This is a genomic window from Pelomonas aquatica (assembly GCF_026712205.1).
Taxonomy (GTDB): Bacteria; Pseudomonadota; Gammaproteobacteria; order Burkholderiales; family Burkholderiaceae_C; genus Pelomonas; species Pelomonas aquatica.
In genome coordinates, this window is the sequence record NZ_JAPPUW010000009.1 from 112,148 (window position 1) to 220,026 (window position 107,879).

The window sequence follows — 107,879 nt, forward strand, 5'->3', positions numbered from 1 at the left end:
TCCAGGGCGGCCAGTCGGTCGAGGTCTTCGAGAAGCTGCTGCGCCAGGTGATGGCCGAGCCGGCGACCGCCTGAGCCTGCGACAATCGCCGCATCCCCAGAAGCCCGCCGCCGGCGGGCTTCGCCTTTCTCTGGAGCTCCGTTTCCCGTGTTCAAGAACCTGATCGCCTACCGCATCGGCGAAGGCTGGGCCACCGATGCCCAGCAACTCGCCGAGCAGCTCGCCAAGGAACCCTTCCTGCCCTGCGCGCCCACACAGCCGCTGGCCGTGGGCTGGGCCCCGCCGCGCGGCATCGAGCATGCGCCCCTCGTCGAGGTCGTCGACGGCCACTGGCTCGTCAAGCTCAAGCGCGAAGTGCGCCTGCTGCCTTCCTCCGTCGTGCAGGAGCGCGTGGACGAGCTGGCCGAGCACATCGAGGAAACCACCGGCCGCAAGCCCGGCAAGAAGGCCAAGAAGGACTTGAAGGAGCAGGCCCAGCACGAGCTGCTGCCGCGCGCCTTCACCAAGACCTCGGCCACCCAGGTCTGGATCGCGCCGCAGCAGCGCCTGCTGTTCGTCGATGCCGGCTCCAGCAGCCGCGCGGACGAGGTCATCACGCTGCTGATCCAGGCCAGCCCGGGCCTGAGCCTGCAGCTGGTGCAGACCGCCGAGAGCCCCGCCGCCGTGATGGCCGCCTGGCTGATGGACGGCGTGACGCCCGAAGGCTTCCAGATCGAGCGCGAATGCGAGCTCAAGGGCAGCGACGAGCAGAAGCCCGTCGTGCGCTATGCCCGCCACGCGTTGGACATCGACGAGGTGCGCGCCCACCTGACCAGCGGCAAGATGCCCACGCGCCTGGCGCTGAGCTGGAAGGAGCGCGTCGCCTTCACGCTGACCGAGGGCTTCGCGATCAAGAAGATCAGCTTCCTGGACCTGGCCTTCGAGGGCAGGCCCGAAACAAGCGGCGACGAGGCCTTCGACGCCGACCTGGCCCTGGCCACGGGCGAGCTGGGCGGCCTGATCCCGGCGCTGATCGAGGGCCTGGGCGGCGAGCACGACTTCGCCGCGGGCGCCGCGGTGCCGGCAGCCGCGGTGCTGCCGCCGGCCGAAGCCCTGGCCGCGGACGCGCCGCCCTGGTGATCAGAAACCCAGCTTGAGCGTCACGCGCAGCGTGCGCGGCTCGGCCGGGTGGACATGCCGGTCCGCGACCGGCGCCGCCTCGCCGGGCAGTTGCGACGCGTAGAAATACTCGATGTCGTTGACCTTGCGGTCGAACAGGTTGAAGACATCCAGCGTCAGCTCGCCGCGCGCCCGGAGCTTGCGGGCGACGCGCAGATTGGTCGTCAGCGAAGGCCGGGAGCGCACGCGGTTGTCCTCGACCAGCGCGCCGGTGCCGAGGTAGCGCCATTGCAGGCTGGCCGACCAGGGGCCGAGCTCGCGCAGGGTCACGGCGATGGAGCCGACCCGGTCGACCGCGTTGGGGATGCGGTCGCCAGCCGCATCGAAGTCCGCGAAGCGGGCATGCGTCCACGCAAGGTCGGCATCGACCAGCAGCCAGCGCATGGGCACGTAGCGGTTGTTCCACTCGATGCCGCGGCGCGTGCTGGGGCGGTTGGGTTCGGTGGCGCCGCTGTCGCCGGAGTAGACGAGCTCGGAGTCGAAGTCCAGCTTCCACAGCGCCAGCGAGCTCTGCAGGCCCGGCACCCACTCGGTCCGCGCGCCCAGCTCCATGCCGCGCGCGGCCACCAGGCCGGGCACCTTGTCCACGGCCGCGCCGGTCCTGGGGTCGACGGTGGCGGTGGTGCCGCGCGCGTCGTTGCTGTGGAAGCCGCGCCCCGCGTTGAAGAAGAATTCGGTCCTGGCCCAGGGGCCGGCGATCAGCGAGAACTTCGGCGAGAACAGATGAGCCGAGGCGCGGCCGGAGTTGGCCGCGTTGCTCAGGCTGTCGACCTTGAAGCGGGCCTGGTCGGCACGCAGGCCGGCGACGCCGCGCAGCCAGGGCGTCAGCTCCACCGCGGTCTGGCCATACAGGCCGGCGAGCGTCTCGCCCACCTCGTCGTCGCGCGTCGTGCCGGTGATGCGGCGCTGCACGCTGTCAAACAGGCCGACGCGGATGCGGTCGTGGCGCAGCTGCAGCCCGACCTCGGTCCGGGCTTGCAGCGCGCCCAGGCCGTGATCGAAGCCGTGCGACAGGCTGGCGCCGTAGATGCTGCGGCGGTCCTGCTGCGAGAACTGGTCGCCCGCCGCCGGCCGCTCCATCGCATAGCTGAAGTTGGAGAACAGCTGCAGCCGGTAGCCGATGGCATAGGCCGCGACCTGCGTCGCCTGGCCGTCGGCCGCCCGATGCCATTCGCCAGACAGGCTGGTGCGGCGCGTCTGGCCGCCATCGCTCGGGTCCACCGCGTCGAAGCGGCCAAAGGGTCGGCCGTCGAGCAGGCCGGCATCGATGAGGCGTTCGGGGATCTGGTCCGTCGAATTCCACCTCGCGTCATAGCCCATCAGGCTGGCGCTCCAGCCCTCGGTGCGGTTGCCGCCCGACAGCGTCAGCACGCCATTGCTCTTGCGCAGCCGCTCCGGCTGCTTCCACGGCCCGTCGTTGCGCTGCAGCTCGACGGCGCCGAGCAGGTTCAGGCCGCCGCCCAGCGCCGTGGAGCCGGCGCCGACGAAGCGCTGGAACCCGCGCCGGCCCAGCGTCAGCGCGGCGAAGCCCTCGTCCAGCGTCTGCCGGTAGGCGATGTCGGCCGAGCCGGCGGCCGCGAAGTCGCCGTTCCTCGCGAAGTAAGGGCCCTTGCGGTACTCGATGCGGTCGACCAGTTCGGGGATCAGGAAGTTCAGGTCGGAATAGCCCTGGCCGTGGCCGTGGGTGGGCATGTTGACCGGCAGGCCGTTGACGGTGGTCGCGAAGTCGGTGCCATGGTCGAGGTTGAAGCCGCGCAGGAAATACTGGTTGGCCTTGCCGTCGCCCGAGTGCTGGGTGACGATGACGCCGGGCACGAACTCCAGCACCTCGCCCGGCCGCAGCGCGGGGCGGCTTTTCAGCAGCTCGGCGCGTATCGCCCCCTGCGAGGCGGCATCGGTGCTGCCGACGGCGTTGTCGTAGTGGCGGCCGCTGACCTCCACGCGCTCCAGCGCCGCGACCACCGCGTCGCCCTCGGCATGGCCATGGGCGCTGGCCACGGCGAACAGGCAGGCGGCGGCCAGCAGCTTGCGGTTGAACGAGGCGGGGTCTCGCGGGCGCCGGCGCAGCGGCGAACGGGCTTCGGGCATGGCAGTTCTCGGTGATCGCGCCGGCGGGCAGGCGCAGGCACCGCCTGTCATCGGGACGGGCGGAAGTCGAAGGGGCGGACGGCGGGGGCGCGTTTCAGCCGCGTGGCGGCGTCAGCGGCGGTGCGATGGCGCGATCGCGCCAGTCGATGGCGACCATGGCGGGGCGTTCGCCGACCTGGCGGGCCAGCGGTGCGACACCGCTCGGCAGCCAGGCCAGGAAGGCCGTCGCATCGCCCTGCGCAGAGTCGTCGGCCGGATCGCCGACGTCGACCACATCGTGCGTGTCAGCCATATGCTCGTGAAAGATGCCGCCGTGGGCGTGCATGCCGGCAGCCGGCCCTTTGCTGACCACCCAGCCGAGGCGGGGGCCCTGCAGCCGGGGATCCTGGGCCGCGTGCAGGCGGTCCAGCGCGGCGCGCAGCGGCTGGGTGAGGCTGGCGAGCACCGAGCCCTGCGGCGCCGCGCCGGTGTGCAGATGGCGATGCCCTTGAACCCCGGCCACCCACTGCACCACGCTCTGCAGCGGCAGCACGACGAGCAGCAGCACGAGGATGGCGGCGCGCGTTCGATGCAGCAGCGATGACAGGATGAGCGGCACGGGCTTGACGCGAAGAATGCTGGGCAGCCGACGAGATCGGCCAGGATGCATCGTCGTCCGCAGGCATTGCCCGCGTGTGACATGGCTTGCCGGTTCTACGCAGGCTCTGCGCGACTGGACGCATCGCGACGCCCCAGCCCCGGCGCCGTCACCAGTTCGTGAAGGGCCTCACGGCGAGATTGGCGTTGACGTAGCGCGCATCGCCGGTGACCTCCGCGCCCAGCCAGGCCGGCCTTGCGAAGGCCTGGCCTTCGGACTGCAGCTCGATCTCGGCGACGACGAGGCCGGCGTTGGCGTCCAGGAACTCGTCGACCTCCCAGGTCATGCCTTCATGCGGGCACAGGTGGCGGATCTTCTCGACGACGGGGCCGTCGCACATCGTCAGCAATTGCTCGACATCGGCGACCGGGATGCGGTATTCGAACTCGGCCCGCGTCGCGCCGGTCGTCGCGCCCTTGATGGTCAGGAAGGCCTGCTCGCCGGCCATGCGCACGCGTACCGTGCGCGCCGGGTCGCGGCTCAGATAGCCCTGGCTGAAGCGGGTCTGCGCGCTGGCCTGCCGGCGCCAGCCGTCGCCGCGGACGAGGAATTTGCGTTCGATCTCGATGCCCATGATGCGGCCATTGTCGACTCACTGCCCCCGCATCACTTGAAGAACAACAGCCGGCTGACCAGCGTGTGGTTGGCCTCGGACGCCATCAGCCCGACCAGCACCAGCAGCGCCAGCGGCGGCAGCAGGATGGCGCAGATCAGCGCGAGCCGCTCCCAGGCCATGTGCATGAAGACGGCCACGATGAGGCCGGCTTTGAGCAGCATCAGGATGACGATCAGGCTCCAGCGCAGCAGACCCTGGACGTGGAAGTAGTCGACCAGATAGGACAGCGTGCTGAGCACGAAGAGCAGCAGCCAGACCTTCAGGTACAGGCCGACCGGGTGTTGCTGGGGCGTTCCGGGAGCGTTCATGCTGCACCTCACCAGAGGTAGAAGACCGCGAAGATGAAGACCCAGACCAGGTCGACGAAGTGCCAGTAGAGACCGGCGATCTCGACGATCTGGTAGTTGCTGCGCTTCTCGTAGAAGCCGCGCAGCAGCCGTGTCGCGACGACGCTGAGATAGATGACGCCGGCCGACACGTGCAGGCCATGGAAGCCGGTGATCATGAAGAAGCTTGAGCCGAACTGGGCCGCACCCATGGGGTTGCCCCAGGGCCGCACGCCTTCGTCGACGATCAGCTTGGTCCACTCGAAGGCCTGCATGGACACGAACATCACGCCGAACGCGGCGGTCGCGAACATCAGGGCCGCCGCCTTCCTGCGGTTGCGCTGGTAGGCGAAGTTCACGGCCATGGCCATCGTGCCGCTGCTGCTGATCAGCACGAAGGTCATGATGGCGATCAGCAGCAGCGGCAGCTCGGCGCCGCCGATGCGCAGCGAGAAGACCTCGCTCGGGTTGGGCCACGGCACGGTGGTCGACGCACGCACCGTCATGTAGCCGGTCAGGAAGCTGCCGAAGATGAAGGTGTCGCTGAGCAGGAAGATCCACATCATCACCTTGCCCCAGGCGACGTGGAAGGCCTGGCGGTCGGAAGACCAGTCGGCAACCAGGCCGCGCAGGCCGGGGAGCGGGGCCTGCGAGGGGGCGGCGGAGGGGATGGCGCTCATGGCGTTGGGTCCTCGTCAACGGGTGCCGCAGATCCGGGCGGCCACCTCCGGATCGATGGTGCTGAAGGCGACGAACAGCGCAATCCAGACCAGCAGCAGGAAATGCCAGTAGCGTGCGCACAGCGCAATGCGCCAGGCGGCGCGATCGGGCGCGCGCTGCACCCAGGCCCAGGCCAGCAGCCCGCCGGCCACATGCAGCCCATGCAGGGCCGTCAGCACGTAGAAGAAGCTGCCCGCCGGGTTGCCCGTAAACGACACCCTGGCGCCGAGCAGGGCCTGCCAGGCCCAGGCCTGGCAGGCCATGAAGAGCAGGGCGCAAGCACCGCCGGCCAGCAGCGGCGCCTGCGCCGCCCCGCCGCGCCGCGCGCGCCATGCAGCAAGCTGCAGCAGCACGCTGCCCGCCAGCAGCCAGGCGGTGCTCAGCCAGAGCTGCCAGGGCAGGCCGATGGCGACCGCATCGCTGGCGCTCAGCCGCATCACATAGGCCGCGCCGAACAGCGAGAACAGCGTCGTCGCGACGCCGATGAAGACCCACAGCCCGACGCTTGGCGCAGCGCCCGGCCGCAAGGGCCAGGCCAACGGCGAGTTCAGTACGCCGGCGGTCATGCGGGCGCCCCCTTCGACACGGTGGCGCCTTGGCCCTCATGCGACTCGGGCTCCAATCCCCCGGCCGCCAGCGGCGCGGTCTGAGGAATGAAGTCCTCGGCCGCACCGGGCACGCTGTAGGCATAGGCCCAGCGATGCACCGCCGGCAGCTGCGCCCCCCAGTTGCCATGCGCCGGCGGCGTCTGCGGCGTGAACCATTCCAGCGACGCGGCGCACCACGGGTTTGGGTCGGCCCGGCGGCCGCGGAAGGTGCTCCACACAAGGTTGAAGACGAACACCAGCTGCGCGGCACCGACGACCAGCGCGACGACGGTGATGAAGGCGTTCAGCTGATGGGCCGACGGCGGGATGAACTGGTAGCCGTCGAAGTTGTAATAGCGCCGCGGCATGCCGAGCACGCCGAGATAGTGCATCGGGAAATAGATCAGGTAGGTGCCGATGAAGGTGGTCCAGAAGTGCAGGTGGCCGAGCCGGTCGTCCAGCATGCGGCCGCTGATCTTGGGGAACCAGTGGTAGATGGCGCCGAAAACCACCAGCAGCGGCGCCACGCCCATGACCATGTGGAAGTGGGCCACGACGAAATAGGTGCCCGACAGCGGGATGTCGACGCTGACGTTGCCGAGGAAGAGGCCGGTCAGCCCGCCGGACAGGAAGGTCAGCATGAAGGCCAGCGTGAACAGCATGGGCACCGACAGGTGTATGTCGCCGCGCCACAGCGTCAGCACCCAGTTGTAGACCTTGATCGCGGTGGGCACCGCGATGATCAGCGTGCTGGTCGCGAAGAAGAAGCCGAACCACGGGTTCATGCCGCTGACGAACATGTGGTGGGCCCAGACGACGAAGCTCAAGGCGCCGATGACGACGATGGCCCAGACCATCATGCGGTAGCCGAAGATGGCCTTGCGCGCATGCACGCTGATGAGGTCCGACACGATGCCGAAGGCCGGCAGCGCGACGATGTAGACCTCGGGGTGGCCGAAGAACCAGAACAGGTGCTGGAACAGCAGCGGGCTGCCGCCCTTGTAGCCGGTGAGCTGCCCCATGGATACCAGGGCCGGCATGAAGAAGCTGGTGCCCAAAGTCTTGTCCAGCAGCATCATGACGCCGCTGACGAACAGCGCCGGGAAGGCCAGCAGCGCCAACACCGTGGCCGTGAAGATGCCCCACACCGACAGCGGCATGCGCAGCAGCGTCATGCCCTCGCAGCGTGCCTGCAGCACGGTGGTGACGTAGTTGAGGCCGCCCATCGTCGTCGCGACGATGAAGATCAGCAGCGACACGAGCATCAGGATGATGCCCCAGTCGTGCCCCGGCGTGCCGGGCAGGATGGACTGCGGCGGGTAGAGCGTCCAGCCCGCGCCGGTGGGACCGCCGGGCGCGAAGAAGCTCGCCATCAGCACGACGACCGACAGCAGATAGACCCAGAAGCTCAGCATGTTCATGTAGGGGAACACCATGTCCCGCGCGCCGACCATCAGCGGGATCAGGTAGTTGCCGAAGCCGCCGAGGAAGAGTGCCGTCAGCAGGTAGATCACCATGATCATCCCGTGCATCGTGACGAACTGGTAGTAGCGCTCCGGCGTGATGAAGGCGAAGTGGCCGGGGAAGCCGATCTGCAGCCGCATCAGGTTGGACAGCATCACGCCGACCAGCCCCACGACGATGGCCGTGCTCGCGTACTGGACCGCGATGACCTTGTGGTCCTGGCTCCAGACGTATTTGGTGATGAACGACGTCGGCTCGTGCAGGGCGTCGTCGTGGTCGTCGGCAGCTGGGTGGGCCATGGATTTCCTCGGTCAATGGGTCGCCTGGATGTAGGCCACCAGCGCGTCGAGCTCGTCATCCTTGACGTCGAGCCTGGGCATCAGCGGCTGGAAGCCCTTGACCGTCCTCGACTGCGGATCGCGGATCTTCTGCCTCAGCGCCGCCGCGTCCATCAGCGCCGTCGAGCCGTCCATGAAGGTCTCGGTCTTGCCGAACAGCCCCTTCCAGGTCGGGCCGACGATGGTGCTGCCGTCGACCGAGTGGCAGCCGACGCAGCCCTTGCTCTGCGCCAGCGCCTTGCCGCGGGCCGCCAGGTCGCCCGCGACGACATTGGCCGGCGCAGCCGGCGCCAGCGTCGCGGCGAAGGTCGGCTGCGCACTCAGCCAGGCCTCGAAGGCCGCCTCGTCCTCGACCACCACGGTGCCGCGCATGTTCGGGTGGCCGATGCCGCAGAGCTGGGCGCACATCGCCTCGAAGCGCCCGGCGACCGTCGGCGTGAACCAGAAACTGCTGACCTGGCCGGGCACGATGTTCATGCGCGCGCGCATCGGCGGCACGAAGAAGTCGTGCAGCACATCGTGCGAGCGCGCCAGCACCTTGACCGGCCGGTTCAGCGGCAGATGGACCTCGTTGCCGGTGATGATGATGTTGGCGCGCGCCGCCGCGTCATCGGGATCGAGCCCGAGCGGGTTGGCGCCGTTGACGAAGCGGGCATCGCTGGCGCCGAGCTTCCCGGCGGCGCCGATGAAGCGGTAGCGCCACTGCCATTGCTGGCCGACCACCTCGAGCACCAGCGCGCCGGGCGGCGGATCCACATAGCTCGCGTAGACCTTCAATCCCGGCGCCAGCAGCGCGGCGATGCCGAGCGACGTGACGGCTATCAGCCAGCGCTCGAGGCGCCTGTTCTCGGGCTGGTAGGCGGCGCGCCGGCCGGCGCGATGGCGAAAGCGCAGCAGGCAGTAGACGACGAACAGGTTGATGACGACGAAGAAGATGCCGGTGATGACGAGGGTGATCGTCAGCGTGTCGTCCATCTGCTTCCAGTTCGACGCCAGCGCCGTGGTCCACCACGGGCTGAGGAAGTGGAACAACAGCGAGCCGAAGACGATGGCGAGCAGGGTGATGACCATCCACATGGGCGGCTGCTCCTCGTGATGGGCGGGTCGGTCCGGGCGGCAGGCGCTCTAGGTCGCCGCCGCCGCGCGGTTCAGCTTGCGGTAGACCAGCGCGGCGCTGACACCGAACGCGAGCTGCCCGAGGAAGGTGGCCTCGCCGCGCAGTTCCTCGAACCATGGGAACAGCGATGCCAGCACGTAGAAGTTGACGAAGTAGACGACGACGCCGAACACGTAGCCGACGACCTGCGTCATTGCGAGACTGGCCTCCCAGCGCATCGCGGCGATCGCGAGGCCGATGACGAGGCCCGAAAGGACGCCCAGCGTGTAGTGGATCAGCAGTGCCGTGGCGACGACGCCGACGTCGAACGCCGATGACTGCAGCACCTGCTGGCCCAGCACCAGCGCCGCGACCTTGTGCGATGTGGCCCACGGGTTGCCGTCACCGAAGGTCAGCGGCCAGCACAGGTCGAGCACCATCAGCACGGCACCGGCGGCGAGGCCGGCCACGGCAGCGGCCGACCCGTCGAACGCACGCCACGCCCAGCGGCGGGATTGCAATTGAAGCTCCATGACTGCCTCCTTCTTCTTGGACGCCCGGCCTTTGCGGGACGGCGGGGATGCCCCGTTTCTCACCTTCAAGGCGGGCCGCGGGACGCGAGACCTGCCGCACGCTTTCGCGCCCCGCCACGTTTCAAGCTCCCGCGGGGGAATGAGATGCCGGTCCACACGGGCTCTGCGCCACCGGGAACATCTGGCGATTGCCGCACCTCGGCCGCATGCACATCGGTCACGTCACGCGCCGGGATGGGCGTCTGCCCGAGCACGGCCAGCGCGAGCGGCAAAGCCTTGCCGGCGTTGCGCGTACTTTCGACGTTTGGCAACAGCCCATGAACGCGAGGCTCCACCGCAACCTCCTGTGACTCACGTACGTGAGACTGGGTCGTGTTGCCGGGTTTTATACACCTCCCCCGAGGGGGTCGCAACGGTGCTGCCGCGGGATCCACAGGAAGCGGGGGGCCGCGAGCGGTCGCCCCAATGCCGCCATGAACGGCAGCCGCAAAGCATGGGCCGGGTTCTCGCGTCGGGGCCGCCAACCATGCGTCGGCAAGCCCTGGCACGCTGCAGCCTCTGCTGTGGGCCTTCAGCCCGCGAGGCCCGTTTTCCGGCGGCTCCAGGCGTCTGATTCAGCAGGAATTTGCGTTGGCAGGCCCGTGATTCGCGGCCTTCGCCGCGGCCTCGCGCAGCTTGTCCTTCCTGCTCTTGCGCGTCGTGCTCTTGATGCCGCCCGTGGCCTGGGCCTCGGTCGCCACCGCGCGGGGCTCGAAGCCGTCCAGGCGCTCGCGCGGCACGCGCTGGCCCTGGCGCTTCTCGATCAGCCGGAAATGGCTCTCGGCGTTCTCGGCGCTGTCCGCGCAGATGAAGCTGACGGCCGTGCCGTTGGCGCCCGCGCGGCCGGTGCGGCCGATGCGGTGGGTGTAGTCGGCCGCGGAGCGGGGCAGCTCGTAGTTGACGACGGCGTCCAGCGCGTCGACGTGCAGGCCGCGCGCGGCCACGTCGGTGGCCACCAGCACCTCGACCGTGCCCGCCTTCAGCGCCGCCAGCACGTCGCGGCGCGCGCCCTGACTCAGCTCGCCGTGCAGCAGGCCGGCCTTGAAGCCGTGGGCGAAGAGCTTGTCCGACACCAGCTCGGCCGTGTAGCGGCTGGCCACGAAGACCAGGGTGCGCCCCCAGCCCTCGCTCTTCAGCAACTGCCGCAACGCCGGCAGGCGCTGGCCACGGTCGAGCTGGATGGCGCGCTGCGCGATCTGCGGCGGCGCCTCCTCGATGCGGATGCGCACCGGCTCGCGCAGCAGCTGCGCGGCCAGCGCCTCCACGGCCGGCGGGCAGGTGGCCGAGAACAGCAGGGTCTGGCGGCGGGCGGGCAGCTGGCCGAGCAGGCGCTGCAGCTCGTCGGCGAAGCCGGCGGCCAGCAGGCGGTCGGCCTCGTCCAGCACCAGGGTCTCGACGCCGGCCAGCGTCAGGCCGTTGTGATCCAGCAGGTCCAGCAGCCGGCCCGGCGTGGCCACCATCACGTCGCAGCCGCCGCGCAGCGCCATCAGCTGCGGGTTGATGGACACGCCGCCGAAGGCCAGCGCGACCCTCGGCCGGTGCATCAGCAGGGCCGCCAGTTCGCGCAGCAGCTCGGCCGTCTGCGCGGCCAGCTCGCGCGTCGGCGCCAGCACCAGTGCCCGCGGCCCGGGCCGCGGCAGCGACGCGACCAGGCGCTGCAGCAGCGGCAGCGCGAAGGCCGCGGTCTTGCCCGAGCCCGTCTGGGCCAGGGCCAGCAGGTCGTGGCCGGCCAGGGCCGGCGGCAGCGCGGCCGACTGCACGGCGGTGGGCGCGTGATAGCCCTGTTCGCGCACGGCGCGCAGCAGGGCGGGCGCGAGGCCCAGGGATGCGAAGGACATGCGCCGATTGTCGGGGCGTCAGAACAAGGCCTGCTGGTCGCCCGCGAGCTGGCCGGCGGCACGCGCCTCGATCAGCAGCATGCGCCGCTTGGTCTCGATGCCGCCGGGCGCCGAGAAGCCCGTGGGCTCGCCGCCCGCGCCCATCACGCGGTGGCAGGGCACGATGGGCGGAAACGGGTTCTCGCCCTCGGCCCGGCCCACGGCGCGCGCGGCGCCGGGCTGGCCCAGGGCCGCGGCGATCTCGCCATAGGTGCGGGTCTGGCCGGGCGGGATCGCACGCGTCAGCGCATGCACCTGGCGGCGGAACTCCGGGATGCCGCGCTCGTCGAGGACGACGCCGCTCAGGTCGTGCGCCTCGCCGGCCAGCAGCGCGCGTATGCCCTCCACGACGCGGGCGATGTCCGGCGGCAGCTCGGCCACCGGCCAGGCCGTCGGGTGGCGGCGCCGCAGCCGTGCCGGCGTCGCCTCGGGCAGCACCGAGGCGACGATGCCCTGCCCGCTCCAGACCACGCCGCAGCGGCCCAGCGCCGTGTCGAAGCCATGGCTCCACAATGGCTCGTCGGGCGGCAGCACGGGGCCGATGTCGGGGTCGTCGACGAAGTCCTTGGGTTGACGCGCCACCATGCCGGGCCTACTTCAGATAGGTGCGCAGCACGGCAACGACTTCTTCGATCTCTTCATGCCGCTGCTCGGTCGTGAGGTTCTCGGCCGCCACATGTTCGCGCAGATGGCCTTCCAGCACCTCGGCCATCAGGCCCGCCACGGCGCCGCGGATGGCGGCGATCTGCTGCAGCACCTTGCCACAGTCCAGATCCTGGCCGGCCTCGATCAGCCGCTCCAACGCATCGGCCTGGCCCTTGATGCGACGCACCCGGGCCAGCAGGCTCTTCTGGCCATGGACGGTATGGGTCATGTTTCAGCCTTGGTCATGGTACTGGGGTAGAGTACCTGAAAACCTACCCTCGGGCGCCATGCAATGACCGATTTCGCAGCACTTCTTCAGCAAGGCAATGCCTGGCTCTTCGTCCCCAGCGCCATCCTGCTGGGCGCGCTGCACGGCCTGGAGCCGGGGCATTCCAAGACGATGATGGCCGCTTTCATCATCGCCATCCGCGGCACGCTGACCCAGGCGGTGCTGCTGGGCCTGTCGGCCACGCTGTCGCACACGGCGGTGGTCTGGCTGGTGGCGCTGGCCGGGCTCTACTTCGGGCGCAACTGGAACGTCGAGGCCAGCGAGCCCTATTTCCAGCTTGCGTCCGGCCTGCTGATCATCGGCGTGGCGGCCTGGATGCTGTGGCGGACCTGGCACGACCAGCAGAGCCACGATCACGACCACGCGCATGACGGCCCGCAGCGCGTGGACACCGGGCATGGCGTCGTCGCGCTGGAGATCTTCGAGACCGGCGTGCCGCCGCGCTTCCGGCTGCGCACCGAGAAAGGCCATGCCTGGGCGGCCGGCGACGTCGAGGTCACGACCACGCGGCCCGACGGCACCACGCAGGCTTTCCGCTTCGCGGCCCGGGAGGGCTTCCTGGAGTCGGTCGACGAGATTCCCGAGCCGCATGAATTCGAGCTGCGGCTGAGCCTGGGCCATGCAGGCCACAGCCACGACTACGACCTGAGCTTCAGCGAGCACGACCACGGCCACACCCATGACGGCCTGGAGGTCGGCGACCTCGAATACCAGGACGCCCACGAACGCGCCCATGCCAACGACATCAAGCGCCGCTTCGCCAACCGCCAGGTGACGACGGGCCAGATCATCGTCTTCGGCCTGACCGGCGGCCTGATCCCCTGCCCGGCCTCGATCACGGTGCTGCTGCTGTGCCTGCAGCTCAAGCAGTTCACGCTGGGCGCGGCCCTGGTGCTGTGCTTCAGCATCGGCCTGGCCGCGACCATGGTCGCGTCGGGCGCGATGGCGGCGCTCAGCGTCAAGCATGTGTCCAGGCGCTGGAGCGGCTTCGGCGAGTTCGCGCGCAAGGCGCCCTATTTCTCGGGCGCCCTCATCGTGCTCGTCGGCCTCTACGTCGGCTGGCAGGGCCTGCGCGGGCTGGCTTGAGCCGCGTCGTGCAGGGCCGGCGCGTCCGAATGGCCGGCATCCGGCGCCCAGGCGGATCAGGGGCTCATTCCACGCGAGCGCCACGCAGCCGTAACGCATTGCCGATGACGCTGATCGACGACAGCGCCATCGCCGCCGCCGCCACCACGGGCGACAGCAGCACGCCGAAGAAGGGATAGAGCAGTCCGGCCGCCAGCGGCACGCCGGCGACGTTGTAGGCAAAGCTGAGGAAGAGGTTCTGGCGGATGTTGCGCATCGTCGCGCGCGACAGCGTGCGCGCCCGCACGATGCCCAGCAGATCGCCCTTGAGCAGCGTGATGCCGGCGCTCTCCATCGCCACATCGGTGCCGGTGCCCATCGCGATGCCGACATGGGCCTGGGCCAGGGCCGGCGCATCGTTGACGCCGTCGCCGGCCATCGCCACGACGCGGCCTTCGGCTTGCAGCCGCTTCACGACGGCCGCCTTGTCTTCGGGGAAGACCTCCGCCACGACGTCGGCAATGCCCAGTTCGCGCCCCACGGCCTCGGCCGTGGTCCGGCCGTCTCCGGTCAGCATCACGACGCGCACGCCTGCCGCCCGCAGGGCCTGCAGGGCGTGTGGCGTCGTCGGCTTGACGGGGTCGGCGATGGCCACGAAGCCGGCCAGGCGCCCGCCGACGCCGACGAAGATGACCGTGGCCGCCCTGGCCCGCTGCTGCTCCGCGGGCAGCGCAAGGCTGGCGGTCTCTATGCCCTGCTCGGCCAGGAACCTGGCGCTGCCCGACACGACGGCCTGGCCGTCGACCACGCCGACGACACCCTTGCCGAGCGGCGAATCGAAGTCCGCCACCGGCGACAGCGGCAACCCGCGGTCCTGGGCGTCCGCCACGATGGCCATGGCCAGCGGGTGCTCGCTGGCGCGCTCGACGCTGGCCAGCTTCTGCAGCACCTGCCCGGCCGCGAAGCCGCCGGCCGGCTCCACATGGACCACCTTGGGCCGCCCCTCGGTCAGCGTGCCGGTCTTGTCGACCACCAGCGTGTCGACCTTCTCCATCTTCTCCAGCGCCTCGGCATCGCGGATCAACACGCCATGCTGGGCCCCCTTGCCGACGCCGACCATGATGGACATCGGCGTCGCCAGGCCCAGCGCGCAGGGGCAGGCAATGATCAGCACGGACACCGCTGCGACCAGCGCATAGCTGAAGGCCGGCGACGGCCCCCAGGCCAGCCAGGCGGCGAAGCTCAGCACCGCGACGAGGATGACCGCGGGCACGAACCAGCCGGCCACCTGGTCGGCCATGCGCTGGATGGGCGCGCGGCTGCGCTGCGCGGCGGCCACCATGTGGACGATCTGCGCGAGCAGGGTATCCGCGCCGACCTTCTCGGCCCGCATCACGAAGCCCCCGGTCTGGTTCAGCGTGCCGGCCGTGACGCTGGAACCCAAGGCCTTGGCGACGGGCATGGGCTCGCCCGTCACCATCGACTCGTCGACATTGCCCCGGCCCTCGGTGAGTTCGCCATCGACCGGCACCTTCTCGCCGGGGCGCACGCGCAACAGGTCGCCGACCTGGATGGCCTCCACCGGCAGGATCTCGTCCCTGCCATCGGGCCTCAGCCTCACGGCCGTCTTGGGCGCCAGCCCGAGCAGGGCCTTGATGGCGCCCGAGGTCTTCTCCCGCGCCCGCAGTTCGAGCACCTGACCCAGCAGCACCAATACCGTGATGACGGCCGCGGCCTCGAAATACACCGCCACCGCCCCTCCCTGCCCTCGCAACGCGACCGGGAACAGGCCAGGCGCCAGCGTCGCAACGATGCTGTACAGCCAGGCCGCGCCCGTGCCCAGCGCGATGAGGCTGAACATATTGAGGCTGCGGTTGCGCACCGACGCCGCCGCACGCGTGAAGAAAGGCCAGCCGGCCCAGAGCACGACGGGTGTGCCCAGCAGCAACTGCACCCAGTTCGAGGCCTGCGGGGCGAGGAGATGGTGGAGGTCGAAGGCATGGCCGCCCATTTCGAGCCCGAACACCGGCGCAGTCAGCACCAAGCCCACCCGGAACCTGCGCGTCATGTCGCGCAGTTCGGGGCTCTCGCCCGTCTCGGCGGTCGCCAGCAGCGGCTCCAGCGCCATGCCGCAGATGGGGCAGTTGCCCGGCCCCATCTGCCGCACCTGCGGGTGCATCGGGCAGGTGTATTCAACCTGGCCCTGGCCCGGCGCGTGTGCGGCATGCAGTGCATGGGCGGCGTGGGCAGCGTGGGCGTGGGCATGACCCGCCATGACGCTGCCGTCCGGCATCGGATGGCTGCCCGCCGGCATGTGGCCGGAGGCCGTGTGGTGTTCGTGGCCGGGCATCCTGCTCTCCTGTTCTTGTTTTCAGTCTGGCCCTTGCCCTCGTTGGAAGGTCAAGCCCGGGCAGGCCATGCCCGGCCGGGCAAGGACATCGTCAGCGGCCACCGACCGCGCCTGCGCCGGACAGGCGGGGGATGAAGCGCGGGGTCAACGCCGCATAGTCGCGCCAGGCCTGGCCGAAGTCCTTCTCGGACTCGCCCTCCTCGGCGATGGCCAGCCTGACATACATCGCCACCAGCACCGGGAACATGGCCAGCGTCAGCAGCGTCGGCCACTGCAGCAGGAAGCCGAACATGATGGCGACAAAGCCGATGTATTGCGGATGCCGCACATGCCTGTAGGGGCCGGCCGTGGCCAGGCCGTGGCGGCGCTGCGCGTGATACAGCACATGCCAGGCCCGCGACAGCAGCGTGAAGCCGCCGAAGATGAACACGAGGCTCAGCATGTGGAGCAGGCCGAAATGCGGGTTGCCGTGCCGCCCCGTCATCAGCCACCACAGGTGGCCGGCCTCATGCCCGTACAGGTTCACGCCCGGAAAGCGCGAACCCAGCCAGCCCGACAGCAGGTAGATGGTCAGCGGGAAGCCGTACATCTCCGCGAACAGCGCCACGATGAACGCGCTGTAGGCGCCGAAACTGCGCCAGTCACGCAGCCTGGCCGGCTTGAAGAAGCTGTAGGCAAAGCCGATGAAGATGATGGCGTTGAGTGCCGCCAGCCCCCAGAGGCCGTAATCATTGCCGGCGCTGTTCATCGTCGTCGCTCCCGTGACCGTGGCGGCCATGGCCGTGATGCATGAACAGATGCATCAGCGGGCAGGCGAACAGCAGCAGATAGGGCAGCACCCCGAAGACATGGGCCGTGTGCTCGGTCAGCAGATAGAAGCCCATGACCGCCAACGCCACCAGCAGGGCGAGCCCGGCGGGCGAGCGCCAGAACGACGGCATGTCCCGATGGTCGTTATCCATGGCTCACCCCATGCGGCTATCTGCTGGCGGGCGACGCCGCGGGCATCGCGGGCATGACCCCGCCCATCATCGTCTTGGCGTCCTTGCCGTGCATCTGCTCATGCATGCCGCCCGGCTTGTGCGCCTCGTCGTGCATCTTGCGCATGTCGGCGCTCATGCCCATGCCGGCGGACGCGGCGGAAGCGGGTGCGGCCACCTGGGCCTTGGGCCTGGCCGCAACCTTCTTCGCCACGGCGGCAGGCGCCGAAGCGCCGGCCGGGTGATGGGCCGCGTGATCCGCGTCCGGCACTGCCTGCTGGGCCAGGGCGGCACCGGACAGCGAAGCCACGACGAGGCAAGAGGGAATGAAACGCATGGTCAACTCCTTTGATGAAAGCATCGCGCTTGGCCGGGCCGGACGGTTTGACGCACATCAACGCAAGATCACCCGGCCGCCACGTCTCAGCGGCAGCAACCGCAGCAGGACTTCGCGGCCCGGGCGCCGGCGGGCGCAGCGGCGGCGGCAGGCACCGGCGTGTAGCCCGCCTCCCTGATGGCCTCGGCCAGTTCCTGCGCGCTGGCACTGCCGGCCTCCACCTGCACGCGGTGCGTGCCGAGGTCGATCTGCACCTCGGCATCCCCGTCCACGGCCTTCAGCGCCTGGGTGATGGCGCCGACGCAGTGGCCGCAGCTCATGTCTCTGACTTCGAAGTCAATCATGCTGTCCTCCTGGGGACGGGTTGTCGATGGCATGAATTTCCAGCCTCCCACTGTTGGAATGTCAACAGCGCCGGCACATGGGTCCTTCAGCCATGTCCGATAAATCCGTCAATATGTTGACCTTGCCATCGTTGGAAGCCTGATGATGCGCGCATGCAAACCGTGAGCACCGCCGCAATCCCCGACCCGCAAGGCTTCAGGCTCCGTGTGACCGGCATGAGCTGCGCGTCGTGCGTGCTGCGGGTCGAGAAGACGCTGAAGGCGGTCCCCGGCGTGCGGGCCGCCAGCGTCAACCTTGCCACCGAGGAAGCCTCGGTCGACGCCGACGGCTCGGTCAGCACGGTCACGCTGGCCGCCGCCGTGCGCAAGGCGGGCTATGAGGTCGCGACGGCCGAGACGGTGCTGCTGGTGGGTGGCATGAGCTGCGCGTCCTGCGCGGGCCGCGTGGAGAAGGCCCTGCTCAAAGTGCCCGGCGTCACCGGCGCCTCGGTCAACCTGGCCACCGAGAGGGCGACCATCCACGCGCTGTCGACGGTGCCCGTCGCCGCGCTCAAGGCGGCCATCGTCAAGGCGGGCTACACGGCCAGCGAGCCGGCGGATGCGCAACCCCAGGCCGCTCCGCACCTGCCCGACTGGTGGCCCGTCGCGGTCGGCGGCGCGCTGACGCTGCCGCTGCTGGGGCCGATGCTGCTGCAGCTCTTCGACATCCATTGGATGCTCGGCGGCTGGGTGCAGCTCGCGCTCGCGACGCCGGTGCAGTTCTGGCTGGGCTGGCGCTTCTACCGCGCCGGCTGGAAGGCGCTGCTGGCCAGGACGGGCAATATGGACCTGCTGGTGGCCCTGGGCACCTCGGCGGCCTATGGGCTGTCGGTCTATCTGCTGGCCGAGGGCGTGCCGCATCTCTATTTCGAGGCCTCGGCGGCCGTCATCAGCCTGGTGCTGCTGGGCAAATGGCTGGAGCAGCGCGCCAAGCACCAGACCACCGACGCCATCCGCGCGCTGAACGCGCTGCGGCCAACCACGGCCCGCGTGCGCCGCGACGGCGTGGAGGCCGACATCCCCGTGGAGCAGGTGCAGGTCGGCGACCTCGTCGTCGTCCGCGCCGGCGACCGCGTGGCCGTGGACGGCGCCATCGTCGAGGGCCGCAGCCATGTCGACGAATCCCTGATCACCGGCGAGAGCCTGCCGGTGGCCAAGTCCGTCGGCGACAAGGTGACCGGCGGCGCGATCAATGCCGAAGGCGTGCTGGCCGTGCGCACGACCGCCATCGGCGCCGAGACGACGCTGGCCCGCATCATCCGCATGGTCGAGTCCGCCCAGGCCGCCAAGGCGCCCATCCAGCGCGTCGTCGACCGCGTCAGCGCCGTCTTCGTGCCCTTCGTGCTGGGCGTCGCGCTGCTGACCTTCCTGGCCTGGCTGGCGTTGGCCGGCAACTGGCAGACGGCCCTCATCAACGCGGTGGCGGTGCTCGTCATCGCCTGCCCCTGCGCGCTGGGCCTGGCCACGCCGACGGCCATCATGGCCGGCACCGGCGTGGCGGCCCGCCACGGCATCCTCATCAAGGACGCGCAGGCGCTGGAGCTCGCCCATGCCGTGACCGTCGTCGCCTTCGACAAGACCGGCACGCTGACCGTCGGCAAGCCGTCGCTCGCGGCGGTGCTGCCGGTCGGCGCGGCCAGTGCGACGGACATGCTGGCCCTGGCCGCGGCGCTGCAGCAGTCCAGCAGCCATCCGCTCGCCGTCGCCGTCATGGACAAGGCCCGCGAGGACGGCCTGCAGGTGCCGCAGGCCGGGCAGGTCGCTGCCCTGCCCGGCCGCGGCGTGGAGGGCATCGTCGGCGGCGAGAAGCTGGCACTGGGCAGCTCGCGGCTGCTGAAGGAACTGGGGCTGGACCCGGGCGCCGCGCAGCAGGCCGCCCGGCAGCTCGAAGGCGAAGGCCGCACGGTGTCGTGGCTGATGGCCGCCGACGGCGACGCACGCCGCGTGCTGGGCCTGCTGGCCTTTGGCGACACGCTCAAGCCCGGCGCCCGCGCGGGCGTGGCGCGGCTGCGCGAGCTCGGCATCAAGACCGTCATGCTGACCGGCGACAACCGCGGCGCGGCCCAGGCCATCGCGGCCCAGCTCGGCATCGACGAAGTGCAGGCCGAGGTGCTGCCCGGCGACAAGGCCGCCGCCGTGCAGCGGCTGCGCGACGCGGGCGAGGTCGTGGCCTTCGTCGGCGACGGCCTGAACGACGGCCCGGCGCTGGCGGCGGCCTCGGTGTCGTATGCGATGGCCGGCGGCGCCGACGTCGCGACCGAGACCGCCGGCATCACGCTGATGCGCGGCGACCCACGCCTGGTGGCGGACTCGCTGGAGGTCTCGCGCCGCACCTATTCCAAGATCAAGCAGGGCCTGTTCTGGGCCTTCGGCTACAACGTGCTGGGCATCCCGCTGGCCGCGCTGGGCCTGCTGAACCCGGTCATCGCCGGCGCGGCGATGGCCTTCAGCAGCGTCAGCGTCGTCGCCAACGCGCTGACGCTGCGGCGCTGGCAGGCGGCGTCCGACACGCCCGCGCAGCCAGGCACGACGACGGGAGCGCAGGCATGAACATCGGCGAAGCCGCCAAGGCCGCGGGCGTGTCGGCCAAGATGATCCGGCACTACGAGAGCGTGGGCCTCTTCCCCGAGGCCGCGCGCACCGCGTCGGGCTACCGGCAGTACAGCGACAAGGAAGTGGGCACGCTGCGCTTCATCCGCCAGTCCCGCGACCTGGGCTTCTCCATCGAGCAGATCCGCGAGCTGCTGGGCCTGTGGCAGAACCGCCGGCGCCCCAGCCGGCAGGTGCGCGCGCTGGCCCAGGCCCACATCCTGGAGCTGGACGAGAAGCTGAAGGAACTGCAGGCGATGAAGGCCACGCTCGAACATCTCGTGCAGTGCTGCCACGGCGACGACCGCCCCGACTGCCCCATCATCGACACGCTGGCCAGGGAGGCGCCAGCCCTGCCCCAGGCCGCGCACGGCAGGACGGCGGGGCTGCGTCCAGGGCGGACCAAGCTCAACCCTTGACGAGCTGGAAGCGCAGCGTCAGCGGCACCGCGCCCTTGTTCGTCCACATCCAGCAATAGTCCTGCTTGCGGGCCGCCGTCAGCCGGCCCTCGCCCCTGGCGACCTGGGCCTTGCGGGCCGGGAAGCGGACCTCCTTGCCCTCGTGGAAATGGATGTTGAAGTCCAGCGGGCCGCCCGCCTCGAACGACCAGCCCACGCTGTCGCCCTCGGGCAGCTTCTCGCAGACCTCGACGAACTTGCCGGGCGGCACGGGCAGCTCGCGGCCGAAGCGGCCGGCGGCGTCCCACTGGACCGGAACCATCTCCGCAGCGCTGAGCTGCGCGAGCACGAGCAGCGCGGCGGCTGCGAGGGCTGGGCTTGTCTTCATGCGGCCAATATAGGCCGCGGGCAGCGGCGCCGGCACGCGGCAGACACCGCTTGACCTTGCCACGGCCGCAAGGTTTAGGATGCGCCGCCTGACCCGAGTGCGCCCGCGTGGCGCCCACCCGTGAAGACCGTCCGAATCTGCTTGCTGCTGCTGCTGGTCCTGCTGCTGCCCTTCCGGGGCGCGGTGGCGGCGGCCATGCTGTGTCCGGTCGAGGGGCAGGCCCATCACGACGTGGGCATGCAGGCAGCGCACGCCCATGCCGGCGCCGACCACCACGACGACCACGGCCACGGCGCGCCGGACAAGTGCAATATGTGCTCCGCGTTCTGCGCCCTGACCCCCCTGGCCGGCGCCGCACCCAAGCTGCCCGAACCGGCCGCCCTGCCGGCCGTCAAGTTCCCGGAGTTCCCGGCGCCCGCACCGAGCTTCCTGTCGGACGGCCAGGAACGCCCGCCCCGAACCCTCTGACGCAGCCGGGCCTCCGCCGGAGGCCCATGCAGGCTCGCGCGCGCCAGGGCGGCGCGAAGGCCTTGCGGCCCCGGCGCTGCCGGGCCGATGACCCGGATGGTCCCAACGATGAACCCACCATTTCCCAGGCTTGCCCCGCTGGCGGCCCTGCTGCTGGCCGGCTGCGCGGCCTTCACCCCCGACGGCGGCGCGGGCCGCGTCTCCGAACTGACGCAGCAGCGTATCGGCCAGTCCGTCAGCCTGCAGCGCTCGGCCGCCGAGGTCGACTCGGCTGGCCTGCGGGTGTCCGAACTGCTCGGCCAGGCGCTCACGGCGGACAGCGCCGTGGAGATCGCGCTGCTGAATAACCGCGGCCTGCAGGCCAGCTTCGCCGAACTCGGCATTGCCGAGGCCGAGCGCGTGCGCGCTGGCCGGCTGGCCAACCCCGGCATCGGCTTCGGCCGCCTGGCCGGCCACAGCACCACGGAGATCGACCGCTCGGTGGTGTTCGATCTGCTCGGGCTGCTGGCGCTGCCCGCCGCCAGCCAGGTCGCGCAGCGGCAGTTCGAGCAGGCGCAATACCAGGCCGCCTTCGACGCCGTCGGCGTGGCCGCCGAGGCGAGCAGGGCCTTCTTCGGCGCGGTGGCCGCGCAGGACCTCGTCGGCTACTACGAGCAGGTCAAGGACGCGGCCGACGCGTCCGGCGAGCTCGCGCGCCGCATGCTGCAGGCCGGCAACTTCAGCAAGCTCGCCCAGATGCGCGAGCAGGCCTTCGAGGCCGATGCGACGGCCAATCTGGCGCGCGCGCGGCAGCAGGCCGTCGCCGAGCGGGAGCGGCTGGTGCGGGCGCTCGGCCTGTCGGGCGCGCAACTGGCCTTCAAGCTCCCGGCGCATCTGCCCGAGCTGCCGCAGACGCCGTTCGAACCCAGGGACGCCGAGCAGACCGCCGTCGACAAGCGCCTGGACCTGCTGATGGCCCGGCGCAGCGCCGAAGCCACGGCGAAGTCGCTGGGGCTGACCCGCAGCACCCGCTTCGTCAACGTGCTGGAGGCCGGCTACACCAACAAGAGCCAGACCGGCGAGCCGAGAAGCAATGGCTACGAGGTCCGGCTGGAGCTGCCGCTGTTCGACTTCGGCGCTGCCCGCACGGCGCGCGCCGAGGCGGTCTATATGCAGGCCGTCCACCGCACGGCCGAGATCGCCGTCAACGCGCGCTCCGAGGTGCGCGAGTCCTACTCGGCCTATCGCACGGCCTACGACCTGGCCCGGCACTACCGCGACGAGGTCGTGCCGCTGCGCAAGCGCATCTCCGACGAGAACCTGCTGCGCTACAACGGCATGCTGGCCAGCGTGTTCGAGCTGCTCGCCGACGCGCGCGACCAGGTCGCCGCCGTGACCGCCGCCATCGAGGCCCAGCGCGACTACTGGCTGGCCGAGACCAACCTGCAGACGGCGCTGACAGGGCGCTCCCCCGGCGGCAACCCGGCCACCCGCTGAAGGATTCCGACATGAGCAACCGCAGAAGCTTCTTCAAGACGGCGGGCGCCAGCTTCCTCGGCGCGGCCGCGGTCAGCCGCGTCGGCGCCGCCTCGCTGCCCGAGGCCGCCATCCAGACCTCGGCCGAAACCCTGGTGCCACCGTCGCCGCCCAATGGCCGCCCCTTCAACCCGCTGGTCACGCTCAACGGATGGTCCCTGCCCTGGCGCATGAAGGACGGCGTCAAGGAGTTCCACCTCGTCGCCGAGCCGGTCGTGCGCGAGATCGCGCCGGGCATGAAGGCCAGGCTCTGGGGCTACAACTGCTCCAGCCCCGGCCCCACCATCGAGGCCGTCGAGGGCGACCGCATCCGCATCTTCGTGACCAACAAGCTGCCCGAGGTCACCAGCGTGCACTGGCACGGCGTGCTGCTGCCGTCGGGCATGGACGGCGTCACCGGCCTGACCCAGCCGCCCATCGCGGTCGGCAAGACCTTCATGTACGAGTTCGTGCTGCAGCGGCCGGGCACGCATATGTACCACCCGCATGCCGACGAGATGGTGCAGATGGCGATGGGCATGATGGGCCTGTTCATCATCCACCCCCGGGACCCGCGCCAGTACCGCGTCGACCGCGACTACGGCTTCATCCTGAACGCCTACGACATCGAGCCCGGCAGCGCCACGCCGCGCGTGAACACGATGCTGGACTTCAACCTGTGGACCTGGAACAGCCGCGCCTTCCCGGGCATAGCCCCCTTCGTCGCCCGCACCGGCGAGCGCGTGCGCATCCGCGTCGGCAATCTGACGATGACCAACCACCCCATCCACATGCACGGGCCGCACTTCGAGGTGACGGGCACCGACGGCGGCTGGGTCCCGAAGAGCGCCCGCTGGCCCGAGGTCACGACGGACGTCGCAGTGGGGCAGATGCGGGCCTTCGAGTTCGACGCCCTGGCCGGCGACTGGGCCATCCACTGCCACAAGAGCCACCACACGATGAACGCGATGGGCCACGGCGTGCCGACCATGATCGGCGTCGAGCACGCGGACGTCGCCCGCAAGATCGCGAAGCTGATCCCCGACTACATGGCCATGGGCGACAAGGGCATGCACGACATGGCCGAGATGGAGATGCCCCTGCCGGACAACACGCTGCCGATGATGACCGGCACCGGCCCCTTCGGCCCCGTGGGCATGGGCGGCATGTTCAGCGTCGTCAAGGTGCGCGACGACCTCAAGCGCGGCGACTACGGCGACCCCGGTCCCTACAGGCATCCGGCCGGGACGCTCACCAGCGAATACACGGCCGAGACGCCCGAGCCCACCCGCGCGGCGGCACCGGCCGGCGACGCCGGCACGCTGCAGGTCCGCAAGCCCGGCGGCGACCACGGCCATTGAAGGAGCCTCTATGAAGACACTGCAGGCATTCACGCTGGCCGCGCTGCTCGCCGCCGCCTCCACCGCCTTCGCCCACGGCGACGAAGAACATGCCAAGCCGCACAAGTTCGACGCCGCCAAGGTGGAGGTCACCGACTTCGGCCAGGAGGGCGACCCGAAGAAGGTCACGCGCACCATCAAGGTCGACATGGCGGACAACATGCGCTTCACGCCGGCCGACCTCGCCGTCAGGCGCGGCGAGACCGTCAGGTTCATCGTCCACAACGGCGGCCAGGTGCTGCACGAGATGGTGCTCGGCACCCGCGAGGCCCTGGCGGCGCATGCCGAGCTGATGAGGAAGTTCCCGGACATGGAGCACGCCGACCCGAACATGGCTCACGTCAAGCCCGGCCGGCGCGGCGAGATCGTCTGGCAGTTCACGAAGGCCGGCGAATTTCAGTTCGCCTGCCTGCAGCCCGGCCATTTCGAGGCCGGCATGGTCGGCCGGCTGACCGTGAAATGAAGCCAAGGAATCGACACATGAACAAGCTCACGCAAATGCTGGCCGCCGCCGCGCTGGCCCTGGCCGCCCACGCGCAGGCGCAGACGGCCCCGGTCGCCAACGCCACGGCCACGGCCGCCGCCCCGCAGAGCGAAGGCGAAGTCCGCAAGATCGACCGCGCGCAGGGCAAGCTGACTCTGCGCCACGGGCCGCTCGACAACCTGGGCATGCCCGCCATGACCATGGTCTTCAAGGTGGCGGACCCGAAGCTGCTGGACGGGCTGAAGGAAGGCGACAAGGTCAGGTTCACCGTCGAACGGCTGAACGGCGCCTTCACGGTGACGGCCATTGAGGCGAGTCAAGGCTAGGACCGCCTCTCGGCACTAGACTCGACGCGCCCATGTCGCACCGCCGCCGCCATCGCCTGACCACCACGCTGCTCGTGGTGCTGTCGCTGCTGTTCTCGCAGCTGGCGCTGGCGGCCTATGTCTGCCCGCAGCGGGCAGATGCCATGACGATGGCCGGCATGCCCTGCGACGGCATGGACTCGCAGCAACCCGCGCTCTGCCACCAGCACGCGGCCGACCCGGGCCAGACCTTCGAGGCGGTGAAGCTGCCGGTGGCGTCGCAGCCGGCCCTCGTCCAGATGCTCGTGCTGCCCTTGGCGTCCGTGGCCGACGCAGCACGCGCCATGCCGACGGCCGCCGCTGCCGAAGTCCGGCCGCCGCCGGACCCGCTCTTCCTGTCCACGCTCAGGCTGCGCGTCTGACCCGCTCCGTCGACTGAACCGCGCTGGCGCGGCATGCCCGCCAGCAAGGCCCATGTTCGTCCCGGAGCCCCCATGTCATTCCGAACACTGCGTGCCGCCGCCCTGGCTGCCGCCCTAGTTGCCGCCGCTGTGCCTGCACTCGCCGCGGCAGCCCCCCTGTCCTTCGACCAGGCGCTGAGCCTCGCCGTCCAGCGCTCCGAGGCGGCGCACGCGGGCCGTGCGGCCGCGGCGAGCGCCGGCGAGGCCGCGCGGGCCGCCGGCCAGCTACCCGACCCGATGCTGCGCGTCGGCGTCGACAACCTGCCGGTGACCGGCGCCGACCGCTTCAGCACGACGCGCGAGTCGATGACGATGAAGCGCATCGGCCTCAGCCAGGAATGGCTGCCGGCCGAGAAGCGCGCCGCGCGCGAAGGCGCTGCCTGGGCGCTGGCCGAGCGCGAGGCCGTGCAGGGCCGCGCGGCCGAAGCCGAGGCGCGCCTGCAGGTCGCGCTGGCCTATGTCGACGCCTGGTATGCCGGCGAGGCGCTCAAGCTCACGGTGCAGACCGAGCACCACCTGCTCGAAGCGCTGGAAACCGCACGGGCGCGCCTGGCCGCCGCCGCGGGCGGAAGCGCCGAAGTGCTGCAGCTCGCGGCGGCCCGCGGCGTCGCCGAGGACGACAGCGACGAAGCCCGCCAGCTGCAGGCCAGCGCCCTGGTCGGCGTGCAGCGCTGGGTGGGCTTCCTGCCCGAGTCCCTGGCCGCAGCGCCGGTGCTGCACCCGCCCACCGAGCCGGACTATCTGGCCGCGCACCCGGCGGTCCTGGCCTTGCAGCGCGAGCTGGAGCTGGCGCGCCGCGGCGCCGCCGTGGCCGCCAGCGAACGCAGGCCGAACTGGACCTGGGAGGTTTCCTACGGCCAGCGCAGCGGCTACTCCGATCTTGTGTCCTTCGGCGTGAGCATCCCGCTGCAGGTCGCGCCGAGCCGGCGCCAGGACCGCGAGACGGCGGCCCGGCTGGCGCTCGTGGACAAGGCCGAGGCCGAGCTGGCCGAGGCGGCCCGCGTCGCCGGCGCCGACTACCAGGCCCTGGCCAGCGACGCCGCCCGCCTGCAGCAGCGCATCGACCGCTACGGCGCCGCCGTCGCCACGCCCGCGCAGCAGCGCACCGCCGCGGCCCTGGCCGCCTACCGCGCCAACCAGCTGCCGCTGGCCGCGCTGTTCGAAGCCCGGCACGCCGAGGTCGAGGCCCAGCGCAAGCTGCTGTCGCTGCAGCGCGACCTCGCGCGCGCCCAGGCCCAGCTGAGCTTCAAGCCGATTCCCGAAGGAGGCGCCCAGTGAAGCGCATCACCACCACCCTCGCGCTGGCCGCCGCCGGCGCCCTTGTCGCGGCCGGCGGCTTCCTGGCCGGCCGCGCCAGCGAGCATCGCGAGCCCGCCATCGCCGCCACCGCGCCGGCCGCCTCCGCGGCCGAACGCAAGCCGCTGTACTGGCGCGACCCCATGGTGCCCGGCCCGCGCTTCGACAGGCCCGGCAAGTCGCCCTTCATGGACATGCAGCTCGTGCCCGTCTATGCGGACGAAGCCACGGACGGCGGCGTCGGCATCAGCCCGGCCGTGCAGCAGAACCTGGGCATCCGCACCGCGACGGTCCGGCAGGCCGACGTGGGCTCCTCCTTCGATGCCGTTGGCACGGTGCAGTTCGACGAGCGCCTCGGCGTCGCCGTGCAGTCGCGCGTGGCCGGCTATGTCGAGCATCTGGCCGTGCGCGCGACGATGGAGCGGGTCCGCAAGGGGCAGGCCCTGGCCACCATCTTTGCGCCCGAATGGCTGGCGCCGCAGAACGAGCTGCTGGCGCTGAAGCAGGCCGGCGCGGCGCCGGACATCGTCGCGGCGGCGCGGGAGCGCATGCGCGCGCTGTCCATCCCCGACGGGCTCGTGCGCCTGAGCGAGGAAACCGGCACGGCTCAGCCGCGCTTCACGCTGACGGCACCGGCGGGCGGCGTGGTCGCCGAGCTCGGTGTCCGCGAGGGCGTGCAGGTCGCGCCGGGCATGACGCTGTTCCGCATCGCCGGGCTGGACAAGGTCTGGGCGGTGGCCGAGGTGCCCGAGGCGCAGGCGGCGCGGCTGCAGCGCGGCCAGAAGGTCAAGGCGGTGCTGCAGGCCGATGCGTCGCAGGCCTTTGCCGGCGAGCTGCAGGAAATCCTGCCCCAGGTCAGCGCCGGCACGCGCACGCTGCAGGCCCGCTTCGAGGTCGACAACCGCGGCGGCCGGCTGGTGCCCGGCATGCTGCTGCGGCTCCAGGTCGCCGGGGCGTCGAGCCGCCGCCTGGTCGTGCCCGCCGAAGCCGTCATCCGCACCGGCACCCGCGCCGTGGCCATCGTGCGCCAGGGTGACGGTGCGTTCGCGCCGCGCGAGCTGACGCTGGGCGCCGACCTGGGCGAGCAGCTGGAGGTGCTGGCCGGGCTGGCCGATGGCGACCAGGTCGTCGTCAGCGGCCAGTTCCTCGTCGACTCCGAGGCCAGGCTGAAGTCGGTGCTGGGCGCCATGGCCGCCGCGCAGCCGGCATCGGCGGGAGGTGCCCGGTGATCGCCGCGCTGATCCGCCGGTCCATCGCCAACCGCTTCCTGGTGCTGGCCGCCGCGGTCTTGCTCGCGGCCGCGGGCCTGTGGTCGGCGGCGCGCACGCCGGTCGACGCGCTGCCCGACCTCAGCGACGTGCAGGTCATCGTGCGCACGAGCTACCCCGGCAAGCCGCCGCAGGTCGTCGAAGACCTCGTGACCTATCCGCTGACGACGACCCTGCTCAGCGTGCCGGGCGCCAGGACCGTCCGCGGCTACTCCTTCTTCGGCGACTCCTTCGTCTACATCCTGTTCGACGACAGGACCGATCCCTACTGGGCCCGCTCGCGGGTGGTCGAGTCGCTGAACCAGGTGCAGAGCCGCCTGCCTGCCGGCGCGACCGCCGCCCTCGGCCCCGATGCCACGGGCGTCGGCTGGGTCTATGAATACGCGCTGGTCGACCGCACGGGCAACACCGACATCGGCCAGCTGCGGGCCTTGAACGACTGGTTCCTGAAGTTCGAGCTCAAGACCGTGCCCGACGTGGCCGAGGTGGCCAGCATCGGCGGCATGGTGCGCCAGTACCAGGTCGTGCTGGACCCGGACCGCATGCGCGCCCTCGGCATCACGCAGTCCCAGGTCGCGCAGGCGCTGCAGAAGGCCAACCAGTCATCGGGCGGCTCGGTCGTCGAGATGGCCGAGACGGAGTACATGCTGCGCTCGCGCGGCTTCCTGAGGTCGCTGGACGACTTCCGCGGCATCCCGCTCGCCGTGGGCGGCGCGACGCCGGTGCTGCTGCGCGACGTCGCCACGGTCCAGGTCGGCCCCGAGATGCGCCGAGGCGTCGCCGAACTGGACGGCGAGGGCGAGGTGGCCGGCGGCGTGGTGGTCATGCGCTCCGGCAAGAACGCGCGCGCGGTCATCGAGGCCGTCAAGGCCAGGCTGGCGGCGCTCAAGCCCGGCCTGCCCAAGGGCGTCGAGGTGGTCGAGACCTACGACCGCTCCCAGCTCATCGACCGCGCCGTCGACAACCTGCGCGTGAAGCTGGTCGAGGAGTTCATCGTCGTCGCCGTGGTCTGCGCGCTGTTCCTCTTCCATCTGCGCTCGGCCCTGGTGGCCGTCGTGACGCTGCCGGTCGGCGTGCTGGCGGCCTTCGTCGTCATGCACTGGCAGGGCGTCAGCGCCAACATCCTGTCGCTGGGCGGCGTGGCCATCGCGCTGGGCGCGATGGTGGATGCGTCCGTCGTGCTGGTGGAGGCGGCCCACAAGCAGCTGGAGCACTTCGAGGCGGCGCACGGTCGCCGGCCCACGATTGCCGAGCGCTGGGACCTCGTCGCGAAGGCGGCCGTGGAGGTGGGGCCGGCGCTGTTCTTCTCGCTGCTGGTCATCACGCTGTCCTTCCTGCCGGTCTTCACGCTGGAAGCCCAGGAGGGCCGGCTGTTCTCGCCGCTGGCCTTCACCAAGACCTATGCGATGGCCGCCGCCGCCGGGCTGTCGGTCACGCTGGTGCCGGTGCTGATGGGCTACCTCATCCGCGGCCGCATCCCCAGGGAGACCGCCAACCCGGTCAACCGCGTCCTCATCGCCATCTACCGGCCGGCGCTGGAGGCCGTGCTGCGCTTCCCCAAGGCGACGCTGCTGGCCGCGGCGGCGGTGCTGGCCGTCACCGCCCTGCCCGTTTCCCGCCTGGGCGGCGAGTTCATGCCGCCGCTGGACGAAGGCGACCTGCTCTACATGCCCTCGGCCCTGCCCGGCCTGCCGGTGTCCAAGGCCGCCGAGCTGCTGCAGCAGACGGACCGCCTCATCAAGACCGTGCCCGAGGTCGAGCGCGTGTTCGGCAAGGCGGGCCGGGCCGACACGGCCACCGACCCGGCCCCGCTGGAGATGTTCGAGACGACGATCCGGTTCAAGCCGCGCGCGCAGTGGCGGCCAGGCATGACGCCCGAGAAGCTGGTCGAGGAACTGGACCGCGCCGTCAAGGTGCCGGGCCTGTCCAACCTGTGGGTGCCGCCCATCCGCAACCGCATCGACATGCTGGCCACCGGCATCAAGAGCCCCGTCGGCATCAAGATCGCCGGCGCCGACCTGGTCACGATCGACCGGCTGGCGACGCAGGTCGAGGCGGCCGTGCGCGGCGTTGCCGGCGTGTCCTCCGCGCTGGCCGAGCGCCTGACCGGCGGCCGCTACATCGACGTCGACGTGGACCGCGCCGCCGCGGCACGCTTCGGCCTGTCCGTGGCCGATGTGCAGGCCGTCGTGTCCACGGCCATCGGCGGCGACAACGTCGGCGAAGTCATCCTGGGGCGCGAGCGCTTCCCGGTGAACGTCCGCTACCCACGCGAGCTGCGCGATTCTCTGGAGGGACTGCGCCGGCTGCCCTTCGTGACCGAGCGCGGCGCCACCGTGCTGCTGCAGGACGTGGCCCGCCTGTCCGTCGCGGACGGGCCGCCCATGGTCCGCAGCGAGAACGCGCGCCTGTCGGGCTGGGTCTATGTGGACGTGCGCGGGCGCGACCTGCGCTCGGTCGTGCGCGACATGCAGGCGGCGGTCGCCAGCCAGGTGGCCCTGCCGGCCGGCTATGCGCTGTCCTGGTCCGGCCAGTTCGAGTACCTGGAGCGGGCCACGCAGCGGCTGAAGACGGTGGTGCCGGTCACGCTGGCCATCATCTTCGTGCTGCTCTATGTACTGTTCCGCTCGGCGGGCGATGCCGCGCTGGTCATGGCCGCCGTGCCGTTCTCGCTGGTGGGCGGCTTCTGGCTGGTCTGGGCGCTGGGCCAGGCGATCTCGGTCGCGACGGCGGTCGGCTTCATCGCGCTGGCCGGCCTCGCGGCCGAGTTCGGCGTCGTGATGCTGGTCTATCTGCAGAACGCCTGGCGGCAGCGCCTGGCCGCTGGCGAGGCTGACGATGAGGCGACGCTGCTCGCGGCCATCCGCGAGGGCGCCGTGCTGCGCGTGCGGCCCAAGGCCATGACGGTGGCCGTCGTCATGGCCGGCCTGCTGCCCATCCTGCTCGGCCACGGCACCGGTTCGGAGGTGATGGCGCGCATCGCGACGCCGATGGTGGGCGGCATGCTGACGGCGCCGCTGCTGAGCATGCTGGTCATCCCGGCGGCCTGGTATCTGGCGCACCGCCGCGGGCGGGCTCGTCCCTCAGGCGGCGATGGGGATGCCTGACAGCCGCGCGGCCGTCGCCTGGCGGGCGACCTCGCGCGGCGCCAGCGTCTTCAGGCGGTGGTCGCTCCAGACCTGGCGCCAGCGCCGCGCGCCGGGCGTGCCGTTCCACAAGCCGAGCGCGTGGCGCATCGCATGGGCCCAGGAGCGGCCCGAGGCATGCACGCGGTCGAGGTAGTCCAGCCACGCCGCTTCCACCTGCTCGCGCGACGCCGCGGGGTCGGGCTGGCCGAAGAAGCGCGAATCCCACTGCGCCATGCTCCAGGGCTCGTGATAGGCCTCGCGGCCGATCATGACGCCGTCCAGCAGTTCGAGCTGCGTGGCGATCTGGTCGGGCGTCTTCAGGCCGCCGTTGACGGCGATGGTCAGCTGCGGGAACTCGCGCTTGAGCTGCGCCACCAGCTCGTAGCGCAGCGGCGGGATCTCGCGGTTCTCCTTGGGCGACAGGCCCTGCAGCCAGGCGTTGCGCGCGTGGACGATGAAGACCTCGCAGCCGGCCGCGGCGACCGTGCCGACGAAATCTCGCACGAAGCCGTAGCTCTCGATTCGGTCGACGCCGATGCGGTGCTTGACGGTGACGGGCAGCGCGGTCGCGTCGCGCATGGCCTTCACGCAGTCGGCCACCAGCTGCGGCTCGGCCATCAGGCAGGCCCCGAAGGCGCCCTTCTGCACGCGCTCGCTCGGGCAGCCGCAGTTCAGGTTGACCTCGTCATAGCCCCAGCGCTCGGCCAGCCGGGCGCAGGCGGCCAGGTCGTCGGGCTCGCTGCCGCCCAGCTGCAGCGCGACCGGGTGCTCCTCGGCGTTGAAGTCGAGGTGGCGGCCCTGGTCGCCATGCAGCAGCGCGCCGGTCGTCACCATCTCGGTGTAGAGCAGCGCGTGGCGGGTGATGAGGCGATGCAGATAGCGGCAGTGGCGGTCCGTCCAATCCATCATCGGCGCGACGGACAGGCGCCAGGGGCTGGCAGGGCTTGCGGGGTTGCGGGTCACTTGGGAACTTCGGGAGGCCGCGCCAAAGGCCCGGGGGGCTGGCACTTTAGCGTGGGCAACGAAAAACGCCCGTCGAGCAGGGCAGCTTCAACGGGCGTTTGACACGCCAGGGCGCGCATTGGCTGGCGGCCGGATGCCGCCGGCCGCTCAGCGGCCGATGTTCAGCGGCGCCATCGCCATGTAGGCGCGGGCCTGGGAGGCGATGCGGCGCTCCAGGTCGACATGGTCGACGGCATCGGACAGATAGCGCTCGTCGATGTCGGTCTGGGTCGTGACGGTAAGCGCGTCGCGCAGCGAGGAGAACAGAGTCTGGATCAGTTCCATTTGGCTTTCGGGCTCGTGGCCGCTTTGCTTTCTAGGGTAAACCCGATTATAGGGTTAACACTAGTTTTATGCAAACAACCCGGCTCAGCCGGCCTCGAGGGCCAGCCCGGCCAAGGTCCAGGCCTCGATGCCGCCGCGCAGCACGCGGGCGCGGCGGCCCTGGCGCTTCAGCCACACCGCCGCGCGCACGGCCGAGGCGTCGTTGGGGCAGGCGCAGTAGGTGATGAACTCGGCGCCCTGCGGCCAGTCGGCCAGCGCGGCGTCGTCGAGAGCACCGAGGTCGAGGTGGCGGGCGCCGGGGATGCGGCTCGGCAGCGGCATCTCGGGCGAACAGGCGCGCACGTCGACGAAGACGATGTCGCCGCGCTCGCCCAGCAGGGCCGCCGCTTCGGCCGGCCCGAGGCGCTCGAAGCGGTCCAGCTCGCGCCTGACCAGCGCCCTCCGCCACAGCCGCCAGCCGATGTAGGCCAGCAGCGCGGCGCCCGCCAGCGCCAGCGCGGCGCTGCCGAGCCGGCTCAGCGTGCGCAGCAGCGCGTCGATCTGCGCATGGAAGGCCCAGCCCGCGCCGATGGCCGCGCCGGCCCACAGCGCCGAGCCGAGCAGGTTCCAGCCGATGAAGCGCCGCGCCGGCATGCCCAGGGCGCCGGCCAGCGGCGGCGCGAGGATGGACAGGCCGGGCACGAACTTGGCGATGACCAGCGTCGCCACGCCGCGGCGCGCAAAGCTGGCCTCGTTCTGGCGCACGCAGCTGTCCGGCGAGATCGAGATGCGGCACAGCGTGGCCAGCACGCGCCGGCCCAGGCGCCGGCCGGCCCAGAACCACAGCCCGTTGGCCAGCAGCGCCGCAAGCGTCGCGGCCAGGAAGGCCCGCGGGCCGAAGCCTTCGCGCGCGGCGGATTCGACGCCCGCCAGCAGCAGCACCGGCGTGGAAGGCAGCGGCGCGCCGAGCTGCTCCAGCAGCACGGCCAGCACGACGGCAACGAGGCCGTGGTGGGCGAAGAGGTCGGTGAGCAGATCCATGGCGAAGTGCCGCGAGGATAGCCGCAGGGCTTTCACCCGGCCGGCGACGGTCCATCGTGATGTAGCCGATTACATTACGACACCATGCCCACCGAGCTCTGGAGCCAGTTCGACGCCGCGCCGCTGGCGCTGACGCTGCGCGTGGCCGCCGTCGCGACCGGCCTGGCCCTGCTGCTGGGCGTGGCCCTGGGCTGGGTGTTCGCCCGCACCAGGCTGCCGGGGCGCGCCCTGCTGGAGGCCGTCTGCATGCTGCCGCTGGTGCTGCCGCCCACGGTGCTGGGCTACGGCATCCTCGTGCTGATGGGCCGGCGCGGCGCCGTGGGCGGCTGGCTGCGCCAGCATTTCGACTACAGCATCATCTTCAACTGGCATGGCGCCGTCGTCGCGTCCACGCTGGTCGCGCTGCCCCTGGTGCTCAAGGGCGCGAGCAGCGCCTTCGCCCAGGTCGACCGCAATCTCGAGGCCGCCGCGCGCACGCTGCGCCAGTCCGGCTGGAGCAGCTTCCTGCGCGTGACGCTGCCGCTCGCCTGGCCCGGCATCCTGGCCGGCACGCTGCTGGCCTTCGCCCGCGCGATGGGCGAGTTCGGCGCGTCGCTGATGGTGGCCGGCTCCATCCCGGGCCAGACCCAGACCGCCTCCATGGCCATCTACGACGCGGTGCAGGCCGGCCGCGACGACCTGGCCCTGGCGCTCGCCCTCGTCGTGTCGGCCGTCTCGGTGGCCGTGCTCGTGCTGTCCAACCGCTATCTGCAACGCCCGCCGCCATGAAGAAACGCCTGCTGCTCGCCCTCTCCCTCGCCGCGCTGCCGCTGCTGGCCCCGGCCCAGCAGCTGACCGTGTCGGCTGCCGCCAGCCTGACGGATGCCTTCAAGGAGATAGCCCCGCGCTTCGAGGCTGGCCGGCCGGGTGCGAGCCTGCGCTTCAACTTCGCGGCCTCGGGCGTGCTGCTGCAGCAGATCGCGCAGGGCGCGCCGGTGGACGTGTTCGCCAGCGCCGACCAGGAGACCATGAACCGCGGCGCCGAGCGCAAGCTCATCGCCGCCGACACGCGGCGCGACTTCGCGAGCAACGCCCTGGTGCTGATCGCGCCGCTGCAGGGCACGCCGGCCATCGCGGCGCTGACCGACCTGGGCCGGACCGAGGTCAGGCGCATCGCCGTCGGCAAGGTCGCCTCCGTGCCGGTGGGCCGCTACACCCAGCAGGCACTGGAAGCCGCCCGGCTCTGGGCCGGCCTGCAGCCCAAGCTCGTGTTCGCCGACAACGTGCGCCAGGTGCTGGACTACGTTGCGCGCGGCGAGGTCGAGGCCGGCTTCGTCTACCGCAGCGATGCCGAGTTGCTGAAGGACAAGCTGCGCATCGCGATGACGGTGGGCGGCCATGCGCCGGTGACCTACCCGGCCGCCGTCGTGGCGGACAGCAGGCAGGCGGCGCTGGCGCGCGATTTCGTCAACTTCCTTGCCGGCAGCGAAGCGCAGGCCATCTTGAGCAAATACGGTTTCGGCAAGCCTTGATCGACGTCCGCCTGCAACTCTCCGTCAACGACGCCCGCCGTCGCTTCGACCTCGACATCGCCTTCGCGACCGATGCGCCCTTCGTCGCGCTCTACGGCCCCTCGGGCGCCGGCAAGTCGCTGACGCTGCAGGCCATGGCCGGCCTGCTGCCGGTGCAGGCCGGCCATGTGCGGCTGAACGGCCGCGCGCTGCTGGACACGGCCGGCGGCGTCTGCCTGGCCCCCGAGGCGCGCGGCGTGGGCTATCTGTTCCAGCAGTACGCCCTCTTCCCCCACCTCAGCGTGCGCGACAACATCGCCTTCGGCCTGACGAGCTGGCGGCGGCGCCTGAAGGCCGACGACGCCGCGCGGGTGGACGCGCTGATCGAGTCCTTCGGCCTCGCGGCCCTGGCGGCCAGCCGGCCGGCCACGCTGTCCGGCGGCCAGCAGCAGCGCGTGGCGCTGGCGCGGGCCCTGGCCTGCAAGCCGCGGGTGCTGCTGCTGGACGAACCCTTTGCGGCCCTGCACACGACGCTGCGCCGCGAGCTGCGCGCCGAGCTGCGCGAACTGCGCCGGCGCCTGGGCATCCCGGCCGTCATCGTCAGCCACGACCCCGAGGACGTGATGGCCCTGGCCGACGAAGTCTTCCTGCTCGATGGCGGCGGCGTGCGGCAGCGGCTGCGCGCCGACGATCCCGACCTGCGCGCCGCTCTGGAGCGGTCGCCTTGAAGGCACAGGACCGGCCCCTGCTGCAGGGCGAGCTGCGCCTGGCCGGCCGGCTCGACGGCCGCTTCTTCGACCTGCTCGCCGCGCTGGCCCTGACCGGCTCGCTGCAGAAGGCCGCGCGCGCCGCCGGCTACAGCTACAAGGGCGCCTGGCTGGTGCTGGACGCGGCCGGTGCGCTGACGCATGCGCCACTGGTCGAGACGGCCACCGGTGGGCGCGGCGGCGGCGGCACGCGGCTGACCGCCGCGGGTAAGGCGCTGCTGGACGCCTGGCGCGGCCTGCAGTCGCGGCTCGCCGGTTTCCTGGGCGAGCAGGAAGCCTGGCTGAACGAACAACCGGGGCTGAGCGCCCTGCTGAAGAGGATGAGCATGAAGACCAGCGCACGCAACCAGTTCCACGGCCGCATCGCCGGCGTCAACCCCGGCCCGGCCACGACGACGGTGCGCGTCGCGCTGGACGGCGGCCAGCAGGTCACCGCGTCGCTGACGACGCTTGCCGCCCAGGAGCTGCAGGTGCAGACCGGCAAGGAGGCGCTGGCCCTGGTCAAGTCCAGCGAGGTCGTGCTGGTGACGGACTTCGGCGGCTACCAGCTGTCGGCCCGCAACCAGCTCGCCGGCACGGTGTCGCGCGTGCAGCGCGGCGCGGTGTCCAGCCTCGTCGGCCTCACGCTGCCCGGCGGCGCGGTCGTCACGGCCAGCGTGACCAACGACGCCGTCGATGCGCTGGGCCTGGCCGTCGGCCAGCCGGCCACGGCCGTGTTCAAGGCCTATGCCGTCATGCTGGCCGTGCGTGGTTGAGCGCGCTCGCCGCGACCCGCATAAGGAAATAAGAAAACAGTCGTTCCTCAAATAAGGGAGTTTGGGCACCCTCGCGGCTTTCGTTCCTCCGACGGCCCCGCCATGCCCTTCTCCCTGCCTCGCCGCCGCGCCCTGCTGGCGCTGATCGCGTCGGCCACCACGCTGCCGGCCCTGGCCGCAGACCCGGCGCTGCTCAACGTCTCCTACGACGTGGCACGCGAGCTCTACAAGCAGCTCAACCCGGCCTTCGTCGCCGCGCAGAAGGCCAAGGGCCAGGCCGTCACGGTCAACCAGAGCCACGGCGGCTCCAGCAAGCAGATCGGCGCCGTCATCGGCGGCCTGGAGGCCGACGTCGTGACGATGAACCAGGCCACCGACGTGGACCAGCTCGCCAGCGCCGGCCTCACCGCCGCCGACTGGCGCAGCCGCTTCCCGAACGGCGCGGCGCCCTATTCGTCGACCATGCTGTTCCTCGTGCGCAAGGGCAACCCCAAGGGCATCAAGGACTGGAGCGACCTGGCCCGCCCCGGCGTGCAAGTCATCATCCCCAACCCCAAGGTCACCGGCAACGGCCGCTACGGCTATCTGGCCGCCTGGGGCAGCGTCATCGCCACCGGCGGCAGCGAGGCCCAGGCCCGCGAACGCGTGGCCAGGATCTTCGCCAACGTGCCGGTGCTGGACGGCGGCGGCCGCGGCGCCACCACGACATTCACGCAGCGCGGCATCGGCGACGTGCTCGTCACCTTCGAGGCCGAGGTGGAGCTGATCGAGAACGAGTTCGGCAAGGGCCAGTTCGAGCAGGTCAACCCCGGCATCTCCATCGAGACCGAGGCGCCCGTGGCCCTGGTCGACAAGGTCGCCGGCAAGCACGGCACCGCCGCGCTGGCCAAGGCCTACCTCGACTTCCACTGGGCGCCTGAGGCCCAGGAGATCATCGCGAAGAACAACTTCCGCCCGCGCGACCCGGCCGTGTTCAAGAAACACGCGGCCCGCTTCGCCGACATCAAGCTCTTCGGCATCGACCAGTTGGGCGGCTGGGCCAAGGTCGGCAAGACGCATTTCGCCGACGGTGGCATCTACGACCAGATCGTCACGGGAATCAAGCGTTGACCTTTGCTCGAAAAAGAGTCCTGCCGGGCTTTGCCCCCACGCTGGGCTTCACGCTGTTCTATCTGTCGCTGCTGGTGCTGATCCCGCTGGCGGCGGTGTTCATCAAGTCCGCCGGCCATGGCTTCGACGCCTTCTGGGCCGCGGCCACGTCGCCGCGCGTGGTCGCGTCCTACCAGCTCAGCTTCGGCGCCTCGCTGCTGGCTGCGGGCATCAACCTCGTGTTCGGCCTCATCCTGGCCTGGTGCCTGGTGCGCTATGACTTCCCCGGCCGCAAGCTGGTGGACGCGCTGATCGACCTGCCCTTCGCGCTGCCCACGGCCGTCGCCGGCATCGCGCTGACGGCGCTGTACGCGCCCAACGGCTGGGTGGGTTCGCTGTTCGCACCCCATGACATCAAGATCGCCTTCACGCCGCTGGGCGTGCTGCTGGCGCTGATCTTCATCGGGCTGCCCTTCATCGTGCGCACCGTGCAGCCGGTGCTGGAAGACATGGAGACCGAACTGGAGGAAGCCGCCGCGTCCCTCGGCGCCCAGCGCTGGACGACCTTCCGCTTCGTCGTGCTGCCGACGCTGCTGCCGGCCCTGCTGACCGGCTTCGCGCTGGCCTTCGCGCGCGCCGTGGGCGAGTACGGCTCGGTCATCTTCATCGCCGGCAACATCCCGCTGGTCAGCGAGATCACGCCGCTGATGATCATCTCCAAGCTGGAGCAGTACGACTACGTCGGCGCGACGGCCATCGCCGTCGTCATGCTGGTCTTCAGCTTCGTGCTGCTGCTGGCCATCAACCTGCTGCAGGCCTGGAGTTCCAAGCGAGGTTCCCGATGAGCCCCCACGTTCGCTTCGCTCTCTGCCCCCCGAGAGGGCTGGCCTCCCTTGGGGCGGCCCGGCGGGAGTCCCGATGAGCACCGCACTGACCGTCTCCCGCGGCAGCCGCCCCGACTACCAGGCCAACCCCGCCACGCGCGAAACCCGCGCCGTGCGCTGGCTGCTGCTCGCGCTGGGCCTGGGCTTCTTCGGCCTCTTCCTGCTGCTGCCGCTGGTCGCCGTTTTCACCGAGGCGCTGCGCAAGGGCTGGGAGGTCTACTTCGCGTCGCTGGCCGACGAGGAGACGCTGTCGGCCCTGAAGCTCACGCTGCTGGCCGCGGCCTTCGCCGTGCCCTTCAACCTCGTCTTCGGTGTCAGCGCGGCCTGGGCCATCGCCAAGCACGATTTCCGCGGCAAGCAGCTGCTCGTCACCTTCATCGACCTGCCCTTCTCGGTGTCGCCGGTCGTCGCCGGCCTGATGTATGTGCTGCTGTTCGGCGCCCAGGGCTGGCTCGGCCCCTGGCTGCAGGAACACGACCTGAAGATCGTCTTCGCCGTGCCCGGCATCGTGCTGGCCACCGTCTTCGTGACCTTCCCCTTCATCGCCCGCGAGCTGATCCCGCTGATGCAGGCGCAAGGGCGCGACGAGGAAGAGGCCGCCACCGTGCTCGGCGCCGGCGGCTGGCAGACCTTCCGCCATGTCACGCTGCCCAACATCAAGTGGGGCCTGCTCTACGGCGTCATCCTGTGCAATGCGCGTGCCATGGGCGAGTTCGGCGCGGTGTCCGTCGTGTCGGGCCATGTGCGCGGGCTGACCAACACGCTGCCGCTGCAGGTCGAGATCCTCTACAACGAGTACCAGTTTGCCGCGGCCTTCGCGGTGGCGTCCATCCTCGCGCTGCTGGCGCTGGTGACGCTGGTGCTCAAGCAATTCGTCGAATGGCAAGCCGCCAGGAGCCAGTGATGGGCATCAAGGTCGAAAACATCCACAAGAGCTTTGGCGGTTTCACCGCGCTGGGCGACGTGTCGCTGGACTTCCCGACTGGCGAGCTGGTCGCCCTGCTCGGCCCCTCGGGCTGCGGCAAGACCACGCTGCTGCGCATCATCGCGGGCCTCGAACAAGCCGACGCGGGGCGCGTGCTGCTGGACGGCCGGGACGCCTCCGACACCCATGTGCGCGAGCGCCAGGTCGGCTTCGTGTTCCAGCACTACGCGCTGTTCCGCCACATGACGGTGTTCGACAACGTCGCCTTCGGCCTGCGCGTGAAGCCGCGCAAGCAGCGCCCCAGCGAGGCCGAGATCAAGAAACGCGTCACCGAGCTGCTGCAGCTCGTGCAGCTGGACTGGCTGGCCGACCGCTACCCGCCCCAGCTCAGCGGCGGCCAGCGCCAGCGCATCGCGCTGGCCCGCGCGCTGGCCGTCGAGCCGCGCGTGCTGCTGCTGGACGAGCCCTTCGGCGCGCTGGACGCCAAGGTCCGCAAGGAGCTGCGCCGCTGGCTGCGCCGGCTGCACGACGAGCTGCACATCACCAGCATCTTCGTCACCCACGACCAGGACGAGGCGCTGGAGGTGGCCGACCGCATCGTGCTGATGGACCACGGCAAGGTCGAGCAGGTCGGCACGCCGCAAGAGGTCTACGAGCGCCCGGCCACGCCCTTCGTCTACGGCTTCCTCGGCGCGGCCAACCGCTTCGTCGGCCGCGCCCACGGCGGCGTTCTGCACATCGGCGAGCACCAGCTGCCGCACGACGGCGCGCATGACGGCGGCGAGGTGCAGGCCTATGCCCGGCCGCACGAGCTGCAGATCTCGACAGACGCCGCCGCACCCGGCCTCGCGGCCACCGTCGAACGCGTGCTGGCCTTCGGCGCCAGCGCCCGCGTCGAGCTGATCGGCCCCGACGGCCAGCCGCTGGAGGCCGAGCTGACGCGCGACCAGGCCGACGCGCTGCGCCTGCAGGGCGGCCAGCGCGTGAAGCTCAGCGCCGCGCGGCTCAGCCTGTTCGAGGCCGGCGCAGGCATCTGACCCCTAACTCGCGTAGCCAGCGGCCTCATCAACACTGATGAGGCCGGCCGGCAGGCCGCGGCACGCTCGCCTAGGCTCGGCAAGCGGGGCGCTGCCGGCCCAACCCCGTCGACTGCCAGGCCCTGCTGCGGCCCGGCCACAACGCCAAGGCCAAGCTCCGGCAGCGCTGATATTCAGCGCACGCATGCGCTGCTGAGATTTGCTTCCTTCCGCGCTGCGGGCGGGCTGCGCACACTGGCTCCACGTCACTCACCTGGAGCCTGCCATGAGCATCACCGCCATCAACGTCCGCAACCAGTTCCGCGGCACCGTCAAGGACATCATCGAAGGACCGGTCGTTTCCGAGGTCGACGTCGTCACGCGCAGCGGCGACGTCGTCACGTCGGTCATCACGACGCGTTCGGTCAAGGACCTCGGCCTGGAGGTCGGCCGCGAGGTCGTCGCCCTCGTCAAGTCCACCGAAGTGTCGATCGCGACGCTGTGACGGAGCCGCCGCCATGAGCTACCGGCCGCCGCGCATCCTCATCATCCCGGGCCTGCACGACAGCGGCCCGGCGCACTGGCAGACCTGGCTGCAGGGCCAGTACCGCGACGCCCGCCGCGTCACGCAGCGCGACCCCGCCAAGCCCGAGCTGGAGCGCTGGGCCGAGCGCATCCGGCGCACGCTGGAAGTGGCGGGCGATGGCGAGTGGCTGGCCGTCGCGCACAGCTTCGGCTGCCTGGCCCTGGCCCGCCACCTGGCCGACCACCCCGACTCCGCCATCCGCGAGGCCCTTTTCGTCGCGCCGGCCGAGCCCGACAAGTTCGGCGTCGCCGAGTCCCTGCCCCACCAGCGCCTGCCGCGCCGCTCGCGCCTGCTCGCCAGCATGAACGACCCGTGGATGAGCGCCGCCAGCGCCGCCCGCTGGGCCCATCGCTGGGGCGCCAGCTACAGCAACCTCGGCGCCGTCGGCCACATCAACGCCGAGGCCGGATTCGGCCCCTTCCCGATCGCCAAAAGCTGGGTCGAAGCGGCCCGCGCACGCGCGGCGGCCGAGCAGCGGCCCCGGCATGCGGAGTTCCGCGAATGGGCGTTCGCTGTCTAGGGCCTGTTCACCCGACGGCAGCAGGCCGCGTTGTGGCCAGAAAGCCCGCGAGCAAGGCGCGAAACGAAGCTTGGGTAGGCCCCAAGCGAGGCTTCGCAACGCCGCGCGCGGGCTTACTGACCGCAACCCGCAGGGAAGGCCATCCGCCAGGGGCCACTCCGCGTTGCACCGCTTGCCCGCACGCAAGTGCGGGCGGCGCGCTGCGCCTTGATTGGCCCCTGGCGGATGGCCTTCGCGACCTACTGCCGTCGGGTGAACAGGCCCTAACCCGGCATCGCCTTGAAGCCGCCAGCGTCCACGCTGCAACGCATATCGATATGGCAAATGCTTCGACGACAAACGGCGGCGCCATTCGCAGAATCGCCGCGCATGAACTTCCAGCAACTCCGCTCCGTCCGCGAGGCCCGGCGCCGCGGCTTCAACCTGACCGAGGTGGCCCAGGCCCTGCACACCTCGCAGCCCGGCGTCAGTCGCCAGATCCGCGAGCTGGAGGAGGAACTGGGCATCGAGCTCTTCGTGCGCGTCGGCAAGCGCCTCACCGGCCTGACCGAGCCCGGCGAGCAGGTGCTGCCCGTCATCGAGCGCCTGTTGGTGGAGGCCGAGAACCTGAAGCGCGCTGCCGACGACTTCGCCAGCGCCGGCAGCGGCCGCCTGCGCATCGCCGCCACGCACAGCCAGGCCCGCTATGCGCTGCCGCACGCGGTGCGCGACTTCCGCGCCCATCACCCGGACGTGAGCCTGCACCTGCAGCAGGGTTCGCCGCAGCAGATCGCCAAGCTGCTGCTGGAGGGCGAGGCCGATGTGGGCATCGCCACCGAAGCGCTGGCCCAGTACCCGGAACTGGTCGCCCTGCCCTGCTACCGCTGGACGCATGCGGTCGTCGTGCCGCCCGACCACCCGCTGTCCACCAGCGGCGAGCCGCTGACGCTGGCCCGGCTGGCGCAGTTCCCCATCGTCACCTACGAGCCCGGCTACACCGGCCGCTCGCATATCGACGAGGCCTTCGCCGCCGCGCGGCTCACGCCCCATATCGTGCTCAGCGCGATGGACGCCGACGTCATCAAGACCTATGTGGAGCTGGGCCTGGGCGTGGGCATCGTCGCGGCCATCGCCTTCGACGAGGAACGCGACCGCCAGCTGCGCGCCATCGATGCCCGCCACCTGTTCGAGGACAACATGACGCGGCTGGCCGTGCGCCGCAGCGCCTTCCTGCGCGACTACGTCTACGCCTTCATCCAGACCTTCGCGTCGCCGCTGCGCCGCGAGGTGGTCGACGCGGCCCGCCACCAGGCGGCAGAGGGCGCGGCGGAGCCGGTGCTGGCCTGGTCCCGGGCGGCCTGACCGGGGGCGCTCAGAAGCGCAACTGCTCGACCAGTTCCGCCGGGTAGTGGCGCAGGAAGGCGCGCCGCAGCGCGCCTTCCGCGACGGCCTGCTCGAACATCTGCGTCAGCAGCGCCAGGTCGGCGGCATCCAGATTGCGCCTGGACAGATAGACGCCGTTCTCCATCAGCGGCACGGCCTGCAGCAGCTCGATGCGAAAGGCCGTCTGGGCCAGCGGCTGGCGCGGCGCCAGGTCCAGAGCCCCCTGACCCGTCACATGGGGCAGCAGCGTGAAATCGGCGCGGCCTGCGCGCAGCATGCGGCCCAATGCCTCGATGTCGGGCACGATGTCGGCCCGCCGGTCGGCCAGCAACTGGTCGATGAAGTCCCCGTAGGCCGGGCCGAAGTAGTAGCCGCGCACGAAGACGCCGCGCAGGTTCTTGTCGGCCAGCAGCCGCTCCAGGTCGGCCGGCACGTGCGCGTGCGTGCGCAGCGTCGCGACGGCCAGCCCCTGGTGGCTCAGCGGCACGAAGAGGTGGGAGCGGTCGCGCGAGGGCTTGCGGATGGCCGGCAGATAGAGGTCGCCGGACTGCGCGTCGAACACCGTGCGCTCGGCGCGCGCCCGCGGCACCACGCTGAAGCGGAATTCGCAGCCCGCCAGCGCTCCGCGCTCGCGCAGCAGCTCGGGCAGCACGCCCAGGATCTGCTCGGCCTCGACGAAGACGAGCCGGCCCGCCGGCGAGACCGGCACGTCGATGACGCGCGAACAGCCGGCCTCGGCACGCTGGCCGGCCAGCGCGGCACCGGCCAGCGCCAGCACGGCCAGCCTGTGCATGATCCGACGCCCACTTCGCATGCCGGGACATTACCTTCCGGCTGCGATGACAGCAAGCCGCCGCTGCAAACCCGCAGCCCTGGCCGGCTCAATGTCGAGGCCAAGGATTTCCGGCGCATCCGCGAAATATCACCTCGCCAGCAAACAACGGAAACATCGGCACGACGCGCTTTGCTAGCCTGCGCGCCGGTCAACGCGAAACGGCCGCCGGCCGTTGGCGCTCGACCCGCGCGAAAGGCCCGCCCGCCATGAAAGCCCTGTCCCCATTCCTGCTGTCCGGCGCCGCCCTGCTGCTGGCCGGCTGCGCCAATGCGCCGCCGCAGCCGGCCGCGCCGGCCACGCACAGCGCCGCGCAGGACACCCTCTGGCTGGACCGACTGAGCTGGGGCGCCAGCAGCGCCGACCTGGCCGCCGTGCGCACCCGCGGCCGCGCCGCCTGGCTGGATGCCCAGCTCGCCCCGCACACGCCGGCCGCGCTGCCCGACGCCGCGCAGGCGCAGATCCAGGCCCTGGGCGTCGGCCAGCAGGCGCTGGCGCCGCTGGTGCAGGCCCTGGAGGCCCAGCGCAGGGCCGCCGACGCGACGGCCGACGACACCGCCAAGGCCGCCGCGCAGAAGGACTATCAGCAGCACCTCGGCCAGCTGGCCCGCGAGGCCTCGGCCCGGGCACTGCTGAACGCGCTCTACTCGCCCAACCAGGTGCAGGAGCAGCTGACCTGGTTCTGGTTCAACCACTTCAACGTCCACCAGTACAAGGCTAATCTGCGCGTCATGGTGGGCGACTACGAGCAGGGCCTGCGCGAGCGCTCGCTGGGGCGCTTCCGCGACCTGCTGGGCTACACGACCCACCACCCGGCCATGCTGCGCTACCTCGACAACGAGCAGAACGCGGCCGGCCACATCAACGAGAACTACGCCCGCGAGCTGCTGGAGCTGCACACGCTCGGCATAGGCGGCGGCTACAGCCAGCGCGACGTGCAGGAGCTGGCCCGCGTGCTGACCGGCCTGGGCGTGAACCTGGGCGACAACCGCCCGAAGCTCAAGCCCGCGTTTGAGGCGCAATACCGCCGCGACGGGCTGATGGAGTTCAACCCCGCGCGCCACGACTTCGGCGACAAGCAGCTGCTCGGCACCACCGTGAAGGGCCGCGGCCTGGCCGAGCTGGATCAGGTGCTGGACCTGCTGGCCCGCCACCCCAGCACGGCGCGCTTCGTGTCGCGCCAGCTGGCCCAGTATTTCGTTGCCGACGAACCGCCGCCGGCCCTGGTGGAGCGCATGGCCGCGCGCTGGCAGCAGACCGACGGCCGCATCGCCGAGGTGATGCGCACGATGATCGCGTCGCCCGAGTTCGAGGCCTCGCTGGGCCACAAGTTCAAGGACCCGACCCACTACGTCGTCTCCGCCGTGCGGCTGGCCTATGCGGACAAGGTGGTGCTGAACACCGGCCCGATGATCGGCTGGCTCTACCGCCTCGGCCAGGCGCCCTACAACCGCCAGACGCCGGACGGCTATCCGCTGGACCAGAACGCCTGGGCCGGCCCGGGCCAGATGACGACGCGCTTCGAGATCGCCCGCGCCATCGGCAGCGGCAGCGCCGGCCTGTTCAAGCTCGACGGCGAGAAGCAGGACCGCCCCGCCTTCCCGCAGCTGGCCAACCCGCTGTACTACGAGGGCATCGCGCCGCGCCTGGCCGCCGCCACGCAGCAGGCCTTGGGCCAGGCCACCTCGCCGCAGGAATGGAACACCTTCCTGCTCGCCTCCCCCGACTTCATGAACAGGTGACCCCCATGAAACGCCGCAACCTGCTTCAGCTCGGCCTCGCCGGCCTCGGCACGGCCGCCCTGCCGACGCAACTCTGGGCCGCGCCGTCGCCCGACGCGCCGCGCCTGCTCGTCGTCTTCCTGCGCGGCGCCTACGACGCGGCCAACCTGCTGGTGCCCGTGTCGTCCAGCTTCTACTACGAGGCCCGACCCAATATCGCCATCGCCAAGGCCGCGGCCCTGCCGCTGGACGGCAACTGGGGCCTGGCGCCGGCGCTGGCCGACAGCATCCACCCGCTGTGGCTCAAGGGCCAGGCCAGCTTCGTGCCCTTTGCCGGCACCCACGACACGACGCGCAGCCACTTCGAGACCCAGGACCACATCGAGCTCGGCCAGCCCGACAACGCCGCGCGGGACTTCCGCAGCGGCTTCATGAACCGCCTGGCCGGCGTGCTGGGCGCGGGCGCCGCGGCCGGTTCCAGGTTCGAGGCCATGGCCTTCACCGACCAGGTGCCGCTGATCCTGCGCGGCAGCCTGCCGGTGGCCAACCAGGCGCTGCGCGACCTGGGCAAGCCGGCCATCAGCGCGAGCCAGGCCCAGACCATCGCCGGCATGTACGCCGGAACCCGGCTGGCCGGCACGGTCAGCGGCGGCTTCGAGGTGCGCGACGAGGTCAGCCGCGCGATGTCCGGCGAGGCCGGCGAGATGGAGGCCGCCAGCCGCAACGCCATCGCGGCCAAGGGCTTCGCGCTGGAGGCGCGCCGCGTCGCGCGGCTGATGCGCGACCGCGTGACGCTGGGCTTCATCGACGTGGGCGGCTGGGACACCCATGTCGGCGAAGGCGGGGCAACGGGCCAGTTGGCCACCAAGCTCGGGGAACTGGGCAAGGGGCTGGCGTTGTTCGCCGACGAGATGGGCGCGCAGTGGAACAACACCGTGGTGGTGGTGGTCAGCGAGTTCGGCCGCACCTTCCGCGAGAACGGCAACCGCGGCACCGACCACGGCCACGGCAGCGCCTACTGGGTGCTGGGCGGCGGCGTGAAGGGCGGGCGCATTGCCGGCGAGCAGGTCGCCGTCAACGCGTCCACGCTGTTCCAGAACCGCGACTGGCCGGTGCTCAACGAATACCGGGCGCTGTTCGGCGGCCTGCTCAGACGCATGTACGGCCTGAACGACGCGCAGCTGGCCACGGTCTTCCCTGCGGCCAGTGCGCGCGACATCGGGCTGGTTTAGGCGGCGGCCTCGGCCCAGCGGTCCGCGACGGCCTTGATGCGCTCGCCGAAATGGCGGGCCGTGGCGAGGTCGCCCGGCACCATCTCCTCGGCCGAGGCGTCGCTCGGGGTCTGGGTGATGAGGCCGGCATAACCGCCCAGGTTGTTGACATCGCCGCGCGTGGCGGCCTTGTGGTTGGGCGCCTTCAGGCCCATGCCGACCCAGATCATGCCGTGCTGCTGGCTCAGCGTGTGCAGGTACTGGATCGTGCCCTGCTTGTCGCCGTTGAGCGTGGCGGAGTTCGTGAAGCCGGCGGCGATCTTGTCCTTCCACAGCTGGGCATACCAGGGCTTGCTGCTGGCGTCGGCCACCTTCTTGAACTGCCAGCTCGGGCCGCCCATATAGGTCGGCGTGCCGAAGACGATGGCGTCGGCGGCGGCGAGCGCGCCCCAGTCGGCCTCGGAAATATTGCCCTCGGCATCGATGGGCATCAGCCGGGCGCCCGCGGCGTCGGCGACGGTCTCGGCGATCTTCTTGGTGTGACCGTAACCGGAGTGATAGAGAACGACGATCTTGCTCATGGAGGATGTCCTGTGCATGTGGGTGGAAAACGAAAGGTTCAGGCGGCCAGGTCGAAGATCAGGACTTCGGCGTCACGACCGGCCGTCAACGCGAGGCGCGATGTTTCGCGAACTTGCAAGGCATCACCCGCCGCCAGGTCTTGCCCGTTGACGGTAAGCGCGCCGCGCACGAGGTGGACATAGGCGATGCGGCCATCGTCCAGATCGAGCTCGGCCTGCTCGGCGCCGTCGAAGAGGCCGGCGTAGAGCTTCGCGTCGGCATGGATGCTGACCGCGCCCTGCGCGCCGTCGTTGGCCGCGACCAGGCGTAGCTGGCCGCGCTTGGAGGCGGCGTCGAAATGCTTCTGCTCGTAGCTGGGCGCGATGCCGCGCGCGGCGCCGTCGGGCTGGATCCAGATCTGCAGGAAATGCGTCGTCTGGTCCTTCGCATGGTTGAACTCGCTGTGCAGCACGCCGCTGCCGGCGCTCATGCGCTGCACGTCGCCGGGGCGGATGACGCCGGCGTTCGCGCCGCCCTTCTCGCCGTTGCCCATGCTGTCCTTGTGCGCCAGCTCGCCGGCGAGCACATAGCTGATGATCTCCATGTCGCGGTGGCCGTGCGTGCCGAAGCCGGTGCCCGGCGCGATGCGGTCCTCGTTGATGACGCGCAGCGCGCCGAATCCCATGCGGGCCGGGTCGTGGTAGTCGGCGAAGGAGAAGCTGTGGAAGGACTTCAGCCAGCCGTGATCGGCATAGCCGCGGTCGCAGGACTTGATCAGTTGCAGCATGGTGGTCTCCTTTTTCGCCGGTGCAGCCAATGTAGGAGCCGGCCCCTCGATGACCAGTCAGCCGGCCTTGAGCACACCATTCAAATAGACTGAACTGATGACCTCCCCCCAAGACAAACGCCGCGCGCTGACGCCGGAAGCGCTGGCCATGATGGACACCATCGCCCGCACCGGCAGCTTTGCCGCCGCCGCGCGCGAGATGGGCCGCGTGCCGTCGGCGCTGACCTATTCCGTGCGCCAGCTGGAAGACACGCTGGACGTGCTGCTGTTCGACCGCAGCTCGCGCCAGGCCGTGCTGACCTCGGCCGGCCAGGAGCTGCTCGTCGAGGGCCGGCGCCTGCTGCAGGAGCTGGATGCCGTGGCCAACCGCGTGCGCCGCATCGCCACCGGCTGGGAAAGCGAGCTGACGCTGGCCGTGGACGACGCGCTGGCCCGCCGCGCCGTGTTCGACCTGATGGAGGCCTTCTACGCCGAGCGCCTCGAAGGCGGCGGCCCGCCCCCCACGCGGCTCAAGCTGCGCGTGGAGGTGCTGGCCGGCACCTGGGAGGCCCTGCTCAGCGGCCAGGCCGACATCGCCATCGGCGTGCCGACGCGCACGCCCAGCCCGGCCATCCAGACCGCGGCGCTGGGGCCGCTGGAGTTCGCCTTCTGCGTGGCGCCCCACCACCCGCTGGCCGAGGCTCCCGAGCCGCTGACGGCCGCGCAGATCGCGGAGCACCGCATCATCACCGTGGCCGACAGCGCCCGCCAGCTGCAGCCCATGACCATCGGCGTGCTGCCAGGGCAGGACGTGCTGACGCTGCCGTCGCTGGCCACCAAGGTCGAGGGCCTGCTGCGCGGTCTGGGCTGCGGCTCCGTGCCGGCGCCCATGGTGAGCCGGCACATCGAGGCCGGCCGCCTCGTGCGCAAGTCCACCTACGAAGGCCTGCGCGCCGGCACGATGCACTACGCCTGGCGCGACAACGGCCAGGCGCCCGGCAAGGCCCTGGCCTGGTGGCTGGCGCGGCTGCGCAACGGCACGACCTGCAAGGCGCTGCTGGAGCAGCATGAAGGGCTGCTACTGTGACGTATCGAGGAAGGTTTGCGCCGTCTCCCACTGGCCCGCTGCATGCCGGCTCGCTGGTGGCCGCGCTCGCCAGCTGGCTGGACGCCCGCGCGCATGGCGGGCAATGGCTGGTGCGCATCGAGGATGTCGACGGCCCGCGCTGTCCGCCGGGCATGGACGCGCTCATCCTCGGCCAGCTCGAGCGCTTAAGCCTGCGCCCCGACGAGGCGCCGGTCTGGCAGTCGCGCCGTGGCGAGTTCTACCAGGCCGCGCTGGACCGCCTGATCGCCGGCGGCCAGGCCTATGGCTGCGCCTGCACGCGGGCCGAGATCGCGGCCGCCGCCGGCCCACGCGCAAAGCATGGCGAGCTGGTCTACCCCGGCACCTGCCGCGAGGGCACCCGCGGCCGCCCGGTGCGCGCCTGGCGCCTGCGCGTCCAGGGCCGCATCGGCTGGCAGGACCGCCGCCTGAGCGCGCAGTCGCAGGATCTCGAAGCCGAGGTCGGCGACTTCGTGCTGAAGCGCGCCGACGGGCTGTGGGCCTACCAGCTCGCCGTCGTCGTGGACGATGCCGAACAAGGCATCACCGACGTGGTCCGCGGCGAGGACCTCGCCGAAAACACGCCGCGCCAGATCGCGCTGCAACGGGCACTCGGCCTGCCCACGCCGCGCTATCTGCACACGCCGCTGGTGATGGCAGCGGACGGGCACAAGCTGTCCAAGCAGAACGGGGCAGCGGCGCTGGACCTGGGCGATCCGGTGGCGAGGCTGCGGGAGGCGGCCGTGCGGCTGGGCTTGCACTTGCACACCTCTGATCCCCTCGCGGAGACGGTGGCGCAGTGGCAGGCGGCGACAATCCCGGCTTTCTCCAACAGCTCAAGGATTTCCCCATGAACACCACGCCCAGCGGCCTGCAGTTCGTAGACAGCGTCGTCGGCGACGGCAAGATCGCCCAGGCCGGCCACGACGTCACCGTGCACTACACGGGCTGGCTCTGGGTCGACGGCGCGAAGACGACCAAGTTCGACTCCAGCCTGGACCGCCGCGAGCCCTTCGAGTTCGAGCTCGGCGCCGGCATGGTCATCCGCGGCTGGGACGAGGGCGTGCAGGGCATGCAGATCGGCGGCAGGCGCACGCTGATCATCCCGGCCGGCCTAGGTTATGGCGCGCGCGGCGCCGGCGGCGTCATCCCGCCGAACGCGACGCTGTGCTTCGAGGTCGAGCTGCTCGGCGTGGCCGGCGGCCCCGAGCCCGTCGAACTGGACCTGCAGACGACGGCCAGCGGCCTGCAGTACGAGGACCGCGTCGCCGGCGACGGCGCCGAAGCCGCCCAGGGCCAGCGCGTGTCGGTGCACTACACCGGCTGGCTCTACAAGGACGGCCTGCGCGGCAAGAAGTTCGACTCCAGCAAGGACCGCGGCCAGCCCTTCCGCTTCCGCCTGGGCGGCGGCGAGGTTATCGCCGGCTGGGACGAGGGCGTGCAGGGCATGAAGGTCGGCGGCACGCGCATGCTGGTGCTGCCGCCCGAGCTGGGCTATGGCGCGCACGGTGCCGGCGGCGTGATCCCACCCAACGCGACGCTGCTGTTCGAAGTGGACCTGCTGGCCGTCTGACAAGGCACTGTCACGCGGCACTGGTTTGATAGGGACTCCGTAACGAATCCCAAACCCCCGCCATGTCCGTCGACCAACGCCGCTTCCCCCGCGTCGAGTTCTTCCTGGTGCCCACCGAGCACGAGCAGTTGCCGGTCTGGGTCATCAAGCCGCAGGGGTTGGCGGACGCGCGTGGCGGGGTCGTCGTCAACCTCAGCGAGGCCGGCCTGCAGATCCTCGCGGCGGCCGAGCCCGGGCTGGACGCCCAGCACTACGAGCTGCGCCTGCTGCTCGGCGAGGACGACGGCGTGCCGCTGTTCAGCGCGGCCGTGCGCCGCGTCTGGAGCCGGCCGCTGAGCCAGCTGGTGCAGCTCGGCGGCTTCGAGTTCGAGTCGTCCAACTCCGAGGCCGAGGAGTTCCTGCGCACGCAGACGGCGCAGATCACCGCGCGCAAATGGGTGCGCTGCGTGCTGGTGGAGAGGATGACCGCGCTGGCCTGAGAGTTCGCGCGCGCCATCCACAAGCTTGCTGACGAACGGCACGCTCAGGCCGAACTAGGTGTTTGCACGGCAGCCAAGGGCGACAACACTGCCCGTCAGCCCCGGCAAACGGGTGTCCCGCCTTCCTCGGAGAATCACCATGGACCTTCGCCCCCATCTCGCCAGCAGCCTGCTCACCGCCACGGCGCTCGCCGCACCGGCCCCGTCCTTCGCCTGGGGCGACGAGGGCCACGAGATCGTCGGCACCCTCGCCTACCAGCGCCTGACGCCCAAGGCCAAGAAGGCGGTCGACGCGCTGCTGGCCCAGGACAAGGATGCCCTGACCCAGCCCGACTTCGTCAGCCGCGCAACCTGGGCCGACAAATACCGCGACTCCGACCGCAACACCACCCAGGTGCGCTACAGGGCCACCCACCAGTGGCATTTCGTGGACATCGAGATCGATGGCGGCACGCTGGACCAGGCCTGCTTCGGCCGCCCGCCGCTACCCGCGGGCACGCCGGCCAGCCAGGGCCCGGCCGATGCCTGCGTCGTCGACAAGCTGGAGCAGTTCAGGCAGGAACTCGCCGACCCCGCGACACCCACCGCCGAGAAGACGCTGGCGCTGAAGTTCATCATGCATTTCGTCGGCGACGTGCACCAGCCGCTGCACGCCTCCGACCATCACGACAAGGGCGGCAACGCCGTCGCCGTCGAGGTCGCGCCGTCCACCCGGCAGGGCAATCTGCACGCCTACTGGGACACGCAGCTGGTCCAGAAGCTCGGCACCTCGGTGCCCACGGCGGCGGCGGCGGTCGCCAAGCTCATCACGGCGCAGAACGTCGCGCTCTGGTCGGCCGGGTCGATCGAGGACTGGGCCGGCGAATCCAACGCCAAGGCCAAGGCCATCGCCTACAACTTCAGCGGCGAGAAGACCTTCGTCGACGACCATGGCGGCGTCGGTGAAGTGCTGGACGCCCAGTACGCCGCCCGCGCCCTGCCCGTCGCCAAGGAAGCCCTCGCCAAGGCCGGCGTGCGGCTGGCGAACCTGCTGAACGAGGCGTTCAAGTAGGCCGCCGCCGCGGCTCAGTCGATGGCGGGGTAGTCGCCGAGGCCGTCGGGCCAGGGCGTCAGGATCTCGAAGCCATCCCGGGTCACCGTGACCATGTGCTCCCACTGCGCGGACAGCGAGCGGTCCTTCGTGACGACGGTCCAGCCATCGTTCAGTTCGCGGATGGCGGCGCCGCCGGCGTTGATCATCGGCTCGATCGTGAAGATCATGCCCTGCTGCAGCTTCAGGCCCTCGCCGGGGCGCCCGAAGTGATTCACATGCGGCTCGTCGTGATAGACGTCGCCGATGCCGTGGCCGCCGTACTCCCGCACGACGCTGAAGCCGGCCGCGTGCGCGACCTTCTGGATGGCGTGGCCCACGTCGCCCAGCGTCGCGCCCGGCCGCACCTGGCGGATGCCGGCGCGCAGCGCCTCGTAGGTCGTCGTCACGAGCCGGCGTGCCAGCACATTGGCCTCGCCGACGATGAACATGCGGCTGCTGTCGCCGAACCAGCCGCCCTTGGTCAGCGTCACGTCGACGTTGACGATGTCGCCCTTCTTCAGCGTCTTGTCCCGGCTCGGGATGCCATGGCAGACGACATGGTTGGGCGAGATGCAGGCCGTCTTCGGGTAGCCGTGGTAGCCGACGTTGGACGGGATGCACTTCAGCGTGTCGACGATGTAGTCGCGGCAGAGGTCGTCCAGTTCCTCCGTCGTCACGCCGGGCACGACATGCGGCTTGAGCATCGCCAGCACCTCGGCGATCAGGTGGCCGGCCTCGCGGGCCCTGGCGATCTCGTCGGGCGTGCGGATCTTGATGCTGCGGGTGTTCATGGCGTATTTTCTCGGACGATGGCGGCCTCGTAGACGGCCAGGAATTCGGGGGGCATGCGCCGCGGCTTGCCGCTGCTGATCTCGATGCAGATCAGCGTCCAGCGTCCACGCATCAGCGTGACGCCGTCGCCCGCGCGGCGCAGCTGGAAGCGCCGCTGCATCGTCAGCCGGCCGTCGCTGGCCGTCAGCCACGTGCCCAGCACCAGCGCCTCGCCCTCGAAGGACGGCAGCAGATAGTCGTAATGCGCGTCGCGGATGGCCATCGCGCGGTCCAGGCTGCGGTAGTCGGCCAGGCCCAGGCCCAGCGCCTCGGAATGCGCCCAGCCGGCCTGCCCGCACCAGCGCACATAGACGGCGTTGTTGGTGTGGTCGAGGCCGTCGATGTCCTCGGCCGCGGGCGCCAGCGACAGCGTGAAGGGCGACGGATGGTCCCAGCCTTCGGTCACAGCCAGCCCTCCTGCTCGGCCTTCACGCCGCGTTCGTTCAGTGCATCGCGCAGAGCGGCCAGTTCGGCGGGCAGTGCCGCCGTGGCCAGCCGGTCCAGCACGGCGCGGTCGTAGCGGCCCAGCGGCTGCAGGCCCCGGCGGTCCAGCCGCTCGGGCTCCATCGCCGTGGCGGCCCAAGGCAAGCCCGCGGCGACCCACGGCGCGGCCGCGGCCAACGCGATCTCGATGCCGGCCGGGTCGGCATCGGCGCTGATGGCCGCCGGCGCCGGCGCGAGTTGCAGCAGCCGCGTCATGCCCGCGCCCCAGCCGCGGGTCGGCCGGCCTGCGATCCAGACCAGCCCGACGCCTTGCTCGCAGCGCGCGGCCTGCTTCTCGAAGCTGGCGCGGTTCTCGATCAGCCACCAGCGCGTCGGCGGCGTGACGCGCTCCAGCGCAGCCAGCGACTCCACGGGCAGCGTGATGAAGGGCGCCACGCCCATGTCCACCCGCAGGCCGCCGGGCCAGTGCAGGCTGAGATGGCCTGCCAGCGTCAGCTCGGGCGCAAAGGCGCCTATGCCCAGTGCAGGCAGGTCGAAGTGGCGCTCCAGCCACTGCCACTCGCCCTCGCTGACGGCCTTGGTATGGCCCAGACGCAGCGCGAAATCGCGGCGCAGGCCCGCGCCGCCCTCGCCCACCCAGCCGCGCAGCGCCTCCAGCAGTGCAGCCCGCGCTTCGACGAGGCCAACGGCCATGCGCGACTCGGCCAGGCCCTGCGCGGCCTCTCCTGCCAACGCGTCGTCCATCAACGCCGCCAGCCGGTCCGCCAGCGCCTGGCGGCGGGCGTCGCGCTGGCTTTGCGTGGGCAGGCCCAGCGCGGCCTGCAAGGCTTCCAGCTCGACCCACAGCAGGCTGCTGCGCTGCCAGCGCCCGCGCTCGAAGCTCTCCTTCAGCGTGCAAAGGCCGGCGGCCAAGGCCTTGTCGGCCAGCCGGGCGGCCAGCTCGATGCGTGCGGCACCGGCCACCTCCAGCAGCGCCTGCCAGCGGCGCGTGTCGGCGCTGCCACGCAGCCAGTCGACCAGCAGCTCGCGCTCGTCCACGTCCAGCGCCGGCAGCGAGGCGGGCCAGACCGGCGCGCCCGCGGCCCGATGCCGACGCGTGCGGTCGGCGCTCAGCTCACGCGTATTCACTGACTTCCGGCCTTCGCGCCAGCACGGCGATGGGCGGCGCCCAGCGTTCGCCGCGCGGCTTCTTGCTGGTCACCAGTGTGATCTCGCTGGGCTCGAAGACCTCGACGTTGTGCGTGATCGGCGTCGTCAGCATGTACTGCGCCCGCGTCGAACGCAGGAAGTGGCCGACGAGCTGGATGTTGCGCACGTCCAGGTGGGCGAAGGGCTCGTCGATGAAGACGAAGCCGCCGGGCGTCTCGTCGTCCTTCATCAGGCCGACGAGCAGGATCAGGCTCTTCAGCACCTGCTGGCCGCCCGAGGCCTCGCCGTCGTTCAGGCCCACCTCGCCCTTGCCGTCGAAGTTGAACCTGACCTGCAGGCCGGCCTGGGCGAGCACGGTGTCGTCGTTGTCCAGATGGGGCAATTGCGCCTCGGCGACGACGCCGGCCAACTCTCCCAGTTCGGCGACGTTCTTCTTGTAGCGGCGCACGGTGGCCTTGAGCACGTCGATGTAGCGCTCGCGGGCATTGCTGGCGGCCGTGGCGGCCAGCGCATTGCTGGCGCGGCGGTCGCTGAGCTGGGCGTCCTGCTCGCGCACCTGCATCTCCATGCGGGTGTGGCGGTCGACGACGCTGGCGTCGGTTTCCCAGACGCCCTTCTCCAGCTCCTCGCCCACGTGATGGGCGCGGATCTCGGCCTGCTTGGCGTTCTCGAACTCGTTGCGCAGCGCGCTCAGCGCGATGGCCGTCACCCAGCGCGGCGGGAACTTCGCGCCGGCATCGCGCGAGGCCAGCGCCGCGGTGTGCAGCGTCCTGCGGCGGTCGCCGTGCTCGCGTGCGGTGCGGGCCTGGCGTTCCTCGCCGTCGGCCAGTTCCCGCTGCGCACGCTCGTAGTTCTGCTCGTGCACGCCGGAGGCCTTCAGCAGCCGGTCGTGCTCGGCCTCCACGGTCGTCATGCGCGTGCTGGCCTCGGCGCGCGCCTGCTTCAGCGCGGGCAGGCGCGCGCGGGCCTCGGCGAACTCGTCGGCGCGTTCGCCCAGCTCCACGGCGGCCTTGTGGCCCTGGGCGGCGCGCTGGGCGTCCTTGAGCTGGCGGTCGACCTCGGCCTGGGCCTTGGCGACGCCGGTCAGCTCCTTGTCGATGCGGATCAGCTCGCCCTCCAGCGACGCGCGCCGCGACGCCACGGCGTTGGCACCGAACTGGTGGTCCGACGCCGGGATGGCCACGCTGCGGCCACCGCGGCCATCGCGGTAGTAGGCGTCGGGCGTGATCCATTCGCCACCCGTGCCCGAGCCTTCCTCGGTGCTCGCCACGCAGCGGATGCCGTCGAGCTGGCGGGCCAGCCAGGTCGGCAGCGGCGCACCGACCTTCAGCGCGGCCAGCAGCGAGCCGGGCCGCGGCGGCGGCACCGGCGCCGCGTCGGAGACGACGTAGTGCCGGTACTTCTGCTTCGCGGCGATGCCGAAGGCGCGCGCCTCGTCGCTGCGCTGCCTCAGCACGATGACCCAGCGCGAGCCGCGCAGCACGCCCTCGGCCGCCGCGCGCCAGTGCTCGTCGGCGATGTCGATGCAGTCGGCCACGACATGATGGGCGATGCCGGCCTCGTCCAGCGCACGGCGCAGCGGCGCGACCTCGGGCGGCGGCGGCGGCAGGCGCCTGTCCTTGAGCTCGGCCAGCAGCCCCTGCACATGCAGCAGCTTGTCGTTCCAGCGCGTGTAGTCGCCGCGCAGCCGGTCCCGGTCGGCGGCCAGCGCCTGGGTGCGCGCGGCCAGCGCGGCGGCGTCGGCCTCGACGTCCGCCAGAGCGCGCAGCTCGTCCTCGCGCTTGACGGTCGCCTCGACGGGCTTCTCGGCGTCCCTCGCGGTGTCGAAGGCGGCGCGGGCCTCGCGCTTCTCGCCGTCCAGCGCGATCAGGCGGGCCTTGGTGGCCTCGTGCTCGGCGAACAGCTGGTGCAGCCCGGCCCGCTTGGCCGACAGCGCCCGCGCATCGCCCGCCGCAAACAGGCGTGCCCGATGCAGGTCACGGCCCTCGCGGGCCAGCCGGTCACGGGTTTCGCTCCACTGCATGACGGGCAGCACCTCGGTGGCCAGGCGCTCGCGCTCGGCGATCTTCAGCTGCCACTGCCGATAGCTGTTGACGCGGTTGGCCAGTTCGCTCAACTGCGCCTGCGTGCGCGCCAGCTCGCCTTCGGCGGCCTGCACCTCCTTGGCCAGTTGCTGCTGGTGGGAGCGCGCCTGCTCGTAGCGGTCCAGCACCTCCTGGTCGCCGAACACCTCGAAGACCAGGCGCAGCAGTTCCTTGGCGCTCAGCTCGCACAGGCGGTCGGTCTGGCCCTGCTCCAGCGCCAGCACGCGGCCGATGGCGCGCGTGAGGCCCGCGGCCTCCAGGCGCTTGCGCCAGGCCTCGACGCCCAGCCACTCGCGCTCGCTCTTCTCGGCCAGCTGCTCGATCTCGACCGCGCCCTCGACGATCAGGTAGCGGCGCACCCAGTCGCCGCCCTGGCGCTCGATGCGGCAGGCCAGCGTGACCTGATCGGCATAGACCAGCGAGCTGGCGAAGGGCCGGCTGCTGTTCTGCCGGCTGCGCGGGCGGTTGTCCACCAGCGCGCGCAGCCAGGCCGTCTCGGCGTTGGCGTGGCGGGCATAGGTGCGGAAGGTGCGCCCGCCCGAGCACTCCAGGCCCAGCAGCGTGCGCAGCGCATCCAGCAGCGTCGTCTTGCCCGAGCCGTTGGGCCCGGCGATGGTGATGATGTTGCCGTCCAGCGGCAGCGTGACGCGCTGGCAGTAGTCCCAGTGCAGCAGTTCAAGGGTTTGCAGGTGGAACATCAGTCCTCGCTCGTCTCTTCGGCGTCTTGCTCGGTGCGGGCGGCCTGGATGGCGGCCAGCGCGGGCGCGGCGGTGGCGTCGGTCGCGCGGGCCAGCACGTCGGCCAGCGCGCCGTCGAGGATGCGCGGCGCGAGCTGGTCGTAGTCCAGCAGCAGGTCCAGCAGCGGGCCTTCGGCGATGTCTTCGCCACGGCGGGTGATGAAGCCGTGGTTCTCCAGCCGCCTGAGGTTGGTGTCCAGGCGGGTCTTCTTGCCGAGCTGGTCGCCGAAGTCGGCCAGCAGGCTGCGATAGCTGAGCACCGGCGACACGTTGGCGCCGGCCGGCAGCGGCTTGTCGGCGGCGAACATCTCGCCCTGCTGCTCGCCTGCGGCGTCCGCGCGGTTGAGCTGGCGCTGGCGCTTGGGCAGCACGATGAGGCTCCACAGCACCACCAGCAGCGACACGCCATCGCGCGGCAGCTCCAGGTTGTTGTTGGCCGACAGCCCCGACTCGCCGAACACGGCGCTCTCGGCCGGCCGCAGCAGCGCGACGCTGACATGCTCGGCATAGACGTTGTCCACCAGCTTCAGGCCCACGCCGGCCAGCCGGGCCGTGACGGCGGCCCACAGGTCCGCGTCGATCAACGCCCGCTTGACCAGGGGATGGGTGCGGGGCAGCCAGCGGCGCGCCAGCAACTGGGCCGCGAGGCTCGCGGCATCGTCGAGTGCATTCATTCGGATTCGCTCAGGAGGTCGCCGCGGCTCATCCAGGCCACGAAGCGGTCATCGATTTCGCCCTGCTCGGCGCTCCAGCGCACCCGCCAGGGCTGGCGGGCCATGTCGCCGGTGGCGCCCTTGAGATGGCGGGCCTGCGGGTCGCCCAGCAGCGGCAGCAACTGCGCACGATAGGCGGCGGCGGCGTAGCTGCCGCCCAGCACGGCGGGTCCGACGGGCTGGGTACCCAGGCCCTGGGCCGTCCAGCCGTCCAGCAGCGCCTGCAGCGCGCCCAGCTCGGGCGGCAGGCTCAGCACCTCCAGGCGGCCGTCGGGCGCGGCCTGGGGGTTGGGCAGACCGACGGCATCGGCGGGCCTGGGGCGGTCGCGCTCGAACTCGGCCTCGGCACCGTCCACCAGCTCCTGCGCGGCCACCATCACGGGCTGCACGGCGGTGGACAGCACCTCGCCCAGCAGCAGGTCGAGCCGGGGCATGCGCTGCAGCCACTGGCGCAGGTCGGTGGTCGTCACGCCGGTGGAGCCCAGCGTCACGCGCTGGCGGTCGGCCTGCTGCAGCGCGCGGTTGAACTGGCTGGCCATGACCAGCAGGCTGGCCTGGGCGCTGGCGAGGTCGCGCGCCAGCCGCTCCAGCCGCGCGTGGCCGCTGGCCTGGGCCTGCTCGATGATGGCCTTGACGGCGTCGCTGGCGCGGTCCACCAGGGCCATGGCGCGCTCGAAGCGGGCATTGGCACGGCGCAGCTCGAACTCGCTGCCGCTGGCCATCGCGTCGGCGAACTCCTCGCGCAGCCGCGCGAGCTGGGCCTGCAGCATGTTCAGCTGCTGCGGCTCCAACAGGCCCAGTTGATGGGCACCGGCGACGCCGGCCAGCAGCGCGGCCAGGTCGTCGTCGGGGCCAGCGGCATCGGCCGTGAGCGGCTGCAGCATGCCGACGACCGACTGCGCCAGCGGCGCGATGGCATAGGTCTGCGTGGAGGCGTCCCAGTGCAGCAGGCCGGCGTCGCGCAGACGCTTGAGCACCGTCTCCAGCGCGTCGTCGCGGACATGGTGGAAATGGCGGTTCAGCTCGTCGCGGGCCAGCCGCGCGGCCGGCAGCGCCATCAGCTCCAGGAACACCCACACGCGCAGCCGCACCCAGGCGGCCTCGCCGCCGAACAGCGCGCGCTGCGCGGCCAGCAGGGCCTCGTGGCGCTCCAGCTGCCACCACAGCAGCGAGTCCACCGGCGCGCCGCCGTCGCGGAAGAACTCGTCGGGCGAGCGCGAGTCGTCGAGGGCGGAGGTGGGACGAAGGTCGGACATGGGGCGCGGATTATCGTCGGCGTCATTCAGGCGCTTTGAGTGCTGCCGGCGGCCGGCTTGAACCCCGGGAGCGCGACGCTGGCCTAATCTGGAGCCCATCATGAGACAGCCCACCTTCTTTCTCTCCCACGGCGGCGGCCCCTGGCCCTTCATGGACGGCGACTACCGCCAGGCCCACGCGAAGCTGGAAGCCTCGCTGCAGGCCCTGCCGGCCACGCTGCCCGAGCGGCCGAAGGCGATCCTGATGATCTCGGCCCACTGGGAGGAGCCCGCCTTCACGGTGATGACCTCGCCCGCGCCGGGCATGCTCTACGACTACGGCGGCTTCCCGCCCCACACCTACGAGGTGGTCTACCCGGCCCCGGGCGACCCGGCGCTGGCCGAGCGCGTCGCCGGCCTGATCGAGGCCGCCGGCCTGCCGGCCGCGCGCAACGCCCAGCGCGGCTTCGACCACGGCGCCTTCTGCACGCTGGTGCCGATGTATCCGGACGCCGGCGTGCCGGTCGTGCAGCTGTCGCTGAAGCGCGGCCTGGACCCGGCCGAGCACCTGGCCCTGGGCCGGGCGCTGAGCCCCCTACGCGACGAGGGCGTGCTGATCCTGGGCAGCGGCTTCAGCTTCCACAACCTGCGGCTCTACAACGAGGCCGGGCGTGCGCCTTCGGCCCAGTTCGACGCCTGGCTGCAGGCCGCCCTGCCCTCGGTCGACGGCCGCGCCGAGCGCCTGCAGGCCTGGGCCGAGGCGCCCGCGGCACGCCTTGCCCACCCGCGCGAGGAGCATCTGCTGCCGCTGATGGTCGCCGCCGGCGCGGCCGAAGGCGATGCCGCAAGCTGCAGCTACCGTGAGACGGATTTCCTGGGCGGCGTGACGGCTTCGAGCTTCCGCTTCGGCTGAGCTCAGTCGCCGGGCAGCGTGAGCACCTGCAGCAGTTCGATGCGTGCGGCATTCAACGCGCCGCCGCTGCCGCCGGGGCCGCCATAGCTGGCGTTGGACTGCAGATAGCTCATGTTGAAGAAGTCGAGCAGCTCGGCGCGGTAGCGCCCCGCCGGCAGCGCGACCCTGAGCATCGTCGACAGCCGCGTCGGATGCCCGCCGTCGCGCGGTTCGACATGCGGCATCTGGACGACGCCCCGCGCCACCTCCTGCCCCTGGGTGTCGAGCACGCGCAGGATCTTGACCGCATTGGTCACGCCGGTCTGGGTCTCGTGGGCATGGTTGTCGTAGAGCAGTTCGAGGCCGACGGGTCCATCAGCCTCGCGGACGAACCAGTCGCCCGGCGCAAGCCGCTGCAGCGCGCCGGCCTCCAGGCGCACCGGCTCGCTGAGATGGGAGCGGTGGCCGGACCCGGCGCCGACGGCCTCGACCGCGTAGACATGGACCACGCCCGGCTGGGCGGAGCGGTCGGTCCAGCGGGTCTGCCGCAGGTCGGCGGCGAGCAGGCGGCCGTCGCGATAGATGTTGAACCGCAGCGCCTCGCGGCTCGTCGGCGCCTCGAAGCGCAGGGCCACGCCGCCGTCGGCCTCGGCCGCGATCGAGAGCTGGCGCGGTGCATCCGGCGCGAACACGCGTGCCTCGTTGCGATCCAGCGGGTCGACGCTGGCAACCTGCGTGATGCGCACGTCGCCGGGCTCGGCCGCCGCGAAGCCGACCTCGATGCGATTGAGCCCGGGCAACAGTTGCTGCGCGCCGATCACGCCGCTCACGACGCGCCCGTTCAGCAGGACCTGCCGGACCGGGTAATGCGCCGGGCCGGCGCCGGCCGCGGGCAGCGGCGGCAGGGCCAGCACGATCTCCACGCGGTGGCCGCGCCAGCGCAGGCCGGACAGGCGAGCCTGCTCGCCGTCGCCCAGCGCGCGCCGCGAGGCCGTGGTCAGGAAGGGCGCGATGCGCAGCCCGTCGCCGCCCACCTGCCAGCCGAAGACGCTCTCGGCGACGGCGCTCAGATAGGCGCCCACCGACCACAGCTGCCGCCGCGAATTGATGACCGGCCCGTCGTCGAAGCGCGGCCGGGCGGTCAGCCATTCGAGGTTCTCCATGTTCGACAGGTTCAGCGCCGCGGCGCGGAACAGCGAGTCGAAGGCATGCCCGGCGACGGCGCTGTTGCCGACGTGCGCGGCGGCGCGCAGCGCATAGGCGCTGACGAAGGGCCAGATCGCACGGTTGTGATAGACCGGCACGCCCGGCTGCTGCGGCGCGATCACCGGCGCACCGAAGGGTGCATGCGGGTAGCGGGCCAGCGCCTGCGCGGCCCGCTGCGGCGGCGCCACGCCGCTGAGCACCGCCAGCGCCGTGCCGAGCAGATCGAATTTGTGCAGCGCGATCGGCCGGGCGTCGTCGCTGGTCAGGCTGGCGTACTGCCGCTCGTCCTCGAGCCAGAACACGCGGTCGATCGCCGCCTGCAGCTGGTCGGCCCAGCCGGCATAACGCGCCGCCGTGGCGGCATCGCCCTCGGCCGCGAACAACTGGGCCAGCAGGCGCAGCGCCTGGTAGTGCGACACATTGGTCGACAGCGCACGCGAGCCGGCCATGCGCGCCAGCTGGTCGGTGATCCAGGGCGCATAGCTCTGCACGCGCCAGTCGAGGAAGGACTGCTCGCCGCCGTACAGGCCCGAGGCGGCGTCGAAGGCGGCGAGCCGGTCGGCTTCGACGGTGCCCTGCAGGGACGCCCGGGCCTGCGCGGCAAAGGCCTTGCGCTCTGGCCCGTCGAGGTTGTCCAGCACGCTACGCGCGGCCCAGGCCCAGCTCACCCGGTCCGTGCTGACCGGCCAGCTGCCGCCCGAACCCGTGTCCTGCACGATCTGGGTGCTGCCGGCCGGCAGGCCCGGCACGGTGGCCAGGCCGGCGCGCCAGCCGCTGGTCTTGAACAGCAGCGAGGTCGCGCTGCGCTGCGGGTCGAACCAGGCCAGGCCCAGGTCCGTGGCGTAGGCGAGGTCGCGCGTCCAGACGTAATGCCAGAACTCGCCGGTCTGGAAGCAGCGGCAGGCGATGGGCCGGCCGCCGTTGTAGGCCGCGTCGCGGATCTCGTCGACGCTGTTCAGCCGCGCGTCGTCGACGGCCATCGCGAACAGCGCGTCGAACAGCGCACTGGGCGAATGGACCTGGGGCGCGTCGCCCCGCTCGTCCACGACCCGCTGCTGCGCCGCGCCATCGCGCTGGGCCTGGGTCGAGTGCAGCGTGAACCGGCGCTCGCCATCGGGCCGCAGCATCGTGTCGACCGACACGGTCTCGTCGGGGCTTTTCGGTTCTGTCGGGTAGGCGGGGAATGTCTGCTTCATGGGGGCACCGGGTGCCGCGAGAACGGCCAAGGGCATCAACAGCGCAACGACGGCCCGGCGGGCGATGGCAGCGGCCTTGGGCACGGAGGGTCTGCGAGGGGGCATCAAGGTGGCGCATTCTCAAAGGCCGCCCGTTACATCGCAACTTCAAGCGGCGCCGGCCATCGCCGACACTGGCGCCCCACAACCGGACCACCCATGAGCCCTGCCCCCGCCCCAACGCCGATCATGGCCCTGATCCAGGCGCTGGCCGCCAGCCACCGCGGCGGCAGGCTGCTGAGCGCCGCGGACGGGGTGCACGCCGTGCGCGACGAGGCCGATGCCTATGCCGTGCAGGACGGCGTCGCCGCCGCGCTGGGCTGGCCGCCGAACCGATGGAAGTCGGGCGTTGCCGGCCCGCAGGGGCCGTTCAGCCATTCGTCGGTGGCCCCGGTCGCCGGCACGGCCCTGCTGGGCGTGGAGGCCGAGGTGGCGCTGCGCGTCGACGCCAATGGCCGGCCCGAGGCCATGTGCATCCCCGTCGAGTTGGTGGCCTCGCGCTGGGCCGAAGGCCTGGACGCCCCCGCGCTGCTGCGCATGGCCGACTTCCAATCCAATGCCGGCCTGCTGCTGGGCCCCTGGCAGCCTTTCCAGACGCTGGACTGGGCGCATCTGGAATGGCGCCTCGCGCTGCCCGGCCAGCCCGACGTGGTGCGCCGCGGCGGGCATTCGCTGGCCGATCCGGCCGGCGTGCTGCCGGCCTGGTTCAGGCATGCGACGCGCAATGGCCACCAAATCGCGCCCGGCACCGTCGTGACGACGGGCGCCTGGGGCGGGCTGCATGTGATCAGCGGCCCCGCGCACGGCAGGCTGAGCATCGAGGGCCTTGGCGAGTTCGTTTTCTAGAACGGCCGCCGCACCGCCCACTCGCGCAGCGGCGTGAACAGCAGCGCAAAGCCCAGCACATTCAGCACCACGGTCAGCCAGAAGAGGCGGCGAAAAGCCGGCTTGGCGCTCTTGTGGCGCAGCAGCTCCTGGGCGAGCAGCGCGCCCGGCCAGCCGCAGAGCAGGGCCAGGCCGTGCAGCGTGTTCTCGGCCACGCGCCAGCCGCCGAGCCGCGCGGCCCGCTTGTCCAGCGCGTAGACGATGAAGGTCGCCATGCTCATGGCCGAGTAGACGCCCCAGACCGGATTCGGCACGCCCCACAGCAGATGGCAGGCCAGCACGAAAGCCGCGAAGCCCGGCACCAGCAACAGCACGCGGCCGTGGTCGCGCGCCTTCGGCATCGGGGACATGGGCCTGGGCTCCAGGCTGCGCACGTGCTGGGCGCGGCGCTTGCCCTGGGCGTCGCGGCCCTCGCGGTAGCCGAGCCGCTCGCCGACGAAGGGCCGCTGGGGCCGCGGGCCGAAGGCCTGGATGTGGACGAAGAGCCTGGGCGTGCCGTCGTCGGGCGTGATGAAGCCATAGCCCTTGGCGTCGTCCCATTGCGTGAGCCGGCCCCGCGTCATCGCGCCTCCGCCAGATGCGCCTTCAGCGCGGCGATGGCATGGCGCACCTTGGCCGGCTGGGCGTCCCGCTGCGGCGTCAGCGCCCAGACGGGCAGCTCGGGCAGGACCAGCTCGGTGTCCACGCGCAGCAGGCGGCCGGCGGCGACGGCCTCGGCCACGTCCTCGTCGCCCAGCGGCGCCAGGCCGAGGCCGGCCTCGCAGAGCTGCTGCAGCGTCAGCTGGTTGTTGCTGGTGTAGCGCGGCGTGACGCTCAGGTCCGAGCCCGGCAGGCGGCGCGCGGTGTCGGTGCCGTCCTGCAGCATCAGCCAGTCGGCCTGGCGCAGCGCGTCCGGCGTGGCCGGCACGCCGCGCTGCGCGAGATAGGCCGGCGCGGCATAGAGGCCGGTGTGCAGGCTGCCGATGCGCTGGGCCACCCAGCTGCTGTCCGGCAGGCGACCGAAGCGGATGGCGAGGTCGATGCGGTGGGCGACGAGGTCGGTGAAGCCGTCCTCCACCTGCAGATGCAGGCGCAGCCTCGGATGCGCCGCCAGCAGCGGCGCCAGCGCCGGCCCCGCCTGGCGGCCGAAGCCGACCGTCATCGCGATGCGCAGCTCGCCCTCCGGCGCGTCGCGCAGCTGCGCGAGCTGGGCCTGGGCGGCCTCGGCGGCGGCCACCATGGCCGCGCAGCCGGCGTGGAAGCGCTCGCCGGCCGGCGTCAGGCTGAGCTTGCGCGTGGAGCGGTGCAGCAGCGTGACGCCCATGTCCTTCTCCAGCGCCCTCACCTGCTGGCTGACGGCCGAGGTGCTGGTGCGCAGCTGCCGGGCCGCCGCGGCAAAGCTGCCGTGGCGCACCACGGCGGCAAGCACCGCCATGCGTTTGAGCTGGTCGAGCATGAAGTTTTTCTAAACAGTGTTCGCGTTCGAACGCGTCTTATCAATCCATTGTGAAGCACAAACAATCAGGACATCGAAACCCTGATGATGGAGAGCCCCATGAACATCGCCCTGATCGGCGCCACCGGCTTTGTCGGCAAGGCCCTGCTGGAAGAACTGCTGAGCCGCGGCCACCAGGTGCGCGCGCTGCAGCGCGACGCCACCAAGCTGGCCGCCCGCCCCGGCCTGGAGGTGCGCTCGGTGGACGTGCTGGCCACGCCCAAGCTCGCGGCTGAGCTGCAGGGCGTGGACGCCGTCGTCAGCGCCTTCAACGCCGGCTGGGGCAACCCCAATCTGCACGACGACTTCCTGCGTGGCAGCGACGCGATCGCCGCCGCCACACGCGATGCCGGCGTGCGCCTGCTGGTCGTGGGCGGCGCGGGCAGCCTGTTCATCGGCGGCCAGCAACTCGTCGACTCGCCGCAGTTCCCGGCCGAATGGAAGCAGGGCGCGCTGGCCGCCCGCGAGGCGCTGAACCGCCTGCGCGCCGACCAGAGCACGCTGGACTGGACCTTCGTGTCGCCCGCCATGCATCTGGAGCCCGGCGAGCGCAGCGGCAAGTTCCGCCTCGGCGGCGAGGCGCCGGTGTTCGACGCCCAGGGCGAGAGCCGCATCACGGTGACCGACCTGGCCGCCGCCATCGTCAACGAGATCGAGTCGCCGCAGCACCGCCGCGGCCGCTTCACCGCGGGCTACTGATCGCAGGTCAGGAACCGGGCCTGGTCACCAAAGCTAGCGAGCTTGGCGACCAGGCTTTCCGACATCACGGCGGGCTCGGCAAAGCCCTGACGCTGCCAGCAGGGCACCGAGCCCTGCACGGCCACGAGGCCCATGCGCGCCAGGCCCAGCGCCCGCGCGCGTTCGCGCAGCCGCTCCAGCAGGCGCGCGGCCAGGCCCAGCGAGCGGGCCTCGGGCGCCACGGCCATGTCGTGCAGATAGAGCAGCGTCGGCTTCGGCGGGCGCTCGCAGCGCGGCGCATCCAGCGCCGGCAGCGTCGCCTCGCAGACCGGCAGGCTGACGGCATAGGCCAGCGGCGCGCCGTCCCGGCGAACCATCCAGCAGCAATCCAGCCCCTCGGTCACGGCCAGCTTGACCGCGAAGGCTTCGCGACGCTCCAAAAAGTCGACGCCGTAGCAGCGCTGTTGCAGCGCCAGTACGGCGTCGAGATCGGCAGGAGTCATCGCGTGCAGATGCACGCGATTCATCACCAATCAGCGGCCGAAGCCGCCCTTGCGCGGGCCGCCGGGGCCGCGGCGCTCGCTGCCAAAGGACGGGCGGTCACCACCGCCACCGAAGCTGGGCTTGGCGCCGAACGCCGGCTTGCCACCGCCGTGGAACGGGCGGTCGCCACGCGGCTGGAAGCCACGGTCGTCACGGGGCTGGAACTCGCCGCGCGGCTGGAAGCCGTCACGGTTCTGGAAGCCACGGTCTTCACGCGGTTGGAAGCCACGGTTGTCGCCACGCGGCTGGAAGCCCTGACCTTCGCCACGCGGGGCGAAACCACGGTCTTCACGGGGCTGGAAGCCGCGGTCGCCACCGTGACCGAAGGGCTTGCCACCGCCGTGATGCGGACGGCCGCCGTTGTCGTCGCGGCGGAAGCTCTTGTTGCCGAAGCCGGGGCGGCCACCGAAGTTGCCACGCGGGCCGCGGTCGTCAAAGCTGCCGGCGGGGCGCGGCGGGAAGATGCGCGGTTCCTGCGTCTTGGGCTCCAGGCCGGCGACGTGGCCCACGGGAATGGTCTGCGTCGTGAACTGCTGGATGCGGCGGATCATGCCGACGTCCTCGCGCAGGCCCAGCGTGATCGCGAGGCCCGAGCGGCCGGCACGGCCCGTGCGGCCGATGCGGTGCACATAGTCCTCGGCCTTCATCGGCAGGCCGTAGTTGATGACGTGGCTGATCGTCGGCACGTCGATGCCGCGGGCGGCGACGTCGGTGGCCACCAGCACCTTCAGGTCACCGCGGCGCAGGCCCATCAGCACGCGGTTGCGCTTGCCTTGCGGCATGGCGCCGTGCAGCGGGGCGACGGCATGGCCGATCTCGGCCAGGCGCTCGGCCAGCCAGTCGGCGTCGCGCTGCGTGCTGGTGAAGACGACGGCCTGCTCCAGCTCGGGCGTGGCCAGGATGGCTTCCAGCAGCTGGTCCTTGTGGTGGGGGTTGTCGGCCCAGTGCAGGCGCTGCTCGATGTTCTCGTGCGTGTCGGTGTGCGAAGCCACCTCGATGCGCTGCGGGTCCTTCAGCAACTGCTGCGCCAGGCGGCCGACGTGGCCGGCAAACGTGGCGCTGAACATCACGGTCTGCTTGGTGTCGGGCGTGTGGCTGGTGACGACGTTGATGTCGTCGATGAAGCCCATGTCCAGCATGCGGTCGGCTTCGTCCAGCACCAGCATCTCGACATTGCTCAGCACGCACTTGCCGCTGGCCAGGTGGTCCAGCAGGCGGCCGGGCGTGGCGATCAGGATGTCCAGCGGGCCGGTCAGCTGGCGGATCTGCAGCGGGTAGGGCATGCCGCCCAGCACGGTCGCGACCTTCAGGCCGGGGATGTGACGGCCATAGGTCTGCGCGGCCTTGGCAACCTGCATCGCCAGCTCACGCGTGGGGGCCAGCACCAGCACGCGCGGGCCGTAGATGACGCCCTTTTCGCGGCGCTTGGTGTTGTCGCCGCGGGCGGCCAGGATCTTTTCCAGCGCCGGCAGGATGAAGGCGGCGGTCTTGCCCGAGCCGGTGCGCGAAGAGACCATCAGGTCCTTGTTCGCAATGGCCGCGGGAATGGCTTGGGCCTGCACGTCGGTGGCGTTCTCGTAGCCGGCGTCCTTGACGGCTTGCAGCACGGCGGGGCTCAGGCCCAGGGTCTCGAAACTCATCGTTCGTTCTTTCGTTCAGGGTCACGCCGCGCAGGCAAACGCGCAGCGCCGAGGGGCGTCAAAAGCCCTTCGGAATCATCAAAAGTCGCTGGGAGATAGATCAGCTCGCGTCGTGCGGCTCGGGCAAATACATCAGCCCGGGTGCGGCGCGGGGGAACAGTCAGTCAAAGCGACGGCTTCATCGCCGCCGACCGATCCGTGTTCGGAGTCCGATTTCGAATGATCGAACGAGGTCAGAGGAGACGTGTAACTCCTGGGGTTGAACCCAGGCGAAGCTGCGATTGTAGACCGATTAGGGTTTTCACGCAAGGGCCAGCGTCGCTGGCAGCCAGCCGCGCAGGCTGTTGAAGAAGGCCAGCGCCGAAGCCCGGGCCAGATCGTCGCGCGTCAGGCGGGCTTCGTGGATGCGGCCCTGGGCCAGCAGCTCGGCGCGCAGCACGCCGGGCAGCAAGCCGGCGGCAAGCGGCGGCGTCAGCCAGCGGCCGTCGATCTGCACGGCGAGGTTGCCGAAGCTGCACTCGGTCAGCTCGCCGGCCTCGTTCCACAGCATCACGTCGAAGGCGCCGGCGGGCTTGTCGAAGCCGGCATAGGCCTCGCGGCGCGTCGTCTTGTGAGCCAGGAACTCGGCGCCCGGGCCGCGCGTCGCGATGGGCTTGTCGGCCAGCGCGAGCCGCACCGGCACGGGCGTCGGCGTGAAGGCCGCCAGCGTGTGCGACAGGCGGCCGTCGGCATCGCAGCTCAGTCGCAGGCGCCAGCTGCCGTCGGGCTGCCCGGCCGCGACGGCGCCCAGACAGGCCCGCGCCTCGGCCGCCGAGAAGCGCAGACCGAAGTGCCGCGCCGTGCGCTGCATGCGCGCGAGGTGGGCCTCGGCGCGGACGGCCACGCCGGCCTCCAGCCGCAGCGTCTCCAGCGCCTCGACGGGCGCCTCGGCGCGCGCCAGGAAGCGCGACTTGGCCCGCCACTCGGCGATCTCGGCCGCCGGCTCGCTGTCCAGCGTGATCGCGCTGCCCAGGCCGCAGACCAGCCCGCCGTCGCGGAATTCGACGGTGCGGATGGGCACGTTGAAGGTCGCCACGCCGCCGGGCTGGATCAGGCCCAGCGCGCCGCAATACCAGCCGCGCGCCGTGGCTTCCAGCTCGCGGATGATCTGCATCGCCCGCACCTTGGGCGCGCCGGTGACCGAGCCGCAGGGGAAGAGCGCCGCGAAGGCGTCGGCCAGTGTCAGCCCGGCGCGGCTGACGGCCGTGACCGTGGACGTCATCTGCCAGACCGTCGGCAGCGCGTGCAGCTCGAAGAGACGTGGCACGCGCACCGTGCCCAGTTGCGCGACGCGGCTCAGGTCGTTGCGCAGCAGGTCCACGATCATCAAATTCTCGGCGCGCTCCTTCTCGCTGGTGCGCAGATGCTGCTGCGCCGCCTCGTCGTCGACGCGGTCGCGCCCGCGCGGTGCCGTGCCCTTCATCGGCTGGGCGGCCAGCAGCCAGCTCGCCTTGGCGCCCGGCACGGGGCGCCAGTCGAAGAACAGCTCGGGCGACACGCTGGCCGCGCCCGCCTCGCGCAGGAACAGGCTGAAGCCGCCCGGCTGGCTGGCATGCAGCGCCAGGAAGAGCTGTTCGGCATCCAGCTCAGCCGTGGCCGCGTGCAGCCGCGTGGTCAGGTTGACCTGGTAGCAGTCGCCGGCACGGATGTAGTCGCGGATGCGCTCGATGGCGGCGCTCGCATCGGGCTCGGTATCGTGCCAGCCGAGCAGGCCGGTGTAGGCGCGCGGCAGCTCGGGCCAGGGTTCCGGTGCCCTCTCGTAGACGGCGAACTCGGCCAGCGGCGCCGTGGCCACGCGCGTGGCCAGCACGGCGTCGAAGGCCGATGCCGCCTCGTAGCGCAGGCCGCCCAGCACCCAGGCGCCGGCGCGGGCGGCGGCCTCGGCCTGGTCGATGACGGCCCGCACCTCGTCCAAGCGCGTCGCCCGCAGCCAGCGTGCGGGCGGCGCGGACCAGCAGCCGCGCACGCGTTCGCCGTCCTCGCGGGCCAGCGGGTGGCGGGGGAAGTCGAAGGCGGCGTGCAGCACGCGGCCGGTCAGCGGTGCACGGCCGCCCGAAACCGCTGACACGCCCCCTCGGGGGGCAGCGAACGCAGTGAGCGTGGGGGCCTCATGACTTCAGAACGGGGTCAGCGCGGACAGCGGCTCGCAGGCCTTGTCGTCGCCCACGTCGGGCCGGAAGCACAACGCATAGGCCTGGCCGGTGAGCCGGCGGTCGACCGTGCTGCCGACGGGCACGCCGATCCACTCGACATGCAGTTCGGTGTCGGGCGCGTCGGCCCGCGGTGCGTCGGCGACGCGCACGCCGCAGCGACCGGTCATGGACTTGACGCAGCGCAGGCTGAGCTGGTGGTCGCGCAGCGTGTAGGCCAGCTCCCAGTCGCGCCGCTGGTCGGTGCTGCGTACGAGCTTCTGGATCAGCCGCGGCGCACTGGCCGCAGGTTCGGCCGCGCGGGTCGAGCCGGCCAAAGCCAGCAGCGCAACAACGAGGACGGCACGCATCGTCATGCCAGGTTCAGGAAGTTGCCGCGGTAGTGGATCAGCTCGTCGATGGACTCGTGGATGTCCGCCAGCGCCGTGTGGGCCTGGGCCTTCTTGAAGCCTTCCAGCGCGGCCGGCTTCCAGCGCTTGGCCAGTTCCTTCAGCGTGGACACGTCGAGGTTGCGGTAGTGGAAGAAGTCTTCCAGCTCGGGCATGTAGTTGGCGAGGAAGCGGCGGTCCTGGCAGATGCTGTTGCCGCACATCGGGCTCTTGCCCTTGGGCACGTAAGCTTTCAGGAAGGCGATGGTCTGGGCGGCGGCCTCGGCCTCCGAGATGGTGGAAACCTTCACGCGGTCGATCAGGCCGCTCTTGCCGTGGGTGCCCTTGTTCCAGGCGTCCATGCCGTCCAGCGTCGCATCGCTCTGGTGCACGGCGAAGACGGGGCCTTCGACGCGCTTTTCAAGGTTGGCATCAGTGACGACGACGGCGATCTCGATGATGCGGTCCTTGTCGGGATACAGACCGGTCATCTCGAGGTCGATCCAGATCAGGTTGCTGTCGCTGATGGCGAGGGTGTCGGACATGGTGGGCTCAATCAGAAAGGCCGCCGATTCTCGCAGCCTAAAATTTGACCCATGTCCCCCATGCTGTTGTCCCTCGCGTTCGCCGTCGCGCTCGCGGCCTCGACCCTCGTCAAGTTCTGGCTGTCTTCGCGGCAGATCCGCCATGTCGCCGCCCACCGGGGCCAGGTGCCGGCGGCCTTTGCCGACAGCGTGACGCTCGCGGCCCACCAGAAGGCCGCCGACTACACCATCGCCCGCAGCCGCTTCGGCCTGCTGGCCCTGGCCTTCAACGCGGCCGTGCTGCTGGGCTGGACGCTGCTGGGCGGCCTGAACGCGCTGAACGGCTGGTTGCTGGACGCCAGCCAGGCGCTGCCTGCCGGTTGGCAGGCCATGGGCTACCAGTTCGGCCTGGTCGCCGCCTTCATGCTGGCCAGCTCGCTGTTGGACCTGCCCTGGGAGCTGTGGTCCACCTTCCGCATCGAGCAGGCCTTCGGCTTCAACCGCACGACGCTGCGCCTGTATTTCGCCGACATGGCCAAGGGCCTGCTCGTGGGCGTGCTGCTCGGCCTGCCCATCGTCGCGCTGATCCTGTGGCTGATGGGCGCCGCCGGCCCGCGCTGGTGGCTGTGGGCCTGGGGCGCTTGGATGGGCTTCCAACTGCTCGTCATGGTGCTCTACCCCAGCCTCATCGCGCCGCTGTTCAACAAGTTCGAGCCGCTGACCGACCTGGCGCTGAAGGAGCGCGTCGAGCGGCTGATGGCGCGCTGCGGCTTCGCGGCCAAGGGCCTGTTCGTCATGGACGGCAGCCGCCGCTCGGCGCACGGCAATGCCTACTTCAGCGGCTTCGGGCCGGCCAAGCGCGTGGTGTTCTTCGACACGCTGCTGGCCAAGCTCGACGGCGCCGAGGTCGAGGCCGTGCTGGCCCACGAGCTGGGCCATTTCAAGCACCGCCACATCACCAAGCGCATCGCGCTGGGCTTCGCGCTCAGCCTGGCCGGCTTCGCGCTGCTGGGCTGGCTGGCCCGGCAGCCGGCCTTCTACCTGGGCCTGGGCGTGCAGCCCTCGCTGGGCGCGCCGAACGACGCGCTGGCCCTGCTGCTCTTCCTGCTGGCCGGCCCGGTATTCGGCTTCTTCGTGACGCCGCTGGCCAGCCACTTCTCGCGCCGCGACGAATTCCAGGCCGACGCCTATGCCCGCGCCCAGGCCAGCGGCCACTACCTGTCCTCGGCGCTGCTGAAGCTGCACGAGGACAACGCCGGCACGCTGACGCCCGACCCGGTCTACGCCCGCTTCTACTACTCGCACCCGCCGGCCGCTGAGAGGCTTGCCGCACTCGCCTCATGAACGAACTGCTCCTCGCCCAATGCGACCCCAAGGCCCCCTTGATGGACGCCGACACGCGCGCCCGCGTGCTGGCCGCCCTGCCCGGCTGGCTGGCTGACGCCGAGAACAAGGTCATCGGCCGCCGCTTCGGCTTCGACAACTTCTACCAGACCATGGCCTTCGTCGACGCGGTCGCCGAGATCGCGCATGCCCAGGACCACCACCCCGAGATGCTCGTCGGCTACAACGCCTGCACGATCAGCTGGACGACGCATTCGCGCGGCGGGCTGACGCTGAACGACGCGATCTGCGCGGCCCAGGTGAGCGCGCTGCCGGAAGCCACGGCTTGAGCCGCTTCAACGCGCTCGACCTGGGGCTCGTCGTGCGCGGCCATGGCCGCCACTACATCGTCGAGGACTCGGACGGCCGGCGCTTCGTCTGCCATCCGCGCGGCAAGAAGAGCGACGCCGTCGTCGGCGACCAGGTGCGCTTCGCCGAGGCCAGCGCCGACGAGGGCGTCATCGAGGCCGTCGAGCCGCGACGCAATCTGCTGTTCCGCCAGGACGAGTGGAAGACCAAGAGCTTCGCGGCCAACCTGGACCAGCTGCTGGTGCTGGTCGCCGTCGAGCCCGTGTTCAGCGAGAGCCAGCTCTGCCGCGCGCTGATCGCCGCCGAGTCGGCCGGCATCCGCGCGGCCATCGCGCTGAACAAGACCGACCTGCCCGGCACCGACGCGGCCCGCGAGCGCCTGGCGCCCTACCGCGCAATGGGCTTGAAGATGTTCGAGGTGGCGCTGAAGGCCGACCGCGAGGGCTCGCGGGCGACGCTGGGCCCGTGGCTGGCCGAGCAGCGGACCTTCGTCCTCGGCCCCAGCGGCACCGGCAAGAGCACGCTGATCAACCTGCTCGTGCAGGACGCCCAGGCCCAGGTCGGCGAGATCTCGCAGGCGCTGAACTCGGGCCGCCACACGACGACGACGACGCAGTGGTACTGGACCGACGACGGCCGCACGACGGCGCTGATCGACTCGCCCGGCTTCCAGGAATTCGGCCTGCGCCAGATCGACGCCGCCGAGCTGTGGCGCTGGATGCCCGACCTGCGCGAGCATGCCGACTGCCGCTTCCACAACTGCTGCCACATCCACGAGCCCGGCTGCGGCGTGCGCGCGGCCGTGGAGGCCGGGCGGATCAGCGCCAGCCGCTACCGCATCTACGGCGAGATCCTCGAAGAACTGCAACGCAAGACCTGGTGAGCAGCGGCGCGACCTCGATGGCCGTGATGGCCGACAGCGACAGCATCCGCGGCTCGGCCTGCACCGGGTACGGCCCGGTGGAACTTCTCAACGCCGCGGCGGTGGCAGCGGCGCCGCGGCCCTGACCTCGCGGACCTCGACGTCCACGACATCCTCGGCCGGCGGCGCATGCCGGGCCCAGGGGTTCTTGTTCACGCGGAACTGCAGATCGGGCTTGCGCCCGGTCAGCAGGCTGACGAGCAGGAAGCCGACGAAGGCGACGACGGCGAACAGGACCAGGCCGAGGCCGACGATGGCACCGGCCGCGATGAACAGCACGCGAAGCAGCAGGGAAAACAAACGCATGGCCGCATTGTGCGGCCCTTAGTCCAGGCTGCGCGGCTTGAAGCGGCGGTCCTCGTCGAACAGGAAGGTCTCGGTGAAGCGCCAGGGCTCGGGCATGCGGCGCACATCGCCGAACGGGGCCGCGCGGTTCACGGCGTCGATGGCCATCTGCAGGGTCTCGGGGCCGAACCTGGGGCCGCGGACCACGTTGATCCTGCGCACGCTGCCGTCGGCCTTGACCTCCACGTCAAGCACGACGAGGGTCAGCAGATGGGCGGGCGCCGGCGTCATATAGGTGCGCTCGGGGTTGGCCATCACGAGGCGCTCGGCGGCCTGGCGGCGCAGTTCGTCGTTGGTGCGCACGGCGCGCGGCGCCGGCATGCCCGGCGCGGGCCTGGCCGCGGCGGCCGAGGGTGAAGGTGCGGCAGCCACCGCCGGCACGGGCGACGGGGCCGGCGTGGGTGCTGGCGCCGGGGCGCGGGGCGCGGCGCTGCAGCCGGCCAGCAGCGGGCCGATCAGCCACCGCGCGGCGCGCTTGAGTCGGTCGACAGCGGACATGTTTTTTCCTCGCGGGGGCTGTTGTGTTCCGGGGCGCTATCTTGCGCCAGCTTCGGGTGGCGGGTGCCGGTCTCTTTGCAACGCGCGGTAGCGGCGTCAATGCAACGCGCGGTAAATCTCCTCGGCCAGCTCGCGCGAGATGCCCTTCACGCCGGCCAGCTCGTCCACGCTGGCGCCGGCCACGCCCCGCACGCCGCCGAAGCGCTGCAGCAGCTGCGAACGCTTCTTCGGCCCGACGCCGGGCACGTCCTCCAGCCGCGAGCCGCCGGTGCGCGTCGCGGCGCGCTTGGCCCGCATGCCGGTGATCGCGAAGCGGTGGGCCTCGTCGCGGATCTGCGCGATCAGCATCAGTGCCGCCGAGTCGCGGCCCAGGTAGACCTTCTCGCGGCCGTCGGCGAAGACCAGTTCCTCCAGGCCGACCTTGCGGCCCTCGCCCTTCTCGACGCCGGCGATCAGGCCCAGGTCCAGGCCGAGCTCCTCGAAGACCTCGCGCGCCATGCTGACCTGGCCGCGGCCGCCGTCCACCAGCACGAGGTCGGGCAGGCGCCCGGTGCCGAGCTGCGCGGCCTCGGCCATCTTGCTGTAGCGGCGCGTCAGCACCTGGCGCATGGCCGCGTAGTCGTCGCCGCCGGTGATGCCCTCGATGGTGTAGCGCCGGTACTGGCTGCTCTGCATCTGGTGGCCCTCGAAGACGACGCAGCTCGCCACGGTCGCCTCGCCGGCCGTGTGGCTGATGTCAAAGCATTCGACGCGGAACTTGTCGATCTCGGGCGGCGCCAGGTCCAGCGCATCGACGAGGGCGCGCGTGCGCGCCTGCTGCGAACCCTCCTCGGCCAGCAGGCGCGCCAGCGCGAGCTCGGCGCCCTTGACGCACATCTCCAGCCAGATGCGGCGCTGGCCGCGCGGCTGGGCCTGCACGGTCACGCGACTGCCGGCCTGGGCCGCCAGCGCCTCGGCCAGCCCGGCATCCGCCGCCTCGCTGACGACGATCAGCCCGGGCACCGGCGAGGCCAGGTAATGCTGGGCCATGAAGGCCTCCAGCACCTGGCGCTCGGGCGAGCGGGTCTCGTCGCCGTCCAGCTGGATGGCGGTCGCGTCGTCGACATGGCGGGGGAAGAAGGCGCGGTCGCCCAGATGACGGCCGCCGCGCACCATCGCGAGGTTCACGCAGGCACGGCCGCCCTGCACGCGCACGGCGAGGATGTCGACGTCGCGGTCATGCCCCGTCGCGCTGCTCTCCTCGACGACCTGCTGCTGCAGCACCTTGGACAGCGCCTGGATCTGGTTGCGCACCTCGGCGGCCAGCTCGTAGTGCTGGGCTTCGGCGTAGGCCATCATCTGCGCCTGCAGCGCCGCCATCACCTCGTCGGTCTCGCCGCGCAGGAAGCGCTCGGCGCCGGCGACGTTGCGCGCGTAGTCGCCCGTCTGGCCGGCCGGCACGCAGGGGCCGGAGCAGCGCTTGATCTGGTGCAGCAGGCAGGGCCGGCTGCGGTTGTTGAAGACGCTGTCCTCGCAGGTGCGCAGCCGGAAGACCTTCTGCATCAGCTGGATGGACTCTTTCACCGCCCAGGCGCTCGGGAAGGGGCCGAAATACTGGTGGCGCTTGTCCACCGCGCCGCGGTAGTAGCTCATGCGCGGGTAGGCGTGGCCGCTGAGCTTGAGATAGGGGTAGCTCTTGTCGTCCCGGAACAGGATGTTGAACCGCGGGTTCAGCGTCTTGATCAGGTTGTTTTCCAGCAGCAGGGCCTCGGCCTCGGTGCGCACCACCGTCGTTTCCAGCCGCGCGATGCGCGCGACCATCATGCCGATGCGGGTGCCGCCGTGGTTCTTCTGGAAGTAGCTGGAGACGCGGCGCTTCAGGTCCTTGGCCTTGCCGACATAGAGCACCTCGCCCTTGGCGTCGAAATAGCGGTAGACGCCCGGCAGGGCCGGCAACGCATTGACCTCGGCCACCAGCTTCTCGCGCACCTCGCGCGCGGCGGCCTCCATCTCGACGGCGCGCTGCTTCTCGGCGGCCTCGACGGCGGCGCGCTCGGCGGCCCACTCGGCCTGGGTCTGTTCGCCGAGGTCGGCGTTAGAGGGGGGCGTGCTCGACATGGGCGGGATTTTGGCCTGGGACAATCGGCCTCATGCTCTGGGACCTCTTCTGCCGCGTCATCGACAACCACGGCGACCTGGGCGTCTGCTGGCGGCTGGCGCGCGACCTGGCGGCGCGCGGCGAGCGGGCGCGGCTGTGGGTCGACGATGCAGCAGCGCTGGCCTGGATGGCGCCCCGGCGCCCCGACGGCATCGAGCTGCGCGGCTGGCCCGAAGGCGACGCGGGCGTGCCCCCGGGTGACGTCGTCATCGAAGCCTTCGGCTGCGAGCCGCCGCCCGCCTTCGTCGCCCGCATGGCCTCGCGCCGCCCGGCGCCGCGCTGGATCAACCTCGAATACCTGAGCGCCGAGGACTATGTCGAACGCAGCCACGGCCTGGCGTCGCCGCAGTTGAGCGGCCCGGCCGCGGGCCTGAGCAAGCATTTCTTCTACCCCGGCTTCACGCCGCGCACCGGCGGGCTACTGCGCGAGCCCGGCCTGCTGGAGCGCATCGCGGCGTTCGACGGCCCGGCCTGGCTGGGCGCGCGCGGCTGGGCGCCGCGGCCGGGCGAGCGCGTCGCCAGCCTGTTCGCCTATGCCAACCCACGGCTGCCGGCGCTGCTCGACGCGCTGGCCGCCCGGCCCACGCTGCTGCTGGCCTGCCCCGGCCCGCTGCAGGCGCAGGCCACGGCGCGGTCCGGCCTGCGCGTCATCGCCCTGCCCTATCTGCCGCAGGACGACTACGACCGGCTGCTGTGGGCCTGCGACCTGAACCTCGTGCGCGGCGAGGACTCCTTCGTGCGCGCGCAGTGGGCCGGCAAGCCCTTCGTCTGGCACATCTACCCCCAGCAGGACGACGCCCACCACGCCAAGCTGGAGGCCTTCATGGCCCGCGCCGGCCTGCCCGAAGCCTGGCGCGCGGTCTGGCGCGGCTGGAACGGCCTGGCACTCCTGCCCGGCCCGCTGCCCAGCCTCGACGAGGCCGCCGCGCATGCCTCGGAGTGGCGTGCGCAATTGGCGATGCAGCCGGATCTGCTGACGCAATTACAGAGCTTCTTAGGGGTTTCCAGCTAGAATGACGGGCTTTGCCGCGCCAAACCGGAGTTTTACGGGGCCTGGTGCGCAGTGACCGACTCAATCACGAGATACCCACCATGAAACTCGCTCAAGAAATCCGCGCCGGCAACGTGATCATGCAGGGCAAGGACCCGATGGTCGTGCTGAAGACCGAATACAGCCGCGGCGGCCGTGGCGCGGCGACCGTGCGCATCAAGATGAAGAACCTGCTGAACGGCGCCGGCGCCGAGCTGGTCTTCAAGGCCGACGACAAGATGGAGCAGATCATCCTCGACAAGAAGGACTGCACCTACACCTACTTCGCCGACCCGATGTATGTCTTCATGGACACCGAGTACAACCAGTACGAAGTCGAGTCGGAGAACATGGGCGATGCGCTGTCCTACCTGGAAGACAGCATGGCCGTCGAAGTGACCTTCTACGATGGCAAGGCCATCTCCATTGAGCTGCCCACCAGCGTCGTGCGCCAGATCGAGACCGAGCCGGCCGTCAAGGGCGACACCTCGGGCAAGGTCATGAAGCCCGCCCGCCTCGTCGGCACCGGCTTCGAGATCGCCGTGCCGCTGTTCGTCGAGAACGGCGACAAGATCGAGATCGATACCCGCACGCACGAGTACCGCAAGCGCGTCTGAGCCTTTCGGACCCCGCCAGCAAAAACGCCCGCATCAGCGGGCGTTTTTGTTTCTTATTCGGCGCCGCCCGGGAGATCGGACAGGTCGGGCACCTCGGCGTCGATGTCGTCGTCGAAATCGGCGCTGGCCTTCATCGGGATCCAGGGCCGGTCCAGCGGCCGGTAGACGCGGCGTTGCAGGCGCGCCAGGCGGTCCGAGCGCTCGATGGCGTTCATCACCTGATCGGGAGCGATCAGCATCGCGAACGGGTCGGCCAGGTTCGGGGTGTTGGACAGCATGGTGGGCAAGCCTGTGGGTGACGATGGCCTCACTGTAGGCAGGCGCCCCCGGCCGCAACAGTCGTCCCAGCGCGCTGGCGGCTGTAAGACTTTGCCCTACACGCCGCCCGGGCCGCCCACTATTTGGCAGCGTCGGCCGCGCGCTGGCGCTCGGCGCTGATGCGGCGCAGTTCGGCGGCAATGCGGTCGCGGCCGCCGCGCTGCGCGAAGTCGGCCGCGGTCAGCTCCTGCTCGTTGGCCGCGCGCGGCTCCGCGCCGGCCTGGAGCAGCATGGGCACGAGGTCGCCATTGCCGTAGCGGGCCGCCATCATCAGCGGCGTCGTGCCGTTGTCGGAGCGCGCGTTGATCTCGGCGCCCTGCTCGATCAGCCAGGCGGCCACGCCGTTGTCCGGCCCGCTGCAGGCGTAGTGCAGCGGCGTCCAGCCCTCACGGTTGATCGCGGCGCCATGCTTGACCAGGGCCTGCACGGCCGGCAGCGAGCCGCGGATGGCGGCGATCATCAGCGGCGTCTCGCCCTGGGCATTGGGCTCGTCGACATGGGTCTGCGGCGAGGCCAGCAGGCTGTCCAGCGCCTGCAGCGAGTTTTCGCGCAGCGCGATGAAGATGGCCCGGCGCCCGCGCGAATCCGGCTGGTTGGGGTCCACGCCCTTGAGCAGCAGGCTGAGCACCGCGCGCGGCTCGTTCAGCTCGGCGGCCAGCACGAGGTCGTCGATGGGCTCGGCCCGGGCCGCGGCGGCCGCGGCCAGCGCGATGCCGACGAGCCAGGCCCTCATGCCACGGCCTCCGGCAGGCCGAAGAGGCGGCGCGTGTTGGCCGTCGTGATGGCAGCCAGTTCGGGCACGGCCAGCCCGACGGCGTCCGCCACCGCCTTGGCCACATGCGGCACATAGGCCGGCGTGTTGGTCTTGCCGCGAAAGGGCACGGGCGCCAGATAGGGGCTGTCGGTCTCGATCAGCACGCGCTCCAGCGGCAGCAGCTTCAGCAGGTCGCGCAGGTCCTGCGCGTTCTTGAAGCTGACGATGCCCGAGAACGAGATGTAGTAGCCGCGCTCCACCGCCGCCAGCGCCACGTCGGCCGACTCGGTGAAGCAGTGGAAGACGCCGCCGACCTGCTCGCCGCCCTCCTCGTCCAGCACGCGCAGCGTGTCCGCCGCGCTGGAACGCGTGTGGATGACGAGCGGCTTGGCGGCCTGCCTCGCGGCGCGGATATGGGTGCGGAAGCGCTCGCGCTGCCACTCCATGTCCGCGATGCTGCGGCCGTTCAGGCGGTAGTAGTCCAGCCCCGTCTCGCCGATGGCGACGACGCGCGGCAGCGCGGCCAGGCGCACCAGCTCGGCCACGTCGGGCTCGCGCATGTCCTCGGTGTCGGGGTGCACGCCCACGGTCGACCAGAGCTGCGGGTGCGCCAGCGCCAGCGCGTGCACGGCGTCGAACTCCTCCATCTGCGTGCAGATGCAGATGGCCTGCGCGACCTGGGCGGCGCGCATGTCGGACAGGATATCGGGCAGCCTCTGCTGCAGCTCCGGGAAGCTGAGGTGGCAATGGGAATCAACGAACATCGATCAGGAACGATCAGAGGGTCTGGGTCGGCTTGCTGGACGAGACGGCGGTGCCGAGGATTTCCTCGATGCGCACGCGGATCAGCCGCGTCTTCTCGTCGCCCGGAAAGCGCACGCCGACGCCCTGGGTGCGGCCGCCCGACGCATTGGCCGGCGTCAGCCAGGCGACCTTGCCGGCCACCGGGTAGCGCTGGTTGTCCTCGGGCAGCGCGAGCAGCAGGTAGACGTCCTCGCCGAGCTTGTAGTCCCGCGTCGTCGGCACGAACAGGCCGCCCTCGGTGAAGGCCGGGATGTAGGCCGCGTACAGCGCCGACTTCTCGCGGAAGACGAGCTGGATGACGCTGGGCCGCGCGCCCGAACCGGCCGCCGCGCCGCCCACCGCGGGCAGCGCCATCGGGCCGCCGATCTGGCTGGGCTGGAAGGACGGGTTCTGGCCGGGCTTGGGGTTGGCTTCGCTCATGGACCGAGTGTATTCACCGCAGGGACGCCGCCATCGCGGCCTGGGCCTGGGCCACCAGGGCCTCGATCCACAGGCCGGCGTTCAGCGGGTGGTCGGCATGCCGGGCCGCGCGGCGCAGCTCGGCATCCCAGGTCAGCAGCGGTGCCGCGCGCTTCGGGGCCGGCAGCGCACCCGCCGCGAAGAACTGGCCAGGCTGGCCGTGGCTGCGGCGCAGCAGGTCGTGGCACAGGCGCTGCAGCGCGTCGATGGCGCGCGGCGGTGCCCAGTCGGACAGGGCCGCCACCTCGCCGCGCGCCACCCGCTTGGGCAGGGCCTGCCAGGTCGCGTCCGTCAGCCCGGCCTCGGACCAGGCCAGCGCCTGCTGCGGCCGGCCGCCGGTCGCATCGAGCAGGCCGTCGCCGCCCTCCACGCCCTGGGCGACCAGCCAGGCCAGCGCGGCGGCGCGCTCCGGCAGCGCCAGCGGCAGCGGCTGGCAGCGGCTGCGGATGGTGGGCAGCAGGCCGGCGCTGTCATGGCTGGCGAGCACGAAGCGCAGCAGGCCGGAGGGCTCCTCCAGCGTCTTCAGCAGCGCATTCGCCGCGACGCCGTTCAAGGCCTCGGCGGGGAAGATGACGGCCACCTTGGCGCGCCCGCGCGCCGACGTGGCCTGCGCGAACGCGAGCAGGCCGCGCACGGCCTCGACCTTGATCTCGCGGCTGGGCTTGGCCTTGCCGGCCTTGGCGTCGGGCTCCTCGAAGGGCAGGCCGAGCGACTCGCGCGCCGGCGCCTCCAGCGCCTCGGGCATCAGCAGCTGGAAGTCGGGATGGGTGCCGCTGGCGAAGAGCTTGCAGCTGGGGCAATGGTTGCAGGCCGGCTGGCCGGGCGCGGCGGCCTCGCAGAGCCAGCTCTGCGCGAGCTTGACGGCCAGCTCCAGCTGGCCCACGCCGGCCGGCCCCTGCACGAGCAGCGCATGCGAGCGCGCCCGCACCAGCGCGTCGGCCAGCGGCGCCTGCAGCCAGGGCAGATCGGCGTTCAGCATGCCGGATACCGCGCTGCGAGCACGGCCAGCACGGCGGCACCGACCTGCTCGACCGTGCCGCGGGCGTCGATGCGGACGATGCGGCCCGGTGCCTGCGCGGCGCGCGCCGCATAGCCGGCACGCACGCGCTCGAAGAAGTCCAGGTCCTGCTGCTCGATGCGATCCGCCTCGCGGGCGCTCGCGCGGCGCGCGGCGGCCTGGCTGGCGGGCAGGTCGAACCACAGCGTCAGCTCGGGCTCGGTGCCCTCCTGCACCCAGTCGGCCAGCGGGTCCAGCACCGACAGCGGCAGGCCGCGGCCGCCGCCCTGGTAGGCGAAGCTGGCGTCGGTGAAGCGGTCGCAGAGCAGGGTCTTGCCGGCGGCCAGCGCGGGGCGGATGACGGTTTCGACATGGTCGCGCCGGCCGGCGAACATCAGCAGCAGTTCGGTCAGCGGGCCCATGGGCTCTCTCAGCACGATGTCGCGCAGCGTCTCGGCCAGCGGCGTGCCGCCGGGCTCGCGGCTGAGCTGCACATCGGCGCCGCGCGCGCGGAACCAGTCGGCCGCCGCCTGGATGTGGGTGGACTTGCCGGCACCGTCGATGCCCTCGAAGCTGATGAATCGTCCCGTCACTTGCCGCGGATGTATTTGTTGACCGCGCGATTGTGCGCGGTGAGGTCTTCGCTGAATTCGCTGCTGCCGTCGCCCCGCGACACGAAGTAGAGCGACTTGACCGCGGCCGGGTTCAGCGCCGCCTGCAGCGAGGCCGCGCCGGGCATCGCGATCGGCGTCGGCGGCAGGCCGCCGCGGGTGTAGGTGTTGTAGGGCGTGTCGGTCGTCAGGTCGCGCTTGTGCAGGCTGCCGTCGTAGGCCTCGCCCAGGCCGTAGACGACGGTCGGGTCGGTCTGCAAAGGCATACCGGCGCGCAGCCGGTTCACGAAGACCGCGGCCACCTTGCCGCGGTCGGCCGCCGCGCCGGTCTCCTTCTCGACGATGGACGCCAGGACCAGCGCCTCGTCGGCGCTCTTCAGCGGCAGGCCGGACGCGCGCCGGCTCCAGGCCTCGGCCAGGCGCTTTCTCATCGCCTCGTGGGCGCGCCTGAGCACGGTCAGGTCGCTGACGCCGCGGCTGTAGGCATAGGTGTCCGGAAAGAAGCGGCCCTCGGGCGCGATGCCAGGCTCGCCAAGCGCCGCCATGACCTCGGTATCGCTCATCGCCGCCGTCTTGGGCTTGAGCGCCGGTGCCGCGGCCATGGCCACTCTCAACTGGCGCCAGTTCCAGCCCTCGATGAGGCGTAACTGCTCCAGCACCTGGTCGCCGCGCACCATCTTGTCGAGCAGCTCATGCGGCGTGATGCCGCCGTGCACCTCGTAGCTGCCGGCGCGGATCTGCCTGGCCTGGCCCGACCACTTGAACCACTGGTAGAGCCAGCGCGCATCGGTCTGCACGCCCGCCGCCACCCAGGCGCGGGCCACCTCGGCCGGACTGGTGCCGGGCTCGATGGACAGCTCCACCGACGGCGCGGCCAGGCTCAGCGGGCTGCGCAGCCACTGCCACACGGCGCCCGCGGCCAATGCCGCCATCAACAACACAGCGAGCAGCGCCCGCACCCACCACTTCATGCCCTCATCCGAGCCCTGCCAAAAGGGCGCCGATGATAATTCCCGCCATGCTTCAAGCCTCCCAACTCCACCTCCGCGACTGGGGCGTGATCCGCGCCCAGGGCGCCGACGCCACCACCTTCCTGCACGGCCAGCTGACCCAGGATTTCGCGCTGCTCGACCGCGAACACGCGCGCCTGGCCGGCTTCTGCACGGCCAAGGGCCGGCTGCTGGCGACGCTGGTGGGCTGGCGCGGCGGCGAGGACGAGATCCTGCTGGCCCTGCCGGCCGAGACGCTGGCGGCCACGCTGAAGCGGCTTTCGATGTTCGTGCTGCGCGCCAAGTGCAAGCTCAGCGACGCGAGCGCGGAGTTCGCGGTCTACGGCCTGCTCGGCACGCCGGCCGCCGAGTCCTGGACGCTGGCGCGCGACGGCGACGCCGTGCAGATCGCGCTGCCCGGCTCGCAGCGGGCGCTGCGCGTGCAGCCCGCCGCCGCGCCGACGCCAGCAGGCGCCGCGATGTCGCCCGACGACTGGGCCCTGGCCGAGGCGGAGGCCGGCATGGCCTGGGTGCGCGGCGCGACCGTCGAGGCCTTCGTGCCGCAGATGATCAATTTCGAGGTGCTGGGCGGCGTGAACTTCAAGAAGGGCTGCTACCCCGGCCAGGAGATCGTCGCGCGCAGCCAGTACCGCGGCACGCTGAAGCGCCGGCTGCAGGTCTTCGAGACCGATGCCGCGGCCACGGTCGGCCAGGAGATCTTCCACAGCGCCGACCCCGAGCAGCCGGCCGGCGTCGTCGCCGGCAGCGGCTCGCGCGACGGGCGCAGCGTGATCGCCGCCGAGATCAAGCTCGCCGCGCTGGAAGGCGGCAGCCTGCATCTGGGCAGCGCCACCGGTGCTGTGCTACAGCCGCGCGCCCTGCCCTACGACATCCCGCCGCAGGAATGAGCGTACAACTCTACGTCTACTACCGCGTTGCGACCGAGCACGTCGACGCGGCCCTCATAGCCTTCCGCAAGGCGCGCGTCGAGGCGCCCATCGAGCTGCTGCAGCGGCCCGAGCCGGATGCCGAGGGGCACTGGACCTGGATGGAGATCTACCCGGAGGGCTGGACCCACCGCGAACCGCAGGTGGCCGTGGCGATGGCGCAGTGGCTGGCGAGCGAGCGCAAGGTGGAGCGCTTCGAGATGCTGGGCTGAACGGCTGGTACCGCCGTCATTCATCCTCTGCCCGGGTCATCCAGTAACCCGGCTGGTGGCGATCCGGTGCGATGGCGAAAACGATGAGCGCCTCCGGCTCGTCACGATAGACGACGGTGAACGGGAATCCCTTGACTTTGGTCTTCCTCGTGTCGGCCGGCCCTGGAGCCCCACCCTTGGGAAAGCGGCGGATCAGATCGAATGACGCCGCGACCGCCTCGCTGAACCGCTTGCCGGTGCCGGCCCGCTTGCTTTCGTAGTACAGCGTTTCGCGAATCAGTTCCGCCCGCGCCTCGCCACGCAGCCGCAACCGCTTCAAGGCGTCAGCCGCCGCATTTCGGCCAGCACATCGTCCAGTTCGTGCAGCGTGCCCTCGCCGCGTTCATGCGACGCCACGCGTCGAGCGATCTCGTTGCGCCAGAACTCGTCGTCACCACACGAAGCGTCCACCTGCAGAGACTCCAGCAGCAGGTCCAGCAAACGCACACGCTCCTCGGGCGACAGGCTGCGGCTTTGCGCCGCCAGGTCGGCAACAGGGTCGGACATCACGGCCTCCGCGAGTGGGCGAGATTTCGATTTGACCACTTCGACGCTCACAGAACCCTGACCATCTCCACATGCCCGATGCCAGCCTCCTCGAAAGGCTCGCCCCTGCGCTGGAAGCCCGCGCGCAGATAAAAATTCTCCGCCGACAGCTGCGCATGCAGCAGCACCTCGCGGTAGCCCTGCTTCCTCGCTTCGGCCATCAGCGCCTCCAGCACCTGGCGGCCGATGCGGGTGCCGCGCATCGTGCGCAACACGGCCATGCGGCCGATCTTGGCGACGCCGGGCACATGCTCCAGCAGCCGGCCGGTGGCCAGCGGCAGGCCGAAGCGGTTGCGCGCCAGCGCATGCAGGCAGCTGGCGTCGGCGGCGTCCCATTCCATGTCGGCCGGGATGTGCTGCTCCTCGATGAAGACCTGGCGGCGGATGGCCGTGGCCGCGGGGCCGTGCTCGGACCACGAGCCCAGGGCCACGTCGACGACGGGCTGGCCGGCCTCGAAGTCCTGCATCAGGCCGCGCAGGGCATCGGGCAGGCGCACGGGCGTCTGCGTGCCGGGGTCCGCGAAGACGTAGACCATCTCGGCCTGCACGAGCATCTGGTCACCATGGAAGATGGCGCCGTCGACCTTCATCGAGCTGTTGCCGAACTCGCGGCAGCGGATGCCGATGTCCAGCCGGTCGTCGTAGCGGGCCGAGCCGCGGTAGTCCAGCGTGGCGCGGCGTACATAGAGGTCGCCGCCCAGGCTCTTCATCGTGTCGGCATAGGGGATGGCCAGCGCCCGCCAGTAGCCGCTGACGGCCGTGTCGAGGTAGGTCAGGTAGTGGCCGTTGAAGACGATGCCCTGGGCGTCGATCTCGGCCCAGCGCACGCGCAGGGGCTCGAGGTGGCGGAATTCGGTGCGTTTCATGGTGCAAGTCTCTCCCTGAGGGCTTGGGCACAGGCGTCCAGCGCAGTCAGCGCCTCCGGGATGTACCGCCCCATCTTGATGAAGTCGTGGGTGACGCCACGATACAGCTCCAGCTGCACCGGCACGGCGGCCGCGCGCAGCATGTCGGCATAGGCCAGGCCTTCGTCGACGAGCGGGTCGCATTCGGCCAGCACGACGCAGGCCGGCGCGAGGCCGGCATGGTCCTCGGCCTCCAGCGGCGCGAAGCGCCAGTCGTGGCGCTGGCCCCGGTCGATGTAGTGGTCGAAGAACCAGGCGATGCTGGCCGCGTCGAGCAGGAAGCCGCTGGCAAAGAGCCTGTGCGAGGCCATGCAGGGCTGGCTGGCGGTGCCGGGCATGATGAGCAGCTGCAGCGCCAGCGGCAGGCCGCGGTCGCGCGCGAAGAAGGCGGTGGCGGCGGCCAGCGTGCCGCCGGCGCTGTCGCCGCCGACGGCGAGCCGGCGGCCGTCCAGGCCCAGCACGCCGGCCCGCTCTTGCAGCCAGGCCAGCGCGGCCCAGGCGTCGTCGACGGCGGCGGGAAAGCGGTGCTCGGGGGCCAGGCGGTAGTCCAGCGCGACGACGGCCGCACCGCTGCGCAGGGCCAACTGGCGGCACAGGCTGTCATGGGTCTCGAGGTCGCCGATCGTGAAGCCGCCACCGTGCAGATAGAGCAGCACCGGCAGCCTGGCCTCGCTCGGCGCGTAGAGGCGCGCGGGCCGGCCGGCGACTTCGAGCTCCTGCACGCGGGCCAGCGGCGCGCGCGGCAGGTCGAGGATCTCGGCGCCCATGCGGTAGGCCAGGCGGGCCTCGCGAGGCGTCAGGCTGTGCAAGGGCGGGCGCTTGGCGCGGTGGATGCGTTCGAGCAGGCCGGCCATGCGCGGGGTCAGGAGCTGGGCGGGCGGATTCATTGGGCCCGTATTGTCCGCGGCGGCACCCAGGGATCGCGCAGCGGGGCCTGCACGGCCTTCTCCGTCGTCGGCGCGACGCTGCCCGGCCGCTGCGGCGTGCCGGCGCGGTCGACGGCGATGGCGGGCTGCGCCTCCAGCGCACGCCGCTCGGGGCCGAGATCGGCCGCGGCGCGCAGGGCCAGCGTGTTGGCGTAGAAGGCCTTCAGGTCGGCGAGCTGCCGAGGGCGCGTCGTGTCGTCCAGATAGCTCATGTGGCCGCCGGCGTAGTTGCGGATCTTCACGCGGCTGGCGTCGACGCGGGCCAGGTCGGCCTCGGTCAGGTGGAAGGGCGTGGCCAGGTCGTGATAGCCGCTGACGGCCAGCACGCGCAGCCGCGGGTTCTGCGCCAGCGCGGCGGCGAGGTCGGGCAGCGTGTCGGGCAGGGCCAGGCCGGCGTGGCTGAAGTCCCAGGAGTTGACCGCATTGCTGAGCAGCACATAGGTCGACGCGTTGCGGTAGCCGAGCTGGTCGCGCAGATGGGTCGCGATGCCGGTGGCGAAGCTGTCGCCGAGCCAGGTGCTGGAGACGTCACCCTCGGACGCGAGCGGGCTGCCGACCGCCGCCTTCATGCGGCCGTCGTAACGCCCCAGTTGCTGGCCGGAGATCAGCCAGAGCCGGAAGTTGTCGGCAGAAACATCGAGGCTGGCCTGCCACTGCGAGGCAGGCAGCCCGGTCATGTCGGCCAGCGGCTGCCAGATCGCCGGCGTGGGCTGGCGGCTCGCCAGCCAGGCCTGCAGCGCGGGTGCGTAGACGCTGTCGGCATAACTGCGTGCCTGCGCGGCCCAGGCGGCGAGGTCGGTGGGCTGGGGCTGCGTCAGGCGGTGGAAGGCGCCGACCATCGCCAGGCTGGGCAGGTAGCCGCTGCAGGCATGGCCGCCGCTGATGCCGCAGTTGCTGTTGTAGTCCAGCGCCGGGGACTGCAGCACCAGGCCGTCGAGCATGACGCCGGCCTCCTGCAGCCGGCGCGCGAGCACGGCCGTGCGCGGGCCGCCATAGCTTTCGCCGTACAGGTATTTGGGCGAGGCCGCGCGGTGGTTGGCGGCCAGGTAGCGCTGGATGAAGTCGCGGAACACGGCCGCGTCGCTGTCCACGCCCCAGAAGCTGCGATTCGTGAAGGGCGCGATGGCCTCGGAGTAGCCGCAGCCCACGGCGTTGATGAAGACGAGGTCGGTCTGGCCGAGCAGGTGCTCGGCGTTGTCGACCATGGCGAAGGGCCGCGCGGCCGTCGTGTCGGGCACGCCGGTCACGAGGCGCCGGGGGCCGAAGCTGCCGAGCTGCAGCCAGACCGAGGCCGAACCGGGGCCGCCGTTGTAGAAGAAGGTGACCGGGCGCGTCGCCACGTCCGCGCCGGGCAGCGTGTAGGCGACGTAGAACATCGACGCCTCGGCCGCGCCGGTCGGGTCGCGCGCGATCAGGTGGCCGGCCGTGGCGGTGTAGCTCAGCGTCTGGCCGTTGGCCGCGAGGCTTTGCGTGCTGGTGGCGGCGGCCTCGACGGCGCCGGGCAGGGACGCGTCGGATGCCGATGAGTAGACCGTCGTGTCGGTCAGGCCGGGCAGCTTGTCCGGCACCGGCGGGGTCGTCGTACCACCTCCCCCGCCGCCGCAGGCTGCAAGGACGAGGGTGAGCAGCAGGGCCAGGGGAGTCGCACGCATGACGGCGAGTCTAGGCACGCCGGACTAGGATGCAAAAAGAATCACGGAGGCGCCATGGCCCAGATCCTCTACCTGACCCGCATCGAGCTGGCCTTCGGCGCCAGCCGGCTGCTGCCGGCCGAATGCGAGCGCATCGGCATCCGCCGGCCCCTCGTCATCACCGATGCCGGCGTGCGCGCGGCCGGCGTGCTGGACGAGGCGCTGGCCGCCTTCGCCACCCGGCCGCCGGTCTTCGACCAGACGCCCTCCAACCCGACCGAGGCCGCGGTGCGCCTGGCCGTGCAGGCCTGCCGGGAACATGGTTGCGACGGCCTCATCGCCATCGGCGGCGGCTCCAGCATGGATCTGGCCAAGGGCGTGGCCATCGCGGCCACGCACGAGGGGCCGCTGAAGCGCTACGCCACCATCGAGGGTGGCGCCGGCGACATCGGCGCCAGCGTGCTGCCGCTGATCGCCGTGCCGACGACGGCCGGCACCGGCAGCGAGGTCGCACGCGGCGCCATCATCATCGTGGCCGACGGGCGCAAGCTGGGCTTCCACAACTGGGAGCTGCTGCCCAAGGCGGCCATCTGCGACCCGGCGCTGACGCTGAAGCTGCCGCCGGCACTGACGGCCGCGACCGGCATGGACGCCATCGCCCACTGCATCGAGACCTTCCTCGCGCCCGCCTTCAACCCACCGGCCGACGGCATTGCGCTCGAAGGCCTGCGCCGCGGCTGGGGCGCCATCGAGCGCGCCACGCGCGACGGCCAGGACCGCGACGCGCGGCTGGACATGATGTGCGCCAGCGTGCACGGCGCGATGGCCTTCCAGAAGGGCCTGGGCTGCGTGCACTCGCTGAGCCATTCGCTCGGCGGCATCGACCCGCGCCTGCACCACGGCACGCTGAACGCGGTCTTCCTGCCGGCCGTCATCCGCTTCAATGCCGAGGCCGACAGCGTGCGGCGCGAGAGCCGCATCGAGCGCCTGGCCCAGGCCATGGGCCTGCCCGGCCGCGACGCCGATGCGGTGGCCGATGCCATCACGGCCATGAACGCCCGCCTGGGCCTGCCCGCCGGCCTGGCCGCGATGGGCGTGGGGCCGGAGCTGGATGCGCGCATCGTCGAGCACGCCCTGCCCGACCACTGCCACAAGACCAACCCGCGGCTGGCGAGCGCCGAGGACTATCTGGCCATGCTGGCCGATTCACGCTAACGGCAATTCGCGAGCAGTCTGGCCGGTTTGGCCGAGTATTCGCGCGCCTGCCCGGGCCGGCGGCGCTAGCATGTTGCGGGCCCCGGCGAAGGGCCCGACACCATTGCGAGGACAAGGAAATGCGACTTTCGATTGGGCAACGGCTGGCCGCGGGGTTTGCACTGGTTCTGGCGCTGGCGGCCTGCGTGATCGGGCTGTCCGGCTGGCGGCTGGCATCCACGGCCGCGGCGACGCGGCAGATGATGGACGAGCCCCTCGCCAAGGAGCGCCTGATCTCCGACTGGAACCGCAACATCAATTCCGGCGTGCGCCGCACGATCGCGATCGCCAAGAGCTCCGACACCTCGCTGGTGCCGCTCTTCGCCGAGGAGCAGGCGCAGTCGACCAAGACCTCCGCCGAGATGCAGGAGAAGCTCAAGGGCATGATCCGCACGCCGGAAGAGCAGGCGATGTTCGACGCCGTCAGCAAGGCCCGGCTGACCTACATCGGCTCGCGCGACGAGATCGTCAAGCTGAAGAAGGACGGCCAGGCCGAGGCCGCGGACAAGCTGCTGACCGAGGTCTTCCTGCCGGGCTCCAAGGTCTATCTGGCCCGGATGCAGGACTTCCTCGACCACCAGCGCGCCGAGATCGACCGGACGGCCAACGAGATCGACTCGACCAACAGCAGCAGCCGCGTGCTGCTGCTCGCGCTGGGCGCCGTCATGCTGTGCCTGGGCGGCGCGGCGGCCTGGACCATCACGAAGAGCATCACGGCCCCGCTGGTGGCCGCCAACGAACTGGCCGAACGGGTGGCCGACGGCAACCTCGTGCCCTCGGGCCAGGGCATGGCGGCGCGCTCCGACGAGATCGGCCAGCTGCAGATGACGCTGCGCCGCATGCGCGAGTCGCTGTCGGGCACCATCGGCGGCATCCGCGACGTGGCGGAATCCATCAACACGGCCGCGGCCGAGATCGCCAGCGGCAACCAGGACCTGAGCGCGCGCACCGAGAAGGCCGCGTCCAGCCTGGAGGAGACCGCCAGCGCGATGGAGGAGCTGACCGGCACCGTGCAGCACTCGGCCGCGTCGGCCGGTCAGGCCAATTCGCTGGCGCTGTCGGCGGCCAGCGTGGCCCAGCGCGGCGGCGCGGTGGTGGCCCAGGTCGTCAGCACGATGGACGAGATCAACGCCAGCTCGCGCCGGATCGCCGACATCATCGGCGTCATCGACGGCATCGCCTTCCAGACCAACATCCTGGCGCTGAACGCGGCCGTCGAGGCCGCCCGTGCCGGCGAGCAGGGCCGCGGCTTCGCGGTCGTGGCCGGCGAGGTGCGCTCGCTGGCGGGCCGCAGCGCGGACGCCGCCAAGGAGATCAAGAGCCTGATCGGCAGCAGCGTGGAGCGGGTGGAGGCCGGCTCGCGCCTGGTGGCCGAGGCCGGCTCGACGATGGACGAGCTGGTCGGCGCCGTGCAGCGCGTGAAGGACATCATGGGCGAGATCACGACGGCGACGGCGGAGCAGTCCGACGGCATCGCGCAGGTGAACATCGCCATCGCCCAGCTGGACCAGGTCACGCAGCAGAATGCGGCGCTGGTGGAGCAGTCCACCGCGGCGGCCGAGAGCCTGCGCGATCAAGCCCAGTCGCTGACGGCCGCGGTCGGCACCTTCAAGGTGGCGCGCCGCTGAACCCGGGGGCGAGGCCCGGTTTCAACGCTTGCGCACGACGACGCTGCCGATCGAGTAGCCCGCGCCAAAGGAGCAGATCACGCCCGTGTCGCCGGCCTTGAGGTCGGCGCGGTGGTGGTGGAAGGCGATGATGGAGCCGGCCGACGCGGTGTTGGCGTATTCGTCCAGGATCAGCGGCGCGACCTCGCTGCCGGCCTCACCGCCCACCAGCTTGCGGATGACGAACTGGTTCATGCCCTGGTTGGCCTGGTGCAGCCAGAAGCGGCGCAGCTGCGTCGGCTCCAGGCCCAGCTCGGCGAGATGGCCCTCGATATGGGCCGCGGCCATCGGCACGACCTCCTTGAAGACCTTGCGGCCCTCCTGATAGAAGGTCAGGTCGCGCGCGCTCGGGTCGCGATCCTCGGCGCGGTTCATGAAGCCGAAGTTGTTGCGGATGTTGCTGCTGAACTGCGTGACCAGCCGGGTGCCCAGCACCTCCCACTGGTCGGCGCTGGTGGCCGTGTCCGCGCGCTCGACGACGAGGGCCGTGCAGACGTCGCCGAAGATGAAGTGGCAGTCGCGGTCGCGCCACTCCAGATGGGCCGACGTGATCTCGGGGTTGACGACCAGCACGCAGCGCGCCGAACCGGTGCGCACCGCGTTGACGGCCTGCTCCAGCGCGAAGGTGGCCGAGGAGCAGGCCACGTTCATGTCGAAACCGTAGCCGCCCGCGCCCAGGGCCTGCTGGATCTCGACCGCCATGGCCGGGTAGGCGCGCTGCATATTGGCGCTGGAGCACAGCACGGCGTCGACGTCGGCGCCGGTCTTGCCGGCCGCGGCCAGCGCCTTCTGCGCGGCATCGACGGCGATCTCGGCCATCAGCGACAGCTGGTCGTCGGGCCGGGGCTCGAAGCGCGGGTACATGCGGGCCGGGTCCAGCACGCCGCTCTTCTCGACGACATAGCGCTGCTTGATGCCCGAGGCCTTCTCGATGAACTCGACGCTGGAATGCGTCAGCGGCTGGCGCTCACCGGCGGCGATGGCCGCCGCGTGCTCGGCGTTCTGCAGGTCCGCATAGGCGTTGAAGGCCGCGACCAGTTCGGCATTGCTGATGACGTGGGGCGGGCGGTAGAGGCCGGTGCCGCTGATGACCACGGCCGGGAATGAAGCTTGCATGATTGAGAAGGGGCCGCCGCCGCCCCGTGTTGGAACAAGGGCATGATTTTATCGAGCCGCCCTGGTGCAGCACCACGGCCCGCCCCTGGACCAACCCTGCCCCGCGCCATGCTTGAAGACAGCCTGCTCCCTGCCGACGACCCGCTGCGCCTCGTGCTGCACAACGAGGTCCATGCCCGCCCGCCCGCCCGCATCCGGCTGCCGGCGGCCATCGTCTACGTCGCGGTGCTGAACGACGGCGTCAGCCGCGCCGACGAGCACGCCCATCTGCAGCGCCTGCCCGGGCAGCACGCGTTGGCGTCGGACGCGCTGAACGCCAACTTCCTGCGCCTGCGCAGCGAGGGCTTCTCGCTGAAGTGGGAGCGGCACAGCGAGTTCACGCGCTACTCGGTCATGCAGGCCCTGCCGCCCGACGTCGAACCCGGCCCCGCGGCGCTGGACGCGCTGGCGCTGCGCGTGCCGCCCGACTGGCTGGCGCGCATCCCGGGCCGCACCTTCGTCGCCATCAAGATGGTGCTGCTGGAGCGCTCGCTGGCCTTCGCGCCCAGCGCGCTCGCCGAGGCCCAGGGCTGGTTCGGCGAGCATGCCGTCGTCGCGTCGACGATGGGCGGCGGCCACTCCATCGTCGTGACCGACTTCCGCCTGCGCGCCAGCGGCTTCGAGCATGTCGTCGTGCTGGCAGAGCCGGGCACGCCGGAGACCCGCGTCGGCCGCATCTCGCAGCGGCTGCTGGAGCTGGAGACCTACCGGCTGATGGCGCTGCGCGGCCTGCCGGTGGCCAAGGCGCTGGCACCGACGCTGGCCCAGGTGGAAGCCGCGCTGGCCGGCGTCACCGCGCGTCTGGAGCAGCGCGACGCCTCCGAGGCGGCCCTGCTGGACGACCTGATCGCAACGGCCGCCCGCATCGAGCACGCCACCGCCGCGCACGGCTACCGCTTCGCGGCGACCCAGGCCTACCACGCCATCGTCGAGAACCGCATCGCCGAGCTGCACGAGGGCAAGGTGGCCGGCGTGCAGACCCTGGGCGAGTTCATGCAGCGCCGGCTGTCGCCGGCCATCGCCACCGTGACGGCCACGGCCCAGCGCCTGGCCGCGCTGTCCCAGCGCATCTCGCGCACCAGCGCGCTGCTGCGCACCCGCGTCGACATCGCCACCGAATCGCAGAACCAGCAGCTGCTGACCCAGCTCGGCGAGGGCCAGAACACCCAGTTGCGCATGCAGGCCACCGTCGAGGGCCTGTCGCTGGCGGCCATCACCTATTACGTCGTCAGCCTGCTGGCCTATGGCTTCAAGGCGCTGAAGCACGAAGACTGGCTGCCGATCAGCCCGGAGCTGGCCATCGGGCTGGCCATCCCCTTCGTGCTGGCGACCGTGTGGTGGACGACGCGGCGCATCCACCGCAGGTTCTTCGGGCATTGAACACCGCGTAGAATCAATCACCGGGCCCAAATTTTTGGCGCCCGGTTTTTTGTGCCCGCTGCAATGGCGGGCCGGCAGCCGGGATCGCCAGGTCAAGCGCTCGCAGCCCAGGTCGCGCACTGCATGAACGCGCGCCGATTGATGCGAACTTCAGAAGGAAATGCCCCCACGCGCGCTCCGCTTGCTGCCCCCCGAGGGGGCGCGTCGGCGGTTTCGGGCGGCCGGGCACCGCTGACATGGAAATCTTCGACTACGACAACATCCTGCTGCTGCCGCGCCGCTGCCGCGTGGAGAGCCGCTCGGACTGCGACACCTCGGTGCAGTTCGGCCCGCGCCGCTTCAAGCTACCGGTCGTGCCCGCCAACATGAAGACCGTGGTGGACGAGCCCATCACCGAGATGCTGGCCCGCGAGGGCTACTTCTACGTGATGCACCGCTTCGACCTCGACGGCCTCGCCTATGCCCGCTCGATGCGCGACAAGGGCCTGCTGGTCTCCCTGAGCGTCGGCGTGAAGCCGGCGGACCATGCCCTCGTCGACCGGCTGGCCGCCGAAGGCATCGGCGCCGACTACCTGACCATCGACATCGCCCACGGCCATGCCGAGAGCGTGCAGCGCATGATCGGCCACATCAAGCAGCGCCTGCCCGCCAGCTTCGTCATCGCCGGCAACGTCGGCACGCCCGAGGGCGTCATCGACCTGGAGAACTGGGGCGCGGACGCGACCAAGGTCGGCGTCGGGCCGGGCAAGGTCTGCATCACGCGGCTCAAGACCGGCTTCGGCACCGGCGGCTGGCAGCTGTCGGCGCTGAAATGGTGCTCGCGCGTGGCCACCAAGCCCATCGTGGCCGACGGCGGCATCCGCCACCACGGCGACATCGCCAAGAGCGTGCGCTTCGGCGCCAGCATGGTCATGGTCGGCTCGCTGTTCGCCGGCCACGAGGACTCGCCCGGCCAGACCGTCGAGGTCGACGGCAAGATCTACAAGGAGTATTACGGCTCGGCCTCGGACTTCAACAAGGGCGAGTACCGGCATGTGGAGGGCAAGCGCATCCTGGAGCCGGTCAAGGGCCGCCTGGCCGACACGCTGCGCGAGATGCAGGAAGACCTGCAGAGCTCGATCTCCTATGCCGGTGGCACGCAGTTGTCGGACTTGCGCAAAGTGAACTATGTGGTGCTCGGCGGAGAAAACGCGGGGGAACACTTGTTCATGTGATCGCCCGCTTGCGCTTCAGCCGAAGCGCACGGACGCTTCGAATCCCGGCTCGGCGTTGCGCAGCGCCAGCCGCCCGCCATGGGCTTCGGCCACCAGCCGGCACAGGCACAGCCCCAGGCCGACGCCGCCCTCGTGGCGGCTGCGCGCGGCGTCCGGCCGGTAGAAGGGCTGACCCAGATGCGGCAGCGATTCCGGCGGCACGCCGGGGCCGAAGTCGCGCACGCCCAGGCGCACGCCGCTGCCCTCGCGGACGAGGCTGAGCCGCACCGCGCCGCGCGCTGCGTCGTTGTGGCGCAGCGCGTTGTGCACGAGGTTGCGCAGCAGCAGCTGCACACGCAGCCGGTCCAGCTTCAGCACCGGCAGGCCGGGCTCGACGTGCAGCACCACGCCCGGCAGTGCCTGTTCCCGTGCCAGCCCGGCGAGGTCGCAGTCGGCCAGCTGCAACGCGCTGTGGCCGCTGCCCAGCCGCTCGCTCTCCAGCAGCGCCGTGATGAGGTCGCGCATCTGCGCCAGCTCGTCCAGCAGCGCATCGCGCGAACCGCCCTCGCCCACCAGCTCGGCGTGCAGGCGTGCGCGCGTCAGCGGGCTGCGCAGCTCGTGGCTGATGGCCAGCAGCAGCGCACGCTTGCCGTCCAGCATGGCCTGGATGTCGGCGGCCATCTGGTTGAAGCGCACGGCCAGGTCGCCGATCTCGTCGCCATGGATGACGGGCACGCGGTGGTCGAACTCGCCGCGCCGGAAGGCATCCGCCCCCATCGCCAGCGCATGCAGGGGCCGGACCATGTGGCGAATCATGCCGAAGGCCAGTCCGGTCACGAGCAGCAGCGCCGGCACGGCCCAGAGCAGGCCATACGCACTGCCCATGGACGCCCACAGGATGCCGCTGCTGACGCAGGCCAGCAGCATGAAGACAGCGATCAGGCGCGCCCCCAGCGAATGCTTGAAGCGCGCATGCTGGTGATGCCAGCGCTGATGCCAGCGGTGCCGCACGCGCCAACGGTAGTCCCAGTCGCGCTGCATGCGCCTGGCGCGCTTCTTCTGCTTGCTGTCCCAACGCTCGCGCCAGCGGTGGTCGTAGGGATGGTGGGAGCGCATCAGGACTTCTCGGGCAAGGCGAAGCAATAGCCCGCATTGCGCAGCGTCTTCAGCGCGGCCAGCGGCTCCAGCTTGCGGCGCAGCCGGCTGACGAGGATGTCGACCGCCCGCGTGAGCAGCTCGGCCTCCTGGCCGCGCAGCCGGTTCAGGATGTCGTCGCGCGAGAACACGCGGCCGGGCTCGCGGGCCAGCAGCACGAGCAGCTCGTACTCGGTGCCGGTCAGTTCGAGCAGGCCGCGCTCGCTCTTCACCTCGCGGCGCGCGGTGTCGATCTCCAGGCCCTCGAAGCGCAGCCGCGTCGGCGTGGCCGGCGCCGCCACCGGGGTCAGCCGCGTGCGGCGCAGGATGGTCTGCAGCCGCGCGGCCAGCTCGCGCGGCTCGAAGGGCTTGGGCAGGTAGTCGTCGGCCCCCAGCTCAAGGCCGACGACGCGGTCGGTCAGGTCGCCCCGGGCCGTCAGCATCAGCACGGGGATGTCGCGCCAGTCCTCGCTGCCGGCGCGCAGCCGCTTGCAGAACTCGAAGCCGTCCATCTCGGGCAGCATGCCGTCGAGGATGAGGGCGTCGAAGCGCTCGGCGGCCAGGCGCGCCGATGCCGCGCTGGGCCGGGTGACGGCTTCGAGCTGCAGGTCGAAGCGCGCCAGGTATTGCGCCAGCGGCCCGGCCAGCGCCTCGTCGTCGTCAATCAGCAGCAGTCGGTGCATGGCGCGGATTATTTGCGCCGGCGCAGCGGTTGCGGTCGATGCGCGGCTGCCAGCGGCCGGGCGCCCGCCTGCCGCAATGGGCGTCCATCATGCCGGGTCGCCATGCCGGCGCGATTGGCCGAAGCGCCGCATCATGAAGCGCAGCGCCTGGCGCTGCTCGCCGTCCAGCGCGTCGAAGAACTCGGCGAAGGCATTGATGACGCCCGGGCCGGCGGCGCGCAGCGCGTCGAGCTTGGCGTCCAGCAGCTGCCGGGCCGATTCGCGCGGGAACTGCTCGCCGGCAATGAGGCCGGCCAGCTCGGAGCCGCGCGCCAGCCCCTTCAGCGCATCGCGCTGCTGCTGGAGCTGGTTGAGCCAGTTGCCGAGAAGGCGCTGCTGCTCGGTGTCCAGATCCAGCTTGTTGCCCACCCGGGCGACGAGGTGATCGACGAAGCCGTCAGCGTCAGCATGGCGGCCGAAATGAGGGCCACGATGGCCGTGGCCAGCGTGATGGTGGTGGAACTCGTGATGGCCGTGCCAGCGACGAAAAAAGTTCACGGAAGTGCTCCGAGGGCGCTCGAGGCCCGGTGGTTGGGACGGTGTCCATCATTCCGACCGCCCCGCCGCAGAGCATCTCGACGCGGTATCGCCGGGTTTCGTTTTGTATCGGGGTCGCCCCCTAAAATCGTCGGCCCAGCCCACCGCCCGTCCAGCCGAGACCGCTCCGTGACCGAACTTGCCAAGTCCTTCGAACCCGCCGCCCTGGAAGCCCACTGGGGGCCGAAGTGGGAGGCCGCCGGCCTGTATGCGCCGACCCTGGACAAGGCCAAGCCCTCCTTCAGCATCCAGCTGCCGCCGCCCAATGTGACCGGCACGCTGCACATGGGCCACGCCTTCAACCAGACGGTGATGGACTCGCTGACGCGCTACCACCGCATGCGCGGCTTCAACACGCTGTGGGTGCCGGGCACCGACCACGCCGGCATCGCGACGCAGATCGTCGTCGAGCGCCAGCTGCAGGCCACGGGCACAAGCCGCCACGACCTGGGGCGCAAGAACTTCGTCGCCCGCGTGTGGGACTGGAAGCAGGAGAGCGGCAACACCATCACCAGCCAGATGCGCCGCCTGGGCGACTCGGTGAGCTGGAGCCACGAATACTTCACGATGGACGAGAAGCTGTCCACCGTCGTCGTCGAGACCTTCGTGCGCCTGTTCGAGGAAGGCCTGATCTACCGCGGCAAGCGGCTCGTCTCGTGGGATCCGGTGCTGCAGTCCGCTGTGTCGGACCTGGAGGTCTCGTCCGAAGAGGAAGACGGCTCGCTGTGGCATATCCGCTACCCGCTGGTGGACGGTGACGGCAGCCTCAAGGCTGCCTTGGGCATCGACTCGGTCGTCGTGGCCACCACGCGGCCCGAGACCATGCTGGGCGACGTGGCCGTCATGGTCCACCCCGAGGACGAGCGTTATGCGGCGCTGATCGGCAAGCTCGTGAAGCTGCCGCTGACGGACCGCGAGATTCCCGTCATCGCCGACAACTACGTGGACCGCGAGTTCGGCACCGGCGTCGTCAAGGTCACGCCGGCGCACGACACCAACGACTACGCCGTCGGCCAGCGTCACAAGCTGCCGATGATCGCGGTGCTGGACCTGCAGGCCAGGATCAACGACAGCGCGCCCGAGACCTACCGCGGCCTGGACCGCTTCGTCGCCCGCAAGCGCGTCGTCGCCGACCTGGAGGCCCTGGGCCTGCTCGTCGAGGTCAAGAAGCACAAGCTGCAGGTGCCGCGCTGCGAGCGCACCGGCCAGGTCATCGAACCGATGCTGACCGACCAGTGGTTCGTCGCCGTCACCAAGCCGGGCGCCGACGGCAAGAGCATCGCCGACAAGGCCATCGCGGCCGTCGACACCGGCGCGGTCAAGTTCCATCCCGAGCAGTGGGTCAACACCTACAACCACTGGATGGGCAATCTGCAGGACTGGTGCATCTCGCGCCAGTTGTGGTGGGGCCACCAGATCCCGGCCTGGTACGGCACGGGCGGCGAACTCTTCGTCGCGCGCAGCGAGGAAGAGGCTAAAGGCCGCGCCAAGGCCGCCGGCTACCTGGGCGAGCTGACCCGCGACCCCGATGTGCTGGACACCTGGTACTCCTCGGCCCTGGTGCCGTTCTCCACGCTGGGCTGGCCGCAGAAGACGCTGGAGCAGGAGCTGTTCCTGCCGTCGTCCGTGCTCGTGACCGGCTACGACATCATCTTCTTCTGGGTCGCCCGGATGATCATGATGACGACGCACTTCACCGGCCAGGTGCCGTTCAAGGACGTCTACATCCACGGCCTGGTGCGCGATTCGCAGGGCCAGAAGATGAGCAAGTCCGAGGGCAATGTGCTGGACCCGGTCGACCTCATCCAGGGCTGCGACCTGGAGACGCTGAGCCGCAAGAGCACCACCGGCCTGCGCAAGCCCGAGACGGCGCCCAAAGTGGCCGCCCGCGTGAAGAAGGAATTCCCCGAAGGCATGCCGGCCTATGGCGCCGACGCGCTGCGCTTCACGATGGCCAGCTACGCCTCGCTGGGCCGCAACATCAACTTCGACACCAAGCGCTGCGAGGGCTATCGCAACTTCTGCAACAAGCTCTGGAACGCGACCCGCTTCGTGCTGATGAACTGCGAAGGCCAGGACTGCGGCCTCGCACACGACCAGGGCGCCTGCCCGCCCGGCTACAACACGTTCAGCCCCGCCGACCGCTGGATCACCAACGAGCTGCAGCGCGTGGAAGCCGCCGTGGCTGACGGCTTTGCCGAGTACCGCCTCGACAACGTCGCCAACGGCATCTACAGCTTCGTCTGGGACGAGTATTGCGACTGGTACCTCGAAATCGCCAAGGTGCAGATCCAGACCGGCGACGCGAGCCAGCAGCGCGCCACGCGCCGCACGCTGATCCGCGTGCTGGAGACGACGCTGCGCCTGCTGCACCCCGTCGCGCCCTTCATCACCGAGGAACTCTGGCAGGCCGTCGCGCCCATCGCCGGCCGCAAGGGCGGCGCCTCCGATGATTCCGGCCGCAAGGCGGTCGACTACATCGGCCAGGCACCCTACCCCGTCGCCCGGCCCGAACGCATCGACGCGAGTGCCGATGCCTGGATGGCGCGGCTGAAGGAGGTCGTCGGCATCACGCGCAGCCTGCGCGGCGAGATGGCCCTGAGCCCGAGCGACCGCGTGCCGCTGCTGGTGGGCGGCGACCTGTCCTTCCTTTCCGAGGCCGCCGCCGTGCTCAAGGTGCTGGCCAAGCTGAGTGCCGTCGAGCTGATCGCCGACGAGGCCGAGTTCGCCAAGCAGAGCGCCACCGCGCCGGTGCTGGTGCATGGCGCGGCCAAGCTCGCGCTCAAGGTCGAGATCGACGTCGAGGCCGAGCGTGCCCGCCTGACGAAGGAGATCACACGCCTGGAAGGCGAGATCGCCAAGGCCGAGGCCAAGCTCGGCAACGAGAGCTTCGTCGCCCGCGCGCCGGCCGCCGTCGTCGAGCAGGAGCGCGCCCGCGTGGCGGGCTTCAAGGAAACGGTGCTGCGGCTGCGCGAGCAGCTCGCGCGGCTGCCGAGCTGATTCAGTAGAAGCCCAACTCGGCCTTGGCCTGGGCCTTGTTGCCGCCGGGCCGCTGGCCCAGCAGCGCGTCAATGCCACGCGCCACGGCCCAGGCCGCGCGCACGCGCGACTCGCGCGTCGTGCCGGCCAGGCGCGGCGTCACTTGCAGCGTCGTGACGCCGTGCAGCGGCTGGCCGGACTCCAGCCAGCCCGGCTCCATGCTGTCGAACCAGGCCGCGCGCATCTGGCCGCTGCGCAGGGCCTGGGCCAGCGCGGCGGCGTCCAGCAGGCCCGAAGGGCCGAGATTGACCAGCACCTGGCCCGCCCTGGCGCCTTCCAGCTGGCGCGCGCCGACCAGGCCGCGGTAGCGATGGAAGTAGGGCAGCAGCAGCACCAGGCCGTCGCTGTGCTCCATCAGTTCGGCCAGGCTGACGGCCTCGATGCCCCAGCGCGCCCAGGTCGCATCGCTCGGATGCAGGGCCGGGTCGTAGCCGACGACGCGCGAGCCGAAGGCGTGCAGCAGCTGGGTCAGCACCTCGGCCGTGGGCGTCAGGCCGAGGATGCCCACCGTCGAGCAGCCCAGCTCGCGGCCGACCTTGAGCCCATCGCTGCCCTCGACCGGCACGCGGCGCAGCAGGCTCAGCAGCGCACCGATGACGAACTCGGCCTCGGCGCTGGCCGTCGAGGCCTGCGAGCGCACGACCTCCACGCCCGCCCTGCGGCAGGCCTCGACGTCGATGTTGTCGGCCCCGCCACTAGCGCGGCCGATCGCACGCAGGCCGCGCGCGCCGCGCAGCAGCTGGGCATCGACGCGGACCTCCGGCGGCGCGACCAATGCGAGAGAGCCCTGCAGCGCTTCGCGCAGGCCGTCGGCGTCGCCGACGAGTTCGGGCGCGAAGCGCGCGTCATGGCGCTCGGCCAGCCATTGCACGACATCGGCTTCGAGCGGTTCCAGGATCAGGACGGTCATCGGGGCAAGAGGCGGATTCAAGGGCCGGGCTGTCACAACCCGGTGACACAATCGCCGCGCCCTTGATCAAACCAGTGTACCCATGGCCGCTTCGACCTCCTCGCCGATCACCAAAGCCATCTTCCCGGTCGCCGGCCTCGGCACGCGCTTCCTGCCGGCCACCAAGGCCCAGCCCAAGGAGATGCTGCCCGTCGTCGACAAGCCGCTGATCCAGTACGCGGTCGAGGAAGCCTACGAGGCCGGCGTGCGCGAGATGATCTTCGTGACCGGCCGCCACAAGCGCCCCATCGAAGATCATTTCGACATGACCTTCGAGCTGGAGGTCGCGCTGGAAAACGCCGGCAAGCAGGAGCTGCTGGACGTGGTGCGCAGCGTCAAGCCCGACGACATGGAATGCATCTACGTTCGCCAGGCCCAGGCCCTGGGCCTGGGGCACGCGGTGCTGTGCGGCCAGCGTCTGATCGGCAACGATCCCTTTGCCGTGCTGCTGGCCGACGACCTGATGGTCGGCCCCCAGCCCGGCCGCGGCATCCTGAAGCAGATGGTCGAGCAGTTCGCCGAATGGCGCGCCTCCATCCTGGCCGTGCAGGAGGTGCCCGCCGAGCACACCCGCCGCTACGGTATCGCCGCCGGCACCCAGGTCAACGACTGCCTGATGGACGTGAACCGCATCGTCGAGAAGCCGGCCCCCGAGGTCGCGCCGTCGCGCCTGGGCGTGGCTGGACGCTACATCCTGACGCCGGGCGTCTTCCACGAGATCGCCAACCAGCCGCGCGGCGTGGGCGGCGAGATCCAGCTGACCGACGGCATCGCCGGCCTGCTGCGCCGCGAGAAGGTGTTTGCCTACCGCTACGAAGGCAAGCGCTACGACTGTGGCAGCAAGGAAGGCTTCCTGCAGGCCAATGTCGAACTCGCCCTCGCCCACCCGGCGCTCGGCCCGGGCTTCAGGGAATTCCTGCAGGGCCTGAATCTCTAGACTTTGCGGGACAGACCGATCGAGCGCAGCGAGTAGCTCTGTCCCCAACTGATTGAGGGCTGTTCAGCGCCTGCGCAGCACGTGGATGAATTCGTCGGCCCGGGTTTCCTGGGCCACGAGTTCATTGCCCGTCTGACGCGCAAAGGCCTGGAAGTCGCGCATCGAGCCGGGGTCGGTCGCGACGACGCGCAGCAACTCGCCGCTGAGCATTTCCGCCAGCGCCTTCTTGGCCTTCAGGATGGGCAGGGGGCAGTTCAGGCCCCGGGTGTCGAGTTCGCGTTGGACGTCCATCGCATCATTCTCGCTTCATGTCCTGCAGGTCCAGCCCCCGCGGCTCGATGCCGCGCGAGCGCAGCCAGGTCGCCAACGCCAGCTCGTCGGCGCAGGACGGGCAGAACCTGAACGGCGCGCTGCTCACGCAGGGAAGACGCCCGTGGACAGGTAGCGGTCGCCGCGGTCGCAGACGATGAAGGCGATGGTCGCGTTCTCGACCTGCTTCGCGATCCGCAGCGCCACCCAGCAGGCGCCCGCGGCCGAGATGCCGCCGAACAAGCCTTCCTCGCGCGCCAGCCGCCGGGCCATGTCCTCGGCGTCGGCCTGACTGACCAGCACCAGCTCGTCGATGCCGCTGGGGTCGTAGATCTTGGGCAGATAGGCCTCGGGCCATTTGCGGATGCCGGGGATGCGCGAGCCCTCGGCCGGCTGGGCGCCGACGATGCGCACGGCCGGGTTCTTTTCCTTCAGGAAGCGCGACACGCCGGTGATGGTGCCCGTCGTGCCCATCGCGCTGACGAAGTGGGTGATGCGCCCGCCGGTGTCCTTCCAGAGCTCGGGGCCAGTGGTCTCGTAGTGCACGCGCGGGTTGTCGGCGTTGGCGAACTGGTCCAGCACGCGGCCCTTGCCCTCGTTCTGCATCTGCTCGGCGAGGTCGCGGGCGTATTCCATGCCGCCGGTGCGCGGCGTCAGGATCAGCTCGGCGCCGAAGGCCTTCATCGTCTGCGCGCGCTCGATGGACAGGTCCTCCGGCATGATGAGCAGCATGCGGTAGCCGCGGATGGCCGCGGCCATCGCCAGCGCGATGCCGGTGTTGCCCGAGGTCGCCTCGATCAGCGTGTCGCCCGGCTTGATCTCGCCGCGCTCCTCGGCGCGCTTGATCATGCTGATGGCCGGGCGGTCCTTCACCGAGCCGGCCGGGTTGTTGCCTTCCAGCTTGGCCAGGATCACATTGCCGCGCGCATCGGCGCCGAGCAGGCGCTGCAACCGCACCAGCGGCGTCGCGCCGATGACATCTTCGAGGGTCGGGTAGTTCATGGCGGCGATTGTGCAACCGAGGGCAATGTCCGAGACTTGACGAGTGCATAATCCAGCCCCTCGCCACCACGGCGAGCAGCTGTTTCCGACGGGCCTCGGTGGCGAAATCGGTAGACGCAGGGGACTCAAAATCCCCCGCCGCAAGGTGTGCCGGTTCGAGTCCGGCCCGAGGCACCAGACGAAACAGACGCCGCAATCCGCTGGCATACACTCGCCCGACAAGCGCCGGCCCTCCCGGTGCAGGCGCCTTCCCCAGGCGCAATACCGCGCCCTCATGCCCCCGCTGCCTTCGGTCACCAAAGCCTTCCTGCTGGCTTGCGTCGGCGTCTTCTGCTTCTTCGAGCTCTTCCCCGCACTGGAACCCTGGTTCGAACTCTGGCCGCTGGCCTCGGGTGGCTTCATGCCCTGGCAGCTGTTGAGCTATGCCTTCCTGCACGGCGGTTTCACACACCTGCTGTTCAACATGCTGGGCCTGTGGATGTTCGGCGGCGAGCTGGAGCGCGTCTGGGGCCCGCGCCGCTACACGCAGATCCTGGTGGCAAGCACGCTCAGCGCCGCCGGCGCACAGCTGCTGTTCACGTTGCCCGGCGTACAAAGGCTATTTGCCGAGCTGACGGGATTCCCTGTGATGATGGCGCCCACGGTCGGGGCCTCCGGCGCGATCTTCGGCCTGCTGCTGTCCTTCGGCATGCTGTTCCCCAACCGCATCATCGTGCCGCTGATCCCGCCCATCCCGATGAAGGCCAAGGTCTTCGTCGCAATCTTCGGCGGGCTGGAGCTCATCCTCGGCTTCAGCGGCAGCAGCGGCGTGGCCCACTTCGCCCACCTGGGCGGCATGCTGGGCGCCTGGCTGCTGATCCGCCACTGGCGCTCGCCGCGGCGGCGCTAAAGCCCTTCGCGCGGCGTCGGGTAGCGCAGCCTCAGCCGCAGCTCGCGCTTGAGCCTGGCGTTGGACAGGCGGCGCGATTCGCTCCAGAAGCTCAGCTGCAGCGCGCCCATGCGCTCGGCCGCCTCGGCGCGCGCGATGCGCTCGGGCCGCGGCAGGGCACCCAAGTCCGCCGCAAGGTCGAAATAGTCGCCCATCAGCAGTTGGCTGTCGTCGCAGACGTTGACGGCGCGTTGCGGCAGGCCGCGCAGCAGCGCCAGCAGGCAGGCGCGCGCCAGGTCGTCGGCGTGGATGTGGTTGGTGAACACATCGTCCTCGCGCCTGAGCACCGGCGTGCCGCGCAGCAGGCGCTCGCGCGGATGGCCGCCCTCGCGGTCGCGGGCATAGATGCCCGGGATGCGCAGCAGGCTCACACGCGTGCCGTGGCGGCGGCCGAAAGCGCGCAGGCCGGCCTCGGCATCGACGCGGCGGCGCGCGCGGTCGGTGGCGGGGTTCGGCGCGCGCGTCTCGTCGATGAAGTCGCCAGCGCAATCGCCGTAGACGCCGGTCGTGCTCGCATAGACCAGGGCCGCCGGCGGCCTGCGCGCCAGGGCCGAGAGCAGCCGGCGCGTGCGCGCGTCCGTGTCGCCGTCACGGGCGGGCGGGGCCAGGTGCAGCACGAAGTCGGCCAGGCCGGCCAGCCGGGCCAGCGTGGCCGGCTCGTCGAGGTTGCCGACCAGCGGCACGGCACCCGCCGCTCGCAGGCCGGTGGCACGCTCGGGGCTGGACGTCAGCGCGAACACGCGCCAGCGGCCGGCCAGCAGCTGCAGCACGCGCAGGCCGACGTCGCCGCAGCCGATGATCAATAGCCTCGGGGTGGTCATTCGGGGGTCGGGCAAAATGGCGGGCAGTCTACGGCCCGCCCTGGGCCGCTGCTTTTTGCATCGTCCATGCCCCATCAGATCACCATCCAGCCCGCCGGCCGCGTCTACACGACCGAGGGCGACGACACCCTGCTCGCCGCCGCCATCCGCAACGGCGTCGGCCTGCCCTATGGCTGCAAGGACGGCGCCTGCGGCTCCTGCAAGAGCAGGCTGCTCGAAGGCGCCGTCATCCACGGCAACCACCAGCCCAAAGCCCTGTCGGCCGAGGAAGAGGCCGCCGGCTTCATCCTGACCTGCTGCGCGCGGCCGCAGACCGACTGCGTCGTCGAGGCGCGCACGGTGCCGGGCGCCGGCGAGTTCCCGGTGCTGAAACTGCCCACGCGCGTCGTGGCCGTCATGAAGCCCGCGCCTGATGTGGCCGTGCTGACCATGCAACTGGCCGCCAACCAGAACTTCCAGTTCCGCGCCGGCCAGTACGTCGAGTTCATCCTGCGCGACGGCTCGCGCCGCAGCTACTCGATGGCCAACGCGCCGCACACTCTGCCGGGCCAGATCGAGCTGCACATCCGCCACATGCCCGGCGGCAAGTTCACCGACCATGTCTTCGGCGCGCTGAAGGAGAAGGACATCCTGCGCATGGAAGGCCCGTTCGGCAGCTTCTTCCTGCGCGAGGACGGCGCCAAGCCCATCGTGCTGCTGGCCAGCGGCACGGGCTTCGCGCCGATCAAGGCCATCATCGAGCGCGCCCGCCACGTCGAGTCCACGCGGCCCATGGTGCTGTACTGGGGCGCGCGCAGGCAGGCCGACCTCTACCTGAACGACTGGGCGGCACGGATCGCGGCCGAATGGCCGACGCTGAGCTATGTGCCCGTGCTGTCCGAGCCCGATGCCGGCTGGACGGGCCGCACCGGCTTCGTCCACCGCGCCGTCATGCAAGACCTGCCGGACCTGTCGGGCCACCAGGTCTATGCCTGCGGCGCGCCGGTCATGGTGGACGCGGCGCATAAGGACTTCGTCGCGCAGTGCAGGCTGCCGGAGGCGGAGTTCTACGCCGACGCCTTCACGTCCGAAGCGGACAAGCACGCCAAGGCCTGAGCATGTTCGAGCCGCCCTGGACCGATCCGGCCGACGTCGTCGGCGCCCTCAAGCGTGATGGGGAGGCCGTGCTCGCCCCGTCTTCCCTCGGCATCCTGGGCGCGTCCGCGACCGATCTCGACACCCTCAAGCCCTGCTGGGACGACCTGCCGCCGGACGGCTATCTGCGCGACGGCGGGCGCTACCGCTTCCGCCGCCACGGCTGCTTCGTCGCCGACGGCGGCACGCTGACCCTGGCCCCGCACCGCGCCCACTGGCAGCCGCTGGACTACAACGCGCTGCACGGCGGCATGCAGCGCTGGTATGTGCCGCTGGCCCAGGAGATGGCCGCGTCGCCGGCCTGGACGGCACTGCTGCTCGGCCTGGCTCGCGTGACCTCGCAGCTCAAGGGCGAGCAGCCCTGGTTCATCGAGGCCCACCCCTTCCGCATCGACACCAGCGACGGCATCGGCCGCCCGACGCCCGAGGGCGCCCACCGCGACGGCGTGGACCTCGTGGCCGTGCTGCTGGTAGGCCGCCACCAGATCAAGGGCGGCGAGTCGCGCGTCTTCGAGGCCAAGGGCCCGGCCGGCCAGCGCTTCACGATGACCGAGCCTTGGACCGCGCTGCTGCTCGACGACGAGCGCGTGATCCACGAGACCACGCCCATCCAGCCGCTGGCCGCCGGCGAGCGCGGCTGGCGCGATACCTTGGTCATCACCTTGCGAAGTCACGGCTTCCAGGGTCCGTAAAATCCCCAACGGCCACGCCAAAAGCGTGGCCGTTCTTCCATCACTGCCGCGCCTACCCGGCGCCCGACGCATGACCCCGACCTCCCTCTTCGGCCTGCCCGAGCAGGCTCCCCACGAGCGCGTGCTGCTCGCCACCGACCCGGCCACCGGCCTCAAGGCCATCCTGGCCGTGCACAGCACCGCGCGCGGCCCCGCCTTCGGCGGCTGCCGCCTGTGGCACTACGACTCCGAACTCGCCGCGCTGAACGATGCGCTGCGCCTGTCGCAGGGCATGAGCCTGAAGAATGCGCTGGCCGACCTGCCCTTCGGCGGCGGCAAGGCCGTCATCCTGAAACCCGAGGGTGCCTTCGATCGCCCCGCGCTGTTCGCCGCCTTCGGCCGCGCCGTGCAGTCGCTGAACGGCGCCTACATCACGGCCGAGGACGTCGGCACGACCACCGCCGACATGCGCGGCATGCAGGCCTTGACGCCCTATGTCAGCGGCATCCCGCGCGAAGGCGCCTTCGGTGGCGACCCCAGCCCCAAGACCGCCTGGGGCGTGTTCGTCTCCATCCGCGCCGGCGTCCGCCTCGTGCTGGGCCGCAACTCGCTC

The 107,879-nt window shown here is 71.0% G+C and carries 114 protein-coding genes, 1 tRNA gene and 1 pseudogene (2 of these 116 running past the window's edge); 54 read left to right on the top strand and 62 right to left on the bottom strand.

Features of this window, described 5'->3' with window-relative positions; all coding sequences use genetic code 11:
- On the top strand, window positions 1–74 hold the end of the coding sequence (locus tag NYP07_RS11550) for a DsbA family oxidoreductase (RefSeq protein WP_268150525.1). It extends 577 nt beyond the left edge of the window; only the last 74 of its 651 coding nucleotides appear in the window; its start codon lies off the left edge, out of view; its stop codon occupies window positions 72–74.
- A 73-nt stretch (window positions 75–147) separates the two neighbouring features.
- Window positions 148–1,119 (top strand): recombination-associated protein RdgC, encoded by a 972-nt coding sequence (locus NYP07_RS11555; protein WP_268150527.1) that lies wholly within the window; start codon window positions 148–150, stop codon window positions 1,117–1,119.
- Here the strand turns inward: NYP07_RS11555 and NYP07_RS11560 are convergent, their stop codons facing one another.
- The 12 genes from NYP07_RS11560 to NYP07_RS11615 all read right to left on the bottom strand — a co-directional run bounded on the left by NYP07_RS11560 (window position 1,120) and on the right by NYP07_RS11615 (window position 12,353).
- Entirely contained in the window at window positions 1,120–3,246 is a 2,127-nt protein-coding gene (locus NYP07_RS11560; protein WP_268150529.1) for a TonB-dependent receptor, read from the bottom strand.
- A 94-nt stretch (window positions 3,247–3,340) separates the two neighbouring features.
- Window positions 3,341–3,895 (bottom strand): hypothetical protein, encoded by a 555-nt coding sequence (locus NYP07_RS11565; protein WP_268150531.1) that lies wholly within the window; start codon window positions 3,893–3,895, stop codon window positions 3,341–3,343.
- Between the two features lie 97 nt (window positions 3,896–3,992).
- Window positions 3,993–4,457 carry a CYTH domain-containing protein gene (locus NYP07_RS11570; RefSeq protein WP_268150533.1) on the bottom strand — a complete coding sequence of 155 codons (465 nt, stop codon included), beginning with the start codon at window positions 4,455–4,457 and terminating at the stop codon, window positions 3,993–3,995.
- Between the two features lie 32 nt (window positions 4,458–4,489).
- Window positions 4,490–4,807 (bottom strand): cytochrome C oxidase subunit IV family protein, encoded by a 318-nt coding sequence (locus NYP07_RS11575; RefSeq protein ID WP_268150534.1) that lies wholly within the window; start codon window positions 4,805–4,807, stop codon window positions 4,490–4,492.
- A gap of 8 nt (window positions 4,808–4,815) precedes the next feature.
- Window positions 4,816–5,505 (bottom strand): heme-copper oxidase subunit III family protein, encoded by a 690-nt coding sequence (locus tag NYP07_RS11580; RefSeq protein ID WP_268150536.1) that lies wholly within the window; start codon window positions 5,503–5,505, stop codon window positions 4,816–4,818.
- A 15-nt stretch (window positions 5,506–5,520) separates the two neighbouring features.
- The gene (locus tag NYP07_RS11585; RefSeq protein ID WP_268150538.1) at window positions 5,521–6,111 is read right to left on the bottom strand and encodes a cytochrome c oxidase subunit 3; all 591 of its coding nucleotides are present in this window, start codon (window positions 6,109–6,111) and stop codon (window positions 5,521–5,523) included.
- Window positions 6,108–7,895: a cytochrome c oxidase subunit I gene (locus NYP07_RS11590; RefSeq protein ID WP_268150540.1), complete on the bottom strand. Its 1,788-nt coding sequence runs from the start codon at window positions 7,893–7,895 to the stop codon at window positions 6,108–6,110. The genes NYP07_RS11585 and NYP07_RS11590 overlap by 4 nt, the downstream gene beginning before the upstream one ends.
- 12 nt (window positions 7,896–7,907) lie before the next feature.
- Window positions 7,908–9,011, bottom strand: coding sequence for a c-type cytochrome (locus NYP07_RS11595; RefSeq protein WP_268150542.1), 1,104 nt, complete (start codon window positions 9,009–9,011; stop codon window positions 7,908–7,910).
- 48 nt (window positions 9,012–9,059) lie between these two features.
- On the bottom strand, window positions 9,060–9,563 hold the full coding sequence (locus NYP07_RS11600) for a hypothetical protein (protein ID WP_268150544.1): 504 nt from the start codon (window positions 9,561–9,563) through the stop codon (window positions 9,060–9,062).
- 614 nt (window positions 9,564–10,177) lie between these two features.
- Entirely contained in the window at window positions 10,178–11,440 is a 1,263-nt protein-coding gene (locus tag NYP07_RS11605) for a DEAD/DEAH box helicase (protein ID WP_268150546.1), read from the bottom strand.
- A gap of 18 nt (window positions 11,441–11,458) precedes the next feature.
- Window positions 11,459–12,064 carry a methylated-DNA--[protein]-cysteine S-methyltransferase gene (locus tag NYP07_RS11610; RefSeq protein WP_268150548.1) on the bottom strand — a complete coding sequence of 202 codons (606 nt, stop codon included), beginning with the start codon at window positions 12,062–12,064 and terminating at the stop codon, window positions 11,459–11,461.
- Window positions 12,065–12,071: 7 nt separating this feature from the next.
- Window positions 12,072–12,353 (bottom strand): metal/formaldehyde-sensitive transcriptional repressor, encoded by a 282-nt coding sequence (locus NYP07_RS11615; RefSeq protein WP_268150550.1) that lies wholly within the window; start codon window positions 12,351–12,353, stop codon window positions 12,072–12,074.
- A 63-nt stretch (window positions 12,354–12,416) separates the two neighbouring features.
- On the opposite strand from NYP07_RS11615, the gene NYP07_RS11620 reads away from it, so the two are divergent.
- Entirely contained in the window at window positions 12,417–13,499 is a 1,083-nt protein-coding gene (locus tag NYP07_RS11620; protein WP_268150552.1) for a nickel/cobalt efflux protein RcnA, read from the top strand.
- A gap of 64 nt (window positions 13,500–13,563) precedes the next feature.
- Here NYP07_RS11620 and NYP07_RS11625 read toward each other — a convergent pair whose 3' ends face one another.
- From NYP07_RS11625 to NYP07_RS11645, 5 genes are all read right to left on the bottom strand, one after another.
- Window positions 13,564–15,828 (bottom strand): copper-transporting P-type ATPase, encoded by a 2,265-nt coding sequence (locus NYP07_RS11625; RefSeq protein WP_268150554.1) that lies wholly within the window; start codon window positions 15,826–15,828, stop codon window positions 13,564–13,566.
- A 91-nt stretch (window positions 15,829–15,919) separates the two neighbouring features.
- On the bottom strand, window positions 15,920–16,576 hold the full coding sequence (locus tag NYP07_RS11630; protein ID WP_268150757.1) for a methyltransferase family protein: 657 nt from the start codon (window positions 16,574–16,576) through the stop codon (window positions 15,920–15,922).
- Window positions 16,557–16,790: a DUF2933 domain-containing protein gene (locus NYP07_RS11635; protein ID WP_268150556.1), complete on the bottom strand. Its 234-nt coding sequence runs from the start codon at window positions 16,788–16,790 to the stop codon at window positions 16,557–16,559. The genes NYP07_RS11630 and NYP07_RS11635 overlap by 20 nt, the downstream gene beginning before the upstream one ends.
- 16 nt (window positions 16,791–16,806) lie before the next feature.
- On the bottom strand, window positions 16,807–17,145 hold the full coding sequence (locus NYP07_RS11640; protein WP_268150558.1) for a hypothetical protein: 339 nt from the start codon (window positions 17,143–17,145) through the stop codon (window positions 16,807–16,809).
- An 86-nt stretch (window positions 17,146–17,231) separates the two neighbouring features.
- Window positions 17,232–17,489, bottom strand: a complete 258-nt coding sequence (locus NYP07_RS11645; protein WP_268150560.1) for a heavy-metal-associated domain-containing protein — start codon at window positions 17,487–17,489, stop codon at window positions 17,232–17,234.
- Between the two features lie 153 nt (window positions 17,490–17,642).
- On the opposite strand from NYP07_RS11645, the gene NYP07_RS11650 reads away from it, so the two are divergent.
- Entirely contained in the window at window positions 17,643–20,078 is a 2,436-nt protein-coding gene (locus NYP07_RS11650; RefSeq protein ID WP_268150562.1) for a heavy metal translocating P-type ATPase, read from the top strand.
- A complete protein-coding gene (gene cueR / locus NYP07_RS11655; protein ID WP_268150564.1) occupies window positions 20,075–20,536 on the top strand; it encodes a Cu(I)-responsive transcriptional regulator in 462 nt (153 codons plus the stop codon). The genes NYP07_RS11650 and cueR overlap by 4 nt, the downstream gene beginning before the upstream one ends.
- On the opposite strand, the gene NYP07_RS11660 is transcribed toward cueR, so the two are convergent.
- The gene (locus NYP07_RS11660) at window positions 20,526–20,903 is read right to left on the bottom strand and encodes a hypothetical protein (protein ID WP_268150566.1); all 378 of its coding nucleotides are present in this window, start codon (window positions 20,901–20,903) and stop codon (window positions 20,526–20,528) included. The two genes, cueR and NYP07_RS11660, sit on opposite strands and share 11 nt — an antisense overlap.
- A gap of 120 nt (window positions 20,904–21,023) precedes the next feature.
- On the opposite strand from NYP07_RS11660, the gene NYP07_RS11665 reads away from it, so the two are divergent.
- The 9 genes from NYP07_RS11665 to NYP07_RS11705 all read left to right on the top strand — a co-directional run bounded on the left by NYP07_RS11665 (window position 21,024) and on the right by NYP07_RS11705 (window position 31,186).
- Window positions 21,024–21,371, top strand: a complete 348-nt coding sequence (locus NYP07_RS11665; protein ID WP_268150568.1) for a DUF2946 family protein — start codon at window positions 21,024–21,026, stop codon at window positions 21,369–21,371.
- 108 nt (window positions 21,372–21,479) lie between these two features.
- On the top strand, window positions 21,480–22,847 hold the full coding sequence (locus tag NYP07_RS11670) for a TolC family protein (RefSeq protein WP_268150570.1): 1,368 nt from the start codon (window positions 21,480–21,482) through the stop codon (window positions 22,845–22,847).
- An 11-nt stretch (window positions 22,848–22,858) separates the two neighbouring features.
- Window positions 22,859–24,226, top strand: a complete 1,368-nt coding sequence (locus tag NYP07_RS11675; protein WP_268150572.1) for a multicopper oxidase family protein — start codon at window positions 22,859–22,861, stop codon at window positions 24,224–24,226.
- 10 nt (window positions 24,227–24,236) lie between these two features.
- Complete coding sequence (locus NYP07_RS11680) at window positions 24,237–24,728, top strand: cupredoxin domain-containing protein (RefSeq protein ID WP_268150574.1); 492 nt, start codon at window positions 24,237–24,239, stop codon at window positions 24,726–24,728.
- A gap of 17 nt (window positions 24,729–24,745) precedes the next feature.
- The gene (locus NYP07_RS11685) at window positions 24,746–25,075 is read left to right on the top strand and encodes a copper-binding protein (RefSeq protein WP_268150576.1); all 330 of its coding nucleotides are present in this window, start codon (window positions 24,746–24,748) and stop codon (window positions 25,073–25,075) included.
- A 32-nt stretch (window positions 25,076–25,107) separates the two neighbouring features.
- Entirely contained in the window at window positions 25,108–25,476 is a 369-nt protein-coding gene (locus tag NYP07_RS11690; RefSeq protein ID WP_268150578.1) for a hypothetical protein, read from the top strand.
- A gap of 72 nt (window positions 25,477–25,548) precedes the next feature.
- Window positions 25,549–26,793: a TolC family protein gene (locus NYP07_RS11695; RefSeq protein WP_268150580.1), complete on the top strand. Its 1,245-nt coding sequence runs from the start codon at window positions 25,549–25,551 to the stop codon at window positions 26,791–26,793.
- A complete protein-coding gene (locus NYP07_RS11700; protein ID WP_268150582.1) occupies window positions 26,790–28,040 on the top strand; it encodes an efflux RND transporter periplasmic adaptor subunit in 1,251 nt (416 codons plus the stop codon). Before NYP07_RS11695 ends, NYP07_RS11700 begins: the two co-directional genes overlap by 4 nt.
- A complete protein-coding gene (locus NYP07_RS11705) occupies window positions 28,037–31,186 on the top strand; it encodes an efflux RND transporter permease subunit (protein ID WP_268150584.1) in 3,150 nt (1,049 codons plus the stop codon). Before NYP07_RS11700 ends, NYP07_RS11705 begins: the two co-directional genes overlap by 4 nt.
- On the opposite strand, the gene dusA is transcribed toward NYP07_RS11705, so the two are convergent.
- From dusA to NYP07_RS11720, 3 genes are all read right to left on the bottom strand, one after another.
- Window positions 31,163–32,116, bottom strand: a complete 954-nt coding sequence (dusA, locus tag NYP07_RS11710; RefSeq protein WP_378989933.1) for a tRNA dihydrouridine(20/20a) synthase DusA — start codon at window positions 32,114–32,116, stop codon at window positions 31,163–31,165. The genes NYP07_RS11705 and dusA overlap by 24 nt on opposite strands.
- A 201-nt stretch (window positions 32,117–32,317) precedes the next feature.
- A complete protein-coding gene (locus NYP07_RS11715; protein ID WP_268150588.1) occupies window positions 32,318–32,494 on the bottom strand; it encodes a hypothetical protein in 177 nt (58 codons plus the stop codon).
- 84 nt (window positions 32,495–32,578) lie between these two features.
- Complete coding sequence (locus tag NYP07_RS11720) at window positions 32,579–33,514, bottom strand: VTT domain-containing protein (protein WP_268150590.1); 936 nt, start codon at window positions 33,512–33,514, stop codon at window positions 32,579–32,581.
- 84 nt (window positions 33,515–33,598) lie between these two features.
- On the opposite strand from NYP07_RS11720, the gene modB reads away from it, so the two are divergent.
- The 11 genes from modB (at window position 33,599) to NYP07_RS11775 (ending at window position 42,887) form a co-directional block, all read left to right on the top strand.
- Window positions 33,599–34,282: a molybdate ABC transporter permease subunit gene (gene modB / locus NYP07_RS11725; RefSeq protein ID WP_268150592.1), complete on the top strand. Its 684-nt coding sequence runs from the start codon at window positions 33,599–33,601 to the stop codon at window positions 34,280–34,282.
- Entirely contained in the window at window positions 34,279–35,025 is a 747-nt protein-coding gene (gene modA / locus NYP07_RS11730; RefSeq protein ID WP_268150594.1) for a molybdate ABC transporter substrate-binding protein, read from the top strand. Before modB ends, modA begins: the two co-directional genes overlap by 4 nt.
- Entirely contained in the window at window positions 35,022–35,732 is a 711-nt protein-coding gene (locus NYP07_RS11735) for an ATP-binding cassette domain-containing protein (protein WP_268150596.1), read from the top strand. Before modA ends, NYP07_RS11735 begins: the two co-directional genes overlap by 4 nt.
- Entirely contained in the window at window positions 35,729–36,526 is a 798-nt protein-coding gene (locus NYP07_RS11740) for a TOBE domain-containing protein (RefSeq protein WP_268150598.1), read from the top strand. The genes NYP07_RS11735 and NYP07_RS11740 overlap by 4 nt, the downstream gene beginning before the upstream one ends.
- A 102-nt stretch (window positions 36,527–36,628) precedes the next feature.
- Window positions 36,629–37,636 carry a sulfate ABC transporter substrate-binding protein gene (locus NYP07_RS11745; RefSeq protein WP_268150600.1) on the top strand — a complete coding sequence of 336 codons (1,008 nt, stop codon included), beginning with the start codon at window positions 36,629–36,631 and terminating at the stop codon, window positions 37,634–37,636.
- On the top strand, window positions 37,633–38,460 hold the full coding sequence (cysT, locus tag NYP07_RS11750; RefSeq protein ID WP_268150602.1) for a sulfate ABC transporter permease subunit CysT: 828 nt from the start codon (window positions 37,633–37,635) through the stop codon (window positions 38,458–38,460). Before NYP07_RS11745 ends, cysT begins: the two co-directional genes overlap by 4 nt.
- 73 nt (window positions 38,461–38,533) lie before the next feature.
- Window positions 38,534–39,403, top strand: coding sequence for a sulfate ABC transporter permease subunit CysW (gene cysW / locus NYP07_RS11755; protein ID WP_268150604.1), 870 nt, complete (start codon window positions 38,534–38,536; stop codon window positions 39,401–39,403).
- The gene (locus NYP07_RS11760) at window positions 39,403–40,461 is read left to right on the top strand and encodes a sulfate/molybdate ABC transporter ATP-binding protein (protein WP_268150606.1); all 1,059 of its coding nucleotides are present in this window, start codon (window positions 39,403–39,405) and stop codon (window positions 40,459–40,461) included. Before cysW ends, NYP07_RS11760 begins: the two co-directional genes overlap by 1 nt.
- 265 nt (window positions 40,462–40,726) lie before the next feature.
- On the top strand, window positions 40,727–40,945 hold the full coding sequence (locus NYP07_RS11765; RefSeq protein ID WP_268150608.1) for a TOBE domain-containing protein: 219 nt from the start codon (window positions 40,727–40,729) through the stop codon (window positions 40,943–40,945).
- A gap of 13 nt (window positions 40,946–40,958) precedes the next feature.
- Entirely contained in the window at window positions 40,959–41,546 is a 588-nt protein-coding gene (locus NYP07_RS11770) for an RBBP9/YdeN family alpha/beta hydrolase (RefSeq protein WP_268150610.1), read from the top strand.
- Window positions 41,547–41,915: 369 nt separating this feature from the next.
- A complete protein-coding gene (locus NYP07_RS11775) occupies window positions 41,916–42,887 on the top strand; it encodes a CysB family HTH-type transcriptional regulator (RefSeq protein WP_268150612.1) in 972 nt (323 codons plus the stop codon).
- Between the two features lie 10 nt (window positions 42,888–42,897).
- Here NYP07_RS11775 and NYP07_RS11780 read toward each other — a convergent pair whose 3' ends face one another.
- Window positions 42,898–43,701: a hypothetical protein gene (locus NYP07_RS11780; protein WP_268150614.1), complete on the bottom strand. Its 804-nt coding sequence runs from the start codon at window positions 43,699–43,701 to the stop codon at window positions 42,898–42,900.
- A 248-nt stretch (window positions 43,702–43,949) separates the two neighbouring features.
- Here NYP07_RS11780 and NYP07_RS11785 point away from each other — a divergent pair, with 248 nt between their 5' ends.
- Together NYP07_RS11785 and NYP07_RS11790 are read left to right on the top strand one after the other, a co-directional pair.
- The gene (locus tag NYP07_RS11785) at window positions 43,950–45,482 is read left to right on the top strand and encodes a DUF1800 domain-containing protein (protein WP_268150616.1); all 1,533 of its coding nucleotides are present in this window, start codon (window positions 43,950–43,952) and stop codon (window positions 45,480–45,482) included.
- 5 nt (window positions 45,483–45,487) lie between these two features.
- Complete coding sequence (locus NYP07_RS11790; RefSeq protein WP_268150618.1) at window positions 45,488–46,693, top strand: DUF1501 domain-containing protein; 1,206 nt, start codon at window positions 45,488–45,490, stop codon at window positions 46,691–46,693.
- Here NYP07_RS11790 and NYP07_RS11795 read toward each other — a convergent pair.
- On the bottom strand, window positions 46,690–47,253 hold the full coding sequence (locus tag NYP07_RS11795; RefSeq protein WP_268150620.1) for a flavodoxin family protein: 564 nt from the start codon (window positions 47,251–47,253) through the stop codon (window positions 46,690–46,692). The genes NYP07_RS11790 and NYP07_RS11795 overlap by 4 nt on opposite strands.
- 38 nt (window positions 47,254–47,291) lie before the next feature.
- Complete coding sequence (locus NYP07_RS11800) at window positions 47,292–48,020, bottom strand: pirin family protein (RefSeq protein ID WP_268150622.1); 729 nt, start codon at window positions 48,018–48,020, stop codon at window positions 47,292–47,294.
- A 97-nt stretch (window positions 48,021–48,117) separates the two neighbouring features.
- Between NYP07_RS11800 and NYP07_RS11805 the strand changes: the two genes are divergently transcribed.
- From NYP07_RS11805 to NYP07_RS11830, 6 genes and pseudogenes are all read left to right on the top strand, one after another.
- Window positions 48,118–49,086: a LysR family transcriptional regulator gene (locus tag NYP07_RS11805; protein ID WP_268150623.1), complete on the top strand. Its 969-nt coding sequence runs from the start codon at window positions 48,118–48,120 to the stop codon at window positions 49,084–49,086.
- Window positions 49,083–49,958, top strand: coding sequence for a tRNA glutamyl-Q(34) synthetase GluQRS (gene gluQRS, locus NYP07_RS11810; RefSeq protein ID WP_268150625.1), 876 nt, complete (start codon window positions 49,083–49,085; stop codon window positions 49,956–49,958). The genes NYP07_RS11805 and gluQRS overlap by 4 nt, the downstream gene beginning before the upstream one ends.
- A pseudogene (locus NYP07_RS11815) lies at window positions 49,955–50,299 on the top strand (FKBP-type peptidyl-prolyl cis-trans isomerase); the annotation flags it as partial. The gene gluQRS and the pseudogene NYP07_RS11815, both read left to right, overlap by 4 nt.
- Before the next feature lie 24 nt (window positions 50,300–50,323).
- Entirely contained in the window at window positions 50,324–50,677 is a 354-nt protein-coding gene (locus NYP07_RS11820) for an FKBP-type peptidyl-prolyl cis-trans isomerase (RefSeq protein ID WP_268150759.1), read from the top strand.
- A gap of 62 nt (window positions 50,678–50,739) precedes the next feature.
- The gene (locus NYP07_RS11825) at window positions 50,740–51,156 is read left to right on the top strand and encodes a PilZ domain-containing protein (RefSeq protein WP_268150627.1); all 417 of its coding nucleotides are present in this window, start codon (window positions 50,740–50,742) and stop codon (window positions 51,154–51,156) included.
- 139 nt (window positions 51,157–51,295) lie between these two features.
- The gene (locus NYP07_RS11830) at window positions 51,296–52,207 is read left to right on the top strand and encodes a S1/P1 nuclease (RefSeq protein WP_268150629.1); all 912 of its coding nucleotides are present in this window, start codon (window positions 51,296–51,298) and stop codon (window positions 52,205–52,207) included.
- A 14-nt stretch (window positions 52,208–52,221) separates the two neighbouring features.
- On the opposite strand, the gene map is transcribed toward NYP07_RS11830, so the two are convergent.
- Genes map through NYP07_RS11860 form a run of 6 tightly spaced genes read right to left on the bottom strand, consistent with a single transcriptional unit; the run spans window position 52,222 to window position 59,442 of the window.
- Window positions 52,222–53,019 carry a type I methionyl aminopeptidase gene (gene map / locus NYP07_RS11835; RefSeq protein ID WP_268150631.1) on the bottom strand — a complete coding sequence of 266 codons (798 nt, stop codon included), beginning with the start codon at window positions 53,017–53,019 and terminating at the stop codon, window positions 52,222–52,224.
- A complete protein-coding gene (locus NYP07_RS11840) occupies window positions 53,016–53,465 on the bottom strand; it encodes an acyl-CoA thioesterase (RefSeq protein ID WP_268150633.1) in 450 nt (149 codons plus the stop codon). Before NYP07_RS11840 ends, map begins: the two co-directional genes overlap by 4 nt.
- Entirely contained in the window at window positions 53,462–54,631 is a 1,170-nt protein-coding gene (locus NYP07_RS11845; RefSeq protein ID WP_268150634.1) for a hypothetical protein, read from the bottom strand. Before NYP07_RS11845 ends, NYP07_RS11840 begins: the two co-directional genes overlap by 4 nt.
- Complete coding sequence (locus tag NYP07_RS11850; RefSeq protein WP_268150636.1) at window positions 54,618–57,434, bottom strand: AAA family ATPase; 2,817 nt, start codon at window positions 57,432–57,434, stop codon at window positions 54,618–54,620. Before NYP07_RS11850 ends, NYP07_RS11845 begins: the two co-directional genes overlap by 14 nt.
- Window positions 57,434–58,147: a DUF4194 domain-containing protein gene (locus NYP07_RS11855; protein ID WP_268150638.1), complete on the bottom strand. Its 714-nt coding sequence runs from the start codon at window positions 58,145–58,147 to the stop codon at window positions 57,434–57,436. The genes NYP07_RS11850 and NYP07_RS11855 overlap by 1 nt, the downstream gene beginning before the upstream one ends.
- The gene (locus NYP07_RS11860; protein WP_268150640.1) at window positions 58,144–59,442 is read right to left on the bottom strand and encodes a hypothetical protein; all 1,299 of its coding nucleotides are present in this window, start codon (window positions 59,440–59,442) and stop codon (window positions 58,144–58,146) included. The genes NYP07_RS11855 and NYP07_RS11860 overlap by 4 nt, the downstream gene beginning before the upstream one ends.
- A gap of 100 nt (window positions 59,443–59,542) precedes the next feature.
- Between NYP07_RS11860 and NYP07_RS11865 the strand changes: the two genes are divergently transcribed.
- Window positions 59,543–60,334: a DODA-type extradiol aromatic ring-opening family dioxygenase gene (locus NYP07_RS11865; RefSeq protein WP_268150642.1), complete on the top strand. Its 792-nt coding sequence runs from the start codon at window positions 59,543–59,545 to the stop codon at window positions 60,332–60,334.
- A 2-nt stretch (window positions 60,335–60,336) separates the two neighbouring features.
- Here NYP07_RS11865 and NYP07_RS11870 read toward each other — a convergent pair whose 3' ends face one another.
- The gene (locus tag NYP07_RS11870; RefSeq protein WP_268150644.1) at window positions 60,337–62,715 is read right to left on the bottom strand and encodes a glucosidase family protein; all 2,379 of its coding nucleotides are present in this window, start codon (window positions 62,713–62,715) and stop codon (window positions 60,337–60,339) included.
- Window positions 62,716–62,913: 198 nt separating this feature from the next.
- Between NYP07_RS11870 and NYP07_RS11875 the strand changes: the two genes are divergently transcribed.
- Window positions 62,914–63,600: a hypothetical protein gene (locus NYP07_RS11875; RefSeq protein WP_268150646.1), complete on the top strand. Its 687-nt coding sequence runs from the start codon at window positions 62,914–62,916 to the stop codon at window positions 63,598–63,600.
- Here NYP07_RS11875 and NYP07_RS11880 read toward each other — a convergent pair.
- Both NYP07_RS11880 and NYP07_RS11885 read right to left on the bottom strand, forming a co-directional pair.
- Entirely contained in the window at window positions 63,597–64,202 is a 606-nt protein-coding gene (locus NYP07_RS11880) for a cold shock and DUF1294 domain-containing protein (protein WP_268150648.1), read from the bottom strand. The genes NYP07_RS11875 and NYP07_RS11880 overlap by 4 nt on opposite strands.
- The gene (locus NYP07_RS11885; protein WP_268150650.1) at window positions 64,199–65,074 is read right to left on the bottom strand and encodes a LysR family transcriptional regulator; all 876 of its coding nucleotides are present in this window, start codon (window positions 65,072–65,074) and stop codon (window positions 64,199–64,201) included. The genes NYP07_RS11880 and NYP07_RS11885 overlap by 4 nt, the downstream gene beginning before the upstream one ends.
- Window positions 65,075–65,173: 99 nt before the next feature.
- Here NYP07_RS11885 and NYP07_RS11890 point away from each other — a divergent pair, with 99 nt between their 5' ends.
- On the top strand, window positions 65,174–65,812 hold the full coding sequence (locus NYP07_RS11890) for an NAD(P)-dependent oxidoreductase (protein WP_268150652.1): 639 nt from the start codon (window positions 65,174–65,176) through the stop codon (window positions 65,810–65,812).
- Here NYP07_RS11890 and NYP07_RS11895 read toward each other — a convergent pair.
- The 5 genes from NYP07_RS11895 to orn form a co-directional block, all read right to left on the bottom strand.
- Window positions 65,806–66,294, bottom strand: a complete 489-nt coding sequence (locus NYP07_RS11895; RefSeq protein WP_268150654.1) for a GNAT family N-acetyltransferase — start codon at window positions 66,292–66,294, stop codon at window positions 65,806–65,808. The genes NYP07_RS11890 and NYP07_RS11895 overlap by 7 nt on opposite strands.
- Window positions 66,295–66,324: 30 nt before the next feature.
- Window positions 66,325–67,974, bottom strand: coding sequence for a DEAD/DEAH box helicase (locus NYP07_RS11900; protein WP_268150656.1), 1,650 nt, complete (start codon window positions 67,972–67,974; stop codon window positions 66,325–66,327).
- 301 nt (window positions 67,975–68,275) lie between these two features.
- Window positions 68,276–70,081, bottom strand: coding sequence for a bifunctional anthranilate synthase component I family protein/class IV aminotransferase (locus NYP07_RS11905; protein WP_268150658.1), 1,806 nt, complete (start codon window positions 70,079–70,081; stop codon window positions 68,276–68,278).
- Between the two features lie 48 nt (window positions 70,082–70,129).
- Complete coding sequence (locus NYP07_RS11910) at window positions 70,130–70,513, bottom strand: hypothetical protein (protein ID WP_268150660.1); 384 nt, start codon at window positions 70,511–70,513, stop codon at window positions 70,130–70,132.
- A gap of 2 nt (window positions 70,514–70,515) precedes the next feature.
- Window positions 70,516–71,076: an oligoribonuclease gene (gene orn, locus NYP07_RS11915; RefSeq protein ID WP_268150662.1), complete on the bottom strand. Its 561-nt coding sequence runs from the start codon at window positions 71,074–71,076 to the stop codon at window positions 70,516–70,518.
- A gap of 51 nt (window positions 71,077–71,127) precedes the next feature.
- Here orn and NYP07_RS11920 point away from each other — a divergent pair, with 51 nt between their 5' ends.
- The 3 genes from NYP07_RS11920 to rsgA are packed head-to-tail and all read left to right on the top strand — an operon-like array spanning window position 71,128 to window position 73,630.
- Window positions 71,128–72,399, top strand: a complete 1,272-nt coding sequence (locus NYP07_RS11920) for a M48 family metallopeptidase (protein WP_268150664.1) — start codon at window positions 71,128–71,130, stop codon at window positions 72,397–72,399.
- On the top strand, window positions 72,396–72,728 hold the full coding sequence (locus tag NYP07_RS11925; protein WP_268150666.1) for a 4a-hydroxytetrahydrobiopterin dehydratase: 333 nt from the start codon (window positions 72,396–72,398) through the stop codon (window positions 72,726–72,728). The genes NYP07_RS11920 and NYP07_RS11925 overlap by 4 nt, the downstream gene beginning before the upstream one ends.
- A complete protein-coding gene (gene rsgA / locus NYP07_RS11930) occupies window positions 72,686–73,630 on the top strand; it encodes a ribosome small subunit-dependent GTPase A (RefSeq protein WP_378989935.1) in 945 nt (314 codons plus the stop codon). Before NYP07_RS11925 ends, rsgA begins: the two co-directional genes overlap by 43 nt.
- 87 nt (window positions 73,631–73,717) lie before the next feature.
- Here rsgA and NYP07_RS11935 read toward each other — a convergent pair whose 3' ends face one another.
- The 3 genes from NYP07_RS11935 to uvrC all read right to left on the bottom strand — a co-directional run bounded on the left by NYP07_RS11935 (window position 73,718) and on the right by uvrC (window position 76,501).
- Window positions 73,718–73,975 (bottom strand): hypothetical protein, encoded by a 258-nt coding sequence (locus tag NYP07_RS11935; protein WP_268150670.1) that lies wholly within the window; start codon window positions 73,973–73,975, stop codon window positions 73,718–73,720.
- Between the two features lie 18 nt (window positions 73,976–73,993).
- Window positions 73,994–74,512, bottom strand: coding sequence for a hypothetical protein (locus tag NYP07_RS11940; RefSeq protein WP_268150672.1), 519 nt, complete (start codon window positions 74,510–74,512; stop codon window positions 73,994–73,996).
- A 96-nt stretch (window positions 74,513–74,608) separates the two neighbouring features.
- The gene (gene uvrC, locus NYP07_RS11945) at window positions 74,609–76,501 is read right to left on the bottom strand and encodes an excinuclease ABC subunit UvrC (RefSeq protein WP_268150761.1); all 1,893 of its coding nucleotides are present in this window, start codon (window positions 76,499–76,501) and stop codon (window positions 74,609–74,611) included.
- A 140-nt stretch (window positions 76,502–76,641) separates the two neighbouring features.
- On the opposite strand from uvrC, the gene earP reads away from it, so the two are divergent.
- On the top strand, window positions 76,642–77,661 hold the full coding sequence (gene earP / locus NYP07_RS11950) for an elongation factor P maturation arginine rhamnosyltransferase EarP (RefSeq protein WP_268150674.1): 1,020 nt from the start codon (window positions 76,642–76,644) through the stop codon (window positions 77,659–77,661).
- 80 nt (window positions 77,662–77,741) lie between these two features.
- Window positions 77,742–78,296, top strand: coding sequence for an elongation factor P (gene efp / locus NYP07_RS11955; RefSeq protein WP_268150676.1), 555 nt, complete (start codon window positions 77,742–77,744; stop codon window positions 78,294–78,296).
- A gap of 53 nt (window positions 78,297–78,349) precedes the next feature.
- Here efp and NYP07_RS11960 read toward each other — a convergent pair whose 3' ends face one another.
- From NYP07_RS11960 to mltG, 7 genes are all read right to left on the bottom strand, one after another.
- Window positions 78,350–78,574: a hypothetical protein gene (locus tag NYP07_RS11960; RefSeq protein WP_268150678.1), complete on the bottom strand. Its 225-nt coding sequence runs from the start codon at window positions 78,572–78,574 to the stop codon at window positions 78,350–78,352.
- A 119-nt stretch (window positions 78,575–78,693) separates the two neighbouring features.
- Window positions 78,694–79,347, bottom strand: a complete 654-nt coding sequence (locus NYP07_RS11965) for an ankyrin repeat domain-containing protein (RefSeq protein ID WP_268150680.1) — start codon at window positions 79,345–79,347, stop codon at window positions 78,694–78,696.
- Window positions 79,344–80,132, bottom strand: a complete 789-nt coding sequence (locus NYP07_RS11970) for a TatD family hydrolase (RefSeq protein ID WP_268150682.1) — start codon at window positions 80,130–80,132, stop codon at window positions 79,344–79,346. Before NYP07_RS11970 ends, NYP07_RS11965 begins: the two co-directional genes overlap by 4 nt.
- A 13-nt stretch (window positions 80,133–80,145) precedes the next feature.
- The gene (locus tag NYP07_RS11975; protein WP_268150762.1) at window positions 80,146–80,526 is read right to left on the bottom strand and encodes a PilZ domain-containing protein; all 381 of its coding nucleotides are present in this window, start codon (window positions 80,524–80,526) and stop codon (window positions 80,146–80,148) included.
- 79 nt (window positions 80,527–80,605) lie between these two features.
- Window positions 80,606–81,610, bottom strand: coding sequence for a DNA polymerase III subunit delta' (locus NYP07_RS11980; protein ID WP_268150684.1), 1,005 nt, complete (start codon window positions 81,608–81,610; stop codon window positions 80,606–80,608).
- Window positions 81,604–82,236 (bottom strand): dTMP kinase, encoded by a 633-nt coding sequence (gene tmk / locus NYP07_RS11985; RefSeq protein WP_420852387.1) that lies wholly within the window; start codon window positions 82,234–82,236, stop codon window positions 81,604–81,606. The genes NYP07_RS11980 and tmk overlap by 7 nt, the downstream gene beginning before the upstream one ends.
- On the bottom strand, window positions 82,218–83,210 hold the full coding sequence (gene mltG / locus NYP07_RS11990) for an endolytic transglycosylase MltG (protein WP_268150688.1): 993 nt from the start codon (window positions 83,208–83,210) through the stop codon (window positions 82,218–82,220). Before mltG ends, tmk begins: the two co-directional genes overlap by 19 nt.
- A gap of 47 nt (window positions 83,211–83,257) precedes the next feature.
- Between mltG and ygfZ the strand changes: the two genes are divergently transcribed.
- Window positions 83,258–84,136 (top strand): CAF17-like 4Fe-4S cluster assembly/insertion protein YgfZ, encoded by an 879-nt coding sequence (gene ygfZ, locus NYP07_RS11995; protein WP_268150690.1) that lies wholly within the window; start codon window positions 83,258–83,260, stop codon window positions 84,134–84,136.
- Entirely contained in the window at window positions 84,133–84,387 is a 255-nt protein-coding gene (locus NYP07_RS12000) for a DUF4936 family protein (RefSeq protein WP_268150692.1), read from the top strand. Before ygfZ ends, NYP07_RS12000 begins: the two co-directional genes overlap by 4 nt.
- Window positions 84,388–84,403: 16 nt before the next feature.
- On the opposite strand, the gene NYP07_RS12005 is transcribed toward NYP07_RS12000, so the two are convergent.
- Genes NYP07_RS12005 through NYP07_RS12025 form a run of 5 tightly spaced genes read right to left on the bottom strand, consistent with a single transcriptional unit; the run spans window position 84,404 to window position 88,455 of the window.
- On the bottom strand, window positions 84,404–84,706 hold the full coding sequence (locus NYP07_RS12005; RefSeq protein ID WP_268150694.1) for a type II toxin-antitoxin system RelE/ParE family toxin: 303 nt from the start codon (window positions 84,704–84,706) through the stop codon (window positions 84,404–84,406).
- Window positions 84,703–84,933 carry an addiction module protein gene (locus tag NYP07_RS12010; protein ID WP_268150696.1) on the bottom strand — a complete coding sequence of 77 codons (231 nt, stop codon included), beginning with the start codon at window positions 84,931–84,933 and terminating at the stop codon, window positions 84,703–84,705. The genes NYP07_RS12005 and NYP07_RS12010 overlap by 4 nt, the downstream gene beginning before the upstream one ends.
- A 47-nt stretch (window positions 84,934–84,980) precedes the next feature.
- Window positions 84,981–85,838, bottom strand: coding sequence for a YbgC/FadM family acyl-CoA thioesterase (locus NYP07_RS12015; RefSeq protein ID WP_268150698.1), 858 nt, complete (start codon window positions 85,836–85,838; stop codon window positions 84,981–84,983).
- The gene (locus tag NYP07_RS12020; protein ID WP_420852388.1) at window positions 85,835–86,731 is read right to left on the bottom strand and encodes an alpha/beta hydrolase; all 897 of its coding nucleotides are present in this window, start codon (window positions 86,729–86,731) and stop codon (window positions 85,835–85,837) included. Before NYP07_RS12020 ends, NYP07_RS12015 begins: the two co-directional genes overlap by 4 nt.
- A gap of 29 nt (window positions 86,732–86,760) precedes the next feature.
- Entirely contained in the window at window positions 86,761–88,455 is a 1,695-nt protein-coding gene (locus NYP07_RS12025; protein ID WP_268150702.1) for a S10 family peptidase, read from the bottom strand.
- A 54-nt stretch (window positions 88,456–88,509) separates the two neighbouring features.
- Between NYP07_RS12025 and NYP07_RS12030 the strand changes: the two genes are divergently transcribed.
- Complete coding sequence (locus tag NYP07_RS12030) at window positions 88,510–89,649, top strand: iron-containing alcohol dehydrogenase (RefSeq protein ID WP_268150704.1); 1,140 nt, start codon at window positions 88,510–88,512, stop codon at window positions 89,647–89,649.
- A 119-nt stretch (window positions 89,650–89,768) separates the two neighbouring features.
- Window positions 89,769–91,316, top strand: a complete 1,548-nt coding sequence (locus tag NYP07_RS12035; protein WP_268150706.1) for a methyl-accepting chemotaxis protein — start codon at window positions 89,769–89,771, stop codon at window positions 91,314–91,316.
- A 21-nt stretch (window positions 91,317–91,337) separates the two neighbouring features.
- Here the strand turns inward: NYP07_RS12035 and NYP07_RS12040 are convergent, their stop codons facing one another.
- Window positions 91,338–92,471, bottom strand: coding sequence for a beta-ketoacyl-ACP synthase III (locus NYP07_RS12040; RefSeq protein WP_268150708.1), 1,134 nt, complete (start codon window positions 92,469–92,471; stop codon window positions 91,338–91,340).
- Window positions 92,472–92,579: 108 nt separating this feature from the next.
- On the opposite strand from NYP07_RS12040, the gene NYP07_RS12045 reads away from it, so the two are divergent.
- Both NYP07_RS12045 and NYP07_RS12050 read left to right on the top strand, forming a co-directional pair.
- Entirely contained in the window at window positions 92,580–93,890 is a 1,311-nt protein-coding gene (locus tag NYP07_RS12045; RefSeq protein ID WP_268150710.1) for a DUF3422 family protein, read from the top strand.
- Between the two features lie 236 nt (window positions 93,891–94,126).
- Window positions 94,127–95,104 carry a GMP reductase gene (locus tag NYP07_RS12050; RefSeq protein WP_268150712.1) on the top strand — a complete coding sequence of 326 codons (978 nt, stop codon included), beginning with the start codon at window positions 94,127–94,129 and terminating at the stop codon, window positions 95,102–95,104.
- A 15-nt stretch (window positions 95,105–95,119) separates the two neighbouring features.
- On the opposite strand, the gene NYP07_RS12055 is transcribed toward NYP07_RS12050, so the two are convergent.
- The 3 genes from NYP07_RS12055 to NYP07_RS12065 form a co-directional block, all read right to left on the bottom strand.
- Window positions 95,120–96,199, bottom strand: coding sequence for a sensor histidine kinase (locus tag NYP07_RS12055; protein WP_268150714.1), 1,080 nt, complete (start codon window positions 96,197–96,199; stop codon window positions 95,120–95,122).
- On the bottom strand, window positions 96,199–96,900 hold the full coding sequence (locus tag NYP07_RS12060) for a response regulator transcription factor (RefSeq protein WP_268150716.1): 702 nt from the start codon (window positions 96,898–96,900) through the stop codon (window positions 96,199–96,201). Before NYP07_RS12060 ends, NYP07_RS12055 begins: the two co-directional genes overlap by 1 nt.
- Before the next feature lie 87 nt (window positions 96,901–96,987).
- Window positions 96,988–97,437 carry a hypothetical protein gene (locus NYP07_RS12065; protein ID WP_268150718.1) on the bottom strand — a complete coding sequence of 150 codons (450 nt, stop codon included), beginning with the start codon at window positions 97,435–97,437 and terminating at the stop codon, window positions 96,988–96,990.
- Between the two features lie 168 nt (window positions 97,438–97,605).
- Between NYP07_RS12065 and NYP07_RS12070 the strand changes: the two genes are divergently transcribed.
- Window positions 97,606–100,476, top strand: a complete 2,871-nt coding sequence (locus NYP07_RS12070; RefSeq protein ID WP_268150720.1) for a valine--tRNA ligase — start codon at window positions 97,606–97,608, stop codon at window positions 100,474–100,476.
- 1 nt (window position 100,477) lies between these two features.
- Here the strand turns inward: NYP07_RS12070 and NYP07_RS12075 are convergent, their stop codons facing one another.
- Window positions 100,478–101,425 carry an NAD(P)-dependent oxidoreductase gene (locus tag NYP07_RS12075; protein ID WP_268150722.1) on the bottom strand — a complete coding sequence of 316 codons (948 nt, stop codon included), beginning with the start codon at window positions 101,423–101,425 and terminating at the stop codon, window positions 100,478–100,480.
- A gap of 82 nt (window positions 101,426–101,507) precedes the next feature.
- Here NYP07_RS12075 and galU point away from each other — a divergent pair, with 82 nt between their 5' ends.
- Window positions 101,508–102,401, top strand: coding sequence for a UTP--glucose-1-phosphate uridylyltransferase GalU (gene galU, locus NYP07_RS12080; protein ID WP_268150725.1), 894 nt, complete (start codon window positions 101,508–101,510; stop codon window positions 102,399–102,401).
- A gap of 63 nt (window positions 102,402–102,464) precedes the next feature.
- On the opposite strand, the gene NYP07_RS12085 is transcribed toward galU, so the two are convergent.
- From NYP07_RS12085 to cysM, 3 genes are read right to left on the bottom strand one after another with little or no spacing between them, the layout of a single operon-like run.
- Window positions 102,465–102,692, bottom strand: a complete 228-nt coding sequence (locus NYP07_RS12085) for a sulfurtransferase TusA family protein (RefSeq protein ID WP_268150727.1) — start codon at window positions 102,690–102,692, stop codon at window positions 102,465–102,467.
- Between the two features lie 4 nt (window positions 102,693–102,696).
- On the bottom strand, window positions 102,697–102,819 hold the full coding sequence (locus tag NYP07_RS12090) for a hypothetical protein (RefSeq protein ID WP_268150729.1): 123 nt from the start codon (window positions 102,817–102,819) through the stop codon (window positions 102,697–102,699).
- Window positions 102,816–103,712, bottom strand: a complete 897-nt coding sequence (gene cysM / locus NYP07_RS12095) for a cysteine synthase CysM (RefSeq protein ID WP_268150730.1) — start codon at window positions 103,710–103,712, stop codon at window positions 102,816–102,818. The genes NYP07_RS12090 and cysM overlap by 4 nt, the downstream gene beginning before the upstream one ends.
- A gap of 92 nt (window positions 103,713–103,804) precedes the next feature.
- On the opposite strand from cysM, the gene NYP07_RS12100 reads away from it, so the two are divergent.
- Both NYP07_RS12100 and NYP07_RS12105 read left to right on the top strand, forming a co-directional pair.
- A tRNA-Leu gene (locus tag NYP07_RS12100) sits at window positions 103,805–103,889 on the top strand.
- A 97-nt stretch (window positions 103,890–103,986) separates the two neighbouring features.
- On the top strand, window positions 103,987–104,601 hold the full coding sequence (locus NYP07_RS12105; RefSeq protein WP_268150732.1) for a rhomboid family intramembrane serine protease: 615 nt from the start codon (window positions 103,987–103,989) through the stop codon (window positions 104,599–104,601).
- Here NYP07_RS12105 and NYP07_RS12110 read toward each other — a convergent pair.
- Complete coding sequence (locus NYP07_RS12110) at window positions 104,598–105,461, bottom strand: NAD-dependent epimerase/dehydratase family protein (RefSeq protein ID WP_268150734.1); 864 nt, start codon at window positions 105,459–105,461, stop codon at window positions 104,598–104,600. The two genes, NYP07_RS12105 and NYP07_RS12110, sit on opposite strands and share 4 nt — an antisense overlap.
- Window positions 105,462–105,527: 66 nt before the next feature.
- Here NYP07_RS12110 and NYP07_RS12115 point away from each other — a divergent pair, with 66 nt between their 5' ends.
- The 3 genes from NYP07_RS12115 to NYP07_RS12125 form a co-directional block, all read left to right on the top strand.
- Window positions 105,528–106,556, top strand: coding sequence for a CDP-6-deoxy-delta-3,4-glucoseen reductase (locus NYP07_RS12115; RefSeq protein WP_268150736.1), 1,029 nt, complete (start codon window positions 105,528–105,530; stop codon window positions 106,554–106,556).
- Between the two features lie 2 nt (window positions 106,557–106,558).
- The gene (locus NYP07_RS12120) at window positions 106,559–107,287 is read left to right on the top strand and encodes a 2OG-Fe dioxygenase family protein (protein WP_268150737.1); all 729 of its coding nucleotides are present in this window, start codon (window positions 106,559–106,561) and stop codon (window positions 107,285–107,287) included.
- Window positions 107,288–107,357: 70 nt separating this feature from the next.
- Window positions 107,358–107,879: the 5' end (the start) of a Leu/Phe/Val dehydrogenase gene (locus NYP07_RS12125; RefSeq protein ID WP_268150739.1), read on the top strand. The gene runs 534 nt beyond the window's last position; 522 of the gene's 1,056 nt are visible here — the first part of the coding sequence; it begins with the start codon at window positions 107,358–107,360; the stop codon falls past the right edge of the window.

Bases quoted from the DNA above. Each gene is read 5' to 3' on its own strand.
- NYP07_RS11560 (WP_268150529.1), bottom strand. From the start codon at position 3,246: ATGCCCGAAGCCCGTTCGCCGCTGCGCCGGCGCCCGCGAGACCCCGCC.
- NYP07_RS11565 (WP_268150531.1), bottom strand. From the start codon at position 3,895: ATGCATCCTGGCCGATCTCGTCGGCTGCCCAGCATTCTTCGCGTCAAG.
- NYP07_RS11570 (WP_268150533.1), bottom strand. From the start codon at position 4,457: ATGGGCATCGAGATCGAACGCAAATTCCTCGTCCGCGGCGACGGCTGG.
- NYP07_RS11575 (WP_268150534.1), bottom strand. From the start codon at position 4,807: ATGAACGCTCCCGGAACGCCCCAGCAACACCCGGTCGGCCTGTACCTG.
- NYP07_RS11580 (WP_268150536.1), bottom strand. From the start codon at position 5,505: ATGAGCGCCATCCCCTCCGCCGCCCCCTCGCAGGCCCCGCTCCCCGGC.
- NYP07_RS11585 (WP_268150538.1), bottom strand. From the start codon at position 6,111: ATGACCGCCGGCGTACTGAACTCGCCGTTGGCCTGGCCCTTGCGGCCG.
- NYP07_RS11590 (WP_268150540.1), bottom strand. From the start codon at position 7,895: ATGGCCCACCCAGCTGCCGACGACCACGACGACGCCCTGCACGAGCCG.
- NYP07_RS11595 (WP_268150542.1), bottom strand. From the start codon at position 9,011: ATGTGGATGGTCATCACCCTGCTCGCCATCGTCTTCGGCTCGCTGTTG.
- NYP07_RS11600 (WP_268150544.1), bottom strand. From the start codon at position 9,563: ATGGAGCTTCAATTGCAATCCCGCCGCTGGGCGTGGCGTGCGTTCGAC.
- NYP07_RS11605 (WP_268150546.1), bottom strand. From the start codon at position 11,440: ATGTCCTTCGCATCCCTGGGCCTCGCGCCCGCCCTGCTGCGCGCCGTG.
- NYP07_RS11610 (WP_268150548.1), bottom strand. From the start codon at position 12,064: ATGGTGGCGCGTCAACCCAAGGACTTCGTCGACGACCCCGACATCGGC.
- NYP07_RS11615 (WP_268150550.1), bottom strand. From the start codon at position 12,353: ATGACCCATACCGTCCATGGCCAGAAGAGCCTGCTGGCCCGGGTGCGT.
- NYP07_RS11620 (WP_268150552.1), top strand. From the start codon at position 12,417: ATGACCGATTTCGCAGCACTTCTTCAGCAAGGCAATGCCTGGCTCTTC.
- NYP07_RS11625 (WP_268150554.1), bottom strand. From the start codon at position 15,828: ATGCCCGGCCACGAACACCACACGGCCTCCGGCCACATGCCGGCGGGC.
- NYP07_RS11630 (WP_268150757.1), bottom strand. From the start codon at position 16,576: ATGAACAGCGCCGGCAATGATTACGGCCTCTGGGGGCTGGCGGCACTC.
- NYP07_RS11635 (WP_268150556.1), bottom strand. From the start codon at position 16,790: ATGGATAACGACCATCGGGACATGCCGTCGTTCTGGCGCTCGCCCGCC.
- NYP07_RS11640 (WP_268150558.1), bottom strand. From the start codon at position 17,145: ATGCGTTTCATTCCCTCTTGCCTCGTCGTGGCTTCGCTGTCCGGTGCC.
- NYP07_RS11645 (WP_268150560.1), bottom strand. From the start codon at position 17,489: ATGATTGACTTCGAAGTCAGAGACATGAGCTGCGGCCACTGCGTCGGC.
- NYP07_RS11650 (WP_268150562.1), top strand. From the start codon at position 17,643: ATGCAAACCGTGAGCACCGCCGCAATCCCCGACCCGCAAGGCTTCAGG.
- cueR (WP_268150564.1), top strand. From the start codon at position 20,075: ATGAACATCGGCGAAGCCGCCAAGGCCGCGGGCGTGTCGGCCAAGATG.
- NYP07_RS11660 (WP_268150566.1), bottom strand. From the start codon at position 20,903: ATGAAGACAAGCCCAGCCCTCGCAGCCGCCGCGCTGCTCGTGCTCGCG.
- NYP07_RS11670 (WP_268150570.1), top strand. From the start codon at position 21,480: ATGAACCCACCATTTCCCAGGCTTGCCCCGCTGGCGGCCCTGCTGCTG.
- NYP07_RS11675 (WP_268150572.1), top strand. From the start codon at position 22,859: ATGAGCAACCGCAGAAGCTTCTTCAAGACGGCGGGCGCCAGCTTCCTC.
- NYP07_RS11680 (WP_268150574.1), top strand. From the start codon at position 24,237: ATGAAGACACTGCAGGCATTCACGCTGGCCGCGCTGCTCGCCGCCGCC.
- NYP07_RS11685 (WP_268150576.1), top strand. From the start codon at position 24,746: ATGAACAAGCTCACGCAAATGCTGGCCGCCGCCGCGCTGGCCCTGGCC.
- NYP07_RS11690 (WP_268150578.1), top strand. From the start codon at position 25,108: ATGTCGCACCGCCGCCGCCATCGCCTGACCACCACGCTGCTCGTGGTG.
- NYP07_RS11695 (WP_268150580.1), top strand. From the start codon at position 25,549: ATGTCATTCCGAACACTGCGTGCCGCCGCCCTGGCTGCCGCCCTAGTT.
- dusA (WP_378989933.1), bottom strand. From the start codon at position 32,116: ATGATGGATTGGACGGACCGCCACTGCCGCTATCTGCATCGCCTCATC.
- NYP07_RS11715 (WP_268150588.1), bottom strand. From the start codon at position 32,494: ATGGAACTGATCCAGACTCTGTTCTCCTCGCTGCGCGACGCGCTTACC.
- NYP07_RS11720 (WP_268150590.1), bottom strand. From the start codon at position 33,514: ATGGATCTGCTCACCGACCTCTTCGCCCACCACGGCCTCGTTGCCGTC.
- modB (WP_268150592.1), top strand. From the start codon at position 33,599: ATGCCCACCGAGCTCTGGAGCCAGTTCGACGCCGCGCCGCTGGCGCTG.
- modA (WP_268150594.1), top strand. From the start codon at position 34,279: ATGAAGAAACGCCTGCTGCTCGCCCTCTCCCTCGCCGCGCTGCCGCTG.
- NYP07_RS11745 (WP_268150600.1), top strand. From the start codon at position 36,629: ATGCCCTTCTCCCTGCCTCGCCGCCGCGCCCTGCTGGCGCTGATCGCG.
- cysW (WP_268150604.1), top strand. From the start codon at position 38,534: ATGAGCACCGCACTGACCGTCTCCCGCGGCAGCCGCCCCGACTACCAG.
- NYP07_RS11760 (WP_268150606.1), top strand. From the start codon at position 39,403: ATGGGCATCAAGGTCGAAAACATCCACAAGAGCTTTGGCGGTTTCACC.
- NYP07_RS11765 (WP_268150608.1), top strand. From the start codon at position 40,727: ATGAGCATCACCGCCATCAACGTCCGCAACCAGTTCCGCGGCACCGTC.
- NYP07_RS11770 (WP_268150610.1), top strand. From the start codon at position 40,959: ATGAGCTACCGGCCGCCGCGCATCCTCATCATCCCGGGCCTGCACGAC.
- NYP07_RS11775 (WP_268150612.1), top strand. From the start codon at position 41,916: ATGAACTTCCAGCAACTCCGCTCCGTCCGCGAGGCCCGGCGCCGCGGC.
- NYP07_RS11780 (WP_268150614.1), bottom strand. From the start codon at position 43,701: ATGCACAGGCTGGCCGTGCTGGCGCTGGCCGGTGCCGCGCTGGCCGGC.
- NYP07_RS11785 (WP_268150616.1), top strand. From the start codon at position 43,950: ATGAAAGCCCTGTCCCCATTCCTGCTGTCCGGCGCCGCCCTGCTGCTG.
- NYP07_RS11790 (WP_268150618.1), top strand. From the start codon at position 45,488: ATGAAACGCCGCAACCTGCTTCAGCTCGGCCTCGCCGGCCTCGGCACG.
- NYP07_RS11795 (WP_268150620.1), bottom strand. From the start codon at position 47,253: ATGAGCAAGATCGTCGTTCTCTATCACTCCGGTTACGGTCACACCAAG.
- NYP07_RS11800 (WP_268150622.1), bottom strand. From the start codon at position 48,020: ATGCTGCAACTGATCAAGTCCTGCGACCGCGGCTATGCCGATCACGGC.
- NYP07_RS11805 (WP_268150623.1), top strand. From the start codon at position 48,118: ATGACCTCCCCCCAAGACAAACGCCGCGCGCTGACGCCGGAAGCGCTG.
- NYP07_RS11825 (WP_268150627.1), top strand. From the start codon at position 50,740: ATGTCCGTCGACCAACGCCGCTTCCCCCGCGTCGAGTTCTTCCTGGTG.
- NYP07_RS11830 (WP_268150629.1), top strand. From the start codon at position 51,296: ATGGACCTTCGCCCCCATCTCGCCAGCAGCCTGCTCACCGCCACGGCG.
- map (WP_268150631.1), bottom strand. From the start codon at position 53,019: ATGAACACCCGCAGCATCAAGATCCGCACGCCCGACGAGATCGCCAGG.
- NYP07_RS11850 (WP_268150636.1), bottom strand. From the start codon at position 57,434: ATGTTCCACCTGCAAACCCTTGAACTGCTGCACTGGGACTACTGCCAG.
- NYP07_RS11855 (WP_268150638.1), bottom strand. From the start codon at position 58,147: ATGAATGCACTCGACGATGCCGCGAGCCTCGCGGCCCAGTTGCTGGCG.
- NYP07_RS11860 (WP_268150640.1), bottom strand. From the start codon at position 59,442: ATGTCCGACCTTCGTCCCACCTCCGCCCTCGACGACTCGCGCTCGCCC.
- NYP07_RS11865 (WP_268150642.1), top strand. From the start codon at position 59,543: ATGAGACAGCCCACCTTCTTTCTCTCCCACGGCGGCGGCCCCTGGCCC.
- NYP07_RS11870 (WP_268150644.1), bottom strand. From the start codon at position 62,715: ATGAAGCAGACATTCCCCGCCTACCCGACAGAACCGAAAAGCCCCGAC.
- NYP07_RS11875 (WP_268150646.1), top strand. From the start codon at position 62,914: ATGAGCCCTGCCCCCGCCCCAACGCCGATCATGGCCCTGATCCAGGCG.
- NYP07_RS11880 (WP_268150648.1), bottom strand. From the start codon at position 64,202: ATGACGCGGGGCCGGCTCACGCAATGGGACGACGCCAAGGGCTATGGC.
- NYP07_RS11885 (WP_268150650.1), bottom strand. From the start codon at position 65,074: ATGCTCGACCAGCTCAAACGCATGGCGGTGCTTGCCGCCGTGGTGCGC.
- NYP07_RS11890 (WP_268150652.1), top strand. From the start codon at position 65,174: ATGAACATCGCCCTGATCGGCGCCACCGGCTTTGTCGGCAAGGCCCTG.
- NYP07_RS11895 (WP_268150654.1), bottom strand. From the start codon at position 66,294: ATGACTCCTGCCGATCTCGACGCCGTACTGGCGCTGCAACAGCGCTGC.
- NYP07_RS11900 (WP_268150656.1), bottom strand. From the start codon at position 67,974: ATGAGTTTCGAGACCCTGGGCCTGAGCCCCGCCGTGCTGCAAGCCGTC.
- NYP07_RS11910 (WP_268150660.1), bottom strand. From the start codon at position 70,513: ATGCGTGCCGTCCTCGTTGTTGCGCTGCTGGCTTTGGCCGGCTCGACC.
- orn (WP_268150662.1), bottom strand. From the start codon at position 71,076: ATGTCCGACACCCTCGCCATCAGCGACAGCAACCTGATCTGGATCGAC.
- NYP07_RS11920 (WP_268150664.1), top strand. From the start codon at position 71,128: ATGTCCCCCATGCTGTTGTCCCTCGCGTTCGCCGTCGCGCTCGCGGCC.
- NYP07_RS11925 (WP_268150666.1), top strand. From the start codon at position 72,396: ATGAACGAACTGCTCCTCGCCCAATGCGACCCCAAGGCCCCCTTGATG.
- NYP07_RS11935 (WP_268150670.1), bottom strand. From the start codon at position 73,975: ATGCGTTTGTTTTCCCTGCTGCTTCGCGTGCTGTTCATCGCGGCCGGT.
- NYP07_RS11940 (WP_268150672.1), bottom strand. From the start codon at position 74,512: ATGTCCGCTGTCGACCGACTCAAGCGCGCCGCGCGGTGGCTGATCGGC.
- uvrC (WP_268150761.1), bottom strand. From the start codon at position 76,501: ATGGAGGCCGCCGCGCGCGAGGTGCGCGAGAAGCTGGTGGCCGAGGTC.
- earP (WP_268150674.1), top strand. From the start codon at position 76,642: ATGCTCTGGGACCTCTTCTGCCGCGTCATCGACAACCACGGCGACCTG.
- efp (WP_268150676.1), top strand. From the start codon at position 77,742: ATGAAACTCGCTCAAGAAATCCGCGCCGGCAACGTGATCATGCAGGGC.
- NYP07_RS11960 (WP_268150678.1), bottom strand. From the start codon at position 78,574: ATGCTGTCCAACACCCCGAACCTGGCCGACCCGTTCGCGATGCTGATC.
- NYP07_RS11965 (WP_268150680.1), bottom strand. From the start codon at position 79,347: ATGAGGGCCTGGCTCGTCGGCATCGCGCTGGCCGCGGCCGCCGCGGCC.
- NYP07_RS11970 (WP_268150682.1), bottom strand. From the start codon at position 80,132: ATGTTCGTTGATTCCCATTGCCACCTCAGCTTCCCGGAGCTGCAGCAG.
- NYP07_RS11975 (WP_268150762.1), bottom strand. From the start codon at position 80,526: ATGGCGCTGCCCGCGGTGGGCGGCGCGGCGGCCGGTTCGGGCGCGCGG.
- NYP07_RS11980 (WP_268150684.1), bottom strand. From the start codon at position 81,610: ATGCTGAACGCCGATCTGCCCTGGCTGCAGGCGCCGCTGGCCGACGCG.
- mltG (WP_268150688.1), bottom strand. From the start codon at position 83,210: ATGAAGTGGTGGGTGCGGGCGCTGCTCGCTGTGTTGTTGATGGCGGCA.
- ygfZ (WP_268150690.1), top strand. From the start codon at position 83,258: ATGCTTCAAGCCTCCCAACTCCACCTCCGCGACTGGGGCGTGATCCGC.
- NYP07_RS12000 (WP_268150692.1), top strand. From the start codon at position 84,133: ATGAGCGTACAACTCTACGTCTACTACCGCGTTGCGACCGAGCACGTC.
- NYP07_RS12010 (WP_268150696.1), bottom strand. From the start codon at position 84,933: ATGTCCGACCCTGTTGCCGACCTGGCGGCGCAAAGCCGCAGCCTGTCG.
- NYP07_RS12015 (WP_268150698.1), bottom strand. From the start codon at position 85,838: ATGAAACGCACCGAATTCCGCCACCTCGAGCCCCTGCGCGTGCGCTGG.
- NYP07_RS12020 (WP_420852388.1), bottom strand. From the start codon at position 86,731: ATGGCCGGCCTGCTCGAACGCATCCACCGCGCCAAGCGCCCGCCCTTG.
- NYP07_RS12025 (WP_268150702.1), bottom strand. From the start codon at position 88,455: ATGCGTGCGACTCCCCTGGCCCTGCTGCTCACCCTCGTCCTTGCAGCC.
- NYP07_RS12030 (WP_268150704.1), top strand. From the start codon at position 88,510: ATGGCCCAGATCCTCTACCTGACCCGCATCGAGCTGGCCTTCGGCGCC.
- NYP07_RS12035 (WP_268150706.1), top strand. From the start codon at position 89,769: ATGCGACTTTCGATTGGGCAACGGCTGGCCGCGGGGTTTGCACTGGTT.
- NYP07_RS12040 (WP_268150708.1), bottom strand. From the start codon at position 92,471: ATGCAAGCTTCATTCCCGGCCGTGGTCATCAGCGGCACCGGCCTCTAC.
- NYP07_RS12045 (WP_268150710.1), top strand. From the start codon at position 92,580: ATGCTTGAAGACAGCCTGCTCCCTGCCGACGACCCGCTGCGCCTCGTG.
- NYP07_RS12050 (WP_268150712.1), top strand. From the start codon at position 94,127: ATGGAAATCTTCGACTACGACAACATCCTGCTGCTGCCGCGCCGCTGC.
- NYP07_RS12055 (WP_268150714.1), bottom strand. From the start codon at position 96,199: ATGCGCTCCCACCATCCCTACGACCACCGCTGGCGCGAGCGTTGGGAC.
- NYP07_RS12060 (WP_268150716.1), bottom strand. From the start codon at position 96,900: ATGCACCGACTGCTGCTGATTGACGACGACGAGGCGCTGGCCGGGCCG.
- NYP07_RS12075 (WP_268150722.1), bottom strand. From the start codon at position 101,425: ATGACCGTCCTGATCCTGGAACCGCTCGAAGCCGATGTCGTGCAATGG.
- galU (WP_268150725.1), top strand. From the start codon at position 101,508: ATGGCCGCTTCGACCTCCTCGCCGATCACCAAAGCCATCTTCCCGGTC.
- NYP07_RS12085 (WP_268150727.1), bottom strand. From the start codon at position 102,692: ATGGACGTCCAACGCGAACTCGACACCCGGGGCCTGAACTGCCCCCTG.
- cysM (WP_268150730.1), bottom strand. From the start codon at position 103,712: ATGAACTACCCGACCCTCGAAGATGTCATCGGCGCGACGCCGCTGGTG.
- NYP07_RS12105 (WP_268150732.1), top strand. From the start codon at position 103,987: ATGCCCCCGCTGCCTTCGGTCACCAAAGCCTTCCTGCTGGCTTGCGTC.
- NYP07_RS12110 (WP_268150734.1), bottom strand. From the start codon at position 105,461: ATGACCACCCCGAGGCTATTGATCATCGGCTGCGGCGACGTCGGCCTG.
- NYP07_RS12115 (WP_268150736.1), top strand. From the start codon at position 105,528: ATGCCCCATCAGATCACCATCCAGCCCGCCGGCCGCGTCTACACGACC.
- NYP07_RS12120 (WP_268150737.1), top strand. From the start codon at position 106,559: ATGTTCGAGCCGCCCTGGACCGATCCGGCCGACGTCGTCGGCGCCCTC.